Source organism: Nocardia alni (assembly GCF_019038435.1).
GTDB lineage: Bacteria > Actinomycetota > Actinomycetes > Mycobacteriales > Mycobacteriaceae > Nocardia > Nocardia alni.
Map to the genome: position 1 here is coordinate 115,343 of NZ_JAGPOX010000001.1, position 115,343 is coordinate 230,685.

The following is a 115,343-nucleotide window of genomic DNA, read 5'->3' on the forward strand; positions in this document are numbered from 1 at the left end:
TGAAGTCGGTTGCTGTCACCTTCTGCTCGGTGTTGTAACCCTCGTTGATCCGGAATACTGCCATGTTGATCTCATTTCTCGTGTCGGGTGCCGACGATGTGCCCAAGGGTGGGCAGACCGCTGGACCGCAAACGGAGAATGGACCGCAGGTCAGTGTGATTCGTCCGGGAACAACGCCCCGATCCGAACCACCTGTCGTAGCATCAGGCTGTCCTACCAAGACGAACCCGAGGCCCCTGGAGTCCACGCTCCGGACGGGCCTCGGCGTTTTCCTGTCGGTGGCGAGAGGTTCGCTCCACCGACGTTTTAATCGTAGCCGCGTGGTCCGACAGCCGCATTCACCTCGAAGCCTTGCGTCACAAGGCCATCCGAAGACCGGATGCCCAAAGTTCACCCTCGCTCGCGGATAGCCGACCGGGGGCGGCAAGCTTGAGGGTTCCGGACTCGCGCGAAAAAACGGCAATGGCTTGACCAGTACTTCGGGGAGGTACATCGACCTACTCCGCAGGTCGTGGTGACCGGCCGTATCGTCGGACCCACCTGGTGCCGTCCTCGTCCTCGAAGCGGAGATCCGCGTGGACGTCAACGGCCCCGGGGGCGTGAAACACGACAGTGGCCTTGTCGTCGTGGGGCATCACCGTGGGGAAGTTGTCGATCATGAACGCCTGGATGATATTGCGCGTGAGGGGTGCCACGATCGGAGTAAGCCTGCTCTCCAACACGTTCTGGACGCCGGGCGCTCCGAACGGGCTCCGGTACACTCGTCCGCGCGATCCGAGCAAGGCTGCCATCATGGCCTGCCGCGACTGCATCTCACTGGTGAGCACCTGGTCGCCAGCACGCATGTGCTGACGCATGACTTCCTCGATGATGTCGGAGAAATCCACCTTCCCTTTAGCGGGCACGCATGGCCTGCCGGTGCGGTTCCCGCCGCTGTCCACGGCAAACACGTCCACCTCGAGGGCGGTGATCAGACCATCACTGCCGTTGTTGACTTGCACAGCCCACAGGTCCTTCCCGAGAGGAACCGTGGTTACGGAGGAGGTGACGGCGCGGACCCTGGCGGAATCGCCTGTTGCGGAGGACGCGCCGCTGATGATGACATCGCGGCCAGCTGAGAACTGACTGGCGGTTACGCTGGCGGCCGAGGTGGAGGTGGAGCCGAAAGGCGCGGCGACCGCTCCGTCTACCGCCGCGCCGGAGAAGGGTGGGGCGGCTCCTGGGTGCCCGCCCGGACGCCTGAGACCCTGAACGACCCATCCGCGGTGACGTCAGTGGCGATCACGCCGCTGCCGCCTCGTACCGCGATGTCGGCGATTTCGATGTCGCCGCCCGCTGCCACATGGGTGAGCTGGACGCCGACCGTCGTGGCGGCTTGTGGTGCGTACTCGGCGATTTGACGCAGCAGCTCTTGGGCTGCTTCGCGCAGCTCGTCGTCGGCACCGGCACCGGCCTTGTCGAGCTGTTTTGCCAATAGCTGACGGCGCAGCGGCTCGTCCGGTTCGGATTCCACCGCAGCCAGGTCGATGGCCGCCTTGCTGTAATGGTTGACGATCCGGGCTTTCAGCGCCGCGTACGCATCGGTCACAGCGCTCTTGGCGGTCTCCGTCATTCCAGCGGCTGCGCCGGTTGCCACCGCGTTCGCGACCATGTTCACCAGATCCATGTCTATCCCTACCCACCTTCCACTCCGAAACGGCCGTCTCGATCGGCGGCCTGAGTGCACAAACTAGCCGAGCCCACCGACATATCGCGCCGATGCCGGATCGTCCAGGGCCGGGCGGGAATTCGGCCATGCGTGCTGGCCGGTGACGGGCTGAGTGGTCAGTCGGTTCGCTGCTGGGGGTGGTTGGGCGGTGCGACAGAATCGAGGGTGTGACCGGTGAGGACTATGGCTTCGATGAGGTTCCTGTGGCTGAGGTGGCGCTCGTTGGCCAGGGTCTCGGTCTGCTCACTCTCAGTGAACGCGACGCCATCCAGGCGTATGCGTTCAACGGGTTCGAGCAGGTTAATCAGGCCCTGTGGGGCGTGATCCCGATGACGCCCGCCCTTGCGCGACGCATCGATACGATCAGATCGGGCCTGCGGAAGTACCCGGTGCCGATGATGGTTCGCGTGACTCGTGAAGCTGAGGCTCGGACCTTCGGCATCGTCGACGAGGAGTCGGCGCGTGCGCTGGTCTACCGGGAGTTCACGCATCGAGGCTTCCTGTCGGCCAGCGGTTCTGCTGTGCCACCCCGATCAACACGGCACACCGACCCGGTAATCCTGGACCTGCTCGTCCCCGCCGGCACTCCCGCTCTTCGTCTGGGCGAGCTCGCCGAGATTCCCGATGAGCGTGAGGTGCTGCTCATCGACGCGCGCAGCTACTTCGTCGTTGGTGTCGCCAGGGACCCGGCGCGTAGCATGTGGCGTATCCAGGCAATCGTGGCGGAAGGCGAGCAATGAGTGCGTTGACTCAGGAAACGTTACGCGCCGTCGAGGTGGAGCTGTCGCCTGAGCAGGTCGAGGAACGCCGCCGCAAGGCTGAGAAGATCCTCGGCCGCAAGCTTCCCCAGCGACCCGCCCCAGTGGCGGCTCGCAAGCCAGGCCAGTAGCGACCCGCATGTGCGAGGCCTGAGCTATTCCAGCAGCCGATAGGCGGCAACCGCCACATTGATGGGCTGCCACCTGTAACAGGAGGCGGCGCTTAGAGGTATTGATCGTGCATGATCGATCTTCCTCGTGCCGCCTACATTTCGTACAGCCCCGAGACCGGGTTCGATCGGGGTGTCGAACTGGCTGCGGCCTATCTGGAGCATGCCGGAGCCGCAGCTACCGCTGTCGTAATCGTCCCAGAAGTTCGCATTGTCGGCTATTCCGAGCCGTTGAAGCGGTTCGCGGCGCGCCGCACCATCCTTCCTCAGTCCACGTAACGAGAACAGGGCCAGAATCGGCTACGGCCATCCAGCGCTGGTATATGCCCCGGCCTTGAAAGAACTCACGCTCGCCACCAAGTACACCCAGGAGCACCCGATCGCGATCGTGGAGGACCTCTCGTTCTCTTGCCGTCGGTGGGCCGACGAGATCGGCGCGATCAACCTGGTGGACGCCACCATCCACAGCATCCAGCGGCCGAGTCACACCAGAAGATCCTGGAACGGATCGACTTCGCTGGCAACAACGGCTGGCATGACGCGCCCGGCAAACGAGACCTGCGCCGCTACCTCGGTGAGCTTGCCGATCTCGGCGCTCGACAAGGACGAGATCATTGCCTACCAGCTCGTTCACGGCCGATACAAGTTCTTCGACTCCCTCACCCACCTCAGCCAGGAAGTCGACCGGCTCATCTCCACCGAGCACTGAACGCGATCGATCCGTGGGCAATGGTGGCCCGATGCATGGGCAAGCGCCCTTCTTGAGGGCAACCGCTCTCCAGGTCCGGGAGTTATGCAAACAGCCCACCCACTTGAGCACGTGGAACCCGGCATACATGCCGGGTTCCACGTGTTCGAACTCTCTGAGATCTCCCCTCGCATGTGGCGCGAATGCTGCAATGGAGTGGTTGAGTATGTTTGATCTCTAACCCGTATCTGGGGGTGCCCTCAGTAATGTGACACGTTGCACATGGGGGTCGAGCGTCCCAGATGACCGGCCGCTGCCGCTTGTGATGCTGGTTACCTGCTGTTCGTTCGGCGCAGGATTATCTACAACTTGATATGCTACCTAGGTGAGTAGTTCGTTCGTGTCCTCGACGCCAGCGACTCTGTTGGTCGCGGCTCGCCGGAATGCCGGCCTGACGCAGAGCCAGCTCGCCGGATTGGCCAATACGAGCCAGTCCGCCGTGGCGGCATACGAATCGGGCCGCCGCCAGCCGACGATCGCGGTGTTGGACCGCTTGTTGCGAGCGGCGGGGTTCCAGTTGAGTCTCGGGACCGAGCGTCGAGCGGACCTGTTGCGGCTCGCAGATCTCGCACCGCTGATCGCGGCCGCTGTCGACGACGCGCATCGACTCAGGCTCTTCTTCGAGTTTCTGCGTGGAGCCGACGAAGCTGGAGCCGAGTTACCGCTGCTGATCGCAGCTGAACCCGCCCCCGTCGGGGATCCGCGTTACGATGCGTTACTCGCGGCCACAGCTGAACATCTGGCTCTGCATGCCGGTTTCGAAGTGCCCGATTGGGTATTGAGCGATGGTCGGTGCCTCGACCGGTTCTGGTGGGTCAGCGAACTGCCGTCGGCCAAGGCACAGGCGTTGTTGCATTCCCCTGCCTCGTTCCGCAGCCGCGGGGTGATGCTCGATAGCCACGATCTGGAGGCGGCGTGACTGAGCGTAGCGAGGGAACCCTCAGCACAGCACCCGCGGTCGCGGCGGTGCCGAGCGCCAGCGAGGGGCCGTCGTGACCGAACCCCTGCTCGATCGCCCTGCCCTGGAACAAGCATTTGCTCTGCTCGCGGAAAAACTTCGTCGACGACATGTCATCGGTGAAGTCTTCATCTTCGGTGGTGCGGCGATGGTCATGGCCTACGACTCGCGGCGCTCGACGCGAGACGTCGACGCGTTGTTCTCCCCGGACGGACCCGTGCTCGAATCGGTCCGCGAGGTTGCGCGAGAGTTGAGATTGCCCGACTCGTGGCTCAACAACCAGGCCAGCTCGTACGTGTCATCGAAAGCGGGTAAAGGGCGGGCCGTCTTCGACCACCCCAATCTGAGGGTCATCGCCACCCCAGCGCAGCACCTGTTGGCAATGAAGGTAAGGGCCGCGCGTGCAGTCCGCGATGCAGACGATATCCGGATTCTCCTGGATCATCTCGAACTCCGGACTGTCGACAAAGTTCTCGAGTTGGTCTCCGACTACTTTCCCGGCGAGCCGCTGTCGGAACGGTCCCGCATGATGCTCGAGGACATCATTGCCGAAAGGACCTGACGGGCAGCCAGTCGGCGCTGCAACATCGTTCGGGAGGAGGTGTCCAGGCTGTGCTTTCGTGCTTCGACCTCACCGAAGCACATTGCCGAGTCTGAGAAGCCCCGCTCGCATCAGTGCTGGGACTGCCAGGCCTCGGTGTCGTCGGCGGTACGGTCATCATTCCGATGCACGCGGTCCAGACGGCGTGCCCGTGTTCCGCCGGGTGTCAGATCCTCGATCAGCTCGTCGAGTACGAGTTCTTCCTCGACGCGAACGCCGTGCCGGTGCAGGGCCGGAGCCAGGTCGGTGTCCCAGGCCGCGGCCGTCGGGCGCCCGGACAGTGTGCCTCTGGTGGCCCGCGATAACGCACTCAGGTAGTCGGCGGTGGCGAATCTCCAAGGCTGCCATGCGATGTGCTGGGCGAGTGCGTTGGCGATGCGGAGGCCGCCCCAGTCGAAGTCACCGTGGTAGACGAAATCCGCACCGGCGCCGGAGAGCATCCCCAGTAGGTGCCGGGCAGCGGTGGAGGGCTGTCCGGACAGGCATATCAGCGGCGGGCAGTCCGATCCCACCGCGTCGGCGGCGGATGCCACCACGATCGGGTTCTCGCAGATCCGAAACAGCGTCGACCGGATACCGAGAGCCTCCGGTTCGATGCGGGTGAGCTGCCGCAGCGTGAGCACCACGGGCTCGCCCGCGGCGCGCGCCAGCGTCAGGATCCGGCCCATGGTCGAGTCCGATCCGCCGGGCAGACCCAAGACCAGTACCGTCGAGGACAGTTCGTCACGGTGCACGCCTACCGCAGCCCAAGCGACTCGCTTTTCCAATGCTGATCCCGACCCCGTCGGCGCCGCCCCGGCCAATGCCCGGGCAGCCGACAGGGCCAGGGTAGCGAGCGGCCGACCATCATCGAGCGCATGCGCGTCCCCGGTGGTGTCGGCGGCGAGCCTGCCGAGCGCGATGTCCGCGGCGGGCAGCCGATCGACCACCCGAGCCAAGCCGTCGCAGAGTTCCTCCGCCGCAACCACATCGGCGGCACAACGGCGCAGCAACCCGGTACTGTCCAACCATCCGCGCCATGCCCGGAGTTCAGGTCGGCGCTCAGTGAGTTCATCGAGCGAAGCCTGGGCCAGCACCCACTGCCGGGCCTGCGCCGCTACCCGCTCAGACCGATCCACAATCTCACCGACCAGCTCCCGCACCGCGCCAGACAGTCCCTCCGGTGCCGCGCCGCTGCGCCGCAGCACCGCGTCTACCTCGTCCAGCGATACCGTCAGCGATCCACCGGTCCGCCCGCGCCGACCGAGCAGCCGCTCGACCGCGCGGCGTTGTTCGAGGCTTGCCCCGGCCAATGTGGTGTTACCCGCGACTGGCTCTCCTCGTTCCAGCCTGCGCCGCACCCGATCCACCAGCCACACCAACTCTTCGCCGCCGAGCAGTCGCCGTATCCGTTCGGGATCGCCTCCCGCGGCATTGGTGGAATTCTCGATGTCGCTCAGAACAGCCCACTCTCGGGCTCGGCGGATGCGGCGGCTACCGGCAGCTGCGACACCGGTCGCGTCACCGCGATGCGCTCCCGGCCGTCCCAGCGCCACGGCGTGACCAGTACTGCGTCGATCCCGTCCCGGCGCGACAGCTGCGCGATGGCTAGACCCGGAACCTGTGGGTAGCAACCCCATTCGCGTTCACTGGTCATCACGACATCGAGGTCGAAGGCGGCGAGCAGGCCCAGGCATTTGGCTCGGGAATCGTCGTCCACACCCGCGAATGCCTCGTCGAGCGCGACCAGTCGCGGCGCCTGCGGGTTCCCCGCGGAACTGTAAAACGAGGAGGCGGCGGCGAACAGGGGTACCGAGGTGACCAGTGCCCGTTCGCCACCGGACGCCGGTCCGGCCGCCGGCCGCCACTGGCCGTCCTGATATCGCTGGATGCCGAATTCGTGCCAGGATCGGTAATCCAGTGCCCGGGTGAGCTGTTCGGTCCAGCCGCCGCCGGTGGTGTCGTCGGTATGCTCGCGGTTGATCTGCTCCTGCAGGAACGCGCCGACCAGCGCACGGTCTGCGGTACTCCATGCATCGGCGGTCTGCCGCAGCAGCCGCTCGCGTACCCGCTCGAGCCCGTCCGGCGCCCCGCGCACCGTGCGCCACTGCAGGCGCAGCCGCATACCGGTCGAGGTGGGTCGCGCCTCCAGGTCGGCATTGATGGACCGCACCTGGTCCTCGGCGCCGGAGATCAGTTCCTGCAGCAGCCCGGCCACCTCGTTGACCAAATGGTTTTCCAGGATCTCGCGTTCCTTGGCGGACAGCAGCGTGACGCGGTGCTCGGTTTCGGCGGTCAATGCGCCCACCAGGCCCGGCACGTCCTGCTCACGGCCCTGGAACCGCACGTCCACCACGATGATGCCGTCACGAACGGTAAGACCTACCGAATGACCGTGCCGGGACAGGGTGTCGGTGAGCAGCTTGTGCTCGGCGGAAACCCTCTGCTGCACCAGTTCCCACGGACGTTCACTCGCATCGAGGTCGGCGAGTTCGGCATCGATGGCGCGGGCCAGTGTCACCGCCGGGGTCGGGGCCCAGTCCGCGGCCACGTCCGGGACAATCAGGTCGGGGAGCGCGGTGGTGAGCAGGCCGGTGGCAGCGAATGCACGGAGCTCGGCAATCGTCCGCTCCCGGTCGGCGGTCACCTCATCGAGTTGAGCGGACAGCGTTTCGCGCTGCCCTCGGGCATGCCCGCGGTCGTCGACTGCATTCTGCTCGGCGGCCAGCGCATCGTTGGTGGCCTGCTCGCTGGCGGTGATCTCGGCCTCGACCGCTGCCAGCTCGCGGAACAGCTCCTCGACGGCGGTGCCGGCGGTCTCGACGAGCGTGCGGTGCCGTTCGACCGCGGTGTCGGCCTCCGCGCGGGCCTCCCCGGCGGCCTCTGCAGCCTCGTCGCGTCGGTCGGTGGCCAGTTCGCGCTCGTGTTCAGCCTCGAGCACCGCGTCCCGTGCTCGCGTATTCGCGCGGGCCGCGGGCCATAGTCCCGCCAGCGCGACACGATAATCACCGAGCGCGGACCGGATATCCGCCAGCGCAAGATGATCCGCCGGGAGGTGCACGTCCTGCGCGAATTGCGTTGCCGCGGACAATGCCTCGCGAGCATGTGTCTCACGGCGTGAGAATTCGCCGGCCGCCTCGGCGTGCTTGCTGTCCAGCAGTTGCCGGGCCCGGTGCTCCGCGGCCACCCGGCCGTGCGCATCCCGCAGCGCGGTATCTGCCGGAAGACGCTGTTGTTCTGCGAGGATCGCGTCCTGGCGGTCGACCAGTTCGACGGCGGTGGCGGCCAGTGTGTCCAGCCGGGCCCTGACCTCTCGGAGTTCGTCATTCAGTCGCTCCAGCCGGGCGCGCCGCGCGGTCTCCCGCGCGCCTTCTCCGATATACGCTGCGGCGGACTTGTGCCAGGAACCCCGCAGCACCCCGATCCGGAAGCTGCCGTCGGCGTCCACCCAGGTGGCGGCGCTGCCATGTCCATAGCCGATGGCGCCGAGTGCCGAAGCGACTGCGGTCTCGCCCAGCGCCGCGGCCTGCGGGTCGGCGCGATCGATCGCGGGAGTCAGCACCGTGGTGAGCCCGCCGTCCGGGGCGGGGCCCTCCGGGACGATCAGGACGTCGTCGGTGGCGCCGTCGCGCAGGGTGCCGTCCGGATCCAGCCACGCGTCGAGAATGCCCGCGGCCTGCAGCGCGGCCTCTACACCCGCCCGCTGCTCCTCGGATACCGCGGCGGTGAAATCGACGACCTTCCACAGCGGTGCACCGGGCCGGGTGCCGCGCGCCATATCGTCCCGGGTGGGTGGGGCGGTCGGCGCGTCGTGGCCACCCTGCTCCAGTCGCACGATTTCCTCGACGAGTACATCGCGCTCGGCCGCGGCGATCTCGGTGGCGGCCTCCACTCCCTGCTGTTCGCGGGCGACCGCCGCAGTGGCCGATCGTGCCGCCTCGGCCACCGCGGCGGCGGCCGGGTTCGGACCGTCGAGAGTATCGACCCAGGCCTCGAGAGCCGCCTGCACCGTGTCGGGGTCCGCGAATCGCACATACTTTGCGCCACGCAGGTATTCGGTGAACTCGGTCGCCAGGGCGGCGCCTGCGGCCGTGACGTCCCGCTCCGCCTCGAGGATCCGTTCGACGGCCTGCTGCAGCTCGCCCGTGATCCGATCCACCTCGTCGCGCGCACGTTGCGCGGCCCCGTCCGCGGTTTGCGCGGTGTCCAGCAGATTCGTCAGCGTGCCCAACGCGGTGTGGGTGGCATCGACAAGCTGGTTGGCGGCCCGTTGTGCCGCAGCGTAGGGCTCGGAGTCCGTTGCCAGCGTCTCCAGCATCTCGGTGTGCCCTGCAGCCACGCCGGCCGTCGCCGCGGCCTGCGCCGCACCGTCGGTGGCACGGGTGTAAGAGGCGGCATCGATGGCTGCTGTCTTGTTCGCGGCCTCGAGCTGATTTTCCCTGCGCCGCAGCGTATCTACGGCGTCAGCGAGATCTCGTTCCCGGTCGGTCGCCAGTGCGCCGACCCTCTCGGCGTCCAACTTCGCCTGGTTCAATGCCTTGGCGTCACGCATTTCTGGGCTGTCGTGCAACGCATCGCGCCGCGCGGTCAGGGTGACCCGGCGCTGCCCGGCCGCCTTCCGCTCCGCCACCGCCGCGTCCACGGCGGCCTCGGCCCGCGCAAACGCCGACTGCGCCTCGGCCAGTTCGCTATTAAGCTTTTCGTAGCGACTGTGCGCCTTGCGGGGCGGTTCGGCGCGCCGCTTCGCCGCGATCCGCGCGTACCTACGGTAATGGCTGAGGAACGCCTCGCCCGCCGACTGCGCCTCGGCCAAGCCGCGCAGCGCCTCGCGTTCCTCGTCGAGGCCGCGGAAAGCCTCGGCTACCGTAGTGATCAGCACTGGATCCAGTGGCGGCAGCGCCTCGGTGAGCGCCCGCGACAGCAGCTTCTCGTCCGGCTTCTTCGACAACTGCGGCTGCCGCAATTGAATCAGCAGATTGACCAGGGCCTCGTAGCGGTGCTGCCCCAGCCCGAACAGCGCCTCGTCGACGGCGCGGCGATAGTCGGAGGCCGTGTCATACACCCCGATACCGCCGAGTGCGTCCTTGAGCTTCTCCCGGGTCAGCGCCACCTTCGTCGGACCGACCAGGGATAACTCTCCTGCAGCGCCCCGATGACCGACGCGCTGTTCGGTCACGAAGAACCAGTGCCGGGCGATACCACGCCCGGCGACTGCCTTGAGCCCGCAGCCGATGGTCCGGTATTCGGGCGTGCCCTCGGAAGTCAGTCGGCCGAACTCCAGCCAGGAATAGCCGAGCCGCTCGGTGTGCGGATGTTTGCCGCCCAGCAGCAGATTCCATTCCATCCGCTTGTTGCGGTCACCGTCGGGTTCCACTCGATGCGCGGCCAGCTCACCATCGAGCAGGAACGGCAGTGTCAGCGCCAGCACCTTCGATTTGCCGGTGCCGTTGTTGCCACGCAGCAGCAGTCGGCCGTCGTGGAAGTGGAACTCCTCGACGTCGTAGTAGAACAGGTCCACGAGCCCGGCCCGCAACGGCTGCCAGCGCTGCCGGGCCGGCGTGGGAAGGTGACTCATCGTGGTAGTGCCTTTCGTGTCGTGCGGCGGGTTCGCGGCTCGGCGCCGTCCCGGATCACCGCTTCCCGCACGGAATATCGGGCGATCGCAGGCAGGGCGTGCACGGTGTCCGGCGCCGAATCCACGACCAGCCGTAGCGCCCTGAGCTTCGTCAGTGCGGTCTCGAGCAGCTCGGCATCCGCGCCGGGCTCGGTGACGCCACGACGCCAGTACGAGGTGTGCTCACGCGCGAGAGTACGCACGTAGGCACGCAGGGCGTCGATCGATACCGGCTCGCCGACCCGCCCGGACAGATACTCCGCTATCAGAAGTGTGACGTGGCCGTCGGTGCGTTGCTCCGGCATGCGCACGTCGGTCAGGTCGTCGTCCGGATCGACCATCGCAATGCCCTCCGCGCGCATCTCGGCCACCAGTCCGGTTGCCTCCTCGATACGGCGGGTGATGGCGACGCGCTGGTTGATCAGATAGGCGCGCTCGTCCGCGCTCAGCTCGTCGTAATAGAGGACCGGATCGTCCAGCAGCCGCCGGGTCAGCTGATGGCGAAGCGTGCGGCGCCGCAAATCTTCCGTGTCTGGCACCGACTCGGCCGATAGCGCCGCCAGCCGCTCCTCGAACCCGATCTCCGCGATGGTCGACGGGCCACGCCCCGTGGTGAGCAGCGCTGCCAGCACCCGGCGGCGGACGTCGTACAGCACGTCACCAGTGTCGCTGAGATAGGAGTCCTCCTCGCCGGCAACCCGTTCCAGCGCACCCCATGCCAGCAGTAGTCGCACCACGGCCACCAGGTCGGCCCGCTCATCGCGGCGGCCGAGCGTGAACTCCACCCCGGCCGCGGCCAATTCCGGTTCACCGGCGGCTACCAGCACACCCTCTGCCAGGCGGCCCAGGGTGATCTGAGCATCGGCACGCTCGAGCACGGCGAGCGCCAAGCACAGCAGCACATAACGGCGACGGCCGAATGGTGCCTTGCCCTTTCCCTCCTGCGCCGGGTGAGTCGCGTCGTCGGTGGCGGCGGAGACCTTGAACAGCCGCGCCGACTCGGCGTCCACCATCAGCCGCCAGCCTGTCTCGGTGCCGAACCAGTCCCGCAGGTGCGTGGCGTGCCGCCGGACCAGCCGTAGCGCGTCCTCGTCCGCACGAACTGTCAGCAGCGGTTTGGTCAGTAGTGCGCGCATCGCCCGGCGGCGCTGCGCGGCCTCCTCCTGCGGATCCATCATGCGGGCGCCCCCACCAGCGCGGCGCCCACGAGATCGATTATCTCGATGACGTGTTCCGGCCCGTGTAGCACCCCATCCTCGGTGGGAATCTCGACAACCGGCGCGTCGGCAACCGTGGTCAGCCGGATCAGCAGTGTGCCGTCACTGGTCGTTGTCTCCACCTCGGCGGCGCCGGGCCGCCGCGCCGACAGCGCATCGCCCAGAAGTCCGAGGAACAATCGGAACACACGAGTGTCCAGGACATCGACTTGCGACAGCAGGACCGCGCCGCCGGTGGAGAGCTGGGCGCGGGCGGCAGCGACCTCACGCTGTTCGCGAGTGGCATGCTCCTCGAGCATTCGGCGGGCTTCGGCGCGGTCTGCGACCCGGGCCGGTTGGCCGCGCCGCTCATAGGTGCCGGTGCGACGCAGCTGTGGGCTGATCTCCACGCCCGGCGCATCGGCCCACGGGGTGCTGGGCGGCGGCACCATCTGCTCCCACCGTTGCACCGTCTCCGCCGTCACGGTCAGATGCCGGGCGGGAGTCAGACCGAAGGCGGCACGCCACAGCCGGTGCGCCGCAGCGTCGTCGGGCGCCTCGGCAAACCACCGGGCCAGCGCCCGGAAATCGGCGGACCGGTCGGAGCGACCGGATCGCCGCTCGTTCAGCGTGGCCACCGTGTCGATCAGTTGGGTGATGGCGGTGACCGCTGCCGAACGCAGCAGCCGGGCCTGGGACGGGTGGCGCGGGTCGGTCGAGACGAACCATTCGCGCAGGCCGCGCCACCGGTTGTGCCACATGGTCAGTGCGTCGAAGACTGCCGCTTCGTAGACCGCCCAGCCCTGGTCCGCTGTGTCGGGAAGTTCCGGCATCGCATCGCGGGCCTCGCGTTCCACCACCAGTCGGAGCAGACGCTCCACCTCATCGACGCCCAGGCCCTCCAGCAGCGCCGCGATTTCCGCGCCCCGGTTGGCGAGGTCGGCGATGAACCGGTTGATGTAGTCGATCAACCGCTGCTTGTAGGCCACGAACGCCTCGACGTCACCGTCTGAGAAGTCGATCACCCGGCGCAGCGACGCCATGAAGGCCTGGGCATTGTCTGCCAGCCCCGAAAACCGCTCCACCATACCGAGCAGCAGCAGATGCACCTTGGCCGGGTCGACAGCGGCCACCTCGACGTGGGCCAGCGTGACCAACGCGCGCAACTGATTCGCGATGTCCTCCAGCGCCACCGACTGCAGCGCACCGCGACGGCCCAGAGCCGCGTCGTAGACGGCAAGCGCCTCCTCGGCCGCCTGTCCTGCGACAGTCAACTGGTAAAGGTATCGGGCCCGATGAAAGTCAGCCACCGTCGTAACCCGGCCGGTATCCGGATCCGATCGCAGATTGCCCCAGACGACCAGCTGCTCCAACGCTGCCGCCACTGTCTCTGGCGCGCCCGAACGCCCCAGCTCAGCTGCCACATCCTCCGGACGCATGTGCACGATGAACCGATCCCGCGCCCGCACGAAGGCGACCAGCACATCCCGATAGAACTCGGCATTCGGAGCGCTCAGATGGGCGAATGGCTGAACAGTCGGCTGGTTGGCATACACGGGAACTATTGTGCCGAACCGCACCGACAGCGCCGATGTGATCGGCGCGTATCAACCTGGTGAACGGCCTTCGGTGTTGACTCGAAGGGGAAGCAGCTACTCCCGTCGCCTCGCGACTTGGATGCTAACTCCGCCCTGATTTCTGTGTCGGTCAACGATCAACCGGCAATGATCTTGTTCGACTTGGTGCGGTTGCACCGCCAGCACAAGGTCTGAAGGTTGTCGGGCGCGGTCAGCCCGCCCCTCGACACCGGCACTATGTGGTCAACCTCGAGCAGTAGGTGAGGTTCAGCTACGAGCGAGATAGAGCAGTATCTGCAGGTGTAGTTGTCACGTTCCTTGATCATCGTCCGCAGTTGCGAGGTCATCAGCGCCCGCTGACCTGCCACGCTCTTACGGAACTTGATCTTCTCCGACATCGTCCAGATCATCGCGTCGATCGTCTCTCGATCGAGCGTGACAGTCGTGCGCTGCGAGCTGTTCCCGCCGGCGCTGACGTACTCGAACATGTACACCGGGTATGGCACCATGATCGGCGATAACACGACCCCGACATGCTTCATGAACTCGTCTGCGTAGTGCTTCACGATGAACTTGGGCGGGTTGAACGACTGGGTGATGCTGGCCTCGCGCTGCCAGAGGTTGGTGATGGCATCTTCGAGGCGAACGATGCCGTCGCCCAGGTCCTCGACGTTCGCCAGATCGGTCTCGGTGGCTTTGATGTTGAAATACTTCATGACGTACTTGATGGGGTCGGTGCTCGCATTGCGGACAACCTGCAATGAGCAGTTGTGCACGAACGGCGTCTGATAGCTGGCGATGTTGCGGTCGCGCCGGTACTTGTGACGGCTGGTGTTCTGGAAAGCCGCTAGATGTGCCTGCGCTCCACTGACCGACCAGCCGAGCGCGAACGTGCCTCGACCGCGTATCTCATCGACATACCGGGCGAGCTCGTTGTGCTCAGCGACGAACGAGGCGATCGCGGTCTTGTGGGCTAGAAACTCGTCGCTCGCGAAGTACCGCATCATGCGTATGTGCCGGATCAGCAACGCCAGGCCCCACGTCCCGAGCCCGACGGCGATGACCGCTGCGATCGGTATCCAGTTCGCGGCTACCCAAGAGACGGCCACCAGGATCAGCGCGACGACTATCAGGACCGCGAATATTTGCACCATATCGCCCTCCCCAGTACGCGCTCGCTGTGAGCGTAGTAGTGACGGTAGCAGGGGTGTCCGACAGAGAAGTGGGAAGTGTTGAGCGGCGGTGTTATTCGCCTGCCGGCCATCCCTACTGAGAGAGATTTTTCGTCGTGGTCACTGCCAGCGGACGGCCTTGCACCACAGGGATTTCCAGACCCAGCGTTGTCTGTCCGGCATGCAGTCGTTCGTCGACCAGCAGCAACGCCAGGTCCTCGTCGGTGTGATGCCTAGTCGCCCGCGCCGAGTGCCATCATGCCGTGGTCGCTGCCCGTGATCTTGCCGAGGTTGCGGAGCATTTCGGTCAGTGGTGCTCGAAGCCCGATCAGTGCTTTGCGTAGTTCGTCAGCCTGGATCCATTCCCGCTCGTATGCATACGGGTCGCGGTCGATCGGCCGCGCGAACTCGTAGTTCAGCAGCTCCGGATGCCATCGCGTCAGGATCGGCCGAAGATGCCCGGTGATCAGCGCGATTCCAATCTCCTGTACAGGACGAGTGTGTTGCTCCGGCCCGCCATCGATCAGGACGCTGCGGACGAATTCCACCAGCGAGTACAACGGCGCGAGCGTCTCACGAAGCCCAATCTCGGGTCGCCGGAGAACCGAAACTCGGTGTGCCAGTTCGACTTGCAGAGCCCAGGCGGCACGCCGCAGTCGGGCACTGTCGGGGGTGCGGCGCCGTCGGCGTGCGGGCGTTGTCGGCAGCAGTTTGAGCGTTGCGGAGCGGATCTCGGCCTGGCGGATGGCGTCCGAGTCCAGAGTTCGAGTCAGGTGGCCGATCAAGGGCGAGAGCTGGATTCTGTTGTTGGTGATCGGCTCGATCACTGACACGGTGATCAGAAGATGTACCACCGCCGCGACGGTGCGACGGGCGGTGGAGGTGGTGAGACCGTGAAGTTCCCCGATAACGGCCGCCAAGTGATCAAGGTCGGCCGGCGTCGGCTCGAGGACCGCCGCAGCCCGAAGCACATCGTGGACGATCCTGAGGTCGACCTCCGCACTGCGGTCGACAGCATCGACTATGCGCTGGGCGAGGTGCATGAGGCCGGGATTGCCGGCATGTAGTTCGCCAAGTGCGGCCGCGGCGCTGTCGGCGTTCGCCAGGATGTTGAGGACCTCGGGGTGGCCGCTGGCCGTGTCGATGACCCGATCCACGACGCCTGGGTTTGCATGGTGCCATGGGATGGGCAGCAGGACTCCGGCGTCCGCAGGCGAAAGCGGCCCGACGGTTACCGCACCGCCCAGTGCGATGTAGCGACGATCGGTGCTGGTGACCACGGTGTATCCGATGTTGTCCAGGCTGAACAACTCACGCAGGTCTTCGATGCCAAGCCCTGGGGGAATGTTATCGAACACCCAGAGATAGGGGTGCCTTGCCACACCTGTATCGAGTCGAGTAGTGCCCAGTCGCATCGTTCTGGCCATGCGGTCGCGCTTGCTACGAAGGCGCGGCAGCGGATCGTCCTGATCGGCGTTCAGCCATCCGATGCCGCCTGGGAATGCAGACTGAAAAAGGTGAACGTACTCGAGAACGAGACGGGACTTACCGATACCGGTGAGACCGTGGACCACAGCCACGCGTCCACCTTGGCGGCTGGTGAGCCGCGCGCGATGGCGATGCAGTGCCGAATGTAATTGCCAGAGTTGCGGAAACCGCCCGGCGAAGCTGGTCGCCGAAGGTTGTGCGGGAACCGATAGCCAGTGGGCTGGTTCCGGCGCGGTGATCTCGGCGATGGTCTCGGTGATCGTGGAAACATGTTCGGCCACACTGGCAGCCAGTCTGCGGTAGTCGATGTCACGGGTCGGCGCGGACACATGCCGTGCGTCGCGGAGCTCGACCGGCCGGATATGCTCCACGGTAGATTCTGGATTCACGACCAGTACACGCCGACGAGGGTCGCCCTCGCGCTGACCAGCCAGAAATCCCAACGTCAGCTCGTGCTGACATGCGTAGCGCGCAGGGTAGTCGGCAGAGTAGTAGGCCAGCACAACCTTCGCGTCGCCGAGGGCCGCGAGAATGGTGTCGGAGATCGACTGGAACGGCTGCACGCCTGCTGTATCCCAGAAGACCCGCAAGCCCGCAGCACCGAGTGCGTGGCCGATACGCAGTGCAGAGTCGGCATCCGAGCGCGAATAACTCAGAAATACGTCCCATACCCCGGTCATCGTCATCGGAGCCTACCCGACCGATATCATTCGTCTGTGACACGGGCGATCTCAGGTACTACCAGTCTGGTCGATGACCAACATGCAGCGTGGGAGCTGCACGTCGAGCTGGCCACCCGTATCTCGGTGGCGCCGCTACCCGAGGGGCAGGGGCTCCTGACCGAGGCGCTCGCCAGCCTTGACGTCGTCGTGACACGGACCAGGCAGGTCATGCGAGAGCACGGGCCACATGACGCCAGTGCTGGCGCCTGCACATTCCAACCGGCCGCATTCGTGATCGAAGAAACGATCGGTCTGTTTCTGGCTCGCTGGCGAGGACGGCTAGCGGCGGCCTTGGCCAATGAAAGTCTTGGTAGTGGACCGGTCGAGCGCGAACGTAATTGGCCCGAGGCCCGGGCCTTGCGTGCTGATCTGGAGCAAGTTCGGCAACGGCTGACCGCGGTGGCCGATCAACTGGCGGAGTCGGCAGGTGCTCGGTCGCTGATCGAACAGGGCGGGTTCTGATGCGATTTCGTCGCCGGACACGGTCACTCCAGCCTAAACAGGTCAGTGTGAAGGTTCGTATGCCGTTCCTCGGCGAGATCGCTGGCACGTGGGAGCCTGTTCATGCCGAGCGGCGTGCTGCGTGGGAACTGTACGTTGAGCTGATCACCCGCGTGACCGTGGTCGAATTGCAGCCGGACGAGGGCCTCATCCGGGAGGCACTCACCAGCATGTACAGCCTGTTTGCCAGTACACGTGAGATCCTCCGAAAGTACGGTCCTGAGGTCGCCCCGCTCGGGCGTGCCGATGCGGTTACTTTCGGCGGCCTCGCGGTGGGTGTACTCAACGGTGCGCTCCGGCCGTTACTGGCGAAGTGGCATCCCGCTCTCGCGGCATGGGAAGCGAAACGCCCCGACGCCGTCGACCCGGTGCAACACGAGCGTGACTGGGACCGGCTGCCTGAACTGCGGGCTTCACTGGCGGAGGCACGGACTACTTTGGCGCAGTTGGCCAAGGTATTGGCCGACGTCGCCGGAGCTGCCTACTTGTTGCCGCCGGACACACCGGACCCCGAAAAACAAGGGGGGGGGGTCTCCTGAGCAGCAGGGTTGAGATATTGGGACGGCGCTCTTCGACGCCCTCATGGGATCGGGCACGACATGTAGTGCCTCCCGATCGCGAGATGCGGGCGGCTTGACACCACCGGCACCAGCGGGGCATATTCGAAGCATTCGAACATGTAAGCGTGGCACGGATGCCGTGAGAAGGGGCGCAAGTCCCCCTTCGCCCACAAGAACGATGATCATGACCACATGGCGCTCGGGCAACCCAGATCCAGGAGTGTGACGCGTTCCGCGCGAGTGGCGGCGGCGCGAAGCTTCAGGGTTATCTCGCACAGCCGCACCGGGCCGGTGAAGTGCTCGAGCAGTACGCCGTCGTAGTCGTGCATCTCGTATCGGTGCCGGCACCAGCCGTTCGGATACGGATCGAGTTCGCGATCGATGCGGACGGCGAGTTCGCGCAGTGCGGCGGCCACTTGCGCCGGGGATCCCATATTGCCGATACGCCACCAGGGCGCATAAAAGTCGCCCGCGCGGGAAACCTCGACGGTATACGTTATCTGCTCCTGCGATCCGATCACGGGCTCAGCATGCCAGAAAAGTCCGGGTCGCCGTCGTTTCAATGCGTATCGGAATGGGTGTGTCGGCGTGGTGGACGGCCTTTTTACGGTAATCCCCGACCGAATGCCGTGTCGTTGCGCACCGGCGAGAAAATTCGGTGTTAAAAGCTTGAGTATGAAAAGGGGTGTAATTACAGGCGCTCTCGAATCGCGCCATATACGGTCCGTAGCCATGCTCACGGCCGCCGCCATATTCGGTTGTACGGCCTTCGCCGGAACGGTCGCCACAGCCGGTCCGATCCCCTCGAGGATCGCCACCGATGCCGTGTCCGAAGACGGGTCACGGATCGAGGGAGTCGAGAAGATCGATGACCGGAATATCCGTATCAACGTGTACTCCGCGGCGATGAACCATGTCTATCCCGTGGAGGTCGAACGGCCGGCGGATACCTCCGATCCGCGTCCGAGTCTGTATCTGCTCAACGGCGCCGGCGGCGGTCAGGACGGAGCCTCCTGGGACGAGCAGAGCGACGCGCGGAAGTTCATGGCGGACAAGGACGTCAACCTCATCACCCCGATCGGTGGCAAATTCAGCTACTACACGGACTGGAACAGGGACGATCCGGTACTCGGCCGGAACAGGTGGCGGACCTACCTGACCGAGGAATTGCCGCCGCTGATGAACAGGGCGCTGCGCACGAACGGTGTCAATGCCATCGCCGGCATCTCCACCTCCGCGACCACCGTGCTGGACCTGCCGATCGCCAAGCCCGGTCTGTACCGGGCGGCGGCCGCCTACAGCGGCTGTGCGCAGACCAGCGATCCGATCGGGTCCAGGTTCGTGAAGGTCGCGGTGGCATGGGGTGGCGGCAACGCCGACAACATGTGGGGCCCGGCCGACTCGCCCGAATGGGCGGCAAACGATCCGTACCTGCACGCCGACAAGCTGCGGGGGCTCGGCCTCTATCTGTCTTCGGGCAACGGCCTGCCGGGTAGATACGACACGCTGAACGGGTCGCATGCGCTGCCCGGTGTGAGTGGTCTCGCCGATCAGGTATTCATCGGTGGCCTCATCGAATCGGCCACCAACTACTGCACCCGGAACCTGGTGGCCAAACTCGGCCGCCTGGGTATTCCGGTGACCTATCATCCGGCGGCGGGCACGCATTCCTGGGGCTATTGGCAGGACGAGTTGAAACGTTCGTGGCCGGTGCTCGCGCACGGCTTGGGCCTGACATAAAAATACGGGCCGGACGCTTCGCTCAGCGTCCGGCCCGTATTTCGTCCGCAGCGACTAGAGCACTGCGATGATGATGCCAGCGATCGTCGCCGTGGCTATGACGGCCAGGCCGATTGCACTTCCAACGCCGGGGAGCAGCATTCATCCTCCTGATAGTGTTTTTTTCGAGCATGAAGCTGAAATACGGGCCGGGCTCTCGCACGAAGAGAACCCGGCCCGCATTCGTTATTGCATCGTCAGATCACGGCGATGATGATGCCCGCGATCACACCGAGAGCGGCGACGGCCAGACCAGCGGCACTGCCAACAACTGGCAGAAGCATTGTTCCTCCTGTGATGTTCTGAGTGTTTGACTAGCAGCAGCGATCATGCCAAGCAACATGGTGTTGCAGATGATCCGTCGCGGCGTGTCGGAAAATTTCTGGCAATCCTCTCGATTCTGGACAATTGCCCGAAATAAGAATGCGCTGTCAGGAGGTCGATCCGTAGTTGTGGCAGGTGTCGACAACCTTGCGCAGCTCGGTGTCGGCCTTCGGATTCACGGCTCCGGCGCCTTGCTGATCGCCGGTTGCCGCGCCCAGGCGCAGACGCTTCTCGGCGAGTGGGCCGAACATCGCCTGACGCTTGTCCGCCGGCTGGTTGAACGTGAACCGCAGCACCGACTTCTGCAGGGGAGAGGCGTCGAGCCGGGCGGCCGCGTCGGGCGCCGCGTCGTGCAGGGCGGCGTCGATCTGAGAGAAAGAGCAGGTGGATACCAGTAGTGGCAGCACATCATCCATCACATCGGCGGAGGCGGATCCCGCCCCGATCAATACGGTGCCCGCAGCGAACCCGCCGATCGCGACTGCGGCGATCGCGGACCGGGCATTGACCAACCTCATGAATCCATCCTTCTAATAGTTCGACAGATTGCTTCGGGCTCAGACCGCGAAGATGGTAGTCGAGGTGGTCGGAAGAACCCGGTAACCAGCCGGTGGAGAATCGGTGGCCGTGATCGTTCGGTCGTATGCCCGCGGCGAAATCTATTGCGGTATCACGAGATGATGAAGATCTTGGGCATCCGATCAGCAAACCTAATATTCAGCTTATCGAGGAGAGCGCCGGTCGACGCGGCGGTTCGTCTCGGACGGGTGTGGAGCAGGCCGTTTTTCCGGAATGAGCTGCTGTATATGGGGTCCATTTCTGTCGACGGAACTCGGTGTGTTGTCCACCGACTCGGCAGATGACTCTGGCAAGGTCGTGTTTCGCTTGGCTGAACTGTCTTCGGCTTCCCGATCCGGCCGCAGATGTGGATCGTTCGCTGAGGAGGCGATTCGATGGAGTTCGGAATCAGCGCGCGGCGAGTGACTCTCGGCTGCTGTGCGGTACTGGTGGTGGCCGGGACGGTAGCCGATCCGGCCGCGGCGGCCCCGCAGTCCGGCGGGCCCGCGTTACCGCCGGGGTTGGTGGAGGCGGTGCAGCGCGACCTGGGTATCGACGCCGACGACTATCTCGCGCGCTCGACGACCGCACAGCGGCTGGCCGAGTTCGGCGACGTGGCCCGTCGTGCCTACCCGGCGATCTTCGCGGGCGTGCGGATGGACGGTATCCGGCCGGTCGTCTCCCTCGTCGACGGCGAGGACGCCGACGACGCGCGTGCGGCCGCGGATCAGGCCGGATTCACGGTGGAGACCGTGACCGAGAGCGAGGCCGCGCTCGATGGCCGGCGCGCCGCGTTCGAGCACTGGCTGGCCGGTCAGAACGCCTCGGTGACCGACTCGATCGTCGGTTATGGCATCGATGAGGCTCATGACAGCCTCGAGGTGACCGTGGCGAAGGATATTCGGGTGCCCGCCGATGTGGGGCCGGTCCGGTCGGTGTCGGCGGTCATGCCCGAGGCCCGGCCCGACGGCAACCCCGCCACCGCACAGGTGATCGCGGACGTCGGTCCCGACGATGACGATGTCGTCGGCGGCGAGCCGTTCGCCATCGAACTCGCGGGTCGGACGCACAAGTGCTCGTTCGGGTTCAACGGGACGGACGCGGACGGCCACACGGTCAACATCACCGCCGGGCATTGCGATCCCAACAATCTCGTCGAACCCGCCGCCAAGACCAAGCAGGCCCCGCGGGTCTACGAGGGCGCCGGTGGGCGGCGCGGTCGGGAACTCGGTCGTTTCGAGTTCTCCGAGCTGGGGCCGCACGACTATTCGATCGTGCGCGTAGATGACTCGGTCGCTTCCCGATTCCAGAACAACCTCGTGTCGACCCGGCGGTTGGCGTCACCGGCGCCCGCGGCCGGCAGTAGCGGCATACGGCCGCCCGCGGGCAGCAGTGGTACACGGCCGCTGGCGGGCAGTAGTGGTTTACGATCGTCCTCCGCCGCCACGACGTCGAGCGCTCCCGCTGTCGATACCACCGGCAAGGATGCCGACCAGGACCTGTTGCGGATCGATGGGGTCGCGAAACCGGTTGTCGGACAGCCGGTCTGCAAATCCGGGTTCAGGTCCGGCTACTCCTGCGGGACCGTCCTGACCGTGGGCCAGAAGGGCTTCCTGCGCGGAGTGCCGGGCCATGGCACAGACGTCGTCACGGTCCAGGACATGTTCTACACCGATGTGTGCGCCCAGCGGGGAGACAGCGGGGGGCCGATCTTCGCGGGCACCAAGGCGCTCGGCGTCAACAGCGCGATCATCAACTACTCCACCCCGCTCGACCAGGGGTGTGGCCACCTACCGGTGCTGCTGGGACAACCGCTCAGCAGCGTGCTCGACGACCATCCGGGTCTGATCATCCGCACCGAATGAGCGGCGCCCGATCACACATCCACGGTCGAATGGCTGAGGTCCTCGGCCAGTCGTAGCTTGTCCGCGACCGCGATCAACAGCGTCTGAGAGCCGTCCGAGAGCCCCACCGCCGTGCGAACGAGCCTGCGCAGCCTCGGATCCGACACCCGGCCGACCAATCCGCAGTCATCGATCCCGCCGTCCATACCGTGCAGGAAATACGGATCCACCTCGAACTCCAGGGCCAACGCGTTGATGACCGCGGTGGACGGATTCGTGCGGCGTCCCGATCGCAGCTGAGACAGGTATGGCGGAGAGATACGGCACCCGGTGGCGACCATTCGCTCCGTGACTTCGTCGTAGCTCAGCGGGCGGCCGTGTTTTCGCTCCCACCCCTGGACCTCTCGGGATACGGCTCAGTTCGTCGGCTGCAGTTCGAATTCGTTGTAACCGGCCACGGGTGTGCGCAGTTGGGCAACGACATCGCCGTACATCTGGTGTTTGATGTCCGCCAGGGCCTGCCCCCGGGTATGTGCGATCTGTGCGACGACGTCCACGGCCGCGCCGAGTATGTCGTGCTCGGACGCGAGTTCGTCGACCAGCCCCCGGGTCAGCGCCTCCGAACCCCGGTATCGCCGACCGGTGACCAGAGCCTCGTGAGCGGCGCGCGAGGGCAGTCGTGAGGTTGCCAAGGCCACCGTGCCGGGGGCGTAGGCCGCGCCGAGCGTGATGCCCGGTAAGCAGAAGTATCCGCGGTCCTCGCGCATGATGATCCGGTCGTGCGCGATCGCCAGGAAGGCGCCCGCGCCGAATGCGTGCCCCTGGACGGCGGCGACGGTCGGCACCGGGGATGTCAGTATCCGGGCGAACAACCGCTGGATCTGGCTGAGATAGGTGTCGGCTTCGCGCGGATGCCGGGTGACCCAGCTCAAATCGGCGCCGGTCGAATAGAACTTGCCCGCGCCGACGGTCACCAGGGCGCGCGGACCGCACCCGGCCTCGACCTCGTCGAGCAACCCGTGCAAGCGGGTCATCCACTCGGGATGGAATCGATGTTCGGGATCGCTGTCGGCGGTGAGCAGGGCATCACCCAGATGAAGGATCGCGACGTCGCCCTCGTAGTCCAAGTGTGGCACGGTGTGAACGCTACAGGGTTGCTGTCACCACGGTCCTGTCTTGCCGGAAGCGCGGGTTCGTGTCACCTCTCACCCTTGCTCGGCCTGTGGCGCGGAGAGCTGTACAACGTCAGTGCCTCACGTCCGCTTCGTCCGTAATCGGAGCTTCTGTAGTCTGAGCGGATAACTAACAGTTTGCTGAATAAGCAGGAGCTCGTACGGGACAGGGGCTATCGATGCCACGCATGCTCGCGGTCGTGCTCGCGGCCTCCGCTGTATGGATATGCGCCGGTCCGGCTATCGCCGAGGACCTGATGGACGACGGTATCGTCACACCGGCCGGCCTGGCCATGTCGGCCGTCCGGGACGGCGCCAGACTCGCGGCGCTCACGATCGTGCCGCTGCCGCAGTTTCCGTCGTTCGACAAGATCGTCACGCGCGAGAGCGGCTGGAATATCTTCGCCACCAACCCGGTCAGCGGGGCTTACGGTATCGGCCAGGCGCTTCCGCCGGAAAAGATGGCCACGCACGGGCCGGACTGGCGGTTCAACCCGATGACCCAGATCCGGTGGACCTACGACTATATGAACGAGCGCTACGGCAGCCCCGATCGGGCGTGGCAGTTCTGGCAGGCGCATCACTGGTACTGAGGTCGGGTAGTCTGCGTCGGGCTACGGCACGATCACGGCCGGACAGCCGAGCGCCGGCGAGGTGGAGTCGTGAGTAGAACGGGCAGGTACACCGCATGATTCGACGTTCCTTCGGGCGCCTGCGCGGCACGATGCGGACGGTCGCGATGTGCGCCTCCGGTGTGCTCGTGGTGGCGTCTCCCGCGAGCGCGACCACGGCCTGGGGGCCGTTCGCCGCCCCGAATCCCGCGCTGGGGCCGCGGGGTTCCGCGACGATGCACTCCGACGCAGCCTCCTCCGACGCCACCCCGCTCGCGGGGCCGGGTGCGCGAGCGGTCGGCGCGACGGTCTATCCGCTGGCGGCCGCCTGCCCCACGCTGTTGCAGGGATCGGACGGGCTGGTGGTCGCCCTGTGCACCGCGATCGCCGACCGGGCGCCGACGGTCGAGCTCATCGATCCGCACGCGACCGGGCGGGCGGGGTTCGGAATCACCGCCGCCACACTGAAGTTGACCAAGGGCGGTCTGCTCGGCGGCGTATACGCCTTCCTGGACAACGACAATCGGCTCGTGGTCGTCGACGGCAATCGACATCTGCTGCGGATCGCGCACACTCACGATTCGGCGGGCCGATGGACGCTCGGCGTGTCGTCCTCGGTGGACCTCTCCGGCGTCGTGCCCGCGGGTGACAGTGTGGTCGGCCTGGTCCCGGATTCGACCGGCGCGGTGTGGTTCGCGACCGAGCACGCGCTCGTCGGGCGGGTCGCGAACCACACCGCGCCGGGGCGGGTCTCGGCGATCACGCTCGGGGCCGGGGAGATGGTGGAGAACAGCATCTCCTCGACCCCGGACGGCCGCGTCGCGGTCGCGACCACCCACGCGCTCTACGAATTGCGCACAGGCGGTTCGGGCCGGCCCGAGGTCGCCTGGCGCCATGCCTACGATCGCGGACCCGGTCGCAAGCCCGGCCAGCTCAGCTGGGGCACCGGATCGACGCCGGTGTATTTCGGCCCGGATACCGGCGCGGACTACGTCGCCATCGTCGACAATGCGGCCGGTGCCGCACATCTGCTGGTATTCCGTTCCGGCAGTGGGCAACCGGTCTGCTCGCAGCCGGTCCTCACCCGGGGCGGGCCCGGCAGCGAGAACGCGCCGATCGGCCTGGGACACACGGTGGTCGTGGCGAGCACCTACGGCTATCCGTATCCGACGCTGCCGCAGGGGGCGGGTCCGGCCGTCCCGCCCACGGCCCCGTTCACCGGCGGTATGACGCGGGTGGATGTGAACGCGGGCGCGAACGGCTGCCGCACGATATGGGACAGCCCGGTGCGCAGTTCGGCGGTGCCGATCCTGTCGGCCGCCGACGGCCTCATCTATACGGTGGGGCGGGTCGGGCACGAGAACACCACGCCACTGGACGGTTTCGAATTCACCGCCATCGACGCCGAGACCGGCGCCATCGTCTCGCGCAGTCCGCTGCCCGGGACGATCGCCGAGGATCCATTGCAGACCGCGCCGTTGATCACGCGAGATCACCGGGTCCTGCAGGGAACGCTCAGCGGAATCCTGCGCATCGGCTGACACGGCCGGGCCGCCTCGTTGCGCGGGGCCGTTCACAGGGGCCCGTGCATGTCCGAGTCCAGGGTGTGATCTTCGCCGCACTCCGATCGATGCGTAGGGGGTTGTCGAGGTCGGCGCGGAGGGTTGCGGGCGTGTACGAAACGATCACGAATCGACGACTACGGGCGGGTAATAGGGTGAACACGTACCGTTTAGCACCTATTGCCGTACGTCGATCAAGCATTAACCGGATATAACAGACTTCAGGTTTGTTTACCGAGCGGCAACCGCGCGGACATTCGATGTCTCCTTGGTAAACAGCGAGGTAGACATCAACTTTTGTGTTTACCTAATCGGCGGATGCCGCGTTTGGGCAAACCTCCCGTCGAGACCTTCCGGGCGAATGCGGCAAACCTGGATCCGGCCTGCCGGAATGGACCGGACATCGCCGGTCGAACTCCTCCCGGCCGCACACAGACCGGACGCTATGTATTTGCCATCGGGTGCGGGGCGCCGCGGTAGATCAACGTTTTCGAGCTGTGACACAGCCCGCTGAGCTGCGCAGAGGAGGTTGCATCGCGATAACGATTGTGTAGAGTTGACGGTAACGCTGGCCGCAGCTGAGCTGGACTCGCTGCGGCCAGTGGCTCTCAAATTCTCCGGCTCGATCCTCGGGCACTCTGGCCCGCACCGCAAGTCAATTTCTCGCTGTTAACCGGCTGTGCGCCCAGTGGTAACTGTCGATCCCCGCGCCCCGCGCCGGCCAACACCGAAGACGTACGCCAGGAAGCCCAACTCGGCAAGCAGACCGATGCCGATCCGGACCGGCGCGGGCCAGCCGCTCGGCGTGACGAAGCCCTCGATCGTCCCGGAGACCGCGAGCACGGCCACCAGGCCCAGTGCCACCGTCGCCGAGGCACGGCCCTGCCGGGCCAGGGCCCGGCCGCGGGGCAGGCGGCCCGGATCGATGAGCGTCCAGCCTAGCTTCAGGCCCGCGCCCCCCGCCACGAATACCGCGGTCAGCTCCAGCATTCCGTGCGGGAGCAGGAATCCGAAGAAGGCGTCCAACCGCCCGGCATGGGCCATCAGGCCCCCCGAGATGCCCACGTTGAGCGCGTTCATGAACAGCGCGTACACCGCAGGGAGGATGAGCAGCCCGGTGAACAGCGCGATCGCGGAGACCCAGGCGTTGTTCGTCCACACCTGCGCGGCGAAGGCGTCGTGCGGATGCTCGGAATAGTAGGTCTCGAACCGCCCACCCGGAGCGGTAAGGCTGCTGACATCCCCCGACATGCCCATCATCCTGCGTGCCGAAGCGAACTTATCGATCCACACGCCCAGTCCTGTCGCGACGCCCAGAAACACCGCCGCCACGCCGGCCCACCACGGCCACGCCCGATAGACCGCCACGGGGAAGGAATGCGTGAAGAACCGCCCGACCGCCCGCCAGGTATCGACCCGCGTCCCCAGCACCCGCCCGCGTGCCCGGGCCAGCAGCGCCGACAGCCCCCCGATCAGCTCCGCATCCGGCGAATGCGACTGCAATCGCGACAACTGCTGTGAGGTGCGCCGATACAACGCCACCAGTTCATCGGCCTCCACACCGGACAGCCGCCGCTTGCGGGCCAGCTGATCCAGCCGCTCCCAGGCCGGCCGATGCGTATACGCGTATGCGTCGACATCCATGAGGCTAAATTACTGCCCCATCCGAGTGTTCTGGGCGGACAAGTACTTTAGAACCGTGGCTGTATTCACCACTGGCGAGGGAGTGGCCCTCGACCTGCCCATCGCGCGGATCCCGACGCGGGCCGCCGCGATGTTCATCGATCTGCTCCTGCAGGCGGCGGTCGGATGGACGCTGGTGGCGGCGATCGCCGGTGCGCTGGTGCAGATCCAGCCGGATGTCGCGTGGCTCACCACGGTGTCGCTGGTCGGATTCGTCGCGGTGGTCGCCGGATATCCGATCACCTGCGAAACCCTGTTCCGCGGGCGGACCGTCGGCAAGATCGTGCTCGGCCTGCGGGTGGTGCGCGAGGACGGCGGGCCCATCGACTTCCGGCACGCGCTCACCCGTGGCCTGTGCTGGGTGATCGTGGACTTCTGGAGCCTGGGCGGGTTCGGCGCGGTCGCGGTGCTCACCTCGCTGTGCTCGCCGCGGGCGCGCAGGGTGGGCGATGTGCTCGCCGGGACGGTCGTGGTCCACGATCGCGCCCGAATTCCGCTGCCCTCCTTGGCCGTCGCGCCGCCCTGGTTGCAGGGCTGGGCGCAGCAGCTGGACCTGTCCGGGCTGACCGAGGATCTGGCGCTGCCGATGCGGCAATATCTGACCCGATACCCGGGCCTGACCCCCGAGGTCCAGCATCACCTGGGCGGTGCCCTGGTCGCCGCTGTGTGCACTCAGTTGCGGATCGAGGCTCCCCCAGGCTATCCGCCGTTGCAGATCCTGGGTGTGCTCATCTCCGAGCGGCAGCGACGCACGCTCACCACGCGGCGATCCCAGTGGCCCGCACCGGCTCTCGTAGCGAGCGCGCCGCTGGCCCCGACACCGTTCGTGCCGCCGGTCGACGCGGGCTGGCAGCGTCCCGCGTAACGCCGTCTCACATGGAGCCGGAGCGCTTCAACTCCAGGTACTCGTTGGCCAGGGCCTCGGGCAACTGGTCCGGCGCGGCGGTGACCACATCGATACCCTTGCGGCGCAGCGACTCCTGGACGAGGGACCGCTCGGCGAGCAGGGTTTCGGCGGCCGCCGCGGCGTAGATGTCGGCGGGTGAGTCGCGCCGGGCGGCGGCCGCGGCGATATCCGGATCGGTCACCGAGACCAGCAGGACCCGGTGCCGCCCCGCCAGCACCGGCAGCACGGGCAGCAGGTTCTCCTCGACCATCGCGCCGTCCAGTCCGGTGAACCACACCACCAGGCTGCGTCGGCGGGTGCGCTGGATCCCGGCACGCACCAGGCCCGCGGTGTCGGTGTCGACCAGCGCGGGGACGATACCGGACAGGGCGTGCATGAGCCGGGGCTGCAATGCCCGGCCGCCGGTGGTGCTCACCTCCGCACGCACCCGCCGGTCGTAGGCGAGTAGTGCGACCGTATCCCCGGCCGCCGCGGCCAACCCGCCCAGCAGCAGCGCCGCCTCGATACCGGCGTCCAGGCGCGTATCGTCGCCGACCAGTCCGGCGCTGAATCGTCCGGTATCGAGCAGCATCAGCACATGCCGGTTGCGTTCGGGCCGCCACGTGCGCACCAGCACGTCGGTCGCGCGTGCGGTGGCCCGCCAGTCGATCGCGCGCACGTCGTCGCCCGCGACATATTCACGGAAGGAATCGAATTCGGCGCCCTGACCGCGGAGGTTCATCACATTGCGGCCCTCGAGCTGCCGCAATTGCCTGACCTTCGAGGCCAGTACGCGCTCGCTGCGGAACGCGGGGAGCGCGCGCACCCGGGCCGGCACGTCGCGGCGGACCTGGCGTCCGGCCAGGCCCAGCGGTCCCAGCAGCCGCAGCGTCACCGGCCCGGCCACCCGGTCGCCGCGCTGGTCCGGGGTGAGTTCGGTGGTGAGGCGGGTCTTCGTGTTCGGGCCCAGCCGCAGCCGGCGCATCCGGTGCTCGGCGTGGGCGCTGTCGGGCCAGTCGTCCCACAGGTATCCGCGAATCGTCCGGGCGCCCCGGTTCACCACAGTGAGTTCGACCGCGGCGCTCTGCCCGACCCGCACCGCGGTGAGCGGTGGACGGGACAGCTCGAGGCCCGCCGCACCGCCCGCGGCCGCGGCATCGGCACAGAGCAGCACGAGCAGTGCGGCACTGACCGCGAGGACGCCGTACCACGAGGGCAGCGCGACCATGACGAGCACCGCGGCCAAGGCCGCGGCCAGGGCCAGCCGGCCGGTGACAACCATTGCGCTACACCGGAACCGGGACCGACAGCAGCAGCGAGGACAGCACGCCCTCGGCCGTCACCCCGTCCAGCTCCGCCTCCGGACGCAGCTGCAGCCGATGCCGAAGGACCACCACCGCAACGATCTTCACGTCGTCCGGGGTGACGTAGCCGCGGCCGTTCAGCCAGGCGAACGCCCGCGCGGCCGCCAGCAGCGCGGTGGCGCCGCGGGTGGATGCCCCGTGCTGTACCGCCGGTGAGCTGCGGGTGGCCCGGCACAGATCGACGATGTAGGCGAGCACCTCCGCGGCGACGACGACCTCGGCGACCGCGGCCCGGGCGGCCGCGAGATGGGCAGCGCCGGCCACCGGCCGCAGTCCGGCGGCGGCCAGATCGCGCGGATCGAATCCGGCGGCATGGCGCTGCAGGACACGGAATTCGTCCTCGCGTTCGGGCAGGCGAATATCCACCTTGAACAGGAACCGGTCCAGCTGCGCCTCCGGCAGTGGGTAGGTGCCCTCCTGCTCGATCGGGTTCTGGGTCGCGATCACCACGAACGGATCCGGCAGCGGGCGCGGCTTCCCGTCGACCGAGACCTGGCGCTCCTCCATCGATTCCAGCAGTGCCGACTGGGTTTTCGGCGGTGTGCGGTTGATCTCGTCGGCCAGCAGGAGATTGGTGAACACCGGACCCCTGCGGAAGGTGAACTCGGTCGAATGCGGATCGTAGATCTGCGACCCGGTCACATCGCCGGGCATCAGGTCCGGGGTGAACTGGACGCGGGCGTGCTCCAGTTCCAGCGCCATCGCCAGCGCCCGCACCAGGAGCGTCTTCGCCACTCCGGGCACGCCTTCCAGTAATACGTGCCCGCGGCACAGCAGGGCCAGCACCAGGAACATCACGGCCTGGTCGTTGCCCACGACGGCCTTGCCGATCTCGGCGCGCAGCGCACCCAGGGCCTGCAGGGCGTCGTGGGCGGTGGGGGTGTGGTCGGTATCCGCCCGTGTCATGCGATCTCCGTCATCCGATCTCTCGCTCGATCCGATCCAATTCCGCGGCATACATTTCCAGGGCGCCGTCGTCGGCCGCGGGTCCGAACAGTGTCGCGCCCAGTCGATGCGGGTCCGCACCAGCGGCGGTGCCGCCAAATCCACTACCGGCGGCGGTGCCAATTCCACTGCCGATGCGCGCGGCGATCGCCGCGATCACCCGGTCGGGGGGCGCGTCGGCGGTCAGGTTCAGCGCCGGCCGGATCCGGCGCAGCGTAGCCGTGCGCAACTTGCCGACGACGTGGTTGTAATCCTTGGATTTTCGGTACAGCGCGGCCTGGCCCGCGAGCACCTCGTTCGCCGCGACCTGCACCGGTCGCGGCTCGCCGACCAGTGCGCCCCGGCGGCGGGCGCGCCACCACACCACGATCGCCGCGCAGACGAGCCATTGCAGACCACCGAAGGCCAGCCAGTGCGGCAGGCGCCCGAAGATCGAGTCGCTGCCGGTGATCGTCGGCGGCGGCAGCGGCGGCGGTTCGCCGGGGTTGGGGGGAAGGCGCTGCGGCAGGGGAGGCGCCTTGGGCGCGCCCGACAGATGCAGCAGCAGGTAGACGATCAGTGCGATCAGCAGGGCGCCGAGGACCACGGCCCAGAACCGGCGATCGCGCAGCAGATCCGGCAGCGGCGGCACGCGCCAACTCGGCGCACGGCGTTCGACGGTGGGGGTCTCGACGGGTTCGTCGGGTGGCGGCGGCGCGAGTGAATAGCGGTCGGCCTGTTCCAGGAGCCGATATTCGGCCTCGCCGGCGGGCCGTCCGCCGTAGACGACCTCGTCGAAACTCCGTGCCGCATCCGGTAGTTCGGTGGCCCGCACGGTGGTCGCGGCGAGGTCGGCGGTTTCCCGCGCCGTGCGTGACCGGCGCACCTCGAGCAGGCCGCCCTGCTCCATACCGCGGACCACCGCGCGAAAACGTTCCCGCAGCGCGGTGGTGAAGTCGTGGTGCAGGGCCGCGGACTCCGCTACCGCGCGATGGGCCTGCGCCGGGCCCAGCGTGGGTATCGGGGGGACCGGACCCGGATCGGGGAGATCGTCGTCGGTCACCGCGCGGCCCGCGCGATTCGATTCGTCGGAACCGGAATTCGCACATCCCACCCCTCGCGGCGGCAGCGCCGATCCACGTAGCCGATCACGCTCGCGGCCGCGTCCATCACCGCGGCGAACGCCGCGATCAGCAGCGCGCCGGTGGTCGCCAGGACGACGACCGCCCAGCGGTGGGTACCGGAGAAGTTCGCGACGAACAGCACCGCGCCCACCAGCGGCACGACCAGCATCAGCAGCAGCGCACGCAGTGCCAGCCACAGCCACGCGAGCCGCCATTCCGCCCCGACGGCAAGGATTTTCGCCCGCCCCACGGCATCACGGTACGGCACCGACTCGGCGAACAGTACGGGCGCCACCGTCAGCCGCCTGGCTCGCAGCCACCCCAGCAGCGGTGTCGCGCCCAGCAGTCCGATGACAAGCACGACTGTGCCCACGGCCGGGATCGCGATGCCGAAAACGGTGTACACCAGCTGATCTGCCAACAGGGCGCCGAATCGGCGGTGACATTGCGCCAGCGCCGCCCGCCACGACATCGCCCGGCCGCCGATCCGGGCCAGCCCGATCGACACGGTCATCCCGCGCAGGAACAGGCGCAGCAGCCAGGCCATGAGCAGCGTGGAGGCGATCGCCGACACCGCGGAGGCCGCGGCCGTGCCGTCCGTCAGCGCGGAATCGGCCACGTTGATCACCACGACCAGCCCCTCGGCCACCAGGAGACCGGCGATCGCGCAGGCGGCCAGCGTCCGGATATCCGCCTGGATCACCGCGAACGGCAGATCCAATAGCTCGCGAAAGGCCAGTGGCCGAATCGGCACCGTCTCGGGGGCCTCGAGCCCGGCATCCGGCGCGGTCGACTCGGCCTGCCGGGAAGGGGGTCCGGCCTGATCGGCGGCGGCGGGAAGCACGAGCCCGAGTCTATCCACGAACTGTCCGATACTTCTGGTTGCTGCGCGCTGATCTGATGGTCACTCCGCCGCGCTCCACTCACGCGCGATCGAGATGCGCGATATCGCGGACGCGGCCGCCGATGTCGATCATTCCGTTCGGCCGCGGCGCGGTCAGGATCTGCGAGCCGCGCCCCTGTGTGATGGTCAGCCGTTTGTTCAGCGCCGCGGTGAGTGCGATGGCCGCGGCGCCGGTCGCCTCGTCCTCATCGATCCCGTCACCGCGGCCGGGGAAGGCGCGGGCGCGGACCTGTCCGGACGATTCGTCCTGCCAGGCCCACGCGTAGATCCATTCGCCCGGCGGCGGGACGCGCAGCTCGTCGACCTCGGCGGCCGAATCGTATCGGCGTAGGGTGCGCGGCGGCACCCAGTCGGGATGTGCGGTGATCCAGGTGAGTTCGTCGTCGTGGCGCACGCTCACCCGGCCGGCGCGGGTGGTGAGCTCCGCCGCGGCGAGCAGCCAGCCCACTCCTACGCAGGGGTGCCCGGCGAACGGCAGCCGCAGCGACGGCGTCCAGATGTCGATGACACCGTCGATCGGATCATCGACGAATACCGTTTCGCTGAACCCCAATTCCTTGGCGACCGCCAGCCGTTCGGCGTCGGCGGCGACCACCGTGCCGTCGCGCACGACGCCGAGTTCGTTGCCGAACCGCCAGTCGTCCCCGCAGAAGACCCGCACTACCTCGTAGTCGACCATCACACCAGTCAACCGCATCGAATCACGCTCGCCCGCAGGAACGAGCGGCATTCGCGGGTACGCCACGCCCGGGCGAGCCGGGCGCGCGGATCATTCGTTCCCAGGTGGAAGCTGGCGTGTGCCACGGTGTTTCAGTTCGGGCGAGCCGGAGCGGTCCGCCAGAGCGCCGCGCTCACCGGTGGCAGGCAGATCGTATGCCGGTGCGTCCGTTCCCCGGCCGAGCGCGGAATGGCCCGGGGCGTCGAATTTCTCGGCATCGATCACGGCATGTGCGGACCGGTCGGGGCCGCCCGGCGCGGTGGTGTCGATGGTGATCTTGCGGGTGCGTCGCAGGGTGAAGGTGATCTCCTCGGTTTCCTCGAGGACGTGGCGCACCGTGCGCAGGGGGTGGGTGGCGGTATCGATCGCATCGGTGACGAACGAGGGCACCAGGGGGCGGATCCAGCGGGCGGCGGTGTCGGTGAACGGAACCGTGCCGATGAGCGGAAGTTCCAGGCCGCCGGGTTGTTCGGTCCGTGGGGCGGGTTCGAGGGCGCGCGAACTCGCCGGGGTGAGCGCGGTCGAGGGCTGCGATGCCGGCGGGTTCACGTATTCCTCCTGGGATCGCGTGGCGGGATCGGCCGGAAGTTCGGCCAGGGCCTCGAATTCGGCGATGGCGCGGCGCTGCGGCGCGGAGACGCCGATCTGTACCGCGCCGATCGAGGCGACGATCCGGTGGCGTTGACGTTCGCGGTCGATCACCGTGTCGGCGTGCGCGGCCAGGTGCGCGGCCGCCAGATCCCCGTCCGCCCGCAGTATTTCGGACTCCGCGCGGACCTCGGCGCGTTTGATGGCGATGGCCGTGTCCGCGGCGTTCTCCGCGCGATCGGCGGCGGCCCGGGTGGACATGCCGCGATCGAATGCGGTCTCGCCGCGCCACCGGCGCAACAGCAGCGGCAGCAGGGCCAGCGCCACGACAATCACGATGCTCGCCAGCCGCAGCAGCAGGGCGCCGGGATGAGTCCAGGAGTAATCGTTCATGGCCAGCCACCGTGCGCCCGGGCCGCGATCGCCGGTCCGCACCGCGGTGGCGCGCGCGGAATCCAGTGCCTGCTGATCGCGGGTGACCCGGTCCTCCAGGGATTGCACCCGGGCCTGCGCGGCCGCCAGGCGGGTGCGCGCGTCGTCGAGCATGCTGTTGTCCGTACGGGTCTCCGGACCGACGCCGGGCACGCCGGTGATCTCGTTCTGCGGGCACTGCGGGCCCGGGTGGTACTCGCACCGGGCCACGATCAGGGCCTGCCCGATATCGGACCGCGCCTGCGCGATGGCGTGGTCCAGGGCGCCGCGATCGGCCCGTGCCTGATCGAGCGTGGTGCGGGCGGCGACCACCGGCGTCGCGGATTCGGCGTCGAGTCGGGCCGAGTCGTCGAGCCGACGATCGACCGCGCCGCCCAGCAGCACCGTGGTCGCGAGTTCGGCCACGACCACACCGGCCAGCCCGGCCATCGCGATCCGGGCGATAGGCGCATCGCCGAACCGCGGCCGCCGGCCGGACGGCAGCGGCGCCGTCGCCAGCGTCCGTGCCAGGGCGCCGGCCAGCGCCAGCGCGATGATCAGCGCGAGCACCACGGCGAACCACGGCCAGTGCCCTTGCACGGCGGCGGCCGCGACGACCGCGCCGCAGATCGCGGCGAACACCAGCACCACCGCGCCGGTGGTCGCGTAGGCCGCGCGCTCGTGGCGGTCGATGATCCCCGAGCCGGCGCCGCCGAGCCAGGTCAGCGGGTTCGAGGGAAAATGAGGGGCGGTCATGGGATCTCACATCCTCGTTCATTGTCGCCCGCGCGGGTCCCCGGCCACGCGCATGCGAATACAGTGACAGGCCGACGCCGATTCCACCGAGCGTGTTGCAGTGGATGTGGTCAGGTTCACAGCAGGTGGCGCACCGGTCCGGCGGTGTCGTGTGAACGCCGTTGGGCTGTGAGATACTGCACAGTAGATGTTAGCCAATGATTTGCCAAGGCGACGTCAACTGAACAAGGCCGTACGGTCTGAACGCTGCCCTTCCTCGCTTTTTCCATGTCCGGAAGATCTCGATCGTATGTCCGGAAAGTTAGCCGTCCTCGAACCGGTTTGTCCGACCACCGATCCGGGAAATATGTATCAATGCAGGTTAGAGGGCATCTGGCGGCTTACCTCCAAGCCGCACGCGCACGCAGTGGCAATACCGGGCGTGAGTGGGATACGGCGCTGAGCGATAGCCGATCTCTGCTTTACACTGGAGAACGCGCAGGTAATGGAGGACCATTGGAGAAGCCCAGGTAGAAGCTGTTCTTAGGGCAGCCTGAGTTGGTTGGGCACAGGTCCTGACTTATCGTTTGCTCTTACGCCGGGTACGAAATGCCCGGCTATAACGCCCGATTCGGTCACGAGCCGATGGTCACGTCAGGCTCTCGGTCGGAGACTTCTCAGCCTGACGGGCAGCACGGCGTGGTGAGTAGGGAGACGCGAGAACTCCGCTACCACCGAGCACCCGACGACGACGATCCGGCGCGGGTGGACAACTGGAGAGTTGACTGCACAGGACGACCATCAGCGCCGCTGGTCCGACGAAATCCTCCGGGCGCAGTCTAGACGGAGGCGTTCGACGAAGGCCCTATTTCATCGAAGGCCTGATTTTGAAGGCAGAGGCATGACGCAACTTCCTGGCCATAGGTCACCCGGACAGACCGGGCTCTACGACCCGGCGAACGAACACGACGCCTGCGGCGTCGCGTTCGTCGTCGACATGCACGGCCGCCGCAGCCGCGACATCGTCGACAAGGCAATTACGGCATTGCTGAACCTGGAACACCGAGGCGCCGCCGGCGCCGAGGTGAACAGCGGTGACGGCGCGGGCATTCTCATCCAGCTGCCCGACGCGTTCTTCCGGGCCGTGCTGGCGGACGAGGGCGCCACGTTCGAGTTGCCGCCCGAGGGTTCGTACGCCACCGGCATCGCCTTCCTGCCGCAGGCCCGCCGCGAGGCCGCCCGCGCCTGCTACGGCGTGGAGAAGATCGTCAGGGAAGAGGGCCTGGTCGTACTCGGCTGGCGCGAGGTCCCGGTCGACGAGTCCTCGCTCGGCGCGCTGGCCCGCGACGCCATGCCGACGTTCCGCCAGATCTTCATTGCCTCGCCCAGCAGTGCCGATGGCCGCTCCGCAAGCTCCGCGGGTACCGACGAGCAGCTGACCGGCATGGACCTGGACCGCCGTGCCTACGTCGTGCGCAAGCGGATCGAGCACGAACTCGGTCAAGCCGGTCCCGGGGAAGGCGCGGTCGGCCGCGAGACCGTGTACTTCCCTAGTCTGTCGGCGCAGACCTTCGTCTACAAGGGCATGTTCACCACCCCGCAGCTGCGGGCGTTCTACCTGGACCTGCAGGACGAGCGCGTGGAGTCCGCACTGGGCATCGTGCACTCGCGCTTCTCCACCAACACCTTCCCGTCCTGGCCGCTGGCCCACCCGTACCGTCGCGTGGCGCACAACGGCGAGATCAACACCGTCACCGGCAACGAGAACTGGATGCGCGCCCGCGAGGCGCTGCTGAAGTCCGAGGTCTTCGGCATCGACGAGCAGGGCCGCAACCGGCTGGAGAAGATCTTCCCGGTCTGCACCCCCGGCGCGTCGGACACCGCGCGCTTCGACGAGGTGCTCGAGCTGCTGCATCTGGGCGGGCGCAGCCTGCCGCACGCCGTGCTGATGATGATCCCGGAGGCGTGGGAGCGGCAGGAGGCGATGGATCCGGCGCGGCGCGCCTTCTATCGCTACCACTCGTTCATGATGGAGCCGTGGGACGGCCCCGCCTCGGTGTGCTTCACCGACGGCACGGTGGTCGGCGCGGTGCTCGACCGCAACGGCCTGCGTCCCTCACGCGTATGGGTCACCGACGACGGCCTGGTCATCATGGCCTCGGAGGTCGGCGTGCTCGACATCGAGCCGTCCAAGATCGTCCGTAAGACCCGGCTGCAGCCCGGCCGCATGTTCCTGGTCGACACCTCCAAGGGCCGCATCATCGGTGACGAGGAGATCAAGACCCAACTCGCCGGCGAGCACCCGTACCAGGAATGGCTGGACGACGGCCCGACCAAGCTGTCCGACCTGCCCGACCGCGCGCACGAGCATATGGTGCACGACCGGGTGAAGATCCGGCAGCAGATCTTCGGATACTCCATCGAGGATCTGAACCTGCTGTTGTCGCCGATGGCGACCACCGGCGGTGAGGCCCTGGGCTCGATGGGCACCGACACCCCGATCGCGGTGCTGTCCGCGCGTCCGCGACTGCTGTTCGACTACTTCTCGCAGCTGTTCGCGCAGGTGACCAACCCGCCGCTGGACGCCATCCGTGAGGAGGTCGTCACCAGCCTGCGCAGCATGATCGGACCCGAGGACGATCTGCTGCATCCCAGCCCGGACTCCTGTCGTCAGATCACGCTGACCCAGCCGATTCTGGACAACGACGAGCTGTCCAAGCTCGTGCACATCAACGACGACGGCACACGCCCCAACCTGCGCTCGGTCGTCGTGCGCGGCCTGTACCCGGTGAAAAAGGGCGGCAAGGGCCTGCGCAGGGCCTTGCAGGCGATCAACGAGCAGGTCTCCTCGGCCATCGATGGCGGGGCCACCGTCATCGTGCTGTCCGACCGTGAGTCCAACGAGAAGCTCGCGCCGATCCCGTCGCTGCTGGTCACCGCGTCGGTGCACCATCACCTGGTGCGCGAGCGCACCCGTACCAAGGTCGGCCTTGTGGTCGAGGCCGGTGACGCCCGCGAGGTGCATCACATGGCCCTGCTGATCGGCTTCGGCGCCGCCGCGATCAACCCGTACATGGCCTTCGAGTCGCTCGAAGACATGCTCGAGCGCGGCGCGCTGCATATGCCGAACCCCTCCGGGCAGCTGTGCGACGACTACGACCTGGCGGTCAAGAACTACATCAAGGGCGCCGGTAAGGGCGTGCTGAAGGTGATGTCCAAGATGGGCATCTCCACCATCGCCTCCTACCGCGGCGCGCAGTTGTTCCAGGTCGTCGGCCTGTCTCAGGAGCTGTGCGACAGGTACTTCACCGGCCTGCGCTCGCCGCTGGACGGCATCGGGCTCGAGGAGATCGCCGGCGAGGTCGCCGCGCGGCACCGGATCGCCTTCCTGGAGAACACGAACGAGCGCGCGCATCGCGAGCTCGAGATCAGCGGCGAATACCAGTGGCGGCGCGAGGGCGAGTACCACCTGTTCAACCCGGACACGGTGTTCAAGCTGCAGCACGCCACCCGCAGCGGTCAGTACAAGATCTTCAAGGAATACACCAAGCTGGTCGACGATCAGTCCGAGCGGCTGGCCTCGCTGCGCGGTCTGTTCAAGTTCCGCGGCGGCGAGCGCAACCCGATTCCGATCGATCTGGTCGAGCCCGCCGCGAACATCGTGAAGCGGTTCTCCACCGGCGCGATGAGCTACGGCTCGATCTCCGCCGAGGCGCACGAGACCCTGGCGATCGCCATGAACCGCCTCGGCGGCCGGTCGAACTCCGGCGAGGGCGGCGAGTCGGTGACCCGCTTCGAGCCGGAGGAGAACGGCGACTGGCGGCGCAGTGCGATCAAGCAGGTGGCCTCGGGCCGCTTCGGCGTGACCGCGCACTACCTCACCAACTGCACCGATATCCAGATCAAGATGGCTCAGGGCGCCAAGCCGGGCGAGGGCGGTCAGCTGCCCGCGCACAAGGTGTACCCGTGGGTCGCCGAGGTACGGCATTCGACGCCGGGCGTCGGGCTGATCTCGCCGCCGCCGCATCACGACATCTACTCGATCGAGGATCTCGCTCAGCTGATCCACGATCTGAAGAACGCGAATCCACAGGCTCGGATTCACGTGAAACTTGTTGCCGAGCCGGGGGTAGGGACGGTCGCGGCTGGAGTCTCCAAGGCCCATGCCGATGTCGTGCTGATCTCCGGCCACGACGGCGGCACCGGCGCCTCGCCGCTGACCTCGCTCAAGCACGCGGGCGGCCCCTGGGAGCTCGGCCTGGCCGAGACTCAGCAGACGCTGCTGCTGAACGGTCTGCGTGACCGGATCGTCGTGCAGGTCGACGGCCAGATGAAGACCGGCCGTGATGTCATGATCGCCGCGCTGCTCGGCGCCGAGGAGTTCGGCTTCGCGACCGCGCCGCTGGTGGTGTCCGGCTGCATCATGATGCGGGTGTGCCACCTGGACACCTGTCCGGTGGGTGTAGCCACGCAGAACCCGGTGCTGCGCGAGCGGTTCACGGGTAAGCCGGAATTCGTCGAGAACTTCATGCTGTTCATCGCCGAGGAGGTGCGCGAATACCTGGCCTCGCTGGGCTTCCGCACCCTCGACGAGGCCATCGGCCGGGTCGACATGCTCGACACCACCCGGGCCAAGGAGGAATGGAAGGCGGCCAAGCTCGACCTGTCGCCGATCCTGGACGACGTCGAGACGGCGTTCATGTACCAGGACCGCCGCAACACCAAGGGCCAGGACCACGGCCTGGACAAGGCGCTGGACAACGAGCTCATCGCCCAGTCCGCCGACGCCCTCGAGCGGGGTAAGCAGGTCAAGTTCGAGACCAAGATCACGAACGTGAACCGGACCGTCGGTACCATGCTCGGCCACGAGGTGACCAAGCTGTACGGCGGCGCGGGCCTGCCCGACGACACCATCGACATCACCTTCACCGGTTCGGCGGGCAACAGCTTCGGCGCGTTCGTCCCGGCCGGCATCACGCTGCGGGTGTTCGGCGATGCGAACGACTACGTCGGCAAGGGCCTGTCCGGCGGCCACCTGGTGGTGCGCCCGTCGCTCAACGCCCCGGCCGAATTCGTGGCCGAGCAGAACATCATCGCGGGCAACGTGATCCTGTTCGGCGCCACCAGCGGTGAGGCATTCATCCGCGGTGTGGTCGGCGAGCGGTTCGCGGTGCGCAACTCCGGGGCGACCGCGGTGGTCGAGGGCGTGGGCGATCACGGCTGCGAGTACATGACCGGCGGCAAGGTCGTCATCCTCGGTGATACCGGGCGCAACTTCGGCGCCGGCATGTCCGGCGGTGTCGCGTACATCTACGACCCGGACGGCACCTTCGACAAGCGGGTGTCGCCCGAACAGGCCGATGCGGTCGAAGAGCTGTCGGGTGACGATTTCACCTGGCTGCACGAGACCGTCGCACGCCACCGCGAGCAGACGGGTTCGGTGGTGGCCGAGCGCATTCTGAGCGATTGGTCACAGCAGGTGACACATTTCGTGAAGGTCATGCCGCGGGACTACAAGAAGGTTCTGCTGGCCATCTCGGAGGCCGAGAAGGCCGGGCGTGACGTGGGCGAGGCCATCATGGAGGCCGCGCGTGGGTAACCGAGTCGAGTCGCCCGTGGCGGACCATCACATGTATTTCGATCGTGCGCGGACACTGCTGACTGACGCGCGACGCACCGGAACCAGAGGGTGCGCCGAGCTGGCGCGGAAGTCGGGAGTCGAGAATGGGTGACGCACAGGGATTTCTGAAGCACACCAAGCGTGAGCTGCCCACGCGGCGGCCGGTGCCGCTGCGGCTGATGGACTGGAAAGAGGTCTACGAGGAGAATTTCTCGCAGGACACCTTGCGTGCGCAGGCCAGCCGCTGCATGGACTGCGGTATTCCGTTCTGTCACAACGGCTGTCCGCTGGGTAACCTGATTCCCGAGTGGAACGACCTGGTCTACAAGGGTCGCTGGCGCGAGGGCATCGACCGGCTGCACGCGACCAACAACTTCCCTGAGTTCACCGGGCGGCTGTGCCCCGCGCCGTGCGAATCGTCCTGCGTGCTGGGCATCAACCAGGACGCGGTGACCATCAAGCAGGTCGAGGTCGAGCTCATCGAGAACGCCTTCGACGCCGGCTGGGTGACCCCGGTCTATCCGACCCGCCTGACCGGCAAGAAGGTCGCCGTTGTCGGCTCGGGTCCGGCTGGTCTGGCCGCGGCGCAGCAGCTGACCCGCGCCGGTCACACCGTGACGGTGTTCGAGCGCGCGGACCGCATCGGCGGCCTGCTGCGCTACGGCATTCCGGAATTCAAGATGGAGAAGCGCTTCATCGACCGTCGCGTCGCGCAGATGCAGGCCGAGGGCACCATCTTCAAGGCCGGCGTGAACGTGGGCGAGGACATCACGGCCGCGCAGCTGCGCGAGCGGTTCGACGCGGTGGTGCTGGCCGGTGGCTCGACCATCGCGCGCGATCTGCCGGTGCCCGGCCGCGACCTGGACGGCATCCATCAGGCGATGGAGTTCCTGCCGCTGTCCAACCGTGTGCAGCTGGGCGACCCGATCACCGACGCGGACGGCCTGCCGCCGATTCACGCCAGGGACAAGAAGGTCGTCATCATCGGCGGCGGCGACACCGGCGCGGACTGCCTGGGCACCTCGCACCGCCAGGGCGCGGCCAGCGTGCACCAGTTCGAGATCATGCCGCGTCCACCGGAGCAGCGCGCCGACTCCACCCCGTGGCCGACCTACCCGCTGATGTACCGGGTGTCCTCGGCACACGAGGAGGGCGGCGAGCGCGTGTACTCGGTCAACACCGAGCGCTTCGTCGGCGAGGACGGCAAGGTGACCGGACTGCAGGCGCACGAGGTGCAGATGGTGAACGGCCGCTTCGAGAAGATCGAGGGCACCGACTTCACCCTCGAGGCCGATCTGGTGCTGCTGGCCATGGGCTTCACCGGCCCGCAGAAGCCCGGACTGCTCGAGGATCTGGGTGTCGGCTACGACCAGCGCGGCAACGTCAAGCGCGACAAGGACTTCCAGACCACCGTCCCGGGCGTGTTCGTGGCCGGTGATATGGGTCGCGGTCAGTCGCTGATCGTGTGGGCCATCGCCGAGGGGCGCTCGGCCGCCGCGGCCGCGGACAGGTTCCTCGAGGGCGAGTCGGCGTTGCCGTCGCCGATCGTGCCCACGACGGTCGCCCAGCGGTAGGAAGGCCGGAACTCCGACGATGCCCGCGCGTGATACGCGCGGGCATCGTCTGTTATCTGTCCGAATTTCATTCGTGATTCGTCCGGTTTCGGGCGTCGGATCGAGGGAATCCTGAGTATTCCGACCTCCGAATGGCTTCCGCGCGCCGGTACATTTACTCTTGATCACGGTGTGGTGTCGAGGCAGGCGTACGGCTGTTACCAGGTGCACAGGAGTTCGGGAAGATTGTTCGTCTCTGGTTCACCAGGCTGCAAGCAGGTGCCTACACCATCGTGAAGTCGTCGGGATGTGCCCACCTGGGCGGGCTGGAACTGGAGCACTGGAACAGTATGCGGTTGAAAAGGATTGCCGCGGCTGCGGCAGCAGTAGCACTGTCGGGTTTGTCCGGCGTGGTGTTGAGCAGCGGGTCTGCCGCCGCGGACCCGGGCTGCCCGAACCTATACGTGGTCGCGATCCCGGGTACCTGGGAGACCGGTCAGGACAAGCATGAGCACATGACCGGCCCCGGCATGCTCGCCGGTGTCACGCATGGCCTACCCAGCGGTACACGCGTCGACTACGTGGACTACCCCGCCACGGCCTTCCCGTGGGAGGGCGACATCTACGGCAAGTCGAAGCAGATCGCCGTCAACCATGCCAACGGCATGATCCACGCGATGGGCACGCAGTGCCCGGCGACGAAGATCGCCATCGTCGGTTACAGCCAGGGCGCCGATGCGGCCGGAGACGTCGCCGCCAATATCGGCACGGGCCTGGGCGCCGTCACGCCGAACCGGATCTCCGGCGTCGGCCTGATTTCCGATCCGCGGCGTTCGCCCACCGATGTGCAGGTCGGCCCGCCGGCCGGTGGCGCGGGTGCCAGCGGTCCGCGGCCAGGTGGGTTCGGATTCCTGAGCGACCGGGTGCGCACCATCTGCGATCCCAAGGATCTGTACTGCTCCACCAAGTCCGATGATTTCATCACGCGATTCGCCGGCTTCCTCACCGAGACCTCGGATCCGAACCCGGCCAACATGTGGCGGTATCAGCTCGAGGCCGGCTCGATCATCGGAGATCTGATGTCCAGGGGCGGGATCGGGACATTGCAGTCCCAGCTCACCCAGGGCGCGAACAAGGAGCGGGTGCAGCAGCTGGAGAAGTTCTACGGGTCCGGGGCGCACACCTCGTACGGCTACTACGACGTGGGCGGCGGTCAGTCCGCGACCTCGTGGATGCACCACTGGCTCGCGGGCATGGCTTAATCAGCTACAACGTCACGAAAGGGGCCACTCCCGGCTGGGAGTGGCCCCTTCGCGTTCTAACGGGACAAGCGATCCGTCGGGATTAGGCCGAACCGGTGGGCATCCACGGCGCCGGGCCGGGGCCCTGCGGTCCCGGACCACCGTGCCACGGGCCCTGCGGTCCCGGGCCGCCGTGCCACGGGCCGTGGTCTCCCGGGCCACCGGGCCCACCGGGGCCGGGATGACCCGGGCCTCCCGGGAAACCGGGGCCGCCGGGGTGACCCGGGCCGCCGGGGCCACCGGGTCCACCCGGACCCGGGTTGCAGGGGCCGGGGCCGCCGCAGCCGCCGGGGCCGGAGTTGTGCCAGTCGACCGAGGAGGCGCTAGGGGTCGCGGCGAAGGCCGGGACCGCGATGGCGGCCACTGGCACCGCGGCCAGGGCTCCGACCAGGGCAACCCGGCCGACGAGGCGGCGGGTGCGAGTTGACTTTGCGTTGGACAGCAACGTCTTACCTTTCAGGGGAGGTACCGCGCCGCCTTCTTCGGCGGCTGGTAAATATCATTCAAATCACACTTGCTAGGTGCGCCGTGAGTCCAAGCTGGCAATGAGCTGGGACCGGGGTATGCGCCCGCTGTAGTGATCCTGTTCAGGAAATATGTTCTGGCACATCAAATCTCGATAGGACGACCCTCCGCATATGGACAAGGCCGCTCCCGATGACGGGAGCGGCCACCCGGTCGATCGGTGACCGTGTCGTCGTCGGTCACCGATCACAGCGGGTTCCTATCCAGCGGATCCGGTCTCGAAGGGGGGTGCCCACTGGCCGCCGCCCCAGCCGCCGCCGCCGTGGTGCCAGTCGCCGCCGTGGTGCCAGTCACCGTGATTCCCGCCCCCGTGGTCCCAGCCACCGCCGCCCGGCCAGCCGCCGTGGTCGTCGTGATGACGCCAGTCGATCTGGGTGGCGGACGGTGCGGTGGCGACGGTATCGGCCAGGGCCGGGCCGGCCACTGCCGCCAGCGGGACGACGGCCAGGGCGCCGGCGATGGCGACCCGGGCGGCGATGCGCCGCGAACGGGTTGAGTTCCTTGTGGTGAGCAACGAGCTGCCTTTCTCTGGAGAACATGAGTCCGGACTGAGCGACTCACGGCACCTCATCCAACGATCGAACTCTAAGACCGTGATCCGCTCACTCTGTTAAACCGCTCAGAATTCAGCGTTCGTTACGCCCCCGAGAGATTGCGTGGCAGCAAATCCCACACATGCCCGTTCTCGTTGACGGTGGCTACGGTGCGATGACCTGTGCGGGAGTAGAGAATTCGTGTGATCGAACAATAATCGATCGGGAAAGTGAGCGGGCGCTCGAGACCCAGCACATGCTGCAACATTATGTTGATCACCCCGCCGTGTGCGAAGGCGACAACGGTATCCGAATGCTCCGCGTCGGCCACGATCTCGACGATGGCGGACGAAACCCGCTGAAAAAATGCGGAACCGTCGACCTGATCGGGCAGGTACCCGGCCTTGATCCGCCGATACACCATGGCGGTAGCGTCCTGCGCGGCGTCGGCTGCGGGATCGTTACCGTGCGCTTGCGCCGAGTCTGCTCGCGCCGCCGCTCGCCGTGCGTCCTCGATCGGCACATAGGTCAGCAGATCCCGGTCGTACTCGGCCAGGCCGTCCAGCACATCCACGGGCAGGCCCAGTGTCGCGGCCGTCGGCGCGGCGGTCTCCCGGGCACGCCGCTGCGGACTGCTCACCACGCGCACGACGCGATGATCGGCGACCCCGAGCCGCGCGATGGCCTCCGGAACGCGGCCGGCCTGCTGCACCCCGACCTCGGTCAGACCGGGGTCCGCGGGACCCGAGGTGGTGAGGATTCGCTCCGGCTGGGCATGACGCACGAGAACAAGCTGCACCTGTCCACTGTGCCGTATCGGCTCGTCGCGGCCGACACCCGCCTCTCGCGGACGGGCGGGGCCGGTGAACTCAGGTGCGCGGCTTGACCAGTGGGAAGGGCAGGGTTTCCCGGATGCTGCGGCCGGTGATCAACATCACCACCCGGTCGACGCCGACGCCCAGACCGCCGGTCGGGGGCATGGCGTGCTCGAGGGACTGCAGGAAGTCCTCGTCCAGTTCCATCGCCTCCGGATCGCCGCCGGCGGCCAGCAGCGACTGCTCGGTGAGCCGCCGGCGCTGCTCGATCGGGTTGGTCAGCTCGCTGTACGCGGTGCCCAGTTCCACGCCCCACGCCACCAGATCCCAGCGCTCGGCCACGCCCTCGATGCTGCGATGCTGGCGGGTCAGCGGCGAGACCGAGGTGGGGAAGTCGGTGTAGAACGTGGGCGCCTGGGTGTGCTCCTCGACCAGATGCTCGTACATCTCCAGCACGATCTGGCCGCAGTCCCAGCCGAACTGGTAGGGCACCCCGGCTTTGTCGCACAGCGCACGCAGCTGTTCGGCGTCGGTCTCGGGTGTGATCGTCTCGCCGAGGGCCTCGGAGATCGCGCTGTGCACGGTCTTGACCGGCCACTCACCCGAGATGTCCACCTCCTCCAGCGAACCGTCCGGATTCGGCCGCAGCGCGACCATCTTCCCGTTCGCCACCAGCGCCGCATCCTGGATGAGCTGGCGGCAGGCGTGCATCATGCGCAGGTAGTCGCTGTGCGCCTCATAGGCTTCCAGAATGGTGAATTCCGGATTGTGGCTGTAGTCCACGCCCTCGTTGCGGAATACCCGGCCGAGTTCGAACACCTTCTCCATACCGCCCACGCACAGCCGCTTCAGATACAGCTCCGGGGCGATGCGCAGGTACAGGTCCAGGTCGTAGGCGTTGATATGGGTCTGGAACGGTGTGGCGTTCGCGCCGCCGTGCACCTGCTGCAGCACCGGTGTCTCGACCTCGAGGAAACCCCAGCCGTTCAACGTGTCCCGCAGCGAGCGCACCACCGCACTGCGCTTGGCCAGCACCTCGCGGGTGTCGGTGTTGATCGCCATGTCGACGTACCGCTGGCGCACCCGGGCTTCGGGATCCGACAGCCCGCGCCACTTGTCCGGCAGCGGGTGCAGGCATTTGCCGATCATCCGCCAGTCCTGGGCCAGCAGCGACAGCTCACCGCGACGGCTCTGCCCGATCTGTCCGCTGACCTCGATCAGGTCGCCGAGGTCGAAGAATTCGTCGAACTCGTCCGAGCGCTGCGCGCCGACCCGGCCGCGGTCGATGAGCAGTTGGATATCGCCGGACCAGTCGCGCAGTACCGCGAAGGTCACCCCGCCGTAATCGCGAATGCGCAGCAGCCGCCCGGCCACGCGGACGGTGGTGCCCTTCGGCGAGCGCCGCGCGCGGTCCACGGTGTGGGTGGGCGGATAGGCGACCGGGTAGGCGTCCAGCCCGGCGGCCTCGAGCCGCTGCACCTTGTCCATGCGCACCCGGACCTGCTCGGGACGCCGCGGACCGGCGTGCTCGAGATCCTCCGGCGGCAGCTCCGGCTCGCTGCCGTCGGAGTGCAGGCCGGTCATGGTCGGCGGCACCGCGGAGCGAATGCCGGTGTGCACCGCCGGATCCGGCTGTTTGCCGAAACGCGGCAGGAACCCCTCGGCCAGGGCGCTGGCAATCGCCACGCGCACCAGATTGCGGCGCTCCTCGAACAACGAGAACCGCGGCACCCACTGCGGCTGATACTTCACATTCGATCGGTACAGCGCCTCGAGCTGCCACCAGCGTGAGAAGAACATCAGCACGCCGCGCCACAGCCGCAGGATCGGACCGGCGCCGATGCGCCCGCCCTCCTCGAACACCGCGCGGAACACCGCGAAGTTCAGCGATACCCGGGTGATGCCGTACTGCTCGGAGGTCAGCGCCAGCTGGGAGATCATGAGCTCCATGACGCCGTTGGGGCCCTTGGGATCCCGGCGCATCAGTTCCAGCGAGACACCGGTGCGTCCCCACGGCACCAGCGAGAGCATGCCGAGCACCCGCTCGTTCGCCTCGCCCATGTGCGACACCGCCTCGACCAGCAGGCAGCAGCCGTCCAGCGGATCGCCCAGGCGGCCGAGGGCCATGGAGAAACCGCGTTCGGTCTCGGTGTCGCGCCACGCGTCCGCGCGCGCGATCACCTGGGCGAAATCCTCGGCCGGGATCTCGTTGTGGCGGCGGATGCGCACGGTGATGCCCTGTTTACGCAGCCGGTTGGTGGCCTGGCGGACCTGCTTCATCTCCGGGCCGGCCAGGGAGAACGTGCGGGTCTCCAGGATCGCCTCGTCACCGAGCCGCAGCGCCGACAGGCCGGCCCGGCGATACGCCTGGGCCCCGAGTTCGCTGGCGCCCATCACCGCAGGTGCCCAACCGTACTGGTCGGCCAGGCGCAGCCAGGCGTCGATCGCCTGCCCCCACGCCTCCTTCATGCCGATCGGGTCGCCCGAGGCCAGGCAGACACCCAGCTCGACCCGGTAGGTGACGGCCGCCTTACCGCTGGGCGCGAAGACCACCGCCTTGTCGCGCCGGGTGGCGAAGTAGCCCAGCGAATCCTCGACATCCGAGCGCTCCAGCAGCCCGCGGATCGCCGATTCGTCCAGACCGGTCAGCGCGTTGGAGGCGCGTTGCGAGCTGAACAGCACCAGGGCGGCCACCAGCACCGCGAGGAAACCGAAGAAGCCCAGCAGCAGATTCACGAAATGCCGTGGCTGACCGTCGAATTGGTCGGTGCTGACCAGGATCGCCGCGGTCACCTTGGACACCGCCCAGCCCGGGCGCTCCCAGCCGCGCGGCAGGGTTCCCGGGAACAGCTCGACCAGACCCCAGCCGAGCAGACATCCGATGGTCAGCCCGCCGGCCAGCACGCCCAGCGCCTTCCACAGCGCACCGCGGCGCACCTGGGTGTAGAACTCGGGCCACGCGACGATCAGCAGCCCGATCACCGCGACATGCACGACCAGCGCGATCAGTGAACTGACGCTGTGCTCGTCGGCGAACTCGAGCGAGTTGGCCACCGCGAACGAGGTCATATAGGCGACCAGCAGCCACCACGCGATCCGCTTGCGGCTCGCGGTCGCGCCGGCGAGCAGGCCGATCATCAGCGCCCAGACCAGCGAGGTCTCCGGCGAGTCGAAGTAGTAGTCGTCGACGTAGTGTCGCGGCACCTGGGTGATGAACCGCAGGCCGGGGGAGATGCTCCACAGCATGCACAGGACCGCGTAGATACCCAGGACCAGGCCCGCCAGGTGCGGGACTTCGCTCAACCGGCCGTGCGCGCGGTGCGGCACCTCGGGCGAGCGCGACGTGTGCTCGGGATCCCGGGGCGGCTGGTCAGCGTTGGAGCGCCGGCGCTTGGACCTCACAGCAGTCGCTGCGCCGGATGTCGATGTCACCGAACCAGTGTGAATGTTGACCTCGCTCGAATGCAGAACGTTGGCAGGCATGTCCGTCCCGACCGGGGGCCCAGGCGGGCCGCCCCGGGGGGCGGATGCGCCGTCGCGGGCGCGGGAAGTAAAGATGTAACCCATGTCGGATCCAGTCGATGTGCCGATCGAAGACGAGGTCATTCGACTCGGGCAGTTCCTGAAGCTGGCCAACCTCATCGAAAGCGGTTCGGAGGCCAAGACAGTTATCGCCGCCGGGCTGGTTCGCGTAAACGATGAGGTCGAGTTGCGCAGAGGTCGTCAGCTACAGCCCGGTGACGTGGTCACCCTCGCCGGACACCGGGCCCGGGTGAGTTCGTAGCTGTTCGGGCCGGGGCGCTCATTCGGCACGCACGACGATTCCGTCGTGGTCGCTGTAGAGCATCTCCCCGGGCACGAACGTCACACCCCCGAATTCGACCGGCACATCGCGCTCGCCCGAACCGGTCTGGGTGCTCTTGCGCGGGTTGGTGCCCAGGGCCTTCAGGCCGATGTCGAGGGTGCGCAGGATCGCCGAATCGCGAACCCCGCCGTTGACCACCACTCCGGACCAGCCGTTGTCGACGCCGCGACCGGCGATGACATCGCCGACCAGTGCGGTATGCACGCTCGCACCGCCGTCGACCACCAGCACCCGGCCCTCGCCCGGCTCACCCAGCGTCTGTTTGACCAGCAGGTTGTCCTGGAAACAGCGGATCGTGACGATCCGGCCGCTGAAGGATTCGAGACCACCGAACTGCGTGAATTGGGTATCGCAGCTGCGAATCTCTGGACCGATCTCGTCGGCGAGGTCCGCGGTAGCGACTATTTTTGCTGATTCGGTCACGGCAGCAAGCTTGCCATGGCGGCCGTCAGTGTTCCCTGAGACCTTTCTGCGAGCTTCCATCGGAAGTGGGCCGAACAGTCGGTTTCGCTGAGGTCGGGATGTTATTGCGGTGTGTCGCGATCACGCCGTTACGGACAACGCCGCGGCCAGGCCGAACACCACCGCGATCACGATCACCTCGCACACCGCGCGCCGCAGCGAGGACTCGGCGGACATCCGATGGTCGGCGGCGACCGGAACCCAGGTGCGCCGCCACCACCAGCCCAGCACGATCAGTCCCGCCAGCAGCACGGCCTTGGCGAGCAGGATGCGCCCATAGCCGGTATCCACCAGGGGCGCCAGCCCACCGAGCTTGACCAGAGCGTTGATCACGCCGCTGACCGTGACCGCGACCACCGCGGGCAGCGCCCAGGAGGAGTACCTGGGCAGTACCTCGGCCCATTCACCCCGGGTGCGCAGCACCAGCGCCAGGGCCAGCAGCACCCCGAACCAGACGGCCGCGGCCAGCACGTGCATGGCCCCGAAGACGGCGCCCAGCATCTGCTGGGACATATGGCCCGTGATCGGCCGCAGCTCGAGCGCGACGGCCGCGAACATCAGCACCAGCTCGATCGCGGCCCGGTCGGGCCGCCGGTAGGCCAGCCCGCTGTATCCGGCGACCACGGCGGCGCCGATCAGGATCGCCACGCCTATCTGGCCGCTGCTGGAATGGGCGATGTAGGCGCCGAATTCCGCTGGGCTGAGCCGGGTTACCCGCACATCGACGACCGCGGCCGCCTCACAGGCCAGCAGCGCGAATTCCAGTGCGGTCCAGATCCCGGCGACCACGGTCAGCTGTTTCCACGGCGGGGCCAGCCGCCGATGCAGCCGAGGAAGCGCCGCCAGGCCGATGACGGTCGCCCCGGCACAGTCGGCCAGGGCCCGCAGCGGCGCTTCACCCTCCATCGGGTCGGGGGCGGCCAACGCCCAGGCCAATCCGGCGCCCAGCAGTGCGGCCGGGACGACCAGCAGCAGTATCGAACGCAGGGCGGTCGAACTGCCGCCGGACGCCTGGCCCACCACGTACTCCTTTACCTCACACTAGGTGCGGGGCTTGCGTTTCCCGCCCAGCAGCGCGATCGCGAGCCCACCGCCGAACAGCACGACCGCGACGACGATGAACACCCACACCGGGATGCCGCCGGAACCGCCGCCGCCGTGTGATTCGGCCGCGGCGCTCGCCTTCGGTCCCGGCGTGCCGTGGCCGGGCACGGTGAGGGTGAAGGTGCGCGTTCCGCTGACCGGATGTCCGTCCGCGGAGGTCACCCGGTAGGCCATCGTGTACTTGCCCGCGGGTCCGAGCGGGCGGACCGCGATGCCGGCGTGCGGGCCGTCGACCACCGGATCGCCCTCGGACCACAGGTTGCCGTCGGGGCCGACCAGGGTCACCGACGGGAAGCTGGGTTGCAGATTCTCGTTGAAGGTGAACGTGACCCGCGCGGGGCCGGTGCTCAGCTGTGCGCCGTCCGGTGGATCCACCGCGATGAGCACCGAATGCGCGCTCGCCGGTCCGGCCGCCAGCACGGCGAAGCCGCCGACCAGCAGCGCGGTGGCGATCGCCGAGAAGAACCGGCGAATCATGCCCGCCGCCCCCGCACGATCGCGCCGAGCCCGAAGGCCGCGCCGAGGGCGCCCAGTACCAGACCGACGCCGCCGAGCCAGCGAGCCGTGTTGTCGGTCTCGGAGGCGGACTTGGTGTTCGACGTCATACCGGCCATGTCGTCATCGGAATCGGCCGCGGCCAGGGTCAGCGACGGCGTCGGATTCTCCGGTTCCTTGCCGTCCGGTCCGGGCTGCTGGTTCCAGGTGACGATCTTGCCGTCGCTGTAGGTCTGCACGGCGGGGAAGGTGGCCCTGTCCTGTTTGGGCAGGGGTGCGACGAGCACGGGGAACAGTTGGAACTGTCCCGGGGAGATGCCCGCGTTCCCCGGATCCGCGGTCCAGGTGACCGTTGTGTACTGGTTCTTGTCGTTCTTGGTCAGGGTTGGGGTCCAGCCCGCCAAGGGCTGGGTGTACGCCTCGTCGACATTCGGCAGGGTGATGCTGAGCTTGGTGGTCGACGCGGTTTCCGATTCGTCCGGGACACGGAAGGTCAGCACCGCGTCGTCGCCCTGGTGCGCGCCCGGCGAGGTGACCTCGACGTGGGCGGCGGCGGTTCCGGCGGCAAGCAGGGCCAGTCCGGCGGCGGCGCCCGTGGCGATGAGGGCGCGCGAAATCACAGTAGGCATAGGTGTATTGCTTTCTCTGTCGGTGAGTTGGTGTCGGCTGATCAGGCCGGCGCCGGCGGCGCGCGCGAGCCGAGGCCCGCTGTGCGGAGAAAGCGGTAGGGACGTCGAGGGGAGCCGGACCATCGGGCCGGACCGGGCGGCACGAGCGGCCGCGGATGTGCCGTGAGTGTCCGGACGGTCTGTGAGGCAAGGGTGTACAGGCGTTCGGTGGCCGTGATCAGCACCGCGCACAACAGGGTCGCGGCGGTGTGCGCGAGGACCATCGGCCCGGACGAGAGCCCCAGCATCGCCGGGAAGTGGCCGAATATGTGGGCGCCGCTGGACGACTCGTGCATCATCGACATCGAGCCGGGCGCGTTCGCGACCGTCATCGCCAGGTGCCCGGTCATCTGCCCGGCGGCCAGGGTGCCCAGCAGGGCCGCCCGCCCGGACATCCCGGCGGGGACCGGTAGCAGGCTCGCGATCGCGCCCACGCCGGCGGCGGTGAGCAGCAGCAGGGTCAGCGCCGCCGATCCCGGATAGCCGCCCCCGGCCAGTCCGTGTGCGGCCGCGGCCAGGGTCGCCACCGTCACGCCGACCACGACACCTCTCAGCGGCCCGGTGCCGCTCGTATTGCCGTGGTCGTACATGGCCTGTCTCGTGAGTTCTTGCTCAGCGCACCCCGAGGCGGGCGAGCACGTCGGCCTCGACGCCGGACAGTTCGTGGGAGATCGAGGTGTGCACCGCGCGGCGGCGCGTCGCGGGCATCTGCTCGGCGGTGCGGATCGCGGCGTTCAGGCTGTCGAGACGGCCGCGCGAGGCGGTGACGAACTTCTGCGTCTCGGCGTCTTTACCGGCCTTGTTCGAGATCTCGGAGAGGGCGGACTCGGCCCCGCTGATGCGGGCCTGGAGCCGAGCGCCGTGACCGGCGAAGTCGCCCAGCTGGTCCACGCCGACGCCGAGCTGATGGGCCCGTCGGGAGTCGATCTGCCCGCGGATGAATGTCGCGGCGCGGTAGGCCAGTGGCGCCAGCACCGGAATCAGTACGCGGGCCACACCGAGATATTTCTTGACCTGCCCGGCGCTGAACAGGTCGCGCTCGGCCTTCTCTGCCACCTTCAGTGCGGCCTTCTCCTCGGCCTTGAGCGTGGTGATCCGCTGCTTGGCCACATCGCGCTCGGTCCGGGCGGCCGCGCGGTCGCGCTTACGTTCGTTGCGCGCGCCGAGCTTGGCCTCCATCTTGGCCTTGTGCACCAGTGCCTTGGCCTCGGCCTTGCGGTCCGCGCGCCGCTTGCGCTTGGTGAACAACCCCACCAACCCCATTGCACCCTCCGTGCTTGTCGTGTTGCGCCGTGCGGCGTCGCGGACCTGACGGACTTGCCGCCCGATTCAAGAAATGTATACCCGAAGCATGTGACAAGCAGCGCGCTGTGTTCGGCGCAGGGCCGTGTTCGTTCCGTGCGGTGCGGTTCACGAGGTTGTCAGGGGGGAGGACCATACTGCTAAGTGTGTATTCGGGCAGTGACGACCGGAATGGTCACGAGGGTAACGGTGATGCGGCACAGCGGCAGGGGGCCGCGGTGCACGAAAAGCTGTCCGAGCGTTCCGATTCCGTTGCCCCTCGCGGGGCTTTCCTCGACGCGCGGTCGCTGATCGGCTGTCGTCACCGGCTGCACCTGACCGCGACCCATCCCGAGATACTGTTCGGTGTGGCAGAGGACACCGGCGTGACACAGCGGCGCGAGGCGGCCGTGGCGCACCGGGAGCATGTGCGCGACACGCTGGTGGCGGCCGATCCGGCGCAGTGGGTGATCATCGATCCGGCGCAGCCGGCCGCGGCGCGGGCCGAGGCGACCATGCGCGCGGCCGCCGAGGCGGTCCCGCGCATCTGGGGTGCGGTGCTGCCGCAGGAGCCGGACACCGGCCGGCGCGGCGGTGCGGAGATCCTGCTGCGCGATCCCGATCGCGGCGGCTACATCCCGGTGATCGTGGTCAATCACAAGGTGACCGATCCCCGGCAGCCCGATCCGGCCGATTTCCATCCCCTGACCTCGGATCTGTACCGCTGGGATCCGCAGCTGGACAGGCATGTGCGCACCCGCCCGCAGCCGCGTGACCAGCAGCGCCTGGCCCATCTCTACCGCATGCTGCAGCGGCACGGCCTGGCCGGCCCCGCCCTGGTCGGTGGCGTGATCGGCCTGGTCGCCGACCGCATCCTCGTGCACGATCTGGGCGCGGTGCTCGACGATTACGACCGCCGCTACGCCGACCGGATCGCGGTGGTGCGCGGCGAGCTGCCGACGGTGCCGTCCAAGGTGCCCGAATGCCGGCAGTGCCCGTGGTGGTCCCGCTCGGGCGCATCCGACACCCCGAGTTGCGAGCGCTGGCTCACCGACCATCGCGATGTGAGCCTGGTGGCGCCGGGCTCGCGCGCGGAACTGCTGCGCCGGCACGATGTGGAGACCGTCGAGGATCTGGCCGGGTGGAGCGGTGAGGATCCCGACGATTGGCAATACGAGCCGTTCATCGAGACCGTCGTCACCGCGCGGGCCTGGATTTCCGGCGCGCCCGTGGTCCGCCGGTTCGAGCAGTTGCGGGTGCGCCGCGCCGACGTCGAGGTGGACGTGGATCTGGAGAGTTACCAGGAGTACGGCGCATATCTGTGGGGCACCCTGCTGGACGGGGTGTACCGGCCGTTCGTCACCTGGGATCCGTTGCCCACCCGCGACGAGGCCCGCTCCTTCGCCGAATTCTGGATCTGGTTGATGAGCGTGCGTGCCGACGCCGCCGCGTCCGGGAAAACCTTTGCCGCCTATTGCTATTCGCGCACAGCCGAGGACAAGTGGCTCTACGAGTCCGCGCGCCGGTTCGCGGGCGAACCGGGCGTGCCGACCGAACAGCAGGTGCGGGATTTCGTGGACAGTCCGGAATGGGTGGACATGTTCCAGGCGGTGTCCGAACAGTTCATCTGCCCGGGCGGCAAGGGCCTGAAGAAGATCGCCCCGGTCGCCGGATTCTCCTGGCGCGATCCCGAGGCGGGCGGCGAGGCGTCGATGAGCTGGTATCGCCTCGCGGTCGGCTACGACGGTGGCGAGGTCGACCTGTCCCAGCGCACCCGGCTGCTGGAATACAACGAGGACGACGTCCGCGCGACGAAGGCCCTGCGCGAATGGATGGTCCCGACCACGCCCGGCGGGCGAAGCGCCGCCGCCGAGGTGCCCAGCGTGGCCGACTTCGGCGGTACGGAGGGCCGGCGGAGCCACCGGGGTGGGTGAGCTCTGCGACCCCGAATATCCCCGACGTATTATCGGCGCGTGACTGAGCACGTCGAACAGCTGGAGTTTCAGGCCGAGACCCATCAGCTTCTTGAACTGATGATCCACTCGGTCTATTCGAACAAAGACACCTTTCTTCGCGAGTTGATCTCCAACGCCTCCGATGCGTTGGACAAGCTGAAGATGGCGTCCTACCAGGACAAAGATCTGGAGGTCGACACCTCCGACCTGCACGTCGAGCTGGAGGTCGACGCCGAGAAGCGGATCCTCACCGTACGCGACAACGGCATCGGCATGAGCAAGGCCGAGGTGGTGGATCTGATCGGCACCCTGGCCAAGTCGGGCACGGCCCAGCTGCGCAAGCAGCTGCTCGAGGCCAAGCCGGATCAGGCGGCCGAGGAGCTGATCGGTCAGTTCGGCATCGGCTTCTACTCGACCTTCATGGTGGCCGACAAGGTCGCGCTGACCACGCGCAAGGCGGGCGAATCCGAGGCCACGCGCTGGGAGTCCGCGGCCGGATCCTCCACTTACACCATCGAGACGCTGGATTCCGCACCGCAGGGCACCGCGGTGTCGCTGCATCTGAAGACGGTCGACGAGGACGATCACCTCTTCGACTACACCAAGGAGTGGAAGCTCCGCGAGATCGTCAAGAAGTACTCCGATTTCATCGCCTGGCCGATTCGCATGCAGGTGGAGCGGACGATTTCCGAGGGCGAGGGGGAGGAGAAGGAAGAGAAGACGGTCCTCGAGGACCAGATTCTCAACTCGCAGAAGGCGCTGTGGACGCGGCCGCGCAGCGAGGTCTCCGACGAGGAGTACAAGGAGTTCTACAAGCACGTCTCGCACGCCTGGGACGATCCGCTGGAGATCATCCCGTTCAAGGCCGAGGGCACGTTCGAATATCAGGCGCTGCTGTTCATCCCCTCGACCGCGCCCTTCGACCTGTTCATGCGCGAGCATCAGCGCGGCGTGCAGCTGTACGTGCGCCGGGTGTTCATCATGGACAACTGCGAGGAGCTGATGCCTGAGTATCTGCGCTTCGTCAAGGGCGTGGTGGACGCGCAGGACCTGTCGCTCAACGTCTCTCGCGAGATCCTGCAGCAGGACCGGCAGATTCAGGCGATCCGCAAGCGTCTGGTGCGCAAGGTGCTCTCCACGGTCAAGGATCTTCAGGGCGCCGAGGACAAGACCAGCTACCAGACATTCTGGAAAGAGTTCGGCCGAGTCCTCAAGGAGGGCCTGCTGAACGACTTCGACAACCGCGAAACCCTGTTGCAGGTCTCGTCTTTCGCCTCGACGCATTCGGACGACCAGCCGACCACGCTGACCGAGTACGTCGAGCGCATGGCCGAGGGCCAAGACAAGATCTTCTACATGACCGGCGAGTCCCGGCACCAGATCGAGGCCTCGCCGCATATGGAGGCCTTCAAGGCCAAGGGGCTCGAGGTGCTGGTACTCACCGACCCGGTCGACGAGATGTGGGTCGGTTCGGTCACCGAATTCGACGGCAAGCAGTTCCAGTCCATTGCCAAGGGCGAGGTGGACCTGGAGTCCGAGGATGAGAAGAAGGAGTCCGAGGCCCTGCGCGAACAGCAGGACAAGGACTTCGGCGACGTGCTGACCTGGCTGCAGAAGGCCCTGGACGACAGCGTCAAACAGGTCCGGCTCAGCTCCAGGCTCACCACCTCCCCGGCCTGCCTGGTCGGTGACGTCTTCGACTTCACCCCGCAGTTGGAGCGGATGTATCGCGCATCCGGACAGGCGCTCCCGGAGACCAAGCGGATCCTGGAACTGAACCCGACCCACCCCCTGGTGACGGGCCTGCGCGACGCGTACTTCCAGAACAAGGACGCCGTCGACTCCGGCAATGCCCCCGAACTCGGCGAGACCGCGGAACTGCTCTACGGCACGGCGGTCCTGGCCGAGGGCGGCGAGCTGAAGGACCCGTCCCACTTCGCCCACATCCTCACCGAGCGGCTCACCCGCACGGTCTGATCACGGCGTTCGGACAGCAAGGCCCGCATCGCACTGTGCGATGCGGGCCCTGTCCGTACTTCAGGGTGTCTACCGCGGCGCCATGCGCAGGGCGCCGTCCATGCGGATGGTCTCGCCGTTGAGGTAGTCGTGCTCGGCGATGTACTGCGCCAGCTGCGCGTATTCGTCCGGGCGGCCCAGGCGGGACGGGAACGGCACACCGGCCTCGAGGCCCTTGCGGTACTCCTCGGTGACTCCGGCCAGCATCGGGGTGTCGATGATGCCGGGGGCGATGGTGTTGACCCGGATGCCGAACTGCGCCAGGTCGCGCGCGGCCGGGATGGTCATGCCCGCGACGCCGCCCTTGGACGCGGAGTAGGCGATCTGGCCGATCTGGCCCTCGAACGCGGCCACCGACGCGGTGTTGACCACGACGCCGCGCTGGCCGAACTCGTCGACCGGATCGGTCTTCGAGATGGCGTCGGCGGCCAGCCGCATGACGTTGAAGGTGCCGAGCAGGTTGACGGTGATCACCGTGCGGAACAGCTCCAGATCGTGCGGGCCGTTCTTGGACAGGATCCGCCCGGCCCAGCCCACTCCGGCGCAGTTGACCACGATGCGCAGCGGCGTACCGGATTCCACGACGGTGGTGACCGCCGCCGCGACCTCGTCGCCGTTGGTCACATCGCTCGGGAGCAGCGTGATACCCGCGGGAACCTTGTCGCCCGCTCGCTCGATCGACTGCGGCAGGTCCAGCCCGAAGACGGTGGCGCCGGCGTCGGCGAAGCGCTTGGCGGTCGCGGCGCCCAGGCCGGACGCGGCCCCGGTGATGATTGCGGCAGAGCCGGAAATCTCCACGGTGATGTGGTCCTCTCATTCGGTGACGGCCCCTCGCCAGGCCATCCCTCACCTGGCACACTAACCGGCCCTCGTGGCTTCGCGGTTCGGGGGATTGCGATTGCGCCACAATGGTGCGAACCGAACATTGGAGACGGAGCAGCCCATGTCCGACCCGGCCGCCACCAACCGCCAGCTACCCCGGGGCCGCCACGGCCTGCCCCGGGAGACGGTGATCGCCTCCCAGCGCGACCGCATCCTCGGTGCGATGGCACAGGTGATGACCGAACATGGTTATGTGGGAACGTCGGTCGCGACGATCATCAAACGGGCCGGCGTCTCGCGGGAGACCTTCTACGAGCAATTCCGTTCCAAGGAGCACTGTTTCGAGGGCGCCTACGAACGCGCGGTGCAGATGCTCATCGCGCGGATCGCGGATACGGCCAGGGCACAATCGGATTCGCCGGTCACCCGTGAAGAGCGGATCGGTGCGATGCTGAGCGCCTACCTCGAGGGGCTGGCCGCCGAACCGGCCGAGGCGCGCCTGTTCCTGATCGAGGTGTATGCGGTCGGCCCGGCGGCGATCGCCCGGCGGGCGCGGTTGCAGGATTCGTTCGTGCGGATGGTCGCCGACATTCTCGACGCGCATACCGAGGAGCAGTTGTTCGCCTGTCAGACGCTGGTCGCCGCGCTCAGCGCCATGGTCACCGCCAAGGTCGCCGCCGACGATCTGGACGGTCTGCAGGCCCTGCGGGAACCGTTGCTCGGTCTGTTGCGGCGCAGTGGGGACCTGTTCGGCACGATGTCGGCGATCGCGCCGAGCTGATCCGGCCACGCCGAGCCGGGCGATCAGCGATAGCTGTCCAGCGGGCGGGGATCCTCTTCGCCACAGGCCGGCGTCTCCGCTCGCGCGGCGGTGCGGGACCTGCCGAGCAGCCAGAGCACGACTCCCGCCGCCGCGGGCACGAGCAGCGAGATCGCCAGCTCCGGCAGACGTCCCAGCTGGGGCGCCACGCCCGAGAGCAGCGTGGCCGCGCCGATGTAGAGGAACAGCAGACCCGAGCCGATCGCGATCGCCCGCTCGGGCACGTGCTTGCCGACCGCGATGCCCAGGGCGATCGCCAGTCCACCGGCGGCCACCATGCCCGCGACCGACCCGATCCAGACGGCCACCCAGTTGTGACTCGAGGACAGGGCGATGATCGCGAACATGGTGCGGTCGCCGAGTTCGGCGAGCAGGAATGCCGACAACACCATGAAGAACACTCGGAGGGGTGAGCGGGCCGGAGAATCGTCCGCGGCGGGCGCGGCCTCGTCCTTCTTCGATCCACCGTGCGCATCGCGCAGGGTCCACAGGCCGACCGCGAGCAGAACGACCGCGGTGATGATCGCGATCACATCGGTGGGCAGGGACGCACCGAGGAAATGTCCGACCCCGACGGCGATCAGATTGACCGCGATGCTCGCCGCGGTGATACCCGACAGGACGACCCACCACCGATAGCGCAGCGCGAACGTCAACGCCATCAGCTGTGATTTATCCCCCAGTTCGGCGAGGAACAGCGCGCCGAAACTCAGCAATATCGTGGCGATCATCGGTGGCTCCCAGCTCTTCGGCCTGCCGGCCTCGAGGCGGGATGCCCGTCGGCCGACAACGCATCCGAGAATTCGGTTGGTCTGTCGGCCGAAGGTCTCGCCCACCGGAGCCTGCGATGCCATGATCGCCGCGGTGCCGGTTCGCGTGGCCGGACCCCGGGGGGTCAGCGTGTCGACCACGCGATTGGGGGCTACTCCCCTTCGCTATGGCTATCCTATCTTCCGATTTGTCGCATCGCAACCTGCCGCGATCGAAACATCAATGCGCGCAATAAGTTTGGCGGTCCCACCCGGAGTTTTCGGGTACCCGTCACGCCGCGATCAGCATGGCCAGAACCGCCGTGTCGGGATCGCTGATCGGATCGACGCCGACCCGGCTGACCATGGAGGTGACGGTGCCGTCCAGCTCGGCCTCCACCCAGGCGGCCCGATGCTGCAGGCCCAGATGCGGCACGCCCGGCAGCAGGACGCAGCCCGATGCCGCGCCGCTGCATTCGGGCAGTGACGGCCGCGTTTCCGAGGGCGGATGCAGCATCATCAGGGCGGACGGCACATGGTGGGCGAATCGTCCGGGCTCCAGCGCCCGCTCGCCCAGGATCGGTCCCTCGGCCAGGACGAGCCCGACCGTGCCGGGCTGGGGATCGTCCGGCAGGTCCTCGCGCGCGCCGAAGACCGTGGTGGTGGCGAGCAGGCCGGGCAGGCTGGCCACCCGCACCGCCAGGGCGAGCAGTTGCGCCCACTCCTTGGTGCTGTCCGGCCAGCGACCCCCTATCAGGAATCCTCGCAGTGACCCTTGTGCCTGGAACGGTGTTACCCGAACCGGATCGTTGGTTTGCATCGTGGCCTCCCGCGTCGATCCCGGGGTGGCTGCTGCGATCAGCGAGCCGTCCTTGAAGTTGTGAGTACCCGAGAATGACCCGAACAATGTCTGGCACACAAGTACCAGAGAGTGCCAAGTCGCAGGTAACAGGCCTGAAACACAAAACGGGCCCCCGAACCGGTTGGTTCGGGGGCCCGCTCGAGTGCGCGCGGTCGGTCTATCAGCCGAAGACCAGGCCCTTGGCCTGCGAGGTCGCCCGTGCGAAGCGTTCCTGCACGTCGGCCCAGTTGACGACGTTCCAGAACGCCTTCACGTAGTCGGCCTTGACGTTCTTGTACTGCAGGTAGAAGGCGTGCTCCCACATGTCCACCTGCAACAGCGGGATGATGCCCAGCGGCACGTTGGCCTGCTGGTCGTACAGCTGGAAGGTCAGCAGCTTCTGACCCAGCTGGTCGTAGCCCAGCACCGCCCAGCCCGAGCCCTGCAGGCCGTTGGCCGCGGCGGTGAACTGCGCGCGGAACTTGTCGAACGAGCCGAACTGGTCGTCGATGGCGGCGGCCAGCTCACCGGTCGGCTTGTCGCCGCCGTTCGGGGAGAGGTTCTTCCACCAGATGGAGTGGTTCACATGACCACCGAGGTGGAAGGCGAGGTTCTTCTCGTTCAGGAAGATCGCGCCGTGGTCACCGGACTCACGGGCCGCCTCGAGCTTCTCGATCGCGGAATTGGCCCCGGCGACGTAGGCGGCGTGGTGCTTGGAATGGTGGAGTTCGTTGATCTGCCCGGAGATGTGCGGCTCCAGGGCGCTGTAGTCGTAATCCAGATCTGGCAGCGTGTACTCAGCCACGATGTCCCTTCCTGTAGTCAGGCCGTCTGCACCCAGTATGTCGAGCGCACCCAACCCTTATTCGTACACCCGCCCGTGTGCAACCGCCCTTCGTGCCCCCGGAATTCCTGATGAAAAGGTGAGGTGTCACGAATCGGACATGGTTGGTCCGGTTTGTTCGCCGATATGCGGCAGTAGCATTGGACCCATGCCCTGGTACGACGAACTTGTCGGGCGTCTGCGCTTTCCGGAGCCGACCATGATCACCGCCGAACAGGCCCTGCCCGGTCGCACCGAGCCGATCCGGGTGCTGGACCGGCACTATGTCAACGGCCATCGGCTGTACCCGCCCTTCTCCGATCACCCGACCGACCCGCCGCTGCAGCTGGCGGTGGTGGCGATGGGGTGCTTCTGGGGTGCGGAGAAGGCATTCTGGGAATTGAACGGCGTGTACACCACCGCTGTGGGCTACATGGGCGGCTACACGCCGAATCCCAGCTACGAGGAAGTGTGTTCGGGTCGGACCGGGCACTCCGAGGCGGTACTGGTGGTCTTCGACCCGGCGGTGGTCGACTACGCCGCCGTACTGCGGCACTTCTGGGAGGATCACGACCCCACCCAGGGGATGCGCCAGGGCAATGACCGCGGCACCCAATACCGTTCGGCCGTCTTCGCCCTGGACGAGCGCCAACTCCAGATCGCCCGCACCACGGCCGCGGCCTACCAGGAGCGCTTGAGCGCGGCGGGCTACGGCGAGATCACCACGGAGATCACCGAGGTCCCCGCGTCGGTGCACCCGTATCCGGACGTGACTGCACCCGGATTCTTCTACGCCGAGGACTACCACCAGCAGTACCTGGCCAAGAACCCGGGCGGCTACTGCCCGGTGCACGCGACGGGCGTGAGCTGCCCGGTCGGGCTGGGAGCCTGAGAACTCACCCACCCCGTCGGCTTACCGTCTCCCGGGGCTCTACATCGGAGGTGCGACGTCGGGCAGCATCGTGCGCGGATCGCAGGCGTCGTGCGCCTTCCACCAGCGTGCACCGCCGGCGATGAACTCCGCGGTGGGAACCAGTGCGCCCTGGGAGGTTTCGACGGTGATGCCCTCGAACCAGATGCGTACATCGAGTTCGCGGGGATCGATACCCTCCTGCTGCGAGAACTCCAGCAGATGGGTGCCGGGACCCTCTCCTATGGTGGTGTCGAAGCTCAGCAGCTCGCGCCACAGCGACCAACCGCTGTCGTCCGCGTCGACGAACTCCCAGCCGTGCAGTGCGCCACCGCCGAAGCTGGCGATCGACTCGCCGAGGGTATCCAGGGCGAGCGGGAAGACGTGCGGCTCGGCGTCGTCCCAGCGTTGCATGCGTAGCGAGGCGGCGATCCGGCTGACTCCGGTGAGGGTCAGAAATACCCGGCGATCGTCGGGCGGCGGCCCATCGACGGGGAGAGCGGGGAGAGTCAGCACCTCGAGTTCGAGTCGTATCCGCGCGGCGGCGGCGTCGGGTACGAGACCGAGGCAGGTGCCCTCGGCGAGTGCTGTGTTGAGTCCTGCCGTATCCAAACCGTCGAGTAACCCGCGGGTCGCGTCCATGGAAACAGGCTACCGATCCCCACGGCCAAGTCGGGGATTTCGCTTTCCGACCAGTGTTGTCAGGTTTTTTCGCCGGGGATGGAACCGAACGGTCCCGCGCGTCGTCCAAGTACTTGTCGGGATCTCGCCGCAGTCTCGGATACGTGAAACAGCCCGCGGCGAGGTCCCGCGTACGACGGCGGTCGGCCGCTCCGGAATGAGGAGGGGAGTTTCGGATCGGTCGCCCGCCCGGTCGTTCGCCGGGCCCGGCGCTTCCCCGACCCTCGACCTCGACCTGTGGATGAGGTTGTGGATTATGTGGATAACTCGTGGATTCACGGCCGCGGCGGATGCCTTCACCGAGGGGAAGGTCTCCGTCTGTCGGACGGCCGTGGCAGGATCGAAGGCGTGACGAGCCCCGAAGTTCCCTCGGTGCCGATCGGTGCCGTACCAGCCGAATTCGATGCGGATGCGGCAGCATCGGCCATACTGCTCGACGTCCGCGAGGACGACGAGTGGCAACTGGGCCGCGCCCCGGGCGCGGTGCACATCCCGATGGCCGACATTCCGGCCCGCATCGAGGAGCTGGACTACGACCGGGAGATCTACGTCGTCTGCCGTCAGGGCGGGCGCTCGCTGCAGGTCGTGCGGTACCTGACACATGTCGGGTTCGAGGCGGTCAACGTCGCCGGCGGAATGGTGGCCTGGCAGAAGGCCGGTCGCCCGCTCACCGCCGATCCGGGGCACGAGGCGAAGATCTACTGATGAGAAGGGGACGTGCACGGTGAGTACGGTCGTACAACCCTGTGCCCGCTGCGGTTCGCGCTGGGCGGTGCAGGGCAAGCCCATGCACTGGTGCCCGCGATGCCGCGGTGTGCTGCTGTCCCCGGCTCCGGTCGATGCCCCCGCGCGGCAGCGCAACTATCGCTGGGTCGCCCGGCCGCCCGGCCGTCGGCCGCGCGACCGCATGCGCGCGGCGAACGCTTCCGCGCCCGCCCCCGCGGCGCCGCGCTACACCGAGATTCCGCGGTGGGGCCTGCGCGACGCCCCGTCGCAACCCGCACCGCTCCCGCGCCGCCGGCTGGCCGTGCTGACAGATCGGGCCGCCCGGCTGGTGACGGCTGCGGCGGTGCTGTTCCTGCTGTCCGCGGCCGCGGAATTCGGTCGCTACCTGATCCTCATGCAGAACCGCAGCCGGTTGATCGAACCCGTCGTGGCCTATCTGTCCGACTGGTCGGTGTGGTTCTTCTCCGGGCTTGCCCTGGTCTTCGCGCTGCTGGGTGCGATCGGGCTGGTGGGCTGGCTGCTCGACGCGCGTCGCGCGGCCTACGCGCGTACCGGTCGCCGCGATCCGCGCGGGTTGTGGTCGCTCCTGCTCGGCTGCGTCGTTCCGGTGGTCAATCTGGTGTGGCCGGGCATATTCCTGATCGAGCTGGCGCGCGAGCGCGAGGATCCGCGGCTGCTGCAGGCCGTGCGGATCTGGTGGGCCGCCTGGGTGGTCAACGCGGTGATGGCCGTCGCCGCGCTGCTCTGGCATCTCGCGACGACGCTGCAGGCGCAGGCCAACGGCGTGATCTTCACCGTGTACACCGATCTGGTGGCAGCCGCCGTCGCGGTGCTGTCGCTCTGGGTGATGCGGCTGTGCGAGGGGCGTGACCTGCGTGGACGCCCGCGGGTGCCCAAACGCTGGATCGCCACCGCGGGCCCGGCCGTCCCGCTGATCGAGCCGGTCCATCCGGTCGCCGCCGCCTCGGCCCGAACCGACGAGCCGGCCGCGCAGGAGCCCGGGGAAGCGGCTCGGCGCGCGCCGGATCCGGCCGTCGGGCAGGATGACCGCACGCAGGACGCGCCGATCGCGGAGTCCGATCAGGAGGAGGTCATGGCGAAGTGAACCAGGGCAGTCGAGCACCGTTCGTGGTCGCGCATCGGGGCGCCTCGGCGGCACGCCCGGAGCACACCCTCGCCGCCTATGAACTGGCTCTGCAGGAGGGCGCCGACGGCGTCGAGTGCGACGTCCGGCTGACCCGCGACGGTCACCTGGTCTGCGTGCACGACCGCACGGTGGACCGCACCTCGTCGGGTACGGGCCTGGTCAGCGAGATGAGCCTGGACGAGCTGCGCGAGTTGGACTTCGGCGCCGACGGTGCACCGTCGACGGTCCTCACCCTCAGCGAGTTGATCTCCCTGGTGCTGGATTGGCGTAGTCGTCCCACCAAACTGTTCATCGAGACCAAACATCCGGTGCGCTACGGCGCATTGGTCGAGAACAAGGTGCTGGCCGAGCTGCAGCGCTTCGGTATCGCCACCCCTGCCTCGGCCGACCATTCGCGCGCGGTAGTGATGTCGTTCGCCGCGACGGCCGTCTGGCGGATTCGCCGCGCCGCGCCGCTGCTGCCGACAGTTCTGCTCGGTGAGTCGTCCCGCTACCTCGGCGGCAGCGCCGCGACCACGGTCGGCGCGACCGCGGTCGGTCCCTCGGTGCGGACCCTGCGTGAACATCCCGACCTGGTCGACAAGGCGGCCGCGGCGGGCCGTGCCGCGTACTGCTGGACCGTCGACGACCCCGATGACGTGAAACTCTGCGCGGAACTGGGCGTGAGCTGGATCGCCACGAACCACCCCGGCCGCACGAAAGCGCTGCTCACCGCGGCTTGAACGGTCGCGGTGAGCAGCGGTCGGGGCGATTGCCTCAGTGCGCCGCGACTCCTGGCTGGTCGAGGTGCAGTACCAGCAGGTTGGCGATCACGATGACCGGGAAAGCTACGGCCAGCAGGCGGTGGTCGAGCTGCCAGAGGGCCAGGCTTGCCGCGCCGAAGACCACGATCTTGGTGGCCACTGCCAGGGCCGTTACCTGATATGTGGCGGTCGGCGCCGCGAACAGCGCCCACAGCACTGCCGCGGCGGCGGGAATCGCGATCGCCAGGAGAATTTTCACCGGCAGGGGGCCACCCGTGCGCGCACCCCACCACCCGAGTGCCCCGAGCGCGACGAGTTCCATCGCGAAGGCCAGGGCGAGGTTCGCTGTCCGCCAGATCGAGGTGTCCATGTCATTCTCCTGAGATCGCTGCTCTCTGTTGAGATAAGTGTTCTCCCTGCGGTGAGCAAAGTCAAGAGCACTGCTCTCTTTTGCGTCGCATGCGATGGCGCGCTGAAAGGTGGGGAGACGGCGGTGTTGTGGCGCACACACTGTAGGTTCTGCGTTCGTGGGTAAGTCGAAGCGCAACAGTCCCAAGCCCGACAGCAATCGGGCACAGCGTCTCGCCGAGCGCCGGGCGGCGCACGAGCAGACGAATCAGGTTGTGACGCGCCCCTTCGCGGGGCTGGCCGCCGAATGCGATCTGGTCGCGCTGCGCGAGTTCGTGCCGTCCGCGACAGCGACGCTGAAGCTGGCGCCCGAGCTGTCCGCACAGCGCCCGGTGACCCTGGCGACGGTGCTGCCCGGTGCGGTGGCCGCACTGGTCCGGGCCGCGGCCGAGCCGGTCGGATTCGTCGGCGCCCAGGTGCAGTTCCAGTCCGGTAATCCGGCTGCCGACCTGGCCGTCGCCGTGGCATGGACGCAGACGGGGGAGCCGGGCGAATCGCTGAACAGCGCGCAGGAGGCCGAGCTGTCGGTGAAGCCGCTGGCCGAGGTGCTGGATCCGGGTGCGGCCCTGGAGCTGACCGTGCATCAGGACTTCAACTGGTGGGTTCCCGAGGGCGTGCAGCCCGACCCGCAGGTGTCCTCGACCATCGAGCAGGCCAACCAGGCGATCCTGCCGTCGGACCGCCTGGCGCTGGGCGCCGATTTCATCGGCGCGGCCTGGTGGGTCGACGCCGGTGACAAGGCGCATCTGCGCTGGGTCCGGCCGGAGGATGAGGACTCGCTGATGCTGGCCCTGGCGCGGTTGCACGCCACCGGCGGCCTGCACCTGGGCGAGGGCTCGCGCTTCGCCGGATCGTTCCGCACGCACGGACTGCTGGTCCCCGTCTTCGACCTGGACCGTGAGCGGCATGCGACCGAATGGGTGAAGCCGACCGAGGAATTCGGCGCTCGCCTGGCTCAGGCGCTGGCCTCGGACGCCCCGCTGACCTCGGACGAGCGTCGCTCGCGGGACGGGCTGCGGTCACGCCAGGTCACCCTGCGCTGATATCCGCCGACCCGCGCCGGCTATTGCTCACTGGGTGAGCAGATCGGAGGGGATCGGCCTGTCCGCTGCCAGATCGGCGAAGAACCGACTGGCCCGGTCGTGATCCCATACCAGGACGTCGCCGCTGTCCTGCACGGTCTCGAATCCGCCGATCGGCACGGTGGTCGTGACGGTATGCACGTGCAGGGCCATACCCAGCCGGGCCAGATCCCAGATGTGCGTGCCGTCGTCCACCTGCAGGCCGCTGGTCATACCCGTCGCCACCGGCCAGAGCCGGAACGGATCGGCCAGGGTCGACGGGCTGGTGACCTTGTTCAGCAGTGTGGACAGGAACTGGCGCTGATCCTGCATCCGATCCAGGTCCGCGCGCGGGGTGGCGCGGCTGCGGACGTACCCCAGCGCCTGCGGGCCGGTCAGGTGCTGGCAGCCCGCGGCCAGATTGATGCCGGCCTTCGGATCGTCCATCGGGTGTGAGAGGCACATGTCGATGCCGCCGAGCGCGCCCACGACATTCGAGAAGCCGCCGAAGCCGATCTTGGCGAAATGGTCGATATGCAGACCCGTGGCGGTTTCCACGGTCTGCGTGAGCAGTTTCGGGCCGCCCGCCGCGAAGGCGGCATTGAGCTTGTCCCGGCCCTGGCCCGGAATCGGCACGTAGGAGTCGCGCGGCAGGCTGACCACGGTGGTCGGTCCGGTCTGCGGGATGTGCACGAGGATGATCGTGTCGCTGCGCTCGCCACCGGCGTCCGAGGTGTCGCCGGTGGACAGCTGCTGCTCCTGCGCCGCGGTCAGCCCCTCGCGACTGTCGGAACCGGCCAGCAGCCAATTGGTTCCGGCGGTCTGGGCCGGACGGCCGGAATAGCCGCCGAGGGCGTCGATGCGATGCAGCGATTGATCCAGGTAGATCGCGGCCGCGAACGGACTGATGATCAGCACGAGCAGTAGCGCGAGAAGCCATCGGCCCCAATGGCGTCGGCGGCGTGGACGCGGTGGGCGTGGCGGGCGCCCTCGACGCCGCGACGGTGGCAGAGGCGGGGGAGGCGGCGGGCCGCCGCGATACGGGACCGGCTGCTGTGTCGGGGCATACCCGGCGTTCGCCGCCTGCCCGGGTGGCGGATTGCGGGGTGGGCCATACGGTTCGGGCACGGACCTGCTGCCGGGCCCGTTCAGTGGCGCCAGGCGCGACCTGGTGTAGTGCGAGGATTCGTCGCCGTACATCCCCCGCGATCGTACCGACGGGAACAAGGGCGGGCTCGTCACGATTCGCGTACGGCGCGAATTCATAGGCGAATTCGGGTGGTTGTGTGCAGAATCACCTGTGTTTGTCACCGGGGCTTGACCGTGTCAGGGCAGCCAGGACACGTGACCGTGCAGCACGGTGTATCCGATATAGGCGACGGAGTCGATCGTGGCGTGCGCCAGGATCAACGGCCACAGCCGGGCGGTGCTCCGCTGCCAGAACTTGCCGAACACCAGGCCCATCACCAGGTTGCCCAGGCCGCCGCCGAGGCCCTGGTACAGGTGATAGCTGGCTCGCAGCACGGCCGAGGCCAGCAGCGACCGGTTGTCCGACCAGTTCAGCGCGCGCAGCCGGGTGATCAGATACGCGACCACCAGGATCTCCTCGGCCACCGCGTTGGCCACCGCGGACAGGATCAGTACCGGCAGCCGCCACCAGTGATCGTTCAGGGAACTCGGCACGATGGTCACGCTGATCCCGAGCGCATGCGCGATCAGGTACAGCCCCAGCCCCGGCAGGCCGATCACCGCCGCGAGCGCCAGTCCGGGAATCACGTCGCGCCGCAACCGGATTCGCGCCAGACCGAGCGCGCGCGGCCCGATTCCGCTGCGCCACAGCAGGTACAGTCCGAGCGCTCCCCAGCCCACCAGTCGCAGCACGCTCAGCAGCTGGAACAGCAGATCGATGGTCGACTGCGTGGCCCGCGACGGATTCAGCGCCACCGACTGGCCACCGATCCCGCCGGGCGCCAGCGCGCTCTGCACGAGCGACAGTGCCGCACTGGCTCCGCTCAGCCCGAATGTGACGACCAACACGACCAGAATCTCGAACCGGATCGCCCGGCGCTCCGACTCGGACGCGGGCCACACACGCGCGGAATCAGCAGCCGAAACCATGCCCGCCATGGTGCCATGCGCCCGGCCACCACCTCACCGCCGTCCGCCAACGCAACTGACCACGGCACACGAGTCTGGCCTTAGGCGCGGAGAGGCGGATGAGCGAGGCGGATTAGCTAGCGCATGCCGTGCAGGAAGGGGCATCCGGCCAGGATGCGCAGCTCACGGCTCAGCGCTCGCGCATCGTCGGCGGGGTTGTTGAACGGCAGGCGCACATCGTGGTCGCCGTCGGGGGTCTCGATCCGCAGGCTGACTCCGTAACGGTCGATCGCCAGCGGGTGTATCGCGCCGCCGCGCAACTGGGTCGGCAGGTGGCGGGCCAGCTGGTTGACGATATCGGCGTGGTCGGCGTCCATATGCTCCAGCCAGGCCGCCTCGAGCTCCCAGAACGGATCGGGTCGCGCGATGCGCAGGTCCTCGTGGCAGGTCGACTCCGCACCGGTCGAATCCGCCAGCACCCCGGAATTGATGATCAGGCGCAGCAGGGTCGTGGTGTGCCCGACATCCAGCAGCGCCGGATGGGGATGTTCGGCGGCGACCGCGGACGCCAGCGCGCGCTGCGTAGGGGCCGGCACCGCGCGGACCCGGCCGCGCAGCCAGACCAGTGCGCGCACCGGCTCGCGCAGCGGCAGTGGCGTGCGGTCGGTGAGCTCCAGGACGGCCTGCACGCCGACGTCGCCACCCCGTGCGACCGCCGCGACCGCGGGCGAGTCCAGCGGCACCGCGACCACCGCGTCGCCGCAGTGCCGCAGATGGTGGACCGTGACGGTGGACGGATTGCCGCCGGGTAGCGCCAGCATCGCCTGGTCGGCATGCGCGCAGGCCGTGCGGATCCGTTCGGCGGTGCTCGGCGCGAGTGTCGGATTCGGGCGGCGCATGCGTTACCTCCAGTGCGGATGCCGGTGTGCCGTAATTAGTTAGGCAAACCTAAGCTAAGTGACGTCGGCCGGTTGCGCAAGCCTTCGGCTCGCTACGGTTGAAATGTGCCGCACGATTCCTCCACCCCGGGCCCCTCCGAACCGGTGCTGGTGTCGCTGACCGTTCCCGTCGCGACGCGCAACAGCCTGGTAGGCGAGCTGGTCCGTCCCCTGTCCGCACCCGCCGCGCCGGTACTCGACGCCGACACCCCCGACGTCGAGGTCGCCGAATTCCTGGTCCGCGCCGTGCATTCCGAGGGCGGCTTCGTGGCGCGCACCGGATCCGGAGAGCGGGCCCTCGGCGTGATCGCCGCGACGGTCGCCGCCCTGTGCGGCGAGGACATTCGGCGCGCCCTGACCCAGCCCGACCTGGAGTTCCTGCGTGGCCTGCGGCCCGAGGCCGTCGCCGCGGCGCGCGCCGTACTGCTCGCGATCGAATCCGAAGCCCCGCAGGCGGTCGAAGCCGCGCTGGAGGTGCTGCGAACCCGCGCGTGACCGGGTCGGGGCCGCAGGTTGGGCATAATCGGACCAGCTCTGCCCGGACCGGTCGGTAGTGTCGTATCCGTGCCGCGTATCGCCTATTTCGGCCCCTCGGGAACCTTCACCGAGATGGCCCTTGCCCAGCTGGAGTCCGCAGGTTCCTTCGACGCGCCGGTAGTGCGCGTCGCCGCACCCAGCCAGGGGGCGGCGCTGGAGATGGTCCGCGACGGCGCGGTCGAGGGTGCGGTGGTGCCCATCGAGAGTTCGGTGGAGGGTTCGATCTCGCCGACGCTGGACGCCTTGGCGGTCGGCTCGCGGCTGCAGATCGTCGCGGAGACCGAGCTGGATGTGACGTTCACGATCCTGGCCAGGCCCGGCACCGAGCTGTCGCAGGTGCGCACGATCGCCGCCTATCCGGTGGCGGCCGCGCAGGTCCGGGCGTGGATGGCCCGGGAGTTGCCCGACGCGCAGCTGTACACCTCGGCCTCCAACGCCGCCGCGGCCGAGGACGTTGTCGCCGGCCATGCCGACGCCGCGGTCTCCACCACGCTGGCCGGACAGCGCCTGCGCCTGGCCGCACTGGCCTCCGGGGTGGCCGATCACGAGCGGGCGGTCACCCGCTTCGTGCTGGTCACCCGCCCTCGGACCGCGCCGCCGCGGACCGGGGTCGACCGCACCTCGCTGGTAGTGCTGGAACTGTCCAAGGAACCCGGCTCGCTGATGCGTGTGCTGGCCGAATTCGCCGCCCGCGGAGTCGATCTGACCCGAATCGAATCTCGCCCGACCCGAACGGGTATGGGCACGTACATCTTCTATCTCGACTGCGTCGGCCATATCGATGACGCCGCCGTCGCCGAGTCGCTCAAGGCGCTGCACCGCACCGCGGGCCGAATTCGATTCCTCGGATCGTGGCCGGCCAGCATGCCCAAGGGCACCACACCTCCACCCGATGAGCCCGCCGCGGCGTGGCTGGAGGACCTGAAGAAAGGGGTGGCCGATCTATGACCGGCAGATTGATTCTCGTGCGACACGGTGAGACCGAGGGGAATGTCGCGAAGATACTCGATACCCGGGTGCCCGGGTTACCGCTCACCGAACGTGGTGTGGCACAGGCGAAGGCGTTCGCGACGAACCTGGCCGCACCGCCGCGCGCGCTGTTCAGTTCCCGGGCCCTGCGGGCTCGGCAGACCGCCCAGCACATCGAGTCGGTGACGGGCGTGGCCGCCGAGGCGCTGGACGGGTTGTTCGAGGTGCAGGTGGGTGAGTTGGAGGGCCGGGGTTCCGAAGAGGCGCACGAGCTGTTCCAGCGGATCTACCGCTCCTGGCATCTGGGTGAGCTGGACGAACGGTTACCCGGCGGCGAGAGCGGGCGCGATGTGCTCGACCGGTATCTGCCGGTCCTGGACGAGCTTCGGGTGACGTACCTGGGAGCGGATGCCGCGGGCTCCGGCGGCATCACCGGCGATGTCCTGGTGGTCAGTCACGGTGCGGCGATGCGGTTGGCAGGCTGGTCGCTGGGCGGGATCACCCCGCCCTTCACGACGAACAATCACCTGGACAACACAGAGACGATCGAGTTGCTACCGCGATACGCCGGAACGGAATTCCTCGGCTGGGAGTGCACTCGGTGGGGTCGCTACACGCCGCCGTTCGGCACCGACGATGTCGAACCGACCGCTGACGACCCGATGGGCTGAGATCTGGGCGATGCGATCTAGATGATGCCCTGAGCGGGATTGAAACTCGGATTGAATTCCGCACGCAGCGGGAGCTTCTGGATCAGATCTCGAATCGCGGTGCGCAGGCGGGAATTCGTGCCGGTGGCCAGCGACGTCCACTGCGTGTCGTCGTCGGATCGGGTGGTGGTGGCGATGAACCGGCCGTTGCGGGTGTTGAAGACCGCGATCATGCCGTCCGCGATCTCGCGGGTGCCGTCGCCGTAGACCACGCCCACGATCGAGGCGTGGGAATGCACCTCGACCAGTGCTGCGGCCAGGGTCACCGCATCGCGCGGCGGCCGCCCGACCCGGGTGAGGCGCTGCGCGGTGGAGGTGCTGTCGCCGGCGTCGTTGAGTATTGGCTTGAGCTCGTCTGCCAGCACGTTCATGCCGTCCAGTTCGAGCGGCGCCGACGGGCCCAGCGCGGCGATCACCGTGCCGGGCAGATCGTGCGAGGCCTCGTCGATGACGTAGGAGTCGGGTCCGCGCAGGGCGGTGACCTCCATGGCGTCACCCTTGGCGATGCACAGCCGGTGCACGTCGCCGTTGAGGTACCACCGCACGGCCAGCGCCCAGTGCGGGCGGTCCAGCGCCCGCAGCCTGTCCTCCAGATCCGCGTGCACGGTCTCGCCGTTCAACAGACCCCGGGCCGAGAGGGACTGCGTGACAGCGGAATACGCATGCATGCGGGCGACATCGGTGTCGTGGCGAGGGACCGCGTCCAGCACGATCGGGACCTGACTGATCTGCAACTTCTCCAGGAGAAACTGCATCTCGTCCAACGACAACACCACAGCATCGAGCATCGCCGCTCCCCTCCCCTCGCCCAACACCGTCAACCTAGCGCGCTTCCGCGTTCGGATCCCCGCCGATGACCCCGCTCGCGATGATCCGACCGTCGGCGAAGTACTCGCCGTTCAGCAGATCGCTGCTGTCGTGGTAGTCCTCGTCCTCTTCCTGAGCCTGGTTGCCCATCAGTGGATTGCCGGTGTTCACCGTCGGCCGGGTCTGCGCGGGCTCGGCGTTCAGGCCCGCCGGGGTGGTCGGCGCCATCGGCTCGGCCGGCGCGCCACCGACGCTGGGCAGCGCATTGCCGAGGCCGCCGCCCCAGCCCTCGGGAATCTGCAGACTGCCCGCGCCGCCGCCGATGCCGACCGAGCCGGGCGAGAAGGACATGGATCCGGTCAGCGCGGTGCCGCCCATGGCCGCGCCGCCGAACATGCCGCCCATCGTGGGGGACATCGTCGTCGTGCCGCCGGTGGCCGCGGTGATCGTACTGCCCGCGAGATCGCCCGCGGCGGGCACGGCGCTCGAGACCACGGAACCGCCGACACCGGCGACCTGGGTGGCGGCCTGGGCTGTCGCCGGGTTGGCCACGGCGGCCTGTGCCGACGAAACTGCCTGGGCGACCGGGTTGATATCGCCCTGGGCGGCCTCGGCGATATCCATCGCGCCGCTGACCAGACCCGCGCCCACGGAGATCGGCGGCGGCATCATGAATGCGGCGGGCGTGGCGACCATGAGCGAGGTGGCGGCCTCGTAGGTCTCCATCACCAGGGCGGCGCGCGCCTGCATTTCGGCGTACGTGGCCTCGGCGGCCTCACCGTCGCCGGTCAGATCGCCGCCGGTGGCGTGCGCGGCGACCCGGGCGGCGTCGACGGCCGCGATCTCGGGAGCACTCGGCATGACGAGCGAGGCCACCGTGTAGGCCGTCGCGTTGGCGGCGGCCTTGACCGCCATTCCAGCGGCCATGGCTGTCTGCTCTCCGGCCCAGCCGGTGAAGGCGGTGAGCTGGGCCGCCGCGGCGATGCCGTTGGCGCCGAGCATGCCGATACCGAGTTCGGCCATGACACGCGTCAGCGTCGCGGTGGCATCGGTCCACGCGCCGGCCAGTCCGGTCCACGAGGCCTCGGCGGCGGCGATCGGGATCGCGTGCGCACCCACGTCGAGCTGCGTCGACATCATCTCGACCGGGCGGACCTCCCAGAGCACGCCGGTGATTCCTGCAACCATTGTCGTAACTCCCCTAAATGAAAAGGTATGTGCGGGTGCGGCGTCAGATCGCCTCGGTGACCGCCTGGACGGCGGCGATGCCGACGGCGCGGACGCCGTCCTGGGCCATGTACTCGGCCATCTGCGCGCGCAGCGTCTGGGCTGCGGCACGCAGTTCGACGATGCCCTGCGCGATCGAGGCGTCGTGAGTCATCGCACCCTCGTTGAAGTGGTTGGAGGCGAGGAAGGAGACCTCCTCGGCGCCGGAGGGGACGACATGGGTTCCCGGGCTGCCGGCGGACTGGGCCGCGGCGAGGCGGTCGGCGAGCAGTTCCAGCTCGGTCGCGGCACCGGTGATGACTTCGTAATCGAGATGAACGAGATCAACCATGACTCGAACTCCTTCTAGTGGCGGCTAACGCTACTGTTGGGCCGATACAGATCGGCCCTTCGGTGGAACCACAAGAATTCCCCCTACGAGTACTTGGACGCGGCGGGATGAGATCCGGTTCCCTACGAGTCCAAAGTTTCTCCGGGCTTGACCGCTGTCGCGAATAAGCCTAGCCCCATCCCAACTCATGAAGGCGCTCTTCGTCAATCCCGAAATAGTGCGCAATCTCATGAATCACTGTGATCGCTACCTCCTGCACGACTTCATCCCGAGTCGTGCACAGTCGGTTCGGGGCTCTCTACCAGTGGAAATCTGATCACGGGCCGTTTGGTGGGGGTCGGCCCCGGTGAGTGTCCGAACGCGCTGCTGGCCACTCGGGGAGACCCTTTGGGGGAATCTGGGGGAACTCGGGGACTGTGACGGCAGGGCTTTAGGCAGGCGTTGTGCAGCGAGCCCGGCTGTGGCCGTCCATCGGCAAACTTGTGGTGATCGGTCGCGTAATTCGGTTCGATACTTCGGCGTGTCGGCTCAAACCTCGCTCGGCGTGTCGCGGATCGGGTGGAGGGAGCGCGCCGTCTGATGAGGGCGGCCGGGTGGGCGATCACGTCGAAGCTGTTGCAGTGGAAGATTTCCGGTGGTTATGCTGACGCTCGCAGATTCTGTACTGATGGTGGTTCTCACCGCAGTTGCGTCGAGGGTCTAGATCGGCGCGGTTCCCGGCACACGGTGCCGCTTTCCTTTCGACCCTCACCGCGCTCAGGGCGCGTAACGCCAGGTGGTCTGCATGACATCCCTTTCCGAACTTCCGGTTCACATCCACACGGCACACTCGGCCGCGGCTCTTCGCGACCGTCGTTCTCGATGGGGCGCGTGATGGGGTACGCGAACAAGCGGGTCGGCTACTTCGAGGCACGGTACAAGGCCGATAACGGCAAGTATCTGACCCTCCTCGGTGCGGACGCGAAGCCGATTCGATACCCGACCCAGGAGGCCGCGAAGGCCGCAGCGGATCGCGCGGAACTGGAGCAGCAGATACGCGCCCAGATGGGTTTCCCTGGAGCCCAACCGACTCCGCCAGCAGTTCCAACTCCCGCTGATTCGATTGTTACCGACATGGACGGACTGCGGTTACGGCCTGGCGGTGATGTCACGTTCGAGGTGTACGTCAACGGTTGGATCGAGGAACAGGACCTTGCCGAGACCACACTCGACAACTACGAATCCCACATCCAGTGTCATCTGCTGCCGGCGTTCGGGTCTCTGCGGTTGTGCGACATCACGAAGGGAAAGGTGACGACGTGGGACAAGGAACTCAGGGCTGCGGGCTACGCGGTCCAGAGCATCCGAACCTACCGAGCGCTGCTGCACGTGATCTTCGAGGACGCCGTCGAGGAAGGTCGAATCACCCTGAACCCGGCTAAGCGGAAGCGCAATCGCGGTCAACGCACCGGAGTCGATCAAGGCCAGATCTCCCCCAAGATCATCACCGACGCCCTCGGCGCGCTGCTGATCGCCGAGCGCATGGCCCTGTTGTCCGGACGCGACGACGAGTTCGTGTTCGAGATCGTCAAGTGGTACACCGGCATGCGCTTCAGCGAACTGCGCGGCCTGGAAACCCAGTTCGTGAAGGACCATCGCATCGATGTCCAATGGCAACTCAGGGAGGCCCGGGGAAAGCTCAAGCGCAGTCGCCCGAAATTCGGTCGGACACGTGAGATACACCTCCCGGACTTCCTGTGGCGGATCACGAGCGAGTTCATCACGCGGACAGATCGGCAACCGTGCGCATGCCACGGCCGAACCTACATGTTCAACGGGCACGGTAAGAAGCAGCGCACCGGCGGTGCCACACTGACAACGATTGCCCGTCACCTGGGCGTTTCGCAGAGCGCGGTGTCTCGTGCGATGCAACCACACGGACAGGTATCCGACGCTCTGCGGCAGCGAGTACGGCAAGCGGCCATCGGACTCGGGTACGTCGCGCCGGCGGACCGTGAGAACGCCGAGCACTACTACCGCGCCGGCTTCCGCAAATCGCTGTTCACCCCTGCCGTTTCCGGCGTCTACCCGAAGCATGGCACGGTGCCGGCGCACCCCGTACCGGTGTCGGCTGCTCCTTTCCCCGGCATCCCCGTACGCGGCCGCGATGCGAGCAAACGCGCTGACGGCACCTGGGACTCAGTCGCGGTAGGCATGACGCCCCACGGGAACCGGCGTTCGCACAGGACCAACCTCGTCGAGCTGGGCACGCCGAAGAAGCTCATCGATGCTCGGATCGGCCACAGCGATCCGTCGGTACAGGCGATCTACACCGAGGTCACACAGGTCATGATCGACAAGCTGATGGCCGACCTCACCGCCGTGTGGATCGATTCGCTGGACAAGCGATTGGCGCTGTGCGGTGCATCGCAAGTCTCGATATTGAACGACCTACTTCAGGCACGCGCCGAGGAGCTGGACATGCGCGAACTCTCGATCGTTGCCTAATCATCCGGCGCGCCATAGGGCGCATTAGAGGTGGCATGGCCGATCGGCGGCACAACGCACCGTGCCACCCAGTGAGATCACGAACGTCGATGTCAATGCTCGGTGCCGTGCGGTTTCTGTGGCGAAATACCGCGGCGAGCTCTTACCCAACCTCTACGACGACGAAGTGCTGAGCAGCCTTACGCGTGTCAAGGATGCGGAATCCGGTTATCTCCTCCAGAACCGGGGAAGGCTGGTCGCTGTCGTCGACACTGCGACACCGCCTGCTGGCCGCGTGCATACCGCGATCGTGTGCGGCAGCTGCGAAGTGATGGCTAGCCACTAAAGCTGAGCTGGTCGGACTTCGCTTGCCTTGCGGTACTTTCCGTGTCGTCCTTCGCCGAGCAGCCATGTCACCGGCATGCCTGGTGTGATGTGTTGTTCGTCGCCTTGGTACTGCCAGAGCGAGAACCATACGTCACCGGTGCGGCTGGCGATCAGGCCGTCATAGCTGTGGGGAAGCCACCATCGGATCACGCCGTCGATGTCTGGATCAGGATCTCTGGCTGCCCCGATCTGACCGTACGGTATCGAGCCGCCCGGGCCGCGCCATCCGTCGAGGGTGGGGAGCAATGGCTGGTCCCCACCGTCGGGGTCGGCGGGCCAGATTTTTCCGCTGCGGGCCAGAACGTCGTCGTGGATCTGACGGGCCAGTTCGCACGCGACACCGCCGGGGGTGTGTTCGCCGGGGGTGGTGCCGATGAGGACGTTCCACGCCGGGATGGTGAATTCGATCCACCATCCCGGTGGGGACGGTTGCCGGCGTAGGCGTTCGGGGATCGTGTCGTCGATGTGGACCTCGACGCCGAGAGCGGATTCGATATCGGCGGCCAGCAGTTCGGCGCCGCGCCGCGATGTCTCCTGGTCCATGCGGCTATCCTGCCGGGTGCGGGACGGCACACCGATTGATGGGGGTCACGTAGAGGTTTTTGCCAGCAGGGTGCGAGGCGATCACCTGGATTTCATCGCCTGGCTCGTACACGAAGTGTCCCTGTTGGTAGCGGGGGATCGTGATGTGCAGGTTGTCGTCCTTGTAGACGGTATTCGTGTACATGGGCTTGCCGTTGACCAGGATCTGGTAGTCGTACCGGCCGGGGACGTCGGTGAGGTTGGTGATGAACATGGCCCATGCGATGGCGCCGATGTAATCGTTTCCCACCGGCCGTGTATCGACTTCGACTCTGCCCCATCGGGTCACGACTCGGTAGTTGATGCACTGCTGGTACTGGGCTTGCGCGGTGCCGGTGGCCAGTACGCTCGCAATCATCAGAATTGTCGCTGCCACCATGAACAGGCGTGAACGACCGGATCCGGAGCGGGCGAGAAGGGGCGACTGCGCGGCCGGATTGACCGTACGGAAAAGGATCATGACGTGCTCCCCGTGTTCTGAATTGTGAACAGCTGCAATACAGCTCCGGCCCCTCCCAGACCGAAACCTGTTCTGTCGTAGGCTTAGACGGCAGCTGCCAGCGATCGGTTCCCGGCTCCAGAAGATCTCTTCGAGCAAAGGCCCGAGGGATGTAGGTCGACTGTCGATAGAGAGCCGGTTCCGCTCGGCCCGCCCCTGCGGCCTCGAACCCATCGTCAGCGACTTCGATCAGCCGGACTGGTCGCCGTCGTCGCCCTGCTCGGGGTGTTCCACACCAGCCCCGTCGCTGTCGTCACCGCCGGCAGATTCGTCACTGTCGTGGTCGGCGCCTGGCAGCGTCTGCGCGCAGGCTAACCGATTACGTCGAGCGGGTGGTCGGATGCGAACAGTCCGGCCCGACCGGGGTGGGTACACCGTCTCACCACCCGCGGCACAGTGCAGCTGGTGGTCGCCGCGGTCTCACCCCAGCCAGCTGCTCGGTAGATCCGCAGCCCCTGGCGCTGTGCGACATTCGTGCGACACACCGTGCGAACCTGGCCGCATGACGCACGATGACCTCGCCCCCCGCGAGCTGACCAGCGCGCACCGCCTACACCGCCTTGAGTGGCCTGGACGCCGCGGCGTGGGCCCGCACGATGCGGTGGCTCTTCGATGTCGGTGTCCGCGTCCAGATCCCGGCATAGGAGCGCCGTGTAGCGGGATCGGGCGGCATGAGCACCGATCACCGGATCGCGGGATTGATGTGCGCCCACTACATCGAGTTCAGTGGCCGATCCCCCGCCAGGATGTTAAGGGCAGGCTCCGCCAGTACATGCAGATCGGCCACCGAAAACCAGCGGGGTAGCGACTCAGTCGATGAGCTTGAGCGATTCGAGGGGATGCTCGTTGATCTTCCCTGTAGTCAGCTCGAGGAGTCGCGCAGTTGCTTCCTTCACCTCGATGATCTCACCGACCAGCGGGATCAGATCGCCACCCCAGGAGTTCTTCGGCCGGGGGGAGACTGAGCAGAGAGTCGCGCCGTACACGACCCGGTCACCGACCTTCAAGACGCTCATGCGGGTCCTCTTTCAGCGTAAGAAGAGCATTTCTGATCACCGTACTCGAACACATGTGCGCAAGCCTGGAGGCGCGCGGCGTCAAATAGTGCGACTCCACGCCAACGTGGATACATCCGTGCCTGAAACGAAAAACATCCTCGGCAACGTCTGGAATATCAGGGATATCACGGGATGGACTGCGGGCATGGACACGAACAAGCGGGTGGTCCCGGATGAGGCGACCACGGACGACGTGATGAACATCTTCGGCTGGTCGCGCTCTGAGGTCTCCCGCCGCCGGCGTTCGGGGGAGCTGCCCGAGCCGGATCCCTGGCGGGGCTCGGAGCGTAAGCCTCGCTGGGGGCGGGCGGCGATCCTGGAGACTCTGGCCCGGCTGGGCCGCCTGGACGGGGTGACGCCGGCGGTATCGGCTCGCCCGCCAGCGGATCCGACAACGGAGTTCCCGGACTCGAACCCCGATCCCGCTGATCCAGGCTCAGCAGGATCGCCTCGGGGGTACTGGAAAATATGCCAGAAAATATACCGGTGTCCTGAGCAGCGGGAAGTCCGGTTCCGAGCACCTGAATGAGCGGTGTCCCGGTTCGTGTCGGTACCCGGGCGCACCCTGAAGGGCATGGGAACGCACGACTCCGAGAACGCCGCCAACGCCGCTGCCGCCCAGGCGGCGGGCTGGCCCGAGCTGGACGGCAGCGAGAAGCAGATCCCGTGGGGGATCACCGCCCGCGCGAACAAGGTACGCGAGATGGAAGCCACCGCCATGGACGACACCCAGAAGAACCGGTGGCGTGAGGCCCTACTGCGCGAGACCCGCGCCGGGGCGTGGATCGACTACCGCGAGCATCCCTGGCAGGCCGCGGCGCTGGCGAACCTCAACGCCGAGGAACTCGACGCCCTGCGCGGGTGACGCTGGGATTCACCGATATCGGTGGCGCGCCTACTGACCGAAGACACAAGTTCTTGTGCTGCGCAAGGTTGTCGGCCCCCAGTAGTAGTGTCTGACATAGCCAAGACGTTCATAGAACGAGCCCCCCACGGGGCAACCGGCGGAGGGGCTCGTTGGAAGGTGCACTTTTCTCAGGGGTGCCCAGCCAACGTACCGCAGAGTGGTCTGTCCATCCGAAGATGGGCAGGCTGTCGGTCTCTTGGCTAGGCAGAAAGGGGCAACACATGCCCCAGCAAAATGCGGTGACGGTCGGCACGATCTGGAAGCGGGTCGACGGCAAGTGGACCGGCCTCATGAACCAGGTCTCCGGTGCTTCCTACGTCGAGCAGTTCCCGGGTGCGACCGACTGGGAGAAGCGGCTGGCGGAGGCGCGGCAGCCCGGCGGCATCTGGATCTTCGACGGCAATGTCAGCGACGATCCCGGTGCGGGATTCGCGATCGAGCGGTTCTACCCTCCGAGTGTGGAGGGGGACGCGATCATCGTGCAGTCCTCCACCAAGCCGCCGTTCGGCCAGTGGGCCGAGCTCGACGAGTGGCCCCACTAAGATCGGTCGAATCTACAGCCCCCGGAGAGAATCTCTCCGGGGCTGTCGTCTGCTAGTCGGTGGTCCGCGTGGTGGCGAAGAACGATGTCGACCCGGTGACGGAGCGGGCGCGGTTGTCGTACCGGCGGGCGGCCGAGCTGTTCGAGACCTACACCGGCCAGTACGCCGGCGGCCCCTACACGCTGCACAGCTGCGTCATTCCCGGCTCACCCACGCCGCGGAGGAGGGCGCGTCGACCCGGTGCTGATGAAGTTGTCCGGGCGTACCTCGGTGCGCAGCCTGGCGAAGTACGCGCGAGTGTCCGACGAGGGGGGTCGGCCGTCGATATCGGTGCGCCGATTGCGTTCGGGGGTTCCTAATTCAGGCGGTGAGGAACTCGGCGGCTCGCATGCGGCTACCTGGTGGGGGTTCTCCGATGCAGGTAGCCCCGGCGACAGCACTGATTTGCGGAAGTAGTTGACCGCCGACAACGTTCACCTCGCTATCTCATCCGGGTCCGGTGGCTCCGGAGGGAGTGGTGTCATTGGGGCGGCCCGTGGTGACCAGCCGGGCAGCTGTCTGTCCCGGTCGGCGATCTTGTAGAAGCGCTGGGAGTCTTTGCGGCGCTTCTCATCCGGGTGGACGTTCGCGTAGATCCCCGTGACCAGGAGAACCAGCGAGCGAGCGATCGCTGGCGCGGCGACCCTGAGAACGGCCAAGGCCCCGAGCGCGCCGCCGGCGGGAAGAATCCACTCGCTCATTGCCGCGAGCCCCTGCGGCGGTGAATGTTCAACAGAGAAACGACGCCCATGCCGATAGCGGCATGAGCGCTGATGAAGACAGCGCTCACGGATGTTTCCTACTTTGGTAGAAATATCCAGGGCGTGAGGAACCTTACCGCACTGCGGCTTTTACGCTCAAATCGCCAGTGAGGTTGGCCAGCTCGATCCTGGGAAAGTTTGTGCGCCTGGGGCCGAGGCAAGTGCCGCGCCGCGGCATCGATGTCGTCGAGGCGACGATAGGTTGCCGACGCGACGACCACATCGGCGATTACTGCTCGAAGACGGTTTCCATGACCGCGGCCTGTTCGGCGGTCCCGGCGCGGAAGTAGCGGGCGGTGGTGGAGATCGAGGCGTGGTGCAGCAGGGCCTGGACCTGGGCGACGTCGGCTCCGCCCTGGCGTAGCCGGGTGCCGTAGGTGTGCCGCAGGACGTGCGGGCGCAGCCCCGCCAGGCCGGCCTCGGCGCCGACCGCGAGGACGACCTGGGTGATGCCCGAGATGGACAACCGTCCGCGCTGCCCGGTCCACAGCGGGCCCGGATCGGTACCGCGGACCGCGATCCAGTCGCTCAGGCGCTGGCGCGCGACCGCCGGCAGGAGGACCTCGTCGCCCTTGCCGCGCAGGGTGATCGCACCGGTACGCGCGGTGATCGCGACGTCCTCGAGATCCAGCCGGGCGGCTTCCTCCACTCGCGCGCCGGGTGTAGAGCAGCACGGCGATGATCGCCGCGTCCCGGGGACCGCGGCGCTGCGAGGCGCGTTCGACCCGGCCCTGGGCGGCCGGATCCAAGGAGTCGGGCTCGCCGGGGGCGGGCACGCGTACGCGCTTGACCGCGATCCGCAGTCCCGCGCCGTGCTCGTACAGCAGATCCACCGCCGCGAGGGCCTGGTTGATCGTTGCCGGGCGCGCCTTCTTGGTCCGCAGCAGATACCGGCGCCACGCGGTGACCGCGGCCTCCGCGCCGACCACATCGGCGAAGGCGTCCGGATACGCGCCGGCGTGCTCGCCGAGCCAGCCGACGCACGCGGCGGCCTGGCGGCGGTACGCCCGCACCGAGTTCGCGGCGAGCTTGCAGCGGTCCAGGTACCGGCCGGTGGTCTCGAGGGCTTGGGCGGCGGCCGCGGTGACGTCGCCGGCCGGCCCGTGCAGCGGAGTGGCCGGCGCGCTCATACCGTCCCCGCTCCTTCTTATCCACTGAGTTCCGGCCCGGGGATTCGACCACCCCCGGAAGCATGTTATCCACTGAGTTGACACGGCGGCGTCCGGCGATCCGGCGCGCCGACAGGGTGAGCATCTCCCGCGATGAGAGGGGGCGGCGCATTTTGCGAACAACTGGAGAACGGCGGCGCTATTGACATCGCGGTCGCGGGCGTATTGCATGAATTCGACCCGACCCGACCTCCCAACGGTCCTGCCTCTCAAAGGAGAGGTCTACCGATATCGAGGAGGTATTCCATGGTCGAGATCGCCCTGCTGGGTGCGACGTGCTTCATCTGCTATCTCGTCCTGTGCGCTGTCGTCGTGCTGCGCACAGGACATACGCGCGGCCTGGCCCACGTCGCCGCGGCCGTCGAGACACTCGTACGCATCGTTCGCCCCTGAGTAGGGCGCGCTCCGGGAAGCACTGTCCCGCAGGGCTTCCCGGAGCGCAGACCGGCGGAACCAACCTCATGAGGTAGAACAACCAGCGGACCAAGTAATCCGCCGGGACGTTGCCTGAAGCGGAACATGCCGGTGGCTGGATCGTGGATCCTGACGCGCGTCAGGACGGCGAATTCCGACGGCGCCGTCCTGTGGCCTCCGTCTGTTCATGCCCGGTGCTGCCGGAATTCGCCGACCCGGACCGTGTGGGCCGATCCTCAACAACTTCCGCCGCCGATGCGGCGGACTATCTCCTTCCGGCACTTCGCGTGCACTGTCCAGTTGCACGTTTCAAACCAGCGGACCCCCGGGCGCACATCGGCAAGACATTGGTGCGGCACTGATCCGTGTGGAAAACCCTCCACGCAGGTCGCCGTGACCATTCAGGCCGTACCTAGGAGCGCACGCATGACGGCTCAGCCGCCCGACAACACTCCCGACGACGCCTCCCGCTCCGCCGGCGGGTGGGTACTTGCCGGTGACCTGTTCGTGTTGACACTCGCACTAGCCGCCGCGGTCGCGCTCGTCCTGACCCACAATGCGTCGGCGGGCCTGCTCACCGCGGTCGGCGCGTTCGTCGTCACCATCCTCACGGCATGGCATCACCGACGAGAGAGGTGACGGCTTGACCCGCCGCGGCGCCGCAATCGCCTCTGACCGCCGATACGGCCTGCTCGGTGTCGACGGACTCCGCGCCGGCCCGGCCCGTCGCCGGGTTGGTCACCGTGATCCACATCCGCTCGGACCGGGAACGCCGTGCCGACGCCCGGAAAGTACTGCGCTGCACCGAGCGTTCCCGTCCGCGGTTTTCACCACGATTCTCCGACAGGGTGTCGACAGGTACGACCAGGAGATCTGGTTCCCGCCACTGACTGTCGAAGAAAGGATCAATTCTCAATACTCATCTCGCTGGCAGTAAAGCTTAGCTATTCGGTGGTGGAACGCCTTTGCTGTCCGCAAAGATGTCCGACATGGCATCCGAGGCGACCACGGCACCGAGCGGCCAGGGCTCTGACGACGAAAACGATCGCAACCCCGATGGACTTCCCTACACCGGCGACCCGTCCGGCCCATGCCCACGGTGCGGCCGTGTCAGCAACTTCACGGCGGGCGAGCCGGTCAAGATCCGGAACCAGATACGCATCTCAGTCGAGGGCGGTGGATCCCGGTATCTATCACCACAGCAAGTCGTGGTGCTGACCTGCCACGGATGCAAGCAGGGCACCGTGGTCATCGAAGAAACGACCACCGTCAAGCTGTCGGCGACGACGAGCACGGTGAAGCAGATGCCGCTGTACTGGTGGCCCACCCCTGGTAGCAGTACCGAGATGGCCGACGTTCCTGACGACATCGCCGCCGCCTTTCAGGAAGGGCTGCGTTGCCTCAGCGTGATCGCCCCGAACGCGGCCGTCGCAATGTTCCGCAATGCGCTGGCCCACATCGTCAAGGAAAAGGGCAGCGACGCTGCGAAAAGAGCACTCAGCGGCAGCCTCGCTTCCGGGATCGCACAGATGGTCACCGACGGTGATCTTCTCTCGACCTTCAACGACTGGGCGACGCACATCCGGGTCGTGGGCAACGCCGGTGCGCATCAGGAGGCATACGAGGCGGTCTCGGCTGAGGAGGCCCAGGATCTACAGAACCTCGTGCTGGGGCTGATCCGGTACCTCTACATCGAGCCTGCCAATCTCGCCCGCCTGCAGAAGCCGAAAAAGCGCTTCTGACCAACGATATCGTTCACTTACCGGCAGTGAGAAAACAGGGCATTTCGGACGTGTGTGTAGCGGTCCGGCCGTGTTGTTCGGTGCCTGAATCGCGCTGAACGCGCCGGCTGCGAACTTCTATGACGATGCTGCGTCGCGCATTCGTGCAGGGATGCGGGGACGGAGCCGTCGGGACTGTGTCGTGTCCTCTACGGACCGTCGTGACGGTTGACGCCGCTGGGATTGCTGAGGAATTGTCTCCCCGGGCAACTGGAGTTTGGCGGCTTCTTCGATCTTGTGGACCTCGATAGCCCGCTCGACCTGTTCGAGGGTGAAGCGCAATCGCCGGCCTAGCCGAGTGTGCTCGATTCGCTGGTTGCGCGCCGCTTCTACGAGCCAGTTGGGCGAGGGGAGATCGAAAGCCTCTGCGACAGTTTCGGGGGAGAATAGCCGTGGTAGGCCAAGCCTATTCTCGGCGATGCTGTCTTGGACACTCACTTCAGCGTTATGTAGGCGTCGCTGCCCCGACACACCCGTCATGCGTTCGCCCGACCGTGTAGGTGGACTGCGATGTCCTCGGGGGTGACGGTGATTTTGTGGCGACGTCGGAAGTTCCTGTCGGCCAGGACGATACTTATCCTGCCGTCGTCGGCTATCCGAGGTCTCCCTGTCCATCTCTGGTTGATTGTCCCGGCTCGTCTCTCCAGGTCTGTACGGATGATCAATGCAGCCGTGGCGAAGACATGGCGGCTGCGCCCATGGACGGCAGGCACGCTCACACGGGTGAGGTGTGGGGTGATCGTCAGCCTGGGGTAACCGTGGACCAGTTCCAACGGCGGATTGACATCGGTGGGCATCGTTTCCTCGTTCATCGTGTGGCCACGTATAAGGGCCGCTCGTCAGCGTCGAATTTCCGCGAGGGTTGACCGTCGCCTGCTAGCAGGTCGCACCGGGGTAGGTCGGCTGCTGATTGCAGCGGCGAGGCTGTCCTGTTCGTAATGGTCGGTGCCGTACACGGTGTCATCGACTGCACCACAAGGAATCTCGGTCTCATCGAGCCATGCATGGCTAGGGTTTGTCGCATGCATGCGCATAGCAACTGCCGTGTCCTCCACGGCGCTACGGTAACGTATGGTACGTAGAATTACTACAGATAGTACGTAAATAGTCTTTATGATCACTGGCGGTAATCCTGAGCTTGTAGGCGACCGGTGCCGAACGGGACTATTTGGCGGTGACCGGGGTCGGGCGGGGCTGGGTTGACATGCTGGCGGCGTTCCCAGCGCCGGATTCATGTCTCGGTGCTGATGCCAGTCCTGCAGTCGGCGGGATGGCCCAACTTTTAGGACTGTGTGGTGCGGTCGGCGCTCCGAAGCAGATGGACTAGCCAAGGACTATTTGGAGAGGTTTTGGTAGGAGTGCCACAGTCCGGAGGTGATGGCGTGCATGCGCAACCTCGGAACTGCCTCGGTCATGAGGCTCCGATTACCAGTCTGTTCGCGGTAGCATCCGCACTATGCACGAGGGTGGCGTGAGCCAGGAGTACTTGACGAATTTCGGGCGACGCGTGCACGCCGCGCGGAAATTCGTTCGTGACCTTTCACTGGATGCGGCCTATGCAGCCGGTGGGCCGTCGCGCGACCGCTTGAACCGCATTGAGAAGGGACGTGGGCCGGTACCGAACGACGAGGTGTTGGCGAAACTCGAAAACGTGCTCGGTCTGCAGCCGGGTACGGCCCGTCCCGCGCTGCTGAACGACACCGAGCTGGTCTTCGCCGCCAAGTCCGACGAACCCACATATACCGAAGCGGAAGTGCGGCGGCGCGACGCGATACTGGCAGTACTCCGCGATGACCTCGGAATCTCCGGTGCGGCCATCCGCAAGGAACAGGGCGGAGACGGATTCGTCATCGCCCAGGACGTCATTGACCAGATCGTCGACAGAGTCAAGGCGCGCTTCGGATCCCAGGGCTGAGGCAGTCGCCAGCGACAGGCCCCAGTCGGGCCCGCGCATCCGCAATCTCCCGCATGCCGAGGCGCTCCCCAGCGCCCCTTACTACTGGTGAGCATCGCAATGCGGCACGCGGCTGGGATCAGTACCGTGTCGGCACGAACTCGAACCGTCTCGACCGTTGGCCGATCGATCGAGCATCAGCTCGGCCAGCACGTCGGCCTCGACTTCGGCACTGTGAAAAGCCGCGCTGGCCAGTAACACCCGCATTTCGGCCGTAGTGCCGCGTGCTAGTCCCGTGGCAAGCGCAATAGCCGTCATGGCCGGCTCGACCTCGATCGCCGCGCTGTGACCCAGCAGCACGTGAGCGGCAGCATGCGCGATCACACGCCGATGCAAGGGCCGCGTCGCTGGCTGGTGGAACACCAATCGCTGGTGTCCGCGGACGAATTCCATCCCGCACAGATCAGTTGGGACGCCGTGAGGTAGCGGCTCCCACAGCATGCTGTGACCACATTCGCGCGCCATTGCCGCGGTGAGATCCGGGACCGTCCAGTTTCGCGGCAACGCCAGCCGCTCGATTAGCGGGCCATGCTGATTTCCCGTCAGCGGCAGACTTCTGCTGCGCCGTACTCGGTTCACCTGGGCTTTCTCCTCCCTGTTCACGCTGGTATGGGACCTGACATATGGGGACGCACCCCCTGCGGTGACGCCAAGGCGAACGCAGATACGCGGGATCGCTCTCATTCTCAGGGGCGGATGGCAGCGCCAATGCGGCACTGAACAGCACAGAACGCCACGGTTCGACGTGGGAGGAGACACGGAAATTCCTTTGCGGCTATGCCGGATCCCCAGCGTGACATCGATGCACTCGCTGGGATCGGTCGTCTATTCGTTATGTGTGAATATCGGAACAGGACGGTGTATTACGTGGCGGTGTCAGGATTTTTGCGTGCTTCTCCCTGATATGACGGTCTTGCCGTGAACGACACGACTGTCGCACGGACACCAGAAAATGGAAATAAGAGGCCACCCACAACACACCCAAAAACCCTCCCACCCATCTGGCGCGCATCCGACCTCGCAGCCCCTCTACCTGGTGTTTCGAACCTTCATCGAATGTGCGGAAGTTTCGGAAATCGGCCAACGTGCCGCAGTCGATTCCCGGTGCGGGAAGATGGCGATGAGGGATATGGGTGGGAGGCATAGCTCCCGTTGGGGCCCCGTTCAGGCCGGTTCCCCGCAACGTGTGCTGGCCGTTAGCGCGGCTACCGCTTCACCTGGCGCTGTGAGCCAGTTTCTCGTGCTATCTGCTGCCGGATCAGGGCACTGATCTGAGGTTTGACCGGATTGGGGATGTATCGTCCGACCTGTTCTCGGGACGGGATTTCCAGTTTGCCGAGTATCGAGCTCACGTGACGGTCGATCGTCTTGTGCGAGCGTCCGAAGATCCGCCCGATTGCAGGATTCGAGAAACCCGCCGCGACGTGAATAGCGACTCGCTGCTCTGTCGGACTCAACCACTCCCAGGGGTCCTGAGAGACCGGATCGAGGCGCCGCTGTCCCAGTGCCAGTTCATACACCTCGTTGGTATCGGGGTTCAGTTGACGACCCTGGGCGAATTCAGCGGTGAAGGCGGCATCGCCGAGTGTCCGGCGCGCTTTCTCGAGGGCTTTGCCGGTCTCGTCGGCGAAAGTGCCCATCGTGTCGATGTTCACTCCGAGCGTGCCTCGCAGAGTTTGGGCACCGCCGGCGAGGTGCGCTATCTCGGTGGCGATGTGCCTGTCGCGATCGGTGTCGTCGCCATCACCGGTGATGAGTCGCGCCAGCGCCCACGTTCGCAGGAGAATCGACCAGTGCGCTCCCCATTGGTCACCCACCGACATCTGGTACGTGAGCGTGCTGACCAGTATGTCGGCGCCCTCGCTGGGGTCGCCGTGCTTGATACAGGTGACTGCTACCGCCAGCTGCGCCCAGGACTTCGCCCACTCCGCGCCCGAGGTACCGACGAGTTCTACGGCATCGAGGGAAATACTGTCGGCTTCTTCGAACGAACCGAGCAAGGCAGCCGCCAAACCGGCGAACATCGCGGCGAACACTTCGCCGCCGTCATCGCCTTGATCGTGGTATTTCTCGCGTGCTCGGAGCAGGACGCCGATCGCTCGCGGATCACGCTGCGACATGAACATTTCGGTACCCGCCGCCATGTCCACCATGGCCGGCTGGCCGAAGTCGATCTCTGGGTGATCTCGCCACGCGGTGATGTCCGGACCGGGCATGTAGGCTGCCATAGAGTCGTCGATCGGTCCCTTCGCGTCGAGGCCCTGGCGCACGGCGAGCCATGCCAGCGTTGCCCTGACCGACATTTGCAGCTCGGTGGGCTCCGGAGTCAGGGCACGACTGGCCTCGAGGCAGCGCTCGGCGCGCTCTCGGATCTCGCGTATCGATCCCCGGACGAACGGCACCCGTAGCTTGATCACTCCGGCGACAATTTCCAGCCCCGCAGTGGCCTGGCCCGGCAGGGAACTGCTGCTCTCGATCGCGGTCAGGATGTTGCACCATGCGCCCAGTGCCCACGTCAGATGCACGCGTTCGGAAGAACCGAACCACTGGGCCGCAGCGCGATTGACCTCCTGCCGGTAGAACTGCAGGTGCCGCAGGACCAATCGCGTCGCCTCATCGGGCCCGCGCTCTGCGAGCCGGGCCCACGCGAATATTCTCAGACTTTCCAGCAAGCTATACCGCACGGACGTGGTGGTTATGTGGACCACGACCAGTGACCGGCCCGCCAGCAGTTCCAGGATGCCTTCGATCTCGGACCCGGACAGTGCCGGCCGGTCCGCCCCCTCGAGTTCCTGCTCGTCGTCAGCGCAGATGGCTTCGATCGCGTCGAGTTCAGCACCCACATCCGTGTTGGCGTCGTCGGGGTTGCTGCCACCAGCGGCCGCGAGCACCGCGAGGCGTTCGAACAGCAGCTGTTCCTCGTCGGTGCACATGTCGTAGGCCCATGCGATGACGTCGGTGACCTTGCGGTGCCGCTCTTCGGCTCCTGCGAGCGGGCCGCGTGACCATTGCATCCGTTTGTCGTCGTCCGCGCGGCCGGTGAGCTCAGCGTGGATCCGCGCGAGCGGCCGGTGCCGCAGTTGGGCGGCCGCCAGTTGGATGAAAAGGGGGAAATGGTGGATGTGCCAGCAGATGTCGGCCGCGATGTCATTCTCGGCCTCGCCGGTCGAGACGCGGCCGACGAGTTCAGCGCGCTGCCAGAACAGGGTCAGCGCCTCGGACTTTTTCAATGGCAGCACATTCACCATGTGCTCGTTGACCCAGCCGATCTGGCTCAGGCTCGTTGCCACGACCGTCAGGTTCGTGATCGCCTCGAGCAGCTCCCCGATCAGCGATCGGACGCCATCGATCACGTGTTCGCAGTTGTCGAACACGAGCACCACGCGCTGACCATTGCCGTCCGAGTCGCGTTGGTCCAAAGTGTCGACCAGCGCGTCCCAGGCCGAACGCTCGGAGAAATCGGCAGGGATCACCGCCGCCGCGGTCTCGCGTTCAATCGCCGCGTAGTCCGATTCCGCGCTCAACCGTGCCAAACGGACCCAGTGCACTCGCACGCCGCCGCGCATTTCGTCACGGACTCGGCGGACAACTTCGGCCGCCAGCCGCGTCTTCCCGATCCCCGGTGGTCCTACCAGGGTGATCATGCGGCGGGAGCCGCTGATCAGCAGGGCGCTGATCTGCTCTAATTCGTCGTGCCGACCGACGAACTCGTCGTCGGACGACGCAAGTCCGGTACCGCGCGCGCTGACTCTTCTCTCTCCGGGATCACTCACCCCGGCGACCCTCTCTATCGAACAAGACGTACGGTCTTGTCAGAAGACTGTCCGCTGACCTCATGGAAGTCGACGGCGCGCCAAACTTGGCTCTGGCTCCCCTGTGGGAATCAACTGGCTTCATCGGCTGAAAGTCATTGTCGTCTCGCATATTTCGCTCGCTCCGGCGGTACTGCACCGTGTCGGATTCGAACGTGACGGGTTGTTGTCGTTTGCCGGCCGACTGCGCGTTGCTCCTCCACGTGAAGGTGCTGGGGCCGCCGGTGAGACGTCGGCCAGCATCTACGAACTTCGAGCGATTCTTGTTCAGGTAGCCGAGCCAGGTCTCTCGTCCCTCGTCGGTGTCGCAGTTCCGCGCCGAGTCCGATTGCGACACATGCTCGGGACTCACTACGGCACTCCTTTCACCCTAATCAAGACACATCAACAAACCGGATGGTCTCAACATACCAATGGTGTCATCATCCCGCATGACGTATTTGCCCCGGTCCAATGCGTATTACGCAGCGGTGCACACTACGCGCAAACCGTGAGCCTGGGCCGATATGAAGCGGCCCGCCACATGGGGCGAGGAATGCTGGTGCTCAACAAGGCATCTCAACTTGTCGGGCGATCCGCACCGGTGTTGATCTGGGGGAGTCGGCGGGGATGGCTCCGGCGCCCACGACCTCCCTGCGGCACTCCGGCTACGACACCGTTGCCACCCCCCGGTACCCGACGGTAGAAGTCCATCGGCCCCTGCCCCGACCTCGGGGTATTTCTCCAGTTCGCAGTCTGGTCAGCGGTCCCTCCTATGGGATGTACCCATGGCCCGCTCCCGCGGACCCTTCCCTTAAGACTACAAATCCACCTCGATTAGTCCATTGACAGTACGCATTTAGTCCACTTAGGGTGAGGTGTCGGACCGATAGCGGTCCGCATCCGGCACCGACACTCGAAGGGAGGGAACCGTGGATCCCGCGACCATCGTCTGGATCGGGGAACAGGTAGTGAACGCGCTGATCAGTGTTGGCGAAGTCGTCCTGTCGTACATTCCGATTCCGTAACCCCCTGCGGAACAACGACAGGTTCGGAGAGCGGCCCTCGTGGAACTCACCCACACCCACGCACCCACGGGGGCCGCGTCCCAACTGCGCAGGAACCGACCCTGCCTACCCCTTCCCGAGCGTGTGCATCACCACGTTTGATCCTCTGAAAATCCCTGGTGCCCAGCAATTTTGCCGATCAGGCACCGCTGGCGCGGCCGGATTCATTAGCCGCAGCAAGCGGGCATCACCTGGGCACGTTTATCCAGTGAGGACATGCGTTGCCACGCGCCACCATCATCGACGAACTGTCTCAACGCTCCGGCCCGGCCATCGACGACCCCATCGGACAGGCACCCGTACATTCGCCGCACACCGGTGACAGGGACCTGCTGAGAGACAAAACACCTGTTCGTCATCGTCACCCTGCTGTTCTTGTCACCGAATCGCCTGGGCGCCTGGACCGTTATTCGGCGTGCCTGGATCCGCAGGCAATCGCTGCTGCTCGCCGCCGTCGACGAAGGTCTCTTCGTGCGGCATGGGGCGTCGCGGCTTGTACCGCTGCGGTTATGGCAGCGACAGGAGCCGCGGCTGCCGATGACGGTGCTGTCCCCCTCCCGCCCGGCAAGTGTCCGGGCCTTTTCGTACTCGGTGTGGCGGGAACAACCGAATCGAGCACTACGGCAGATCCTTTCGCGAATACCGGAATGCTCGGCCGGGTATTCGGGCCACTGACTCGAGGTGTGGATGTCGATCACCTCACCATCCCGTATGCCGCGGCGTTCGGCGGAGCGCCGGGAACGGGTCCCAACGGCGAAACCTTCGCCCAGTCGGCAACCGATGCCCAGAACCGCCTGAGTGCGACCGCGGCCGAGATCGCGGCGCGATGCCCGAGTACTGAGATCGGAGTCGTCGGATTCTCCCAGGGCGCAGGAGTGGCCTCGGCGTGGGCGCGGCAGGTTGGCGCCGGGCACGGACCCGTAGACCCGAATCGAATCGCGGGGGTCGCGACTCTATCGGACTGGACGAGACCACCTGGAGCGCAAACCTTTCCGGGGCGGACCGGCCAGATGACTCCCGATCCAGCACCAGGCACCGACGGCGCGGCAGTCTCTGCCATTCGGCTGGCTCCGGTACCGGACAGCGGCGGAATCGATCCGGATGCAACAGGGTTCGGTCAACTTGCTGGCCGAGTCGGCGAATTCTGCTCGCCAGGTGACCTCAGTTGCGACGCACCAGAACACGCTGCGGCACTACGAACGGCCGCCGAGCTGGCCGCTCAATCGAATCTGAGCAATCCGATCACCGCTGTGCAGTCTCTCGGAGCGGCATGGGCAACCACTGCGGCGAAGGCGAGTACTCAGGTTGTGCTCGACGACGTTCAGATCGACAACGGGCAGGTCAATTACCACCCCGGGCAAACAGTCTCCGAACGTGTTGCCGAGGCAGCAGACCCACGCACTCCCGCGCCGACCGCGCAGCAGACGCGGCTGGCATCCGGCAAGCTCGACCGTGCGGCGGCCGCGATCGCTGGCGACCCACTGCGCCAGATTCCGGCGCTTGCCGCTCAGGTCGGCGCGGCGATCGGCGCGAACGTGGCTGCTAACTCCGACATCGTCAATCCCGCCGTGCTGGCTCGCTACGCCGGTGTGGTGACCGACCACACCGGATACGGCACCGACGGCGCCGCACAACAAGCCGGAAACTGGTTCGCCGCGATCTCCCATGACCTCGCCTCGGGTCCACGCCGGTGAGCGCCGTCCGCCCGGCAGCGCCCCGATGCGCCATCACCGACACGCCGCAGGTCGTATGGGCAGCAGTCGATCAAGCGCTGCACCGGTTTTCGAAGACCGAGCGAGACCTGATCGGAGATCTGCGATGACCCCAGCGAACATCCCGTCAGCAGCTTGTTCGCAGCCCGAGTCGGCGCGCGCCGGGGTGACGGTGGTGAACGTCATCCGTGGTCCGGCTCCGCTCGAGACGTGGATCCGAGACTCGTTCCGCGCGGCGCTCAGCACACTGGATGGAGTCGCCGGGCTACAAGAATTCCAGCTCGTGCGCGTGGCAGGGTCGGAGGCTGCGGTGTTCGCCTCCATCACCGTGTGGGAGGCGATCGATGACTTTCGCGCATGGCGCGCCAGTCCCGCCTTCCAGCAAGCACATCCCAATCGGACTGCCTACCAGAAGGAGTTCGATCAACTCCATGCGATGCAAGAGGAGTTTCCGACCAACTCGCACACCGCCGATCTCGGCGCCGAAACCATGCGCCGATTGTCGGCCGGGCACCCGGAACTGATCCCCGCCGACGGGCAATTGATATACGAAGCGCTCTGGTCGTCTGGCTCGAACCGGACCCCGCCGCTACGGCCAGCCTGGACTCTGGTGATCGCCTGCACCGCAACATTTCTGGGATTTCTGGACACGGCGATCGTGAATATGACCTACGGGTCGATGGCTGCTCAGTTTCCCACAGCGGGTGCGCAACTGACATGGGTCGTCAGCGGCTACGCAGTGGCCTTCGCTGCTTTGCTCGCCGCCGCGGGCCGTTGGGCCGATACCCTCGGACACCGGCGGGTGCTGCTGTGGGGAGTGATCGGATTCGCCGTCACCTCGATGGTGTGCGCGCTCGCACCGACTGCTGCCGTGCTGATTACGGGGCGGATCGGACAGGGCGCGGCGGCGGCGTTGGTCCTGCCCGCAGCGTTGGGGGCGCTGCTGGCGAGCGTTCCCGCGAAGCGCGCGGCGAACGCGATCGGCGCGTGGGCGGCCACGGGCGCCTTGGCAGCCGCGGTAGGCCCGGCGGTCGGCGCGGCGCTGGTCTCACTGTGGGGATGGCGAGCGATTTTCCTGGTCAACGTGCCGGTGAGCGTGATTCTGCTCGTGCTCGGCGCGGTGGTCCTGCCGCCCGCTCATGGTCGGCGGCGTGAGCCACCTGACCTGATCGGTGTTGCGGCATTGAGCGGTGGCATCGCCGCATTGGTGGCGGCGCTGACCCAAGGACACGAGTGGGGAGGAATGGCCAGCCCGCTCGTCATCGTGTTGCTCGCGGTCGGGATGGTGGGCTGCGGAATAGCGTGCCGGCGCGGCCATACCCATGCTCGGCCGGCGCTGCCGGTGCGGCTGTGGAGATCGGTGCCGTACGCGCTGTCGACGGTGGTCAACACCGGACTGGGATTCGTGATGGGCGTCTTCCTGCTCGCGATTCCTGTTTTCTTGCAGCAGATTTGGTGGTTGACCCTCCTGCAAGCCGCAGGCTGCATCGGCGTGATCGGGCTGGTGGCGATGGTGTCCGCGACGATATGCGGGCGTGGCGCGCTCGCGCGCCGGGCCGGATCGCTGTGTGCGGTCGGGATGGGATTTGTCGCCGCGGTTTGCGCTGTCTGTGCGAGCCAAACCTTCGGTGTAACAAGGGATCTGCCGCTGTGGTGGCCGCTGGCAGTGGTATTGGGAGTCGGAGTCGGCGCCACAGTGACCGGGCTGTCGATCATCACGGCGGCGACCGTGCCCACCTCCGAGGTCAGTGCGGGCCTGGGCATGGGCCTGTCCAGCCGTCAGACCGGCACGGCGCTGGGCGTCGCAGTCCTTGCCGCCATGCTCACCTCCGGCCCCCGTGGTCTCGAGTACATCGAGTCGATTCACCGGCTGTTCGCAGTGACCGCCGTGGTGGTGCTTGTCGCGGCACTCCTTGCCGTCGCAATCCGGCTCCCGGCGTCTTCGCCAGTCGAGCCGCGAGCACCACAGGATCCACCACCCGGCAGTCCGCACTCCGCCGCACAGCATGCGCCCGCCAGATCGGAGGACTGACAATGCCGCCGTACATACCTGTTCCGACGGCCGATTTCGTGGCAATGCTCGATGTCCTGGACCTCGAGGCGGCCGGTGCCGACACCTTCGTCGGCAGTCATCCGCACAAGGTGTGGCAGCGCACCTTCGGCGGTCAATTGCTCGCGCAGGCCGCCGTCGCGGCCGGGCGCACCGTCACCTCCTATCGCACGCGGCCGCTGCATGCGCTCCACATCCAGTTCATTCGGCCCGGGGATGTCCACATGCCGATCAACTACGCCGTCGAGCGGTTGCGGGACGAGCGCACTCTTGCCGATCGGCTCGTCACCGCACGCCAGGGCGAGGACGTCCTGGCGGTGATACTCGCCGGATTCCAGTCCGCCCGCCGAGGGCTCGAACACTCGGTGGTGATGCCGCCCGTGCCGCCTCCAGAAGACCTCAGACGGGTAACCGAATCATTTGCCGGGCTCGAAGACCGACTGTCGATGTTCGTCAAGAGCCTGCACCCGATCGACATTCGCTATACCGACGCAACGCCCTGGGAACTGCAGCAGCAAGGCCGCAGGGCCGGCGTGTGCCGGGCGTGGATGCGTGCCGACGGCCCGCTGCCGGACGACCCTCTCATCCACGCTGCCGTGCTGGCGTGGGCCAGTGACATGACACCGCTGGATCCGATCATCACCAGACATGGGCTGGCGTGGGGCGTGGACCGCATCGTGCCGGCAACTCTGAACCACTCGCTGTGGCTCCACCGGCCGCCACGACTGGACGACTGGACTCTCTACACGACGACATCGCCGACCGCAGAGGGCAGCCGTGCGCTGGTCACCGGCTGGTTTCATTCACGCAGCGGGGAACAGATCGCCAGCATCAGCCAGGAAGACGTGGTACTGGCCTACCCCCAACACGACAGCGCCGTGCGCGCTCACCCCGGTGCCGCAACTACAGAACAGAGCCCCCGAAAAGCTGACACCTGGGGTGTCGCGAGTTTGCGCAGGCACCTGGACAACCTACCGAGCGCGATGCCCGCAGACCGTGGTGAGGACGAGCCGGGCCACACCGTCGTAAGCGAGACACTGTGAGCCACAACATCTTTGCCGCAATCATCGCCGGGCTGTACGCGCTGATTGTGATAGCCGTGATCGGTCTCGGGATCTACCACTCACCTCGCCGGTCATTGCCGCGCGAGCCCAGCGCACATGCAGGCGATGACAATCCCGGTCAGAGTGCAGGACAAAGCATCCCGTCTGTTATTGGACCTCTCCGCCCATCGTGTACAGCAGAGCGGGAGCAGCAGGAATGATCCGGCTACGCACGACAGCGGTATACGTGCTGGCCGCGGCGCTGCCGGTGACAGCGGTTCTCGAAAGTGGTTCGGCCTCCGCGACCGACCAGCCGGGAGTGACCGAGCCTGCCCAGCAGCCCGGGGTGACTCCAGTTCCAGCTGAGCAGCCGGGAGTGTCGTCCCCGGCTCCGACACCCCCACCACGGCCACCGGATCACAGCCTGGTGGGTGATCTCGTCCCTGATCCGCCGACCTACGCGCCGACGGACTACCGCAACCCACCCACACCCTCGACCGAACCGAATACCACGCTGGGACAAGACCTCGGCCGGCTACATGCGCCCGCGCCGGTACCGCCCACGAAGGTGATCGTGCCGCCGCCAGCGGACTACATCGGCGTCGGTGACGTGAAATTCCCGAGGCCACAATGGGTTCCGGCAGACCTGGCATGGAAGATCAACTCTTATGTGGCCGGATGGCAACGCGATACCGACAGCTTTTTCGATTCAGTCGGATTCGACCCGTCGAGATCGGACCGCATGGCGACGGCGGGAGTGCTGTGCGCCGGCGTCGGATTCGGAGCGGGCGCGCTGGTGACGGGCATCCCGGCCGCAGTCGCCGGGGCTTTGATCGGCAGCACGATCGGCGGCATCGTCGGCGCCGGAGTTGGCACCCTCATACCGGTGCCGGTGTTCGGGACGGTGACCTCCGGGATTGCCGGGACGGCGATCGGCGCAGTAGCCGGCGCGGTCGCGACCGGAATCCCGGTAGCGATCATCGGCGGCACCGCGACCGCCCTCGTTGGCGGTGCCGCAGCGGTGATTGCTACAGCGGGTGACGGCTCGGATGCCCCACCGCCCCCGAAAAGGCGCCCCGTCCCGGCACCCAGACCACCCGCCGCTCCGATACCGGATGTACACGCCCAGGTGAAGCAGGTCACCGGTGCCGGTGTGCACGCCGCGGAGCAGACCGTGCACTGGGTGCAGGCACAACCTGGCGGTGAGCAGGCACTCGATGCCGTCGCGAATGCGGGCGCGGCAGCTGGAGCCGCGCTCGGATCCTTGCCCGGTGCCGCGCAGGTCAGCGGAGCGGTGGGCGCAGCAGTGCACGATGTGGTGGTCGCGGCGAAGGCCGCACCTGCCACCGCAGCGGTAGCCAACGCGGTCGCGGATGTGGTCGGCCATCACCCGCCATTCACCGCCCAGGAACTGGGTCCGCTGGCTGGCGCGGCCAACAACGCACTGGCCGCCGTGCAGGCGGTAGTGCGGTGAACATCGCTGACTCGCATAGTGACTGCCCCCGGCCGGTCGGACCGCGCGTGTTCAATCCGGCCGTCGCAGCGCGTTCGTGTCCGTACCTACCGAGACAGTCGGGGCAGGACTCCGATGCTGAAAGACCCTGCGGTAGCGACTATTTCGACGAGTCAACCGGAAAGTCTTCGAGGTTTCCTGGGCGGGGACATCAGTTGTTCGACACGAAAGAAGGACGGTGTGCAATCGATGAGAGAGAGTTCGAACCACGGCCGTTCGCCGTGCTGTGCCGCGACATCGCTGATCGGACGTAGGCGGGGGACGGTGGGCTCGCGGTGCGGATATGGACGGTCGGCTTGGTCGTGGTCCTGGCCGTCATGGTGGTTCCGGTGCTGGTCCTGATGTTCATGCTCGCCGGCGACACGGGCCGAGGAGCGTCCCAGCAACGCACGTTGGCGCCCGGCACTGTGCCGCAGCAGTACGAGCGATGGGTCCAACAGGCCGCGACGGTATGCCCGGAAGTCTCCGCGCCGCTGATCGCCGCCCAGATCGAGCAGGAATCCAACTGGGACCCCAACGCGGTGTCGAAAGCCGGGGCGCAGGGGCTCAGTCAGTTCATGCCGGGGACCTGGCCGTCGGTCGCGGTCGATGCCGATGGCAGCGGTACAGCCTCGCCGTTCGACGGCGCCGACGCGATCATGGCCCAGGCGACCTACGACTGCCGGATCGCCGCCCGCGCCGAGCAGGACTTGGCCTCCGGTCGCATCCACGGCGACATCACCGACATCATTCTGGCGGCCTACAACTGCGGCTACGGCTGCGTACTGGCCGCGGGCGGCTCGGATGTCGGCAATGGCGAGACCGACGACTACGTGCCCAGCGTGAAAGCGCGCATGCTCAAGTACACCAGCCTGTCCGCACCGGCCGACGTGGGTGACTGGGGCACAGGAGGTTTCGGGTCGACGGTTGTCGCCGCGGCCTCGGCGTGGCAGGGCGCACCTTATGCCTGGGGCGGCGGCGGTCCGTCCGGCCCGACTCAAGGACAGCACGACGGCGGCGTCGCCGATTCCTACGGCGACTACAACAAGGTCGGGTTCGACTGTTCTGGGCTCGTCGTCTACGCGGTCGCCGCAGCATCCGGCGGCCGGATCGTACTGCCGCACTACACCGTCGACCAGCTCAATGACCCACGCGGACACGTGGTTCCGGTAGATCAGGCACAGCCGGGAGACATCGTGTTCCCCGCCGGCGGACATCCCGACCACGAAGCGATCTACATCGGAGGCGGGCAGATCCTACAGGCACCCGAGTCAGGCGGCGTTGTCTCGCGCGCCTCGCTCGCATCGTTGGGCCCAGTCGACGTGCGGAGGTACGGATGAATTCGTCCTCCGCAAGATACCTTTTCTCACCGAAGATTTCGGGTTCTCAGGTCGCCGCCACGAGGCGAGTAACCGTTGTTGTGTCGCTGGTTGCGGTCGTGATCGGGGTTGCCACAGCATGTGCATCGCGCGTCCCGTCGGCGACAGGCGTCACAGCGTCGTTCACCATCCCTGCGGAAAACAGGGGCGCTGAATTCCCGTCCACCCCGCCGTCAGCCTCGGGCACTCTGCCACTGGACCTGGCCGGGCTCAACCGCTCCGACGCCTCGGCCGTAGCCGCGGCCGTGGTCCGCATCTGGTTCACCACAGACACCCGGATCGACTCGTCGCCGCACGCCGCGCGACTTCGCGCGTGCCCGCTGCTGGCCGCCCCCTACTGCCTGGCTATCCGGGACTTCCCGCCGAAGACCGGCCCCGGCGCCGACTGGCTGTCATTGACCGCCCAACAGGCAGCGATCACCGTGGGCGCCAACGATATACGCCCGGCCGACGAGAGCGGCCCGCCCGACAGCGCAACTCGGGCCGATCGGCTGCTCGAAGTCACCGAACACCTGGTCACACCGAAAGGTCCGCTGCCGGACCGGCGAACCGTGGTGGCGCTGAGCCTGATTCGCGACGGCGTCCAATGGCAGGTCACGGAGGTGAGTGTGCGATGAGCAACAGAGTTCGATCCTCTTTGACACTTTCGGCCGCATGGGCCCGATTCGCGGACGGCGTGGCGTGAGCGCGCCGGATGCTCAGTGGCGCACACCCGAGGTCGGCGGGATCAGCGGTGGCGCGGGTACGACGACGGTGGCCTATCTGATCGGCGGTTGCGACGTCGGAGTGGTCGCAGCCGATGGGGCGCAGCAGGTGGATGTGTTGGTAACCCGCACGACGGCGGTGTCGGTCGGGTGGGCGATCGGCACTGCGGGTCAAATGGTCGACGCGCCGGTGATGGCTGTGGTGGCCGATAGCGGGGATCGGTGGCCTGCCGTGGTGCGTCAGCGGCTGGCGATGGCGCGGGACAACCTCGGCGTGCCGGTGCTGGAGCTGGGATGGTGCGCTCCGCTGGCGGCCAGCGACAACCCCTGGGAGCTGCTGGCTACCAGTGTCGTGGCCGGCGAGAAGTGGGCTTTGCCAGCGCGGAGGTTCCGTCAGGACTTGATCGCGGCGCTCATCGAGGCGATGTCGGCGCGACGAGGGGCCTCGCAACCTACGACACCACCGAGCTCGATCAGGAGGACGGCGTCGTGACTGGATCGATAATGAAAAAGGTGCGCCCATGCTGATGCTCTGGCATTTGGTGGACACTCTGGCCCAACAGGTATCGGTGCCCGACCCGCCGCCCAAGCCGCTGCCCGGCCAGCTCGGAGACAGGCTCAACGATGTGATCAGTTGGGCCAAGACCCTGGCCTTGGGGTTGGCGGTGCTGGGCACCTTGGCCGTGGCCGGAATGCTGTTCATAGGCTTGCGTGGCCGCTCGGACACCGCCAAGAACGCGCTCGGGCACCTGCCGTTCGTCGTGCTCGGAGTCGTGCTCACCGGCGGCGCGGCAGCTCTGATCCAGGCCTTCCAGTGACCACGCGCTCGGTGGCCGTCACCATTGTGGTGACGGGCCTGACTGTGATTGCGGCAGTCGGCGCAGCGCAAGCGCAGCCGATACCGCCTGCACTGCCGGGGATTACGCCGCCCGGAATGACGGCGCCGACCTCGCACCCGCCGCAGCCTCCGACACAGGTGCCGAGCGGCGGCACTGGCGGTGGCGAGAGCGAAGTGCCGATCGAGCCGGCGAAAACCGGTGCACCGGACTGGAATCGGTTCGGCGGAGATCCGGCCGGCGCACCGCGCGACATGAACTCGTTCGTCACGGATGTGCTCGGATGGATGCGCACGGCGGCCGTCATCGCGGGAGTCTTGGGCCTGCTGACGATCGCGGCCATGCTCGTGATCGGGTCGCGCTGGCGCAGTGAACAATCCCGTCGCGCGTTGGATTCGCTGCCAGCTGTGTTGCTGGCGACCGTCATCTCCGGCAGCGCCGCCACCATCTTATCGATGGTGCTGTGAGGCGGGTAGGGTCATGGCAAGAGGCGGGAATTCGACTGCACGAGAGTACTTTTCGTTAGCCAAGGCGTGGTGGAGCGGGGACCGGCGGCCACAGCCGGCCACTGTGCATGACCGGTTCGAGATGCGAATCGATAGCGGCGTCACCGGATCGGGATGCCGTAGTATCGAGGGAGGGGAGAAACACGATGTTCACAACTCGCGAGTTCCGGCAGCGGCGACCGCGACGGTGGAAATGGCTGGCGGTCGTGATTGTGGCCGCGGTGATCGTGATCGGACTGATCGCGTGGTCGGTGTCGTCCAGGTCGATCGCCGGCTCCTCGGCCGCCAGCGGCGCGCGGTCTTCGTCGATTCCGGTGATCTCGATGCCACGCCCGACACAGCAGGCTTCGATGGGGCTGGAGTGGAGACTGGTCAACGGGGTTCGGTTGCCGTTCAGCGCATCCGATGGCCCGACCGGGATGGACGGCCCGCAGCCGATCGGGTTCAGCGATACTCCGCAGGGAGCGGTGCTGGCGGCCTGGCAACTGTCGACCCGGTTGCTGACCGATCCCGATACCGAGGGCCTGCTCTCGCGGGTACACGCCCCACTCGATGTGCAACAGGAAATCCGCGTGGACATCGCCCAGGTGCGCCAGTTCACCGCCGACCAGCTCGTCGCGGCGTTCGCCCCGCCTGTGGCCTACCGATTCGACTCCTGGTCACCAACATTCGCGGCGCTCTACTTCGCGATCCCCTCGAGACAGGGTGGCTACGACTTCCAGGCTCGCGCGGTGGTCTGGACGCAGGACGGCTGGCAGTACCAGCCGCAGTCGGGATTGGACGCGTTGCCGAACTCGACGAGCCTGGCCGGGTTCACCTCTTTGCAGTAGCGTCCCGTTGCGCCGCGCGCACCCTGCTGGCTGCGATGGCGCTGATGGTCCTCGCCGCGGGCGTGGGCGGGCCAGCGTTCGCCGATCCGCCGGGACCACCGCCCACGCCCCCGAAACCTGCGCCGACACGACTGTCGGATTTGACGCCCGAACAGCGCTCGTGGCGCGACAACGACGGCGTCATCTCCTGCTCCGCCCATCCCACATTCCCCACCTGCGCGACGACCCCCGGCTCCGTAGGCATCAACTACCCCGACGACAACACACCATTCCTGGTGCAGATGCAGGGCAAGACCTATACCGACCACAATCCATTGCACGCGGTGAGTAACGCGGTCGGCGACTCGGTCACCACGGCGTTCGCGGAAGCAGCCGAGTCGATCGGCACGTTCGCCGGTGACCTGCTGGTCCAGTCGATGACCTGGTGGATAAGCCAGGACTCCATCTCGTTGTCCTACGCGCAGTCCATGGCCGGCAAGGCACCGGTGCAGCAGGTGGTCGGGCTGATCATGATGGCCGGAATCCTGGGCTCCTCGATCGCGATGATGATCTCGCGTCGCACCCAGCCGGCCGCCGAGATGGTGATGTACGGGGTGCGGTACCTGCTGATCTCCTCGCTCGCTCTGGTGGTGCTCACCGGCGCGGTCCACGCCGGCGACGACTTCGCCCGCCAGATGGTCACCGGTGGCGCCCAGCAGTTCGGGCAGCGAATGCAGTCGATGCTCGGGGTGGGCACGGTCGGCAACCCCGGCGGTGTGCTGATGATCGGGTTGATCGCGGTGGTTCTCGGGTTCATCCAGTGGGTTATGGGATTCCTGCGTCAAGCCGGGTTGGTCGTGCTCTACGCCATGATTCTGATCGCCGCGGCCGGGCAGCTCAGCAGTTGGGGACGGCAGTGGTTCCCGCGAGTGGCCAGCATGTGCATCGCCTTGGTGCTTTACAAGCCGCTGGCGGCATTCATCTATTCGCTGGGCTTCACCCTCATCGGACAAGACCAGTCGCTGACCTCGCTGATCATCGGGCTGATGGTGGTCGCGATGGCAGTCATCGCCCTGCCGACATTGATGAAATTCTTCAGCTTCCTGGGCTTCCAGGTCACCGGTGGCACGGGCGCACTGGGTGCGGCCGCCAGCATGGTCGGTGGCGGCGCGCTGCTGGCGTCATCGCTGGGTGGCGGGGGCGGCGGCGGTGCTGACCCGGCGACCCCGGCCAGCTTCGCTCCGGTCAACAGCTCTGGCGGACAAGCAGAAAGCGACCCGTCACCGGGCAATACCCCCCAACTGACCGGAGGCGATGGGGCGCCGTTGAATCCGCCGCCGCAGAAAGAACTCGGTGGCGGCGAACCTGCCGCTTTGGGGAAGGGATCTTCGCCGCCGGACGGTCCATCGTCGGCGGGCAGTGAAGCGGCCGGCACGGAGATGGCCGCGGGTGCGGCGACGGGAGGCGCCGGGTTGGCGGCGATAGGGACCCAGAAAGCGATAGCGGCGGCCCCGGAGGCTGCCGAGTCGATAGGTGACGTGATGACCGGAGACGACACCGGCCCGGAAATGCCATGAGCGACAGGAGGTTCCAGTGAGCAGTCAGGTACCCGCCTATGGTGGGTTTCGCGAGGTGCGCGGCTACGGGCTGGGCAGGCTGGGCCCGTGGGAAACCGGCACCGTGGCCGTGGTCGTCGGTGGGCTGGCGTTCTCGACGGCGATCTCCCTGTGGGCAGCGCTCTACGGACTGGTGATCGCGGTGCCGATCGTGGCGATATCCGTGGTGCCGGTCGGAGCGTCGCGGCGCACTGTGACCCGGCACGCCGGCTGGTGGATACGTGCCTGGTGGGGCAGGCGCTCGGGTACCGACGCCTGGGCGGCCGACGTGCTCGAGGAGGTTCCCCGCGGCGAGAACCTGCCGGGAGTGCTGGCCCCGCTGATGCCGCTGGATGTGGAAGACGGCCGCGGCGGAACGCAATGCCTGATCTGGAACCGTCGCACCGGTGTGCTGTCGGCGATCCTGCTGGTGTCCCCGACCGGAATCACGCTGTCCGATCAGGACGACGCGAACTCGTGGGTGGCCGCCTACGGTGACTGGCTGGCCGATCTGGGTTTCTCCCCGGTGATCAGTTCGGTCGCATTCACCACCGAATCCTCGCCGAGCGGCGGCGTCGACCAACGCTCCTACGTCACGGGGCGGATCGCACCGACCGCGCCGCCGGTCGCGCGGTCGATCATGGAGTCCATCGTCGCCCGGACACGTTCGACGACAGCCGATGTCGCGTGCCGGGTCACTATCAATTTCGACCTGGCCCACGCCGCACCGGTGCCCAAGTCGCTGGCCGAGGGCTGTACCGAGGTCGTGCGATGGATGCCCCGATGCGAATCCGCGCTGGCGGCCGCCGGTATCACGGTGACCGCCCGTGCCTCGACCGCGCAAGTGATCCGGCTGCTACGGCGCGCGTTCGACCCGGCGATCATCGCGTGGAGCGGCCACGACGACGCGGCGGCGGAGACGCTGACCTGGCGGGATGCGGGACCGCTCCGCACCGAACCCAACTTCGATGTCTACCGCCACGACAGCGGATTCAGCGTGACATGGGCCTTCGCCGAGCTACCCGCCGGAGAGATACGCCAGCACATCCTGTTGCCACTGGTCTCGCCAGGCCGTTACATGCGCAGGTTCTCCCTGGTGTACCGGCCCTACCGTGCCGCCGAAGCCGGACGGATCGTCGAACGCGAGATCCAGGCCGGCACACTGCGCCGGGCCTGGAACCAGAAAACGAAAAAGGATGAGACACAACGCGAATACGACGACCGAGTCCGGGCCCGCCGCGCAGCGCAAGAGGAATCGCAGGGGGCAGGCCTGGGCCGAATCACGATGTACGTCACCACGACCACCCGCAACGAGTCCACACTCGCGGCCGCCTGCGCGGATGTGGAACAACGCTACGGCGCGGCCAAGTTACGGTTCCGGCGTGCCCGCGGCGCGCAGGCTTCGGCGTTCGCCGCCGGTCTCGGCGTGGGCATCGAACCGACCTCCGGGCTGTCCAAACGCGCCACCGAGCGGTGGCTGGGATGAGCGATGACCAGAGCCTGCGCAGCGCCGCGGCCGACGCCGGGTTGGCCGAGCGCTGGTTGAGCAAGCTCGGCCTGACCCCTGCCTACCGCCGCTCCCAGACCTCTGACGAGCAACCGTCCGACCCGTTCGCCATGGTGCCGGACCTGCCTCCGATGCCGCCGGCGCGCGGCGAACGCCGACGGTGGGGAGGACACACAGCCAACATCGAGACCGGGCGGCTGTGGGCCGCGACAACCGCACAAACCCAAGGGCTGTATCCATTTCCGGCACCGGCCGGGACCATGGTGCGGGGTGTCCCGTTCGGTCGGCACATATTCACCAACGAACCGATCGGACTCGATCCGGCGCAGTGGCTGCGCGATGGACTGGTCACCAACACCGGCCTCTGGGTACAGGGCCAACCCGGCGTCGGAAAGTCCAGCGCCGCCAAAAGACTCCTAGTCGGGCTGGTGGCCTACGGGTTCGTCGGCGTGATCCCCGGTGACCTGAAAGACGAGTACACGCCCGTGGTGAACGCCCTAGGGGGACAGGTGTTCCGGGTCGGCCGTGGCCTGCACGCGCTCAATCCGCTGGACCTGGGCCCGCTGCGGTCGGCCATCGCGGCCGCGGTGGGCACCGACCGTGACCAACTCGTCGCGGCATCACGCGGGCGCCGCCTGGACTTGGTGGAATCGTTGATCACGATCGTCGGTGGACAGGCATCGACCGCGACCGAGCGGTTGGTCCTGGCCAAGGCGCTGGACATCGCCGAGGCCGCCCATACCCGACACCGACTGGGCGACCCCACCATTCCCGAACTCGTGGCTGTGATCGAGCAAGGCGGCGACGAGCTGCGCAAGGTGCTGGCCGTAGACAACGACCACGAGTACGCCTATGCGATCCATGAATTCCGCAACACGTTGGTACTCATGGTCGAAGGCCCGATCCGGGGAATGTTCGACAGGCCATCGAGCTTCAGTGTGGACGCCGACACCCCGGCGGTGTCGCTGTCCCTGCGGGCCATCCGCGACGACGGCGACGACGTGGTCGCGGCATCGATGATGTGCGCCTGGGCATGGTCGGCCGCCCTGATCGAGGCCGCACATGTCAGCGGCGTGCGCCGCAACGTTTTCCAAATCCAAGACGAACTCTGGCGCGCATTGCGAGTGGCTCCCGGCTTGGTGGAGAAATCGGACCGGATCACGCGGTTGAACCGCGACGAGGGGACCGTGAGCCTTCAATCCACACACTCCCTCACCGACCTGGAGGCGTTGCCGACCGAGGCGGACCGCGCGAAGGCCCGGGGCATGGCCGCGCGCAACGCAATACAGCTGTTCGGCGGTCTCGACAATGCCGAACTCGAACGGCTGCACCGGATCTTCCCGTTCAGCAGTCGTGAACGCGAACTGCTGTCGCGGTGGTCCGCCCCGCCGACATGGGTTCGAGGCCAACGGCATCCCGGACGCGGCCGCTATCTGGTCAAAAGCGGAGGGCGGATGGGACTACCAGTCGCGGTCGACCTCATCCCCGAGGAACTGGCCCTCTACGACACCGACACGGCCTTCGCCGACATCACCCCGAAAGGGCAGAAGTAGTGAAAAGCGTTGCTGGAAAATATGTTTCGAACACCATCGCGCAGATTACATGCATCACATTAGACGATGATTGCGGGGGTTCGACGCTGGTGTGGAATCCCGACGCGCAACCTGGTGAGTCCGGTGCTGTCGGATGGGATGTGCTGGGCGGAGCCGACACGGTCATTGCCGCCGATCGCATCGGCGAGGGCCTGCTGTCGATCATCGACGACCCGCCCAGCCTCCTACACCGCCCCGAAGCCGAACTACTATGCGCCGATCTGCTCGCCGCCGCCCGGCAAGGCCGACACCAGTTCCAGACGGTGCTCGAATGGGCCGGCGCGCAGAATCTGGCACCCGCGCACCGGCTGCTCGCCAGCGCTGGAGACGAGCACCCGGCCGACGATATCGACTGGTTTCACCAGATCCCGGCCGACGAGCAACGGGCCGTGTGGCAAATCCTGGCGCGGGCGCTCGAACCGCTGCGTGCCCCACAGTTGCTGATGTGCCTGCAACCTCCGCCGCAGGGAACACATCTGCCAGGCGTGCTGCGCACCTTGTTCACCCACAGCGGGGAATCGATCGAGCGACCCCGGCAGTTGCTGGTCGTGGCCGGCCCGCACACCCGCGGGGTTGCCGCGGCACTCGTGGACCGGCTGCTGTGGGCCGGCTACGAACACGGCGTGCGGGTAGATGCCAGGCCGGTGCGGGAGCACGACGATGCTCGGTGATGCAGGCGAGGCCGCAGTGTGGGCTGGCGTGCTTGTCGCGGCACTGGTCGGGCTGGGCGTGTGGCGGCTGCATGCGTACGGCATCCCGTGGTGGGCTATCGCCACGGTGACCGTGTTGGTGTTGGGTACGTTGGCGGGCCTGGCATGGACGCTGCGGGCGGTCTGGCCAGGTAATCAAGCACGCCGAACGATGCGTTCCACCACCGAGATCCGCGACATGATCGACAAGGACGCCGCGCGCCGCGGTGCAGGCCTGCGCCCATCGGTTGCCTCGTACAAAGGAACCGACATGCGACAGCTCGCGATGCAGATCGGGCGCATCGGACGCCAGAAGGTCTACAAGAGCTTCGAGGACTTCACCCTCGTGTTCATGGGACCCCGGTCGAACAAAACCAGCGCGGTCGCGGTCCCACGCATCCTGTCCGCCCCCGGCGCGGTCATAGCTACCAGCAATAAGCCCGACCTATGGATATTGACGGCGTGGTTGCGCGCCAAGGTCGGCCCCGTGTATGTGTTCGACCCCTCCCGCATCGCCTACCAACCGCAGACCTGGTGGTGGAACATCCTGGCCGACATCCGCACCGTCGCCGACGCACGCCGGGTAGCCGGCCACTTCGTCGATGCGGCCCGCGCCGAGGGCACAAGCACCGACCGCGAAGACCCTTTCTTCGCACCCACCGGGAAGAACGTGTTGTCGATGTCGCTGCTCGCCGCGGCGCTGGGCGGGTACACGATGCGCGACGTACTGCACTGGATCGACACCTACAGCAACGCCGCCGTCGGCATTCTGGAGATGCACGGCAACCAGCGCGCCGCCGACGCGCTCTCGGCGCTGTTGGACCTGCCGGGCGAGACCCGAGGCGGGGTATGGGGCGAGGCACAGACCGCGCTGGCCACGATCCAGGACGAGTCCACCCTCACCTGGGTCACTCCACCGCACACCTGGGAAACACAGCCCCACACCGCGATTCGCGAACTGAACCTGTGGGAACTGTTCGCCTACGTGCCGGACAATGCGCCAACGCTGTACCTGATGACCCAGGAAGGCGAAGGATCGGCCGGCCCGGTCATCGCCGCGCTGGTCTCACGGATCTTCGAGGTCGGCGACCTGGTCGCCTCCGCGCAAGGCGGGCGGGTCGACCCACCGATGACCGTCGTCCTGGACGAGTGCGCCAACATCTGCAAGATCGACCGATTGCCGCAGCTGGCCAGTCACCTGGGCAGCAAGTCGATATGCGTCGACGCCATCTTCCAGAGCGAAGCCCAAACCGTAGCGGTGTGGGGGCCGGACCGTGCGCGGGCGTTGTGGGGAGCGGCGACCGTGCGCATCCTCGGTGCGGGGCTGCAGGAATACGACTTCCTGACCAAGATCAGTGGTTTGATCGGCACACACAAGATCCGGGAACGCAGCTACAGCTGGTCCTCCCAGGGCAACACCACCAGCGTGCAATCCGTACGCGAGCCGATCATGCCAGCCGAGGACATCGGGCGATTGAAGAAGACCAATGCCCTGCTGATCCGCCAGGAAGCCCGGCCGGTGCTCATCGACCTGGTGCCGTGGTACACCGAGCCCGACAGCGGCGACATCACCGAATGCCGCGACCGCGCCACCCGCGAGGTACAGAATGCTGCGGTCGCCAATCTGGGGTCCGACAACCCCGTCGCGAAAGCGCTGCGCCGTGGCGCCGCAGAGTCGACGTGAGCGAATCGACCGCCGATCCGCTCCGCGCCGAGTTGACGGCGCTGCGGGCCGAAGTCGAACGACTCAGCATCCGCCTGTCCAACACCGAGCACGCCACACAACACCTCGCCGAATCCCTGGACGGCATCGAAACTCAACTCCTGCTGGCCCTCGAAAACACCGCGGTGAGCGCCGAAGAAACCACACTGCAACCCGCCGAGCAGGCGGCGCCCGTCCCGCCCGATCGAATGGATATCGACGTGCTCTCAGAATGGGTCGATGCCAATATCGGGCGGTGGGCGCAGCGGAAACTCGCACGCCATCCTGGCCAAGCCGGGTTCGTGTGGTGCGCGCACTGGCGCGAACATCCCGAGGCCATCACGCTGCTGTGGGCACTGCGCCGCACCTGGCTCGACCGGGTCAACCAGCCAGGCCCGGCGATGCTCGAGTATTTCCTGCACTACTTCTACCCAGCCCTGAGCGCACTCACCGATCCCCTCGGCCCCTTCCACGCCTGCGCCGCGAACCAGCACACCGACTCACCGACGTTGCTGCCCAGAAAATCTCGGCATCCCGGTGCAAGCGCTCCGGCTGCAGAACGGCCGCAATCGCTGCAGCCCGAGGTTGGACGCTGAGAGGACGGCTAACGTGTCGGTCGTGGGCCCCAGCCGGGATGTATGGCGGGCAGGTCGGTCAGTTGTGGGTCCGGCGGCATCGGCGTCTGGGTGTCGTCGTCGTCCCACCGCCGACCGTACTGGTCCGGGACCGTGCCCCAACCCCAATACGGGCACGGCAGGTCGGGCTCGATGCCGATCGCCTCAATCGGATCGATGCGGCTGTCGGCAACGGTGCACAAGTGGGTCCAGCAGTCGCCGAGATCGAAGACATATACGAACTGTTGGCCAGATGCGAGCCTGCCCAGCCGGGTCTTGGCGATATCGAGTACGGCGTCGAGCTCGTCGAAGTCCGGGTCCGGGTCACTGACACGAAGTCCGTTGTCCAACTCGAACTGCTGCAGATGGTTGCGATCCCAGCGGGCGAATGCATCGTCGATCGCAGTAGCCAGCTCTGCGAACGTGTGTCGGCGTGCAGCGGCGAATATCCGCCCCGGCCGCGGCCACAAGTCGCCACCGCCACCGCTGACGAGATCGATGCGGATGGACAGCCACGTGCGACTCATGGAGTTCATCCTTCCATCCAGATTCGCTCCGGCGGGCGTACCCAAGGATGCTGGTCGTTGACCCTCGAAAGCTACCTACGGCCATATGACTCCGCGTCAAGTGGCCGCCAGTGGGGAGTAACGATCGGCGAAATCGTTTGCACCGAAGGTTATTTTGGCATTCTCTACGGCGGCGGCGCCGGCTGGGTGGTCAGGGGCTACGCTTCTTCATTGCAGCTGCCACCGTGGTGCATCGATCGGATCGCGCGAGTACCAGTAGCCCGTCCATTCCTCGCCATCGCGAAGGGCATAGAACGCGTCATCATCGGGCAGTTCCGGGGTGTTGGCGGTGAAGATGCCCGTTTCGCCGCGCAGGTGGGCCCTGAAGGCGCCGCGCGCAGCGCATTCGGCTTTCAAAGCGCGATTTCGGATCCAGGAATCCTTGCCTGCGCTGCCCCATACACCGTCTTCGGTAGTGAAGCCGCGGTCGAGAGGGTAATGGCACTGGTAGATGAAGCGCGCGGTCGCCTCGCCTGCCGTGTCGAGCATCCAAGCGATCCACGCCGGCACCTTCGGCTGTGCGGCGACGGCGCGGTCCGCGAACCCGGTGCGTGCAGTCGGCGAGCCGGGCCGTTCCCGCGCAGTGGTGGTCACCCGCTCAACCGCAGCGGCATCCATCTGACTGCGCATGCGACGCTTACGATTCCGAGAATTCATAGCGATCGACTCTAGAGGTTCCTGTGGTGGAGATGCCGGTTATCGCGCGGCATGTTCCCAGCCGGTTACGCTGGTGATCCTGGGATCTCGTACGGATCGAGGTGGGGGTGATGACCGCAGCAATAGTGGCGGCGGTAGCTGCAACACTAGGCATCATCCTCGGGCGGTTCTGGGACATGCGCTCGGAGACCACGCGGTGGAGACGAGATCAGATGGTTGCTAGCCATCAACATCTTGCACAGGTATTCCGCCGGACGGTCGAGGGAATTCGCGCGGTGGCCCTGGCGGATCCAGCGGACCCGATGTTCCCGGAACTCGTTGCACGCGTTCGTGAGGACAGCAGCTGGGACGACGCCCACGCGGCGGTGTTGCTGCATGGTGCACCGGAGGTCGTTCAGGCCGCCGTGGCTATGGACCTCGCGATAACAGAGCTGTTCTATGACGCGCAGGATCGTTTCCATCGCGTCGAGGACTGGTACCGGATAAGGATTCCTGCGGGGCAAGCGTTCGAGAGATTTATCGACGCCGCACGTGACGAGCTCGATCTGAAGCCCGTGCGGGTGAAATTTCTCGCGCCTGCCCGCCAGGTTCCTGCGCCAGCCCCAGCACAGTTGCCGTCGGAGATGCCGTGATCAGTGTTCTCGTTGCGGCAGTGGGCGTTTTGGGGACCGCCCTTGGCGCAGGACTTACGGCGATCATCGGGGCAAGGGCCGAGAATCGTCGTCAAGCTGCTCTCGAGCGCGAACAGGTACGAAAGGATCTGGCGCAGAAGGACAATCAGATTCTCGAGCTAAGGGTGGAGCACTTCCGTTGGCGACGCGAACGCCGCCAGGCCGCCTATCTCGACTTCCTACAGGCATTGGCCGCCGCTGACCGCGCGAATCAGCAAGAGTATCGTTCCCTCAAAGCCGCAACGCCACCGGAACCTTTTTCCCTGGAACGGTTTTCCGAGATCCGTAGACTGTTCAAGCATGCGGAGCAGGTGGCCGATTCGGTACTGCTCGAGGGGCCTGATCCGGTCGCATCCGCTACTCAAGAGCTGGTTTCGCAGTTCGGCACGCTAATACAGGAGGTCCGCGATTTTGCTGAGGCGCATGCGCGTTCCGCTGATGATCTGCACGGCCGTCAGCAGCGGATCGAAGAGATCGGCGAGCGCTTCCTTGACAGTCGCCTCGAACTCCTGAGCGCCGCTCGCGCAGCACTCGACGACATCATCGATGTCCGCTGACCAACTGGGCCTCGGAACTGAGCGAGCCTTCGCAGGTTCTTGCGCACTTGTCGCTCCATCCATCCCGGCTGTAGACCGTCCGCAGAGCCTCTGAAATTCCTCCCTTGAACGTCCGTCAGAATCGGGCCGCTCGACAGCGTGGACGTCGCCGTTGCGAACCACACCGGGCACGCGGTGGCCGCCGCCGAAGTCGCGGTTGAGCTAACGCTAGCCCTGCGTGCGCCGGTTCGCGTTCGCGCCAGCCGGTCCGCTTCGCGTTTCGCGCATGTGGAGTGGAAATCCGCGCGTGTCTTGCTGCGAACAGTCTTGCCGCAGTGGATGCACGTGCGTGTGGTGTAGGCGGTGTCCACAGGATCGGCCTCCTGGCCGGCGCCGATGCCGTCCCGCTATTGCTCCCTTTCTGGCGTGCTCGTGACGTACCTCAAGCAGCGGGGGCTCCGGCCCCACACACTGGAGCCGCCGCGCTACCCGACCGATGTCCGGAGGGTTCAGACAGACACCAGCCTCAGCTCCCGAATCCTGTCACCATCCACCGCCAACACACCATCGCTGCTGTTCAAACCATATCCGTTGTTTTTGCGCCGAAACAAACTTCTATTTGCCGGGGAGCTTCAGAGCGGCCACACGCTTGGCGTGCGAGGGCAAGACTGCCACGGTCTTACTTATAGTGCAAGCTCGACATTCGTCGTATTCTTCCGGGCTATAAAGTCGAACAGCAGCGCCCTTTGGAGTGATTATCCGCAATCGATGCGAATATGTTAAAGAAGATCCTCGGAAGTGAGCGTGGGCGCTCGATACGGATAATGAGCGAGACCCAGCATCGCTTTTTAGTCCTCTCGCTTCATGGTTTGAGCCTATTCGTACACTAACGCCGCTGTCAGTAACGTGGCGATAAATGGCCAATTGATCCGTTCGGACCGCTCTTCGCTCTCAGCGGAGTGAATGAAATCATCTGCATCGTTAACCCATGCAGCAGCGGCTTCAAGAAAGTCTCCGGATCGAATATTTTCGTAGTCTCCAGGACTGTGGCTGACCGCTTCGGCAAGGCGGTGAACGTATACGACAAATTCCGATCGATCATGCACTTCGGCTGGCTCTAACTCGGCCACGTCGTGCCTCCTGCTCCTCTGATTCGAATACTCTGGCCGTCGGTCTTAGATGTCATCTTGAATGCGTCGCGAGCAATTTCTTGTGGCGTAGCCATCGTATAAGGGACGTGCACGTCAGCCATCTGAAAAGCCAGCAGCCGACGATTGTCCAGAGTATATAAGTCTCCATTCTTTTCGAATACACGGATCGGGGGAATCTCGCTTGGCGCGACATCTCCTGACCTCAGGGCATCCGCAAGATCGAATACTGAGCCCTGGTTTCGGAACTGTGAGCTGACCGAATCCTGGGTGAATCGAACCGCTCGCGGATCTGTGCTCCCACATGCCTCTGGCATCAAACCCAGGGGGTCTGCCCAGGAGACGGGGTTGTGAGGATATGCAAACGGATTCGGCGCTGGAGAGAGTCCGAGTGGGTCCTGGGTCAGGAATCGTCCGGAGGCGGGGTCGTACGTACGGTGCAGGTTGTAGTGGAGCCCGCTTTCTTGGTCGTGGTATTGACCGGCGAACCGGATTGGGGTGCTGACCTGGTCGGCATTCCAAACGGCCTGCCCCCACAGCGAGGTTGTGGCACTGCTGGTTTCAGCAGTATTCGGGTCGATGAGGTCGGTGGGTGCACCGGCGAGATCGGTGATGATCGCATAGAACTCACGATCGGCAGATTCGCGGTTGGTGGATTGGGTGATGGGTCGGTAGCTGTCGGGGTGGTAGTGCCACCGGGTGGTGGTTTTGCCGACGGTTTGTTCGATGAGGCGGGTGCCGTCCCAGGTGAAGTCGAGGCGTTCCAGGATGGTGCCGTCGCTGGCGAGGTGTTGTTTGCTGGTGCGGCGTCCGAGGGCGTCATAGGTGTATCGCCACCATTGTCGTTCGGGGGTGAAGATGTCGGTGAGCTGGTCGAATGCGTTGTACCGGTAGTGCCAGACGTCGGGTTCGCGTGAGGGCCGGGTGGTGACTTTCCGGATCAGGCGTCCGGCCGGGTCGTAGTAGTAGTGAGTGCGGCCAGAGCGGATGAGGAGGTTGTTGTGATATTCGCGGTAGTCCTCGCCTTGACCGTCGCTGTCGGGTTCGGTTCCTTGGGGACTGGGAGCGGCGTGGGCCGATGTGGCGGGTAGGGCGTTGGTGATGTTGCCGAGGGGGTCGTAGGCGTATGCCTCGCTCAGTGCGCCGTCGCGCAGGATGCTGGTGACTCGTCCGATGGGATCCAGGTCGTAGTCCTGGCGAGTCGGTGTGCTGTGGGGGCGGGCCACGGTGTGAGTGGCGAGGTAGCCGTCGGGGCGGTATTGGTATTCGTCGTGCCGGATCGTTCGTGGCGCGGGTCGACTGGACGGGCCCAGGTTCAGCGATAGGGATGTGCCGGGGAAGGCGGTGATGTCCTGGGTGTGGACTTGGCCGGTGCCGGTCAGGTGGGTGCGGATGTCAATTTCGCCGACCCGCCAGCCAGTGGCGCGGCCGAGTGGATCGTAAGTGAAGGACAGGTGCTGGCCCTCGGTCTGTAGGCCGAGCACGCGGTCGGCGGTGTCGTAATGCCAGCTCGTATTCCCGCCGGTCGGTGTGGTGCGCGCGATGCGGTGGCCGCGGGGGTCGTAGGTGTGGCGGGTGGGTGGTTGGTCGTCGAGTTGCTGGGATGCCAGCTGGCCGGCGGGGGTGTAGGTGAAGGCCA

105 protein-coding genes and 1 pseudogene (2 of these 106 running past the window's edge) are annotated in these 115,343 nt (G+C 66.7%); 52 read left to right on the forward strand and 54 right to left on the reverse strand.

The window, feature by feature from the left end; genetic code table 11:
* The 3 genes from JZ791_RS00510 to JZ791_RS00520 form a co-directional block, all read right to left on the reverse strand.
* Window positions 1–64: the 5' portion of a hypothetical protein gene (locus JZ791_RS00510; protein WP_216892064.1), read on the reverse strand. The gene continues 119 nt to the left of window position 1, outside the view; the window shows 64 of its 183 coding nt (coding positions 1–64); its start codon is at window positions 62–64; its stop codon lies off the left edge, out of view.
* 433 nt (window positions 65–497) lie between these two features.
* A complete protein-coding gene (locus tag JZ791_RS00515) occupies window positions 498–1,001 on the reverse strand; it encodes a hypothetical protein (RefSeq protein ID WP_216892065.1) in 504 nt (167 codons plus the stop codon).
* A gap of 185 nt (window positions 1,002–1,186) precedes the next feature.
* Window positions 1,187–1,666 carry a Het-E N-terminal domain-containing protein gene (locus tag JZ791_RS00520; protein WP_216892066.1) on the reverse strand — a complete coding sequence of 160 codons (480 nt, stop codon included), beginning with the start codon at window positions 1,664–1,666 and terminating at the stop codon, window positions 1,187–1,189.
* Window positions 1,667–1,875: 209 nt separating this feature from the next.
* Here JZ791_RS00520 and JZ791_RS00525 point away from each other — a divergent pair, with 209 nt between their 5' ends.
* From JZ791_RS00525 to JZ791_RS00545, 5 genes are all read left to right on the forward strand, one after another.
* A complete protein-coding gene (locus tag JZ791_RS00525; protein WP_216892067.1) occupies window positions 1,876–2,448 on the forward strand; it encodes an ADP-ribosyltransferase in 573 nt (190 codons plus the stop codon).
* Between the two features lie 260 nt (window positions 2,449–2,708).
* Window positions 2,709–2,915, forward strand: a complete 207-nt coding sequence (locus tag JZ791_RS00530; RefSeq protein ID WP_216892068.1) for a hypothetical protein — start codon at window positions 2,709–2,711, stop codon at window positions 2,913–2,915.
* A 55-nt stretch (window positions 2,916–2,970) separates the two neighbouring features.
* On the forward strand, window positions 2,971–3,345 hold the full coding sequence (locus JZ791_RS00535) for a hypothetical protein (protein WP_216892069.1): 375 nt from the start codon (window positions 2,971–2,973) through the stop codon (window positions 3,343–3,345).
* Between the two features lie 379 nt (window positions 3,346–3,724).
* Window positions 3,725–4,303 carry a helix-turn-helix domain-containing protein gene (locus JZ791_RS00540; protein WP_308162690.1) on the forward strand — a complete coding sequence of 193 codons (579 nt, stop codon included), beginning with the start codon at window positions 3,725–3,727 and terminating at the stop codon, window positions 4,301–4,303.
* Window positions 4,304–4,376: 73 nt separating this feature from the next.
* Window positions 4,377–4,904 (forward strand): DUF6036 family nucleotidyltransferase, encoded by a 528-nt coding sequence (locus JZ791_RS00545; RefSeq protein ID WP_216892071.1) that lies wholly within the window; start codon window positions 4,377–4,379, stop codon window positions 4,902–4,904.
* A 110-nt stretch (window positions 4,905–5,014) separates the two neighbouring features.
* Here JZ791_RS00545 and JZ791_RS00550 read toward each other — a convergent pair whose 3' ends face one another.
* The 6 genes from JZ791_RS00550 to JZ791_RS00575 all read right to left on the reverse strand — a co-directional run bounded on the left by JZ791_RS00550 (window position 5,015) and on the right by JZ791_RS00575 (window position 16,649).
* A complete protein-coding gene (locus JZ791_RS00550; RefSeq protein WP_216892072.1) occupies window positions 5,015–6,478 on the reverse strand; it encodes a TIGR02679 family protein in 1,464 nt (487 codons plus the stop codon).
* Window positions 6,379–10,497: a TIGR02680 family protein gene (locus JZ791_RS00555; RefSeq protein ID WP_216892073.1), complete on the reverse strand. Its 4,119-nt coding sequence runs from the start codon at window positions 10,495–10,497 to the stop codon at window positions 6,379–6,381. The genes JZ791_RS00550 and JZ791_RS00555 overlap by 100 nt, the downstream gene beginning before the upstream one ends.
* On the reverse strand, window positions 10,494–11,714 hold the full coding sequence (locus JZ791_RS00560; protein WP_216892074.1) for a TIGR02678 family protein: 1,221 nt from the start codon (window positions 11,712–11,714) through the stop codon (window positions 10,494–10,496). Before JZ791_RS00560 ends, JZ791_RS00555 begins: the two co-directional genes overlap by 4 nt.
* A complete protein-coding gene (locus JZ791_RS00565; RefSeq protein WP_216892075.1) occupies window positions 11,711–13,288 on the reverse strand; it encodes a TIGR02677 family protein in 1,578 nt (525 codons plus the stop codon). Before JZ791_RS00565 ends, JZ791_RS00560 begins: the two co-directional genes overlap by 4 nt.
* A 158-nt stretch (window positions 13,289–13,446) precedes the next feature.
* The gene (locus tag JZ791_RS00570; RefSeq protein WP_216892076.1) at window positions 13,447–14,463 is read right to left on the reverse strand and encodes an HNH endonuclease; all 1,017 of its coding nucleotides are present in this window, start codon (window positions 14,461–14,463) and stop codon (window positions 13,447–13,449) included.
* A 251-nt stretch (window positions 14,464–14,714) separates the two neighbouring features.
* The gene (locus tag JZ791_RS00575; RefSeq protein WP_216892077.1) at window positions 14,715–16,649 is read right to left on the reverse strand and encodes a TIR domain-containing protein; all 1,935 of its coding nucleotides are present in this window, start codon (window positions 16,647–16,649) and stop codon (window positions 14,715–14,717) included.
* A 36-nt stretch (window positions 16,650–16,685) separates the two neighbouring features.
* Here JZ791_RS00575 and JZ791_RS00580 point away from each other — a divergent pair, with 36 nt between their 5' ends.
* Both JZ791_RS00580 and JZ791_RS00585 read left to right on the forward strand, forming a co-directional pair.
* Window positions 16,686–17,153 (forward strand): hypothetical protein, encoded by a 468-nt coding sequence (locus tag JZ791_RS00580; protein WP_216892078.1) that lies wholly within the window; start codon window positions 16,686–16,688, stop codon window positions 17,151–17,153.
* A 47-nt stretch (window positions 17,154–17,200) separates the two neighbouring features.
* Window positions 17,201–17,731, forward strand: coding sequence for a hypothetical protein (locus JZ791_RS00585; protein WP_216892079.1), 531 nt, complete (start codon window positions 17,201–17,203; stop codon window positions 17,729–17,731).
* A 203-nt stretch (window positions 17,732–17,934) separates the two neighbouring features.
* Here the strand turns inward: JZ791_RS00585 and JZ791_RS00590 are convergent, their stop codons facing one another.
* On the reverse strand, window positions 17,935–18,273 hold the full coding sequence (locus JZ791_RS00590) for a hypothetical protein (RefSeq protein ID WP_216892080.1): 339 nt from the start codon (window positions 18,271–18,273) through the stop codon (window positions 17,935–17,937).
* 211 nt (window positions 18,274–18,484) lie between these two features.
* Here JZ791_RS00590 and JZ791_RS00595 point away from each other — a divergent pair, with 211 nt between their 5' ends.
* A complete protein-coding gene (locus JZ791_RS00595; protein WP_216892081.1) occupies window positions 18,485–19,492 on the forward strand; it encodes an alpha/beta hydrolase in 1,008 nt (335 codons plus the stop codon).
* Between the two features lie 470 nt (window positions 19,493–19,962).
* Here JZ791_RS00595 and JZ791_RS00600 read toward each other — a convergent pair whose 3' ends face one another.
* On the reverse strand, window positions 19,963–20,373 hold the full coding sequence (locus tag JZ791_RS00600) for a hemophore-related protein (protein WP_216892082.1): 411 nt from the start codon (window positions 20,371–20,373) through the stop codon (window positions 19,963–19,965).
* A 435-nt stretch (window positions 20,374–20,808) separates the two neighbouring features.
* Between JZ791_RS00600 and JZ791_RS00605 the strand changes: the two genes are divergently transcribed.
* The gene (locus JZ791_RS00605) at window positions 20,809–22,278 is read left to right on the forward strand and encodes a S1 family peptidase (protein WP_216892083.1); all 1,470 of its coding nucleotides are present in this window, start codon (window positions 20,809–20,811) and stop codon (window positions 22,276–22,278) included.
* Between the two features lie 11 nt (window positions 22,279–22,289).
* Here JZ791_RS00605 and JZ791_RS00610 read toward each other — a convergent pair whose 3' ends face one another.
* Both JZ791_RS00610 and JZ791_RS00615 read right to left on the reverse strand, forming a co-directional pair.
* Window positions 22,290–22,598 carry a helix-turn-helix domain-containing protein gene (locus JZ791_RS00610; RefSeq protein WP_216892084.1) on the reverse strand — a complete coding sequence of 103 codons (309 nt, stop codon included), beginning with the start codon at window positions 22,596–22,598 and terminating at the stop codon, window positions 22,290–22,292.
* Window positions 22,599–22,673: 75 nt separating this feature from the next.
* Complete coding sequence (locus JZ791_RS00615; RefSeq protein WP_216892085.1) at window positions 22,674–23,393, reverse strand: enoyl-CoA hydratase/isomerase family protein; 720 nt, start codon at window positions 23,391–23,393, stop codon at window positions 22,674–22,676.
* 215 nt (window positions 23,394–23,608) lie between these two features.
* On the opposite strand from JZ791_RS00615, the gene JZ791_RS00620 reads away from it, so the two are divergent.
* A complete protein-coding gene (locus JZ791_RS00620) occupies window positions 23,609–24,022 on the forward strand; it encodes an aggregation-promoting factor C-terminal-like domain-containing protein (RefSeq protein WP_216892086.1) in 414 nt (137 codons plus the stop codon).
* A gap of 95 nt (window positions 24,023–24,117) precedes the next feature.
* On the forward strand, window positions 24,118–25,581 hold the full coding sequence (locus tag JZ791_RS00625) for a hypothetical protein (RefSeq protein WP_438804470.1): 1,464 nt from the start codon (window positions 24,118–24,120) through the stop codon (window positions 25,579–25,581).
* Between the two features lie 690 nt (window positions 25,582–26,271).
* Here the strand turns inward: JZ791_RS00625 and JZ791_RS00630 are convergent.
* On the reverse strand, window positions 26,272–27,246 hold the full coding sequence (locus JZ791_RS00630; protein WP_216892087.1) for a stage II sporulation protein M: 975 nt from the start codon (window positions 27,244–27,246) through the stop codon (window positions 26,272–26,274).
* A gap of 55 nt (window positions 27,247–27,301) precedes the next feature.
* On the opposite strand from JZ791_RS00630, the gene JZ791_RS00635 reads away from it, so the two are divergent.
* On the forward strand, window positions 27,302–28,150 hold the full coding sequence (locus tag JZ791_RS00635; protein ID WP_216892088.1) for an RDD family protein: 849 nt from the start codon (window positions 27,302–27,304) through the stop codon (window positions 28,148–28,150).
* A gap of 7 nt (window positions 28,151–28,157) precedes the next feature.
* Here JZ791_RS00635 and JZ791_RS00640 read toward each other — a convergent pair whose 3' ends face one another.
* From JZ791_RS00640 to JZ791_RS00660, 6 genes are all read right to left on the reverse strand, one after another.
* Window positions 28,158–29,453 carry a DUF58 domain-containing protein gene (locus JZ791_RS00640; protein ID WP_216892089.1) on the reverse strand — a complete coding sequence of 432 codons (1,296 nt, stop codon included), beginning with the start codon at window positions 29,451–29,453 and terminating at the stop codon, window positions 28,158–28,160.
* Window positions 29,454–29,457: 4 nt separating this feature from the next.
* A complete protein-coding gene (locus JZ791_RS00645) occupies window positions 29,458–30,441 on the reverse strand; it encodes an AAA family ATPase (protein WP_216892090.1) in 984 nt (327 codons plus the stop codon).
* A gap of 10 nt (window positions 30,442–30,451) precedes the next feature.
* Window positions 30,452–31,522: a DUF4129 domain-containing protein gene (locus JZ791_RS00650; RefSeq protein WP_308162678.1), complete on the reverse strand. Its 1,071-nt coding sequence runs from the start codon at window positions 31,520–31,522 to the stop codon at window positions 30,452–30,454.
* Window positions 31,519–32,427: a hypothetical protein gene (locus JZ791_RS44630; protein WP_254204990.1), complete on the reverse strand. Its 909-nt coding sequence runs from the start codon at window positions 32,425–32,427 to the stop codon at window positions 31,519–31,521. Before JZ791_RS44630 ends, JZ791_RS00650 begins: the two co-directional genes overlap by 4 nt.
* Before the next feature lie 79 nt (window positions 32,428–32,506).
* Entirely contained in the window at window positions 32,507–33,184 is a 678-nt protein-coding gene (locus JZ791_RS00655) for a PhzF family phenazine biosynthesis protein (protein ID WP_254204991.1), read from the reverse strand.
* A 72-nt stretch (window positions 33,185–33,256) separates the two neighbouring features.
* Window positions 33,257–34,960 carry a DUF4407 domain-containing protein gene (locus tag JZ791_RS00660; RefSeq protein WP_216892092.1) on the reverse strand — a complete coding sequence of 568 codons (1,704 nt, stop codon included), beginning with the start codon at window positions 34,958–34,960 and terminating at the stop codon, window positions 33,257–33,259.
* An 880-nt stretch (window positions 34,961–35,840) separates the two neighbouring features.
* On the opposite strand from JZ791_RS00660, the gene gltB reads away from it, so the two are divergent.
* From gltB to JZ791_RS00675, 3 genes are all read left to right on the forward strand, one after another.
* Window positions 35,841–40,538: a glutamate synthase large subunit gene (gltB, locus tag JZ791_RS00665; RefSeq protein WP_216892093.1), complete on the forward strand. Its 4,698-nt coding sequence runs from the start codon at window positions 35,841–35,843 to the stop codon at window positions 40,536–40,538.
* 125 nt (window positions 40,539–40,663) lie between these two features.
* The gene (locus tag JZ791_RS00670; protein ID WP_216892094.1) at window positions 40,664–42,133 is read left to right on the forward strand and encodes a glutamate synthase subunit beta; all 1,470 of its coding nucleotides are present in this window, start codon (window positions 40,664–40,666) and stop codon (window positions 42,131–42,133) included.
* 329 nt (window positions 42,134–42,462) lie between these two features.
* A complete protein-coding gene (locus tag JZ791_RS00675; RefSeq protein ID WP_216892184.1) occupies window positions 42,463–43,374 on the forward strand; it encodes a cutinase family protein in 912 nt (303 codons plus the stop codon).
* A gap of 82 nt (window positions 43,375–43,456) precedes the next feature.
* Here JZ791_RS00675 and JZ791_RS00680 read toward each other — a convergent pair whose 3' ends face one another.
* From JZ791_RS00680 to lysX, 4 genes are all read right to left on the reverse strand, one after another.
* The gene (locus JZ791_RS00680; protein WP_216892095.1) at window positions 43,457–43,858 is read right to left on the reverse strand and encodes a hypothetical protein; all 402 of its coding nucleotides are present in this window, start codon (window positions 43,856–43,858) and stop codon (window positions 43,457–43,459) included.
* 279 nt (window positions 43,859–44,137) lie between these two features.
* Window positions 44,138–44,452 carry a hypothetical protein gene (locus JZ791_RS00685; RefSeq protein WP_216892096.1) on the reverse strand — a complete coding sequence of 105 codons (315 nt, stop codon included), beginning with the start codon at window positions 44,450–44,452 and terminating at the stop codon, window positions 44,138–44,140.
* Window positions 44,453–44,574: 122 nt separating this feature from the next.
* On the reverse strand, window positions 44,575–45,270 hold the full coding sequence (locus tag JZ791_RS00690) for a histidine phosphatase family protein (RefSeq protein WP_216892097.1): 696 nt from the start codon (window positions 45,268–45,270) through the stop codon (window positions 44,575–44,577).
* A 70-nt stretch (window positions 45,271–45,340) separates the two neighbouring features.
* Window positions 45,341–48,613, reverse strand: coding sequence for a bifunctional lysylphosphatidylglycerol synthetase/lysine--tRNA ligase LysX (gene lysX, locus JZ791_RS00695; RefSeq protein ID WP_308162692.1), 3,273 nt, complete (start codon window positions 48,611–48,613; stop codon window positions 45,341–45,343).
* A gap of 238 nt (window positions 48,614–48,851) precedes the next feature.
* On the opposite strand from lysX, the gene JZ791_RS00700 reads away from it, so the two are divergent.
* Window positions 48,852–49,070, forward strand: a complete 219-nt coding sequence (locus tag JZ791_RS00700; RefSeq protein WP_216892099.1) for an RNA-binding S4 domain-containing protein — start codon at window positions 48,852–48,854, stop codon at window positions 49,068–49,070.
* Window positions 49,071–49,088: 18 nt separating this feature from the next.
* On the opposite strand, the gene rraA is transcribed toward JZ791_RS00700, so the two are convergent.
* From rraA to JZ791_RS00730, 6 genes are all read right to left on the reverse strand, one after another.
* Complete coding sequence (rraA, locus tag JZ791_RS00705) at window positions 49,089–49,574, reverse strand: ribonuclease E activity regulator RraA (protein WP_216892100.1); 486 nt, start codon at window positions 49,572–49,574, stop codon at window positions 49,089–49,091.
* A 120-nt stretch (window positions 49,575–49,694) separates the two neighbouring features.
* A complete protein-coding gene (locus JZ791_RS00710) occupies window positions 49,695–50,636 on the reverse strand; it encodes a CopD family protein (protein ID WP_438804471.1) in 942 nt (313 codons plus the stop codon).
* An 18-nt stretch (window positions 50,637–50,654) separates the two neighbouring features.
* A complete protein-coding gene (locus JZ791_RS00715) occupies window positions 50,655–51,194 on the reverse strand; it encodes a copper resistance CopC family protein (protein ID WP_216892101.1) in 540 nt (179 codons plus the stop codon).
* Complete coding sequence (locus tag JZ791_RS00720) at window positions 51,191–51,841, reverse strand: YcnI family protein (protein ID WP_216892102.1); 651 nt, start codon at window positions 51,839–51,841, stop codon at window positions 51,191–51,193. The genes JZ791_RS00715 and JZ791_RS00720 overlap by 4 nt, the downstream gene beginning before the upstream one ends.
* A 41-nt stretch (window positions 51,842–51,882) precedes the next feature.
* Window positions 51,883–52,413 (reverse strand): hypothetical protein, encoded by a 531-nt coding sequence (locus JZ791_RS00725; protein WP_216892103.1) that lies wholly within the window; start codon window positions 52,411–52,413, stop codon window positions 51,883–51,885.
* 79 nt (window positions 52,414–52,492) lie between these two features.
* Complete coding sequence (locus JZ791_RS00730) at window positions 52,493–53,134, reverse strand: DUF6474 family protein (RefSeq protein ID WP_216892186.1); 642 nt, start codon at window positions 53,132–53,134, stop codon at window positions 52,493–52,495.
* 266 nt (window positions 53,135–53,400) lie between these two features.
* On the opposite strand from JZ791_RS00730, the gene JZ791_RS00735 reads away from it, so the two are divergent.
* Window positions 53,401–55,095, forward strand: a complete 1,695-nt coding sequence (locus JZ791_RS00735; RefSeq protein WP_308162693.1) for a TM0106 family RecB-like putative nuclease — start codon at window positions 53,401–53,403, stop codon at window positions 55,093–55,095.
* A gap of 39 nt (window positions 55,096–55,134) precedes the next feature.
* Window positions 55,135–57,093 carry a molecular chaperone HtpG gene (gene htpG / locus JZ791_RS00740; protein ID WP_216892105.1) on the forward strand — a complete coding sequence of 653 codons (1,959 nt, stop codon included), beginning with the start codon at window positions 55,135–55,137 and terminating at the stop codon, window positions 57,091–57,093.
* A gap of 69 nt (window positions 57,094–57,162) precedes the next feature.
* Here the strand turns inward: htpG and JZ791_RS00745 are convergent, their stop codons facing one another.
* The gene (locus JZ791_RS00745) at window positions 57,163–57,930 is read right to left on the reverse strand and encodes an SDR family NAD(P)-dependent oxidoreductase (protein ID WP_216892106.1); all 768 of its coding nucleotides are present in this window, start codon (window positions 57,928–57,930) and stop codon (window positions 57,163–57,165) included.
* Between the two features lie 145 nt (window positions 57,931–58,075).
* On the opposite strand from JZ791_RS00745, the gene JZ791_RS00750 reads away from it, so the two are divergent.
* Window positions 58,076–58,735, forward strand: coding sequence for a TetR/AcrR family transcriptional regulator (locus tag JZ791_RS00750; protein WP_216892107.1), 660 nt, complete (start codon window positions 58,076–58,078; stop codon window positions 58,733–58,735).
* Window positions 58,736–58,758: 23 nt separating this feature from the next.
* Here the strand turns inward: JZ791_RS00750 and JZ791_RS00755 are convergent, their stop codons facing one another.
* The 3 genes from JZ791_RS00755 to JZ791_RS00765 all read right to left on the reverse strand — a co-directional run bounded on the left by JZ791_RS00755 (window position 58,759) and on the right by JZ791_RS00765 (window position 61,169).
* Window positions 58,759–59,505, reverse strand: coding sequence for a TMEM165/GDT1 family protein (locus tag JZ791_RS00755; protein WP_216892108.1), 747 nt, complete (start codon window positions 59,503–59,505; stop codon window positions 58,759–58,761).
* Window positions 59,506–59,815: 310 nt separating this feature from the next.
* Window positions 59,816–60,343 carry a peptidase gene (locus JZ791_RS00760; protein ID WP_216892109.1) on the reverse strand — a complete coding sequence of 176 codons (528 nt, stop codon included), beginning with the start codon at window positions 60,341–60,343 and terminating at the stop codon, window positions 59,816–59,818.
* A 202-nt stretch (window positions 60,344–60,545) separates the two neighbouring features.
* Window positions 60,546–61,169 (reverse strand): superoxide dismutase, encoded by a 624-nt coding sequence (locus tag JZ791_RS00765; protein ID WP_216892110.1) that lies wholly within the window; start codon window positions 61,167–61,169, stop codon window positions 60,546–60,548.
* A gap of 187 nt (window positions 61,170–61,356) precedes the next feature.
* Here JZ791_RS00765 and msrA point away from each other — a divergent pair, with 187 nt between their 5' ends.
* Entirely contained in the window at window positions 61,357–62,079 is a 723-nt protein-coding gene (gene msrA, locus JZ791_RS00770; RefSeq protein WP_216892111.1) for a peptide-methionine (S)-S-oxide reductase MsrA, read from the forward strand.
* A gap of 39 nt (window positions 62,080–62,118) precedes the next feature.
* Here the strand turns inward: msrA and JZ791_RS00775 are convergent, their stop codons facing one another.
* Window positions 62,119–62,739 (reverse strand): hypothetical protein, encoded by a 621-nt coding sequence (locus tag JZ791_RS00775; protein ID WP_216892112.1) that lies wholly within the window; start codon window positions 62,737–62,739, stop codon window positions 62,119–62,121.
* A gap of 387 nt (window positions 62,740–63,126) precedes the next feature.
* Here JZ791_RS00775 and JZ791_RS00780 point away from each other — a divergent pair, with 387 nt between their 5' ends.
* Genes JZ791_RS00780 through JZ791_RS00790 form a run of 3 tightly spaced genes read left to right on the forward strand, consistent with a single transcriptional unit; the run spans window position 63,127 to window position 65,373 of the window.
* Window positions 63,127–63,483 carry a rhodanese-like domain-containing protein gene (locus JZ791_RS00780; protein ID WP_216892113.1) on the forward strand — a complete coding sequence of 119 codons (357 nt, stop codon included), beginning with the start codon at window positions 63,127–63,129 and terminating at the stop codon, window positions 63,481–63,483.
* Between the two features lie 19 nt (window positions 63,484–63,502).
* Window positions 63,503–64,609, forward strand: a complete 1,107-nt coding sequence (locus JZ791_RS46345) for a DUF4328 domain-containing protein (RefSeq protein WP_308162680.1) — start codon at window positions 63,503–63,505, stop codon at window positions 64,607–64,609.
* Window positions 64,606–65,373, forward strand: coding sequence for a glycerophosphodiester phosphodiesterase (locus JZ791_RS00790; protein WP_216892115.1), 768 nt, complete (start codon window positions 64,606–64,608; stop codon window positions 65,371–65,373). Before JZ791_RS46345 ends, JZ791_RS00790 begins: the two co-directional genes overlap by 4 nt.
* Before the next feature lie 34 nt (window positions 65,374–65,407).
* On the opposite strand, the gene JZ791_RS00795 is transcribed toward JZ791_RS00790, so the two are convergent.
* Entirely contained in the window at window positions 65,408–65,764 is a 357-nt protein-coding gene (locus JZ791_RS00795) for a YrdB family protein (protein WP_216892116.1), read from the reverse strand.
* Window positions 65,765–65,921: 157 nt separating this feature from the next.
* On the opposite strand from JZ791_RS00795, the gene JZ791_RS00800 reads away from it, so the two are divergent.
* Window positions 65,922–66,845, forward strand: coding sequence for a DUF5926 family protein (locus JZ791_RS00800; RefSeq protein ID WP_216892117.1), 924 nt, complete (start codon window positions 65,922–65,924; stop codon window positions 66,843–66,845).
* A 27-nt stretch (window positions 66,846–66,872) separates the two neighbouring features.
* Here the strand turns inward: JZ791_RS00800 and JZ791_RS00805 are convergent, their stop codons facing one another.
* From JZ791_RS00805 to JZ791_RS00815, 3 genes are all read right to left on the reverse strand, one after another.
* On the reverse strand, window positions 66,873–67,781 hold the full coding sequence (locus JZ791_RS00805; RefSeq protein WP_308162682.1) for an LCP family protein: 909 nt from the start codon (window positions 67,779–67,781) through the stop codon (window positions 66,873–66,875).
* 408 nt (window positions 67,782–68,189) lie between these two features.
* Window positions 68,190–68,990 (reverse strand): CPBP family intramembrane glutamic endopeptidase, encoded by an 801-nt coding sequence (locus JZ791_RS00810; RefSeq protein ID WP_438804472.1) that lies wholly within the window; start codon window positions 68,988–68,990, stop codon window positions 68,190–68,192.
* Between the two features lie 107 nt (window positions 68,991–69,097).
* Window positions 69,098–69,859: a DUF2470 domain-containing protein gene (locus tag JZ791_RS00815; RefSeq protein ID WP_216892120.1), complete on the reverse strand. Its 762-nt coding sequence runs from the start codon at window positions 69,857–69,859 to the stop codon at window positions 69,098–69,100.
* Between the two features lie 105 nt (window positions 69,860–69,964).
* Between JZ791_RS00815 and JZ791_RS00820 the strand changes: the two genes are divergently transcribed.
* From JZ791_RS00820 to JZ791_RS00830, 3 genes are all read left to right on the forward strand, one after another.
* On the forward strand, window positions 69,965–70,393 hold the full coding sequence (locus tag JZ791_RS00820) for a hypothetical protein (RefSeq protein ID WP_216892121.1): 429 nt from the start codon (window positions 69,965–69,967) through the stop codon (window positions 70,391–70,393).
* A gap of 69 nt (window positions 70,394–70,462) precedes the next feature.
* Entirely contained in the window at window positions 70,463–71,383 is a 921-nt protein-coding gene (gene pheA, locus JZ791_RS00825) for a prephenate dehydratase (protein WP_216892122.1), read from the forward strand.
* On the forward strand, window positions 71,380–72,075 hold the full coding sequence (locus tag JZ791_RS00830; RefSeq protein ID WP_216892123.1) for a histidine phosphatase family protein: 696 nt from the start codon (window positions 71,380–71,382) through the stop codon (window positions 72,073–72,075). The genes pheA and JZ791_RS00830 overlap by 4 nt, the downstream gene beginning before the upstream one ends.
* 17 nt (window positions 72,076–72,092) lie before the next feature.
* On the opposite strand, the gene JZ791_RS00835 is transcribed toward JZ791_RS00830, so the two are convergent.
* From JZ791_RS00835 to JZ791_RS00850, 4 genes and pseudogenes are all read right to left on the reverse strand, one after another.
* On the reverse strand, window positions 72,093–72,902 hold the full coding sequence (locus tag JZ791_RS00835) for an ESX secretion-associated protein EspG (protein ID WP_254204994.1): 810 nt from the start codon (window positions 72,900–72,902) through the stop codon (window positions 72,093–72,095).
* Between the two features lie 34 nt (window positions 72,903–72,936).
* Window positions 72,937–74,109, reverse strand: coding sequence for a PPE domain-containing protein (locus JZ791_RS00840; protein WP_216892125.1), 1,173 nt, complete (start codon window positions 74,107–74,109; stop codon window positions 72,937–72,939).
* Window positions 74,110–74,152: 43 nt separating this feature from the next.
* Entirely contained in the window at window positions 74,153–74,479 is a 327-nt protein-coding gene (locus tag JZ791_RS00845; RefSeq protein ID WP_216892126.1) for a PE family protein, read from the reverse strand.
* A 169-nt stretch (window positions 74,480–74,648) separates the two neighbouring features.
* A pseudogene (locus JZ791_RS00850) lies at window positions 74,649–74,753 on the reverse strand (metallopeptidase family protein); the annotation flags it as partial.
* A gap of 587 nt (window positions 74,754–75,340) precedes the next feature.
* Here JZ791_RS00850 and JZ791_RS00855 point away from each other — a divergent pair.
* A complete protein-coding gene (locus tag JZ791_RS00855; RefSeq protein WP_216892127.1) occupies window positions 75,341–76,966 on the forward strand; it encodes a tyrosine-type recombinase/integrase in 1,626 nt (541 codons plus the stop codon).
* A gap of 321 nt (window positions 76,967–77,287) precedes the next feature.
* Here JZ791_RS00855 and JZ791_RS00860 read toward each other — a convergent pair whose 3' ends face one another.
* From JZ791_RS00860 to JZ791_RS00870, 3 genes are all read right to left on the reverse strand, one after another.
* Window positions 77,288–77,875 carry a hypothetical protein gene (locus JZ791_RS00860; RefSeq protein ID WP_216892128.1) on the reverse strand — a complete coding sequence of 196 codons (588 nt, stop codon included), beginning with the start codon at window positions 77,873–77,875 and terminating at the stop codon, window positions 77,288–77,290.
* A gap of 4 nt (window positions 77,876–77,879) precedes the next feature.
* Window positions 77,880–78,374, reverse strand: coding sequence for a hypothetical protein (locus JZ791_RS00865; protein WP_216892129.1), 495 nt, complete (start codon window positions 78,372–78,374; stop codon window positions 77,880–77,882).
* An 848-nt stretch (window positions 78,375–79,222) separates the two neighbouring features.
* Window positions 79,223–79,429 carry a hypothetical protein gene (locus tag JZ791_RS00870; RefSeq protein ID WP_216892130.1) on the reverse strand — a complete coding sequence of 69 codons (207 nt, stop codon included), beginning with the start codon at window positions 79,427–79,429 and terminating at the stop codon, window positions 79,223–79,225.
* A gap of 616 nt (window positions 79,430–80,045) precedes the next feature.
* On the opposite strand from JZ791_RS00870, the gene JZ791_RS00875 reads away from it, so the two are divergent.
* Together JZ791_RS00875 and JZ791_RS00880 are read left to right on the forward strand one after the other, a co-directional pair.
* Window positions 80,046–80,336, forward strand: coding sequence for a hypothetical protein (locus tag JZ791_RS00875; protein WP_216892131.1), 291 nt, complete (start codon window positions 80,046–80,048; stop codon window positions 80,334–80,336).
* 263 nt (window positions 80,337–80,599) lie between these two features.
* Window positions 80,600–80,920 (forward strand): hypothetical protein, encoded by a 321-nt coding sequence (locus JZ791_RS00880; RefSeq protein ID WP_216892132.1) that lies wholly within the window; start codon window positions 80,600–80,602, stop codon window positions 80,918–80,920.
* Window positions 80,921–81,393: 473 nt separating this feature from the next.
* Here JZ791_RS00880 and JZ791_RS00885 read toward each other — a convergent pair whose 3' ends face one another.
* Together JZ791_RS00885 and JZ791_RS46350 are read right to left on the reverse strand one after the other, a co-directional pair.
* A complete protein-coding gene (locus tag JZ791_RS00885) occupies window positions 81,394–81,660 on the reverse strand; it encodes a hypothetical protein (RefSeq protein ID WP_216892133.1) in 267 nt (88 codons plus the stop codon).
* 289 nt (window positions 81,661–81,949) lie between these two features.
* Window positions 81,950–82,369 (reverse strand): tyrosine-type recombinase/integrase, encoded by a 420-nt coding sequence (locus tag JZ791_RS46350; protein WP_216892134.1) that lies wholly within the window; start codon window positions 82,367–82,369, stop codon window positions 81,950–81,952.
* A gap of 766 nt (window positions 82,370–83,135) precedes the next feature.
* Between JZ791_RS46350 and JZ791_RS00895 the strand changes: the two genes are divergently transcribed.
* The 4 genes from JZ791_RS00895 (at window position 83,136) to JZ791_RS00910 (ending at window position 86,999) form a co-directional block, all read left to right on the forward strand.
* A complete protein-coding gene (locus JZ791_RS00895; RefSeq protein WP_216892135.1) occupies window positions 83,136–83,282 on the forward strand; it encodes a hypothetical protein in 147 nt (48 codons plus the stop codon).
* 447 nt (window positions 83,283–83,729) lie between these two features.
* A complete protein-coding gene (locus tag JZ791_RS00900; protein ID WP_216892136.1) occupies window positions 83,730–83,942 on the forward strand; it encodes a hypothetical protein in 213 nt (70 codons plus the stop codon).
* 350 nt (window positions 83,943–84,292) lie between these two features.
* Window positions 84,293–85,045 carry a DUF4145 domain-containing protein gene (locus tag JZ791_RS00905; protein WP_216892137.1) on the forward strand — a complete coding sequence of 251 codons (753 nt, stop codon included), beginning with the start codon at window positions 84,293–84,295 and terminating at the stop codon, window positions 85,043–85,045.
* A 1,546-nt stretch (window positions 85,046–86,591) separates the two neighbouring features.
* The gene (locus tag JZ791_RS00910; protein WP_216892138.1) at window positions 86,592–86,999 is read left to right on the forward strand and encodes a helix-turn-helix transcriptional regulator; all 408 of its coding nucleotides are present in this window, start codon (window positions 86,592–86,594) and stop codon (window positions 86,997–86,999) included.
* 81 nt (window positions 87,000–87,080) lie between these two features.
* Here the strand turns inward: JZ791_RS00910 and JZ791_RS00915 are convergent, their stop codons facing one another.
* Together JZ791_RS00915 and JZ791_RS46355 are read right to left on the reverse strand one after the other, a co-directional pair.
* Window positions 87,081–87,641 carry a hypothetical protein gene (locus tag JZ791_RS00915; protein ID WP_216892139.1) on the reverse strand — a complete coding sequence of 187 codons (561 nt, stop codon included), beginning with the start codon at window positions 87,639–87,641 and terminating at the stop codon, window positions 87,081–87,083.
* A gap of 602 nt (window positions 87,642–88,243) precedes the next feature.
* Window positions 88,244–90,811 carry an AAA family ATPase gene (locus tag JZ791_RS46355; protein ID WP_216892140.1) on the reverse strand — a complete coding sequence of 856 codons (2,568 nt, stop codon included), beginning with the start codon at window positions 90,809–90,811 and terminating at the stop codon, window positions 88,244–88,246.
* Window positions 90,812–92,117: 1,306 nt separating this feature from the next.
* Between JZ791_RS46355 and JZ791_RS00925 the strand changes: the two genes are divergently transcribed.
* The 16 genes from JZ791_RS00925 to JZ791_RS46360 all read left to right on the forward strand — a co-directional run bounded on the left by JZ791_RS00925 (window position 92,118) and on the right by JZ791_RS46360 (window position 110,108).
* Window positions 92,118–93,590: a cutinase family protein gene (locus JZ791_RS00925; RefSeq protein ID WP_216892141.1), complete on the forward strand. Its 1,473-nt coding sequence runs from the start codon at window positions 92,118–92,120 to the stop codon at window positions 93,588–93,590.
* Between the two features lie 124 nt (window positions 93,591–93,714).
* On the forward strand, window positions 93,715–95,640 hold the full coding sequence (locus JZ791_RS00930; RefSeq protein WP_216892142.1) for an MFS transporter: 1,926 nt from the start codon (window positions 93,715–93,717) through the stop codon (window positions 95,638–95,640).
* A 2-nt stretch (window positions 95,641–95,642) separates the two neighbouring features.
* Window positions 95,643–96,701, forward strand: a complete 1,059-nt coding sequence (locus tag JZ791_RS00935; protein ID WP_216892143.1) for an acyl-CoA thioesterase — start codon at window positions 95,643–95,645, stop codon at window positions 96,699–96,701.
* 217 nt (window positions 96,702–96,918) lie between these two features.
* Window positions 96,919–98,175: a hypothetical protein gene (locus JZ791_RS00940; RefSeq protein ID WP_216892144.1), complete on the forward strand. Its 1,257-nt coding sequence runs from the start codon at window positions 96,919–96,921 to the stop codon at window positions 98,173–98,175.
* A gap of 314 nt (window positions 98,176–98,489) precedes the next feature.
* Window positions 98,490–99,533: a C40 family peptidase gene (locus tag JZ791_RS00945; RefSeq protein ID WP_308162685.1), complete on the forward strand. Its 1,044-nt coding sequence runs from the start codon at window positions 98,490–98,492 to the stop codon at window positions 99,531–99,533.
* A gap of 98 nt (window positions 99,534–99,631) precedes the next feature.
* Window positions 99,632–100,189, forward strand: coding sequence for a hypothetical protein (locus tag JZ791_RS00950; RefSeq protein ID WP_216892145.1), 558 nt, complete (start codon window positions 99,632–99,634; stop codon window positions 100,187–100,189).
* A 64-nt stretch (window positions 100,190–100,253) separates the two neighbouring features.
* The gene (locus JZ791_RS00955) at window positions 100,254–100,769 is read left to right on the forward strand and encodes a hypothetical protein (RefSeq protein WP_216892146.1); all 516 of its coding nucleotides are present in this window, start codon (window positions 100,254–100,256) and stop codon (window positions 100,767–100,769) included.
* A 28-nt stretch (window positions 100,770–100,797) separates the two neighbouring features.
* The gene (locus JZ791_RS00960; protein ID WP_216892147.1) at window positions 100,798–101,094 is read left to right on the forward strand and encodes a hypothetical protein; all 297 of its coding nucleotides are present in this window, start codon (window positions 100,798–100,800) and stop codon (window positions 101,092–101,094) included.
* An 11-nt stretch (window positions 101,095–101,105) separates the two neighbouring features.
* Window positions 101,106–101,579 carry a hypothetical protein gene (locus JZ791_RS00965; RefSeq protein WP_216892148.1) on the forward strand — a complete coding sequence of 158 codons (474 nt, stop codon included), beginning with the start codon at window positions 101,106–101,108 and terminating at the stop codon, window positions 101,577–101,579.
* A gap of 185 nt (window positions 101,580–101,764) precedes the next feature.
* Window positions 101,765–102,448: a DUF8175 domain-containg protein gene (locus JZ791_RS00970; RefSeq protein WP_216892149.1), complete on the forward strand. Its 684-nt coding sequence runs from the start codon at window positions 101,765–101,767 to the stop codon at window positions 102,446–102,448.
* A gap of 35 nt (window positions 102,449–102,483) precedes the next feature.
* On the forward strand, window positions 102,484–104,004 hold the full coding sequence (locus tag JZ791_RS00975) for a hypothetical protein (RefSeq protein ID WP_216892150.1): 1,521 nt from the start codon (window positions 102,484–102,486) through the stop codon (window positions 104,002–104,004).
* Between the two features lie 16 nt (window positions 104,005–104,020).
* On the forward strand, window positions 104,021–105,508 hold the full coding sequence (locus tag JZ791_RS00980) for an SCO6880 family protein (RefSeq protein ID WP_216892151.1): 1,488 nt from the start codon (window positions 104,021–104,023) through the stop codon (window positions 105,506–105,508).
* Window positions 105,505–107,082, forward strand: a complete 1,578-nt coding sequence (locus tag JZ791_RS00985) for a hypothetical protein (protein WP_216892152.1) — start codon at window positions 105,505–105,507, stop codon at window positions 107,080–107,082. The genes JZ791_RS00980 and JZ791_RS00985 overlap by 4 nt, the downstream gene beginning before the upstream one ends.
* A complete protein-coding gene (locus tag JZ791_RS00990; protein ID WP_216892153.1) occupies window positions 107,082–107,792 on the forward strand; it encodes a hypothetical protein in 711 nt (236 codons plus the stop codon). Before JZ791_RS00985 ends, JZ791_RS00990 begins: the two co-directional genes overlap by 1 nt.
* Window positions 107,782–109,494, forward strand: coding sequence for a type IV secretory system conjugative DNA transfer family protein (locus tag JZ791_RS00995; protein WP_216892154.1), 1,713 nt, complete (start codon window positions 107,782–107,784; stop codon window positions 109,492–109,494). The genes JZ791_RS00990 and JZ791_RS00995 overlap by 11 nt, the downstream gene beginning before the upstream one ends.
* Complete coding sequence (locus tag JZ791_RS46360) at window positions 109,491–110,108, forward strand: DUF4913 domain-containing protein (protein ID WP_216892155.1); 618 nt, start codon at window positions 109,491–109,493, stop codon at window positions 110,106–110,108. Before JZ791_RS00995 ends, JZ791_RS46360 begins: the two co-directional genes overlap by 4 nt.
* An 8-nt stretch (window positions 110,109–110,116) precedes the next feature.
* Here JZ791_RS46360 and JZ791_RS01005 read toward each other — a convergent pair whose 3' ends face one another.
* Both JZ791_RS01005 and JZ791_RS01010 read right to left on the reverse strand, forming a co-directional pair.
* Complete coding sequence (locus JZ791_RS01005; protein WP_216892156.1) at window positions 110,117–110,653, reverse strand: IS1096 element passenger TnpR family protein; 537 nt, start codon at window positions 110,651–110,653, stop codon at window positions 110,117–110,119.
* Between the two features lie 207 nt (window positions 110,654–110,860).
* A complete protein-coding gene (locus tag JZ791_RS01010) occupies window positions 110,861–111,322 on the reverse strand; it encodes a hypothetical protein (protein WP_216892157.1) in 462 nt (153 codons plus the stop codon).
* A gap of 137 nt (window positions 111,323–111,459) precedes the next feature.
* On the opposite strand from JZ791_RS01010, the gene JZ791_RS01015 reads away from it, so the two are divergent.
* Both JZ791_RS01015 and JZ791_RS01020 read left to right on the forward strand, forming a co-directional pair.
* Window positions 111,460–111,981 carry a hypothetical protein gene (locus JZ791_RS01015; protein WP_216892158.1) on the forward strand — a complete coding sequence of 174 codons (522 nt, stop codon included), beginning with the start codon at window positions 111,460–111,462 and terminating at the stop codon, window positions 111,979–111,981.
* Window positions 111,978–112,577, forward strand: a complete 600-nt coding sequence (locus tag JZ791_RS01020; protein WP_216892159.1) for a hypothetical protein — start codon at window positions 111,978–111,980, stop codon at window positions 112,575–112,577. The genes JZ791_RS01015 and JZ791_RS01020 overlap by 4 nt, the downstream gene beginning before the upstream one ends.
* Before the next feature lie 854 nt (window positions 112,578–113,431).
* Here the strand turns inward: JZ791_RS01020 and JZ791_RS01025 are convergent.
* Complete coding sequence (locus tag JZ791_RS01025; protein WP_216892160.1) at window positions 113,432–113,686, reverse strand: DUF7660 family protein; 255 nt, start codon at window positions 113,684–113,686, stop codon at window positions 113,432–113,434.
* Window positions 113,674–115,343, reverse strand: partial view of a putative T7SS-secreted protein gene (locus JZ791_RS01030; RefSeq protein ID WP_216892161.1) — the end only. It continues 3,703 nt past the right edge of the window; only the last 1,670 of its 5,373 coding nucleotides appear in the window; the start codon falls outside the window, past its right edge; its stop codon occupies window positions 113,674–113,676. The genes JZ791_RS01025 and JZ791_RS01030 overlap by 13 nt, the downstream gene beginning before the upstream one ends.

Excerpts from the sequence above, each read along its gene's own strand:
- JZ791_RS00750 (WP_216892107.1), top strand. The coding sequence starts at position 58,076 with ATGTCCGACCCGGCCGCCACCAACCGCCAGCTACCCCGGGGCCGCCAC.
- JZ791_RS00855 (WP_216892127.1), top strand. The coding sequence starts at position 75,341 with ATGGGGCGCGTGATGGGGTACGCGAACAAGCGGGTCGGCTACTTCGAG.
- JZ791_RS00985 (WP_216892152.1), top strand. The coding sequence starts at position 105,505 with ATGAGCGATGACCAGAGCCTGCGCAGCGCCGCGGCCGACGCCGGGTTG.
- JZ791_RS00885 (WP_216892133.1), bottom strand. The coding sequence starts at position 81,660 with ATGAGCGAGTGGATTCTTCCCGCCGGCGGCGCGCTCGGGGCCTTGGCC.
- JZ791_RS00845 (WP_216892126.1), bottom strand. The coding sequence starts at position 74,479 with ATGGTTGATCTCGTTCATCTCGATTACGAAGTCATCACCGGTGCCGCG.
- JZ791_RS00755 (WP_216892108.1), bottom strand. The coding sequence starts at position 59,505 with ATGATCGCCACGATATTGCTGAGTTTCGGCGCGCTGTTCCTCGCCGAA.
- JZ791_RS00830 (WP_216892123.1), top strand. The coding sequence starts at position 71,380 with ATGACCGGCAGATTGATTCTCGTGCGACACGGTGAGACCGAGGGGAAT.
- JZ791_RS00895 (WP_216892135.1), top strand. The coding sequence starts at position 83,136 with ATGGTCGAGATCGCCCTGCTGGGTGCGACGTGCTTCATCTGCTATCTC.
- JZ791_RS00645 (WP_216892090.1), bottom strand. The coding sequence starts at position 30,441 with ATGACACGGGCGGATACCGACCACACCCCCACCGCCCACGACGCCCTG.
- JZ791_RS00815 (WP_216892120.1), bottom strand. The coding sequence starts at position 69,859 with ATGCGCCGCCCGAATCCGACACTCGCGCCGAGCACCGCCGAACGGATC.
- JZ791_RS00630 (WP_216892087.1), bottom strand. The coding sequence starts at position 27,246 with ATGGATGTCGACGCATACGCGTATACGCATCGGCCGGCCTGGGAGCGG.
- JZ791_RS00610 (WP_216892084.1), bottom strand. The coding sequence starts at position 22,598 with ATGGTCGCCACCGGGTGCCGTATCTCTCCGCCATACCTGTCTCAGCTG.
- JZ791_RS00840 (WP_216892125.1), bottom strand. The coding sequence starts at position 74,109 with ATGGTTGCAGGAATCACCGGCGTGCTCTGGGAGGTCCGCCCGGTCGAG.
- JZ791_RS00605 (WP_216892083.1), top strand. The coding sequence starts at position 20,809 with ATGGAGTTCGGAATCAGCGCGCGGCGAGTGACTCTCGGCTGCTGTGCG.
- JZ791_RS00675 (WP_216892184.1), top strand. The coding sequence starts at position 42,463 with ATGCGGTTGAAAAGGATTGCCGCGGCTGCGGCAGCAGTAGCACTGTCG.
- JZ791_RS00860 (WP_216892128.1), bottom strand. The coding sequence starts at position 77,875 with ATGGACCAGGAGACATCGCGGCGCGGCGCCGAACTGCTGGCCGCCGAT.
- JZ791_RS00520 (WP_216892066.1), bottom strand. The coding sequence starts at position 1,666 with ATGGATCTGGTGAACATGGTCGCGAACGCGGTGGCAACCGGCGCAGCC.
- JZ791_RS00570 (WP_216892076.1), bottom strand. The coding sequence starts at position 14,463 with ATGGTGCAAATATTCGCGGTCCTGATAGTCGTCGCGCTGATCCTGGTG.
- JZ791_RS00835 (WP_254204994.1), bottom strand. The coding sequence starts at position 72,902 with ATGCTCGATGCTGTGGTGTTGTCGTTGGACGAGATGCAGTTTCTCCTG.
- JZ791_RS00900 (WP_216892136.1), top strand. The coding sequence starts at position 83,730 with ATGACGGCTCAGCCGCCCGACAACACTCCCGACGACGCCTCCCGCTCC.
- JZ791_RS00905 (WP_216892137.1), top strand. The coding sequence starts at position 84,293 with ATGGCATCCGAGGCGACCACGGCACCGAGCGGCCAGGGCTCTGACGAC.
- JZ791_RS00940 (WP_216892144.1), top strand. The coding sequence starts at position 96,919 with ATGATCCGGCTACGCACGACAGCGGTATACGTGCTGGCCGCGGCGCTG.
- JZ791_RS00575 (WP_216892077.1), bottom strand. The coding sequence starts at position 16,649 with ATGACCGGGGTATGGGACGTATTTCTGAGTTATTCGCGCTCGGATGCC.
- JZ791_RS00600 (WP_216892082.1), bottom strand. The coding sequence starts at position 20,373 with ATGAGGTTGGTCAATGCCCGGTCCGCGATCGCCGCAGTCGCGATCGGC.
- JZ791_RS00970 (WP_216892149.1), top strand. The coding sequence starts at position 101,765 with ATGTTCACAACTCGCGAGTTCCGGCAGCGGCGACCGCGACGGTGGAAA.
- JZ791_RS00810 (WP_438804472.1), bottom strand. The coding sequence starts at position 68,990 with ATGGCGGGCATGGTTTCGGCTGCTGATTCCGCGCGTGTGTGGCCCGCG.
- gltB (WP_216892093.1), top strand. The coding sequence starts at position 35,841 with ATGACGCAACTTCCTGGCCATAGGTCACCCGGACAGACCGGGCTCTAC.
- JZ791_RS00720 (WP_216892102.1), bottom strand. The coding sequence starts at position 51,841 with ATGCCTACTGTGATTTCGCGCGCCCTCATCGCCACGGGCGCCGCCGCC.
- JZ791_RS00700 (WP_216892099.1), top strand. The coding sequence starts at position 48,852 with ATGTCGGATCCAGTCGATGTGCCGATCGAAGACGAGGTCATTCGACTC.
- JZ791_RS00995 (WP_216892154.1), top strand. The coding sequence starts at position 107,782 with ATGCTCGGTGATGCAGGCGAGGCCGCAGTGTGGGCTGGCGTGCTTGTC.
- JZ791_RS00625 (WP_438804470.1), top strand. The coding sequence starts at position 24,118 with ATGATTCGACGTTCCTTCGGGCGCCTGCGCGGCACGATGCGGACGGTC.
- JZ791_RS00870 (WP_216892130.1), bottom strand. The coding sequence starts at position 79,429 with ATGAGCGTCTTGAAGGTCGGTGACCGGGTCGTGTACGGCGCGACTCTC.
- JZ791_RS00875 (WP_216892131.1), top strand. The coding sequence starts at position 80,046 with ATGGGAACGCACGACTCCGAGAACGCCGCCAACGCCGCTGCCGCCCAG.
- JZ791_RS00960 (WP_216892147.1), top strand. The coding sequence starts at position 100,798 with ATGCTGATGCTCTGGCATTTGGTGGACACTCTGGCCCAACAGGTATCG.
- JZ791_RS00775 (WP_216892112.1), bottom strand. The coding sequence starts at position 62,739 with ATGGACGCGACCCGCGGGTTACTCGACGGTTTGGATACGGCAGGACTC.
- JZ791_RS00655 (WP_254204991.1), bottom strand. The coding sequence starts at position 33,184 with ATGCGGTTGACTGGTGTGATGGTCGACTACGAGGTAGTGCGGGTCTTC.
- JZ791_RS00660 (WP_216892092.1), bottom strand. The coding sequence starts at position 34,960 with ATGACCGCCCCTCATTTTCCCTCGAACCCGCTGACCTGGCTCGGCGGC.
- JZ791_RS00880 (WP_216892132.1), top strand. The coding sequence starts at position 80,600 with ATGCCCCAGCAAAATGCGGTGACGGTCGGCACGATCTGGAAGCGGGTC.
- JZ791_RS00865 (WP_216892129.1), bottom strand. The coding sequence starts at position 78,374 with ATGATCCTTTTCCGTACGGTCAATCCGGCCGCGCAGTCGCCCCTTCTC.
- JZ791_RS01005 (WP_216892156.1), bottom strand. The coding sequence starts at position 110,653 with ATGAGTCGCACGTGGCTGTCCATCCGCATCGATCTCGTCAGCGGTGGC.
- msrA (WP_216892111.1), top strand. The coding sequence starts at position 61,357 with ATGCCCTGGTACGACGAACTTGTCGGGCGTCTGCGCTTTCCGGAGCCG.
- JZ791_RS00620 (WP_216892086.1), top strand. The coding sequence starts at position 23,609 with ATGCCACGCATGCTCGCGGTCGTGCTCGCGGCCTCCGCTGTATGGATA.
- JZ791_RS00975 (WP_216892150.1), top strand. The coding sequence starts at position 102,484 with ATGGCGCTGATGGTCCTCGCCGCGGGCGTGGGCGGGCCAGCGTTCGCC.
- JZ791_RS00640 (WP_216892089.1), bottom strand. The coding sequence starts at position 29,453 with ATGGTTGTCACCGGCCGGCTGGCCCTGGCCGCGGCCTTGGCCGCGGTG.
- JZ791_RS00715 (WP_216892101.1), bottom strand. The coding sequence starts at position 51,194 with ATGATTCGCCGGTTCTTCTCGGCGATCGCCACCGCGCTGCTGGTCGGC.
- JZ791_RS00555 (WP_216892073.1), bottom strand. The coding sequence starts at position 10,497 with ATGAGTCACCTTCCCACGCCGGCCCGGCAGCGCTGGCAGCCGTTGCGG.
- JZ791_RS01010 (WP_216892157.1), bottom strand. The coding sequence starts at position 111,322 with ATGCGCAGTCAGATGGATGCCGCTGCGGTTGAGCGGGTGACCACCACT.
- JZ791_RS00530 (WP_216892068.1), top strand. The coding sequence starts at position 2,709 with ATGATCGATCTTCCTCGTGCCGCCTACATTTCGTACAGCCCCGAGACC.
- JZ791_RS00935 (WP_216892143.1), top strand. The coding sequence starts at position 95,643 with ATGCCGCCGTACATACCTGTTCCGACGGCCGATTTCGTGGCAATGCTC.
- JZ791_RS00760 (WP_216892109.1), bottom strand. The coding sequence starts at position 60,343 with ATGCAAACCAACGATCCGGTTCGGGTAACACCGTTCCAGGCACAAGGG.
- JZ791_RS00560 (WP_216892074.1), bottom strand. The coding sequence starts at position 11,714 with ATGATGGATCCGCAGGAGGAGGCCGCGCAGCGCCGCCGGGCGATGCGC.
- JZ791_RS00670 (WP_216892094.1), top strand. The coding sequence starts at position 40,664 with ATGGGTGACGCACAGGGATTTCTGAAGCACACCAAGCGTGAGCTGCCC.
- JZ791_RS00930 (WP_216892142.1), top strand. The coding sequence starts at position 93,715 with ATGACCCCAGCGAACATCCCGTCAGCAGCTTGTTCGCAGCCCGAGTCG.
- JZ791_RS00795 (WP_216892116.1), bottom strand. The coding sequence starts at position 65,764 with ATGGACACCTCGATCTGGCGGACAGCGAACCTCGCCCTGGCCTTCGCG.
- JZ791_RS01015 (WP_216892158.1), top strand. The coding sequence starts at position 111,460 with ATGACCGCAGCAATAGTGGCGGCGGTAGCTGCAACACTAGGCATCATC.
- JZ791_RS00595 (WP_216892081.1), top strand. The coding sequence starts at position 18,485 with ATGCTCACGGCCGCCGCCATATTCGGTTGTACGGCCTTCGCCGGAACG.